This is a genomic window from Thiomonas sp. FB-Cd (assembly GCF_000733775.1).
GTDB lineage: Bacteria > Pseudomonadota > Gammaproteobacteria > Burkholderiales > Burkholderiaceae_C > Thiomonas_A.
Map to the genome: position 1 here is coordinate 795,814 of NZ_JPOE01000002.1, position 112,118 is coordinate 907,931.

Below are 112,118 nucleotides of genomic sequence, written 5' to 3' on the forward strand. Positions count from 1 at the left end.
CCAACCACGCGTTGGTGCAGCTTATCCTCCATTTGCAGCAGTTTGTCGCGCTCGCCTTGCAGAAGCTTGGACAATGGAATGCCCGTCATGCGGCTGACGACTTCAGCGATCTCTTCGGCGCCGACTTGAGTGCGCAAAAGCCGCGGCGCGCCCGTGCCCTCGCGGCCCTGAGCCGACGATTCCTTGGCCTGCGCTTCCTTCAGTTGGCCTTCGAGTTCGGGCAGGCGGCCATATTGCAGCTCAGCCACCTTGTTGAAGTCACCCTTGCGCGTCAATTCCTCGATCTGGAATCGGATCGCATCGATCTGTTCCTTGATTTGCGCCGAGCCCTGCACAGCGGCCTTCTCGGCCTTCCAGACCTCTTCAAGATCGGAATACTCCTTCTGCAGCTTGCCGATTTCCTCCTCGATCAGCGCCAGGCGCTTTTGTGAGGCCTCATCCTTTTCCTTGCGCATGGCTTCACGCTCGATCTTGAGCTGGATGATGCGGCGGTCAAGCTTGTCCATCACCTCCGGTTTGGAGTCGATCTCCATCTTGATGCGCGAAGCGGCCTCGTCGATCAGGTCGATCGCCTTGTCCGGCAGGAAGCGGTCGGTGATATAGCGATGGCTCAACTCGGCCGCAGCCACGATGGCGGGGTCGGTGATGTCCACGCCATGGTGGACCTCGTATTTTTCCTGCAAACCGCGGAGGATGGCGATCGTCGCCTCGACCGTGGGCTCGTCCACAAGCACTTTCTGGAATCGGCGTTCCAGTGCGGCATCTTTCTCAATGTATTTGCGGTACTCGTCCAGCGTGGTGGCTCCGATGCAATGCAGTTCACCCCGCGCCAAGGCCGGCTTGAGCATATTGCCGGCATCCATTGCGCCCTCGGCCTTGCCCGCGCCCACCATGGTGTGGATCTCGTCGATGAACAGGATCACCCTGCCCTCTTCTGCGGCAACCTCCTTGAGGACGGCTTTGAGGCGCTCCTCGAATTCACCGCGGTATTTGGCGCCCGCCAACAGCCCCGCCATGTCCAACACCAGAACGCGCTTGTTCTTGAGGGTCTCAGGCACTTCACCACCCACAATGCGCTGCGCCAGACCCTCGACAATGGCGGTCTTGCCCACGCCGGGTTCGCCGATGAGCACCGGGTTGTTCTTCGTTCGCCGTTGCAGGACCTGGATGGTGCGACGAATCTCGTCGTCGCGCCCAATGACGGGGTCAAGCTTGCCCTGGCGGGCACGCTCGGTCAAGTCCAGGGTGTATTTGTTCAATGCCTCGCGCTGCTGCTCGGCATCGGCACTGTCGACACTGTGACCACCACGCACCGCCTCGATGGCGGCTTCCAAGGACTTTCGCGTCATGCCATGCTCGCGTGCCAGACGCCCTGCATCGCCCTTGTCGTCAGCCACGGCGAGCAGGAACATCTCGCTCGGAATGAACTGGTCTCCGCGCTTGGTGGCCTCTTTTTCAGTGAGGTTGAGCAGATTATTCAGCTCTCGGCTGAGCTGAATGTTGCCCTCGTTTCCCTGAACTTGCGGAAGCCGTCCGATTGCGGCCTGTGCCGCCGCGGCCAAGCCCTGCACATTGGCACCAGCGCGGGCCAATAATGCCTTTGGACCATCCTGGCGCAGCATGGCGGCAAGCAAATGGACAGGCTCAATGTAGGGGTTATCCTGAGCCAGCCCCAAAGACTGGGCATCACTCAAGGCTTCCTGAAACTGGGTGGTGAGTTTTTCGAATCGCATGGGGAATGCTCCGGGTTGTGCGTAAGCAAATGCGGCACATCACCCGGATTTTCAAGGTCTTAATCTGCGCGCGCCTTGATCTGGGTGAAATCTGCTGCGTCCCCTAACAAGCACAATGACCGGTAACATGCTGTATCAGCGGAATGCACTGCGGACCAAGCTTCACTAAAGTGCTAGCAATGCAGCATCGCCTTTCTTCGATGAAGGTTCTAACCCCAAGGAGTCTCAAAAATGGCCAAAATCGCAACCAATGCCGCGTCAACCGCTACCGATCGGCTCGTGACCGAGCTCAAGGAGATCGCCTCGGACGCAGAGGAGCTTTTGCGCCTGACGGCGGGTCAGGCGGGTGACAAGATTGCTGACGTGCGCACCCGTCTGGGGCAGAGCCTGTCCAGCGTCAAGGGCCAGCTTGCGCAGTTCGAGGCCGAGATGCTTCAGCGTGGCAAGGAGGTGGCTCGTGCAACCGACGAATACGTGCATGACAACCCGTGGAAGGCCATCGGCGCCTCAGCCGGTGTCGCCTTCCTTTTGGGCCTGCTCATCGGGCGTCGCTGATCCACGCCGTGGCTGATCCATCCACACCGAGCTGGGCCGGGGGCTTGCGGTCTCGACTCGACACCCTGCTTGGTGCCGCACAGACGCGGCTGGAGCTCATTACTGTCGAGTTGCAGGAAGAGAAACTGCGACTGGCGCGGCTTCTCTTCATGACCGTGTTGACCGCGCTTTTCCTGGGCTTTGCCGCCGTATTTGCGGCGGTTTGGATCACTGTGGGCCTGTGGGACGGCCATCGTCTGCTCGCCCTTGGACTGAGCACGGCGCTGTTCGTCGTGCTTGGCATCGCGTGCGCCACCGTCGCTGCCCGGACCATGGCCGCTGGCAGCGGCCTGTTTGCAGCCAGCCTCGCCGAACTGCATCGTGATCGCCAGGCTTTGCGGGCGCGAGATGAGCCCTGAATTCGTCGCGCTGGCCCTGCGCAAGCAGCGCTTGCAGATGCATGCTGCCCAACAGCGCAAGGCCTGCCTCGAGGTGCTCAGCGACGTGGAAACAGTCGCGTCGCGCGTGGAGTACCTGCAATCGCGCGTGCAAATGCTGGGCCAAGCGCTGCGCCGTCACGCCTGGGTTCTGGCGCTGGCGGGCGTGGCCTTGCTTGTCGTGCGGCCCCGCGGCATGGTGAGCTGGCTGCAACGTGGCTGGCTGGTCTATCTCGGCACGAGACGGGCGCGCAAGGCGTTCGCTGCCGCCTTGGCGGCTATGCGCAATCTCGCCGCTGGCTGAAGCAAATTTTCGCCTTGCGCTGGCTTGATCGCCGGCGCGACGCTCCGGGTTTTGCGCGGTCGGGGGTCAATCCCCCCGGGGCGGCGCGGTGTTCGAGGCTTCGATGCCCCAGCGGGCCAGGGCAGCGTCATCCGCCTCGCGCGCATCCACCCACTGTGTGCCCTGCGCGGTTGTCTCCTTTTTCCAGAACGGTGCCTGGGTTTTGAGGTAGTCCATGAGGAATGCGCAGGCCTCGAAGGCTGCATGCCGGTGCGCGCAAGCGACGGCGACGAACACGATGGGATCGCCTGGCTGTAACCGACCGATGCGGTGGATCACCGTGGCAGCCTGCAATGGCCAGCGTTCGTGCGCCTCGCGCACCATGCGCAGGATGCTTTGCTCGGTCATGCCCGGATAGTGCTCCAGCTCCAGCGCCTGCACCGCTTGCTGGCCCGTTTGCAACGACGCCGCGTTGTGGTCGCGGCATATCCCTTCAAAACTGGCAAGGGCCCCGATATCCGTGCGCCCGGCACGCATCTTGCGCAGCTCCTCACAGGTATCGAACACCTCGTGTTGAATACGGATCGTGGGCTCAAAGGCTTGCATGGCGGATACGGTTCGTGTGCTTCGGTAGCGGATCAGCCGCCCGTGACCGGCGGAAAGAAGGCCACTTCGCGCCCAGGCACAATCGGTGTTTCCGCCTCACCCATCATGTGATCGCAGGCCATGCGCAGCGGCTTGTCGCCGGCAAGCGCCACTGCGTGCCGCGAACTGCGCTGGGCCAGCCAGACCCGCACCTCGCCCAGAGTGCGCAAATGCTCGGGCAATTCGACTGTTTCGTTGCCCTGGCCGAGGGCTTCGCGCACGCTGGCAAAGTAGCGGATCGTCGTTTGCATGGATTCAGCTCAAGAGGCTGGAGAATGGGATAAAGGATACCGTGTCGCCGGCTTGGAAGGCCCGGTCAGGGGGGTTATCCACAAGCCCGTCGCCCCACACCGTGGAGGTGAGTACGGCGGAATTTTGATTGGCAAACAGCTCCACGCGTGCGTCATCCGTCAGCCGGGCGCGGAGAAACTCGCGGCGACGATCGGCGCGTAGCCAATTGGAGGCACTGGGCAGGTGCAGCACTGGGGGGGCGAGGCGGGTCGCGCCCTGTAGAGCAAGCAGGAATGGCCGCACGAACACGACAAAGGTGACGAAGCTCGACACCGGGTTGCCTGGCAATCCGATAAAGTGCGCACTTCCCGTGGTCTTGCGCCGCACCGAGCCAAACGCCAGCGGCTTGCCAGGCTTCATGGCAATTTGCCACAGATTGAGCTCGCCAAGCGCCTGCACAGCAGGCTTGACGTGGTCTTCCCCGCCGACCGAAACCCCGCCTGACGTCAGCACAAGATCATGCTCGTGTGCCGCGCTTTGGATGGCTTCGCAGGTGGCGTCCAGTCGGTCGGGTATCTGGCCCAGGTCGGTGATCTTGCAGCCCAGGCCTTGCAGAAGACCAGTCAGCAAAAACCGGTTGCTGTTATAGATCGCGCCGGGCCGCAGCGGCGTGCCCGGCATGGTGAGCTCGTCACCGGTCGAAAGCAGGGCCACGCGCGGATGGCGCGCCACGCGAAGGTCGCTCACGCCCACGGATGCGGCCTGGCCCAGATCCTGGGGGCGTAGCCGGTGGCCGGCGTGCAAAACGGTGCTTCCACGCTGCACGTCGCAACCCTGTGGGCGCACCCACTCGCCTGGTGCGGGCACGTGCTGAATCAGAACGTGATCCCCATCGGCCACGCACTGCTCCTGCATCACCACGGCATCGGCACCGTCAGGGATGAGTGCCCCGGTGAAGATACGCGCCGCTTCACCTGGTTTGAGCGGCTTGCCCACGTGTCCGGCGGCAATGCGCTGGGCGACCTTCAGACGCGCACCCGGCGATCCGATGTCGGCGCAGCGTACGGCGTAGCCATCCATCTGCGTGTTGGCGGCAGGCGGTACGTCGATCGGGCTTTGCACCGGTTCAGCCAGAACCCGCCCGAGCGCGTGCATGGTCGGGACCGACTCCTCCGGTCCACGGCCAGTGGCGGCCTGCAGGAGCACGCGCAGGACTGCATCCACATCCATCAACTCAACGGGCTTGTTCATGAGCAAAGGCAAAGAGGGACTCGTTGGACAGCAGCCAATCCGCCACGGTATCCGGGCGATTGATGTCCAGCAGCGCGGCTGCTGTGGGTACGGGCAGTTGGGTGGGTTCGTCGGTGGCAATGGCCAGAATCTGGGGATCAGCAGGGTAGCGCACCGGTTTGCCGGCAGCCGGGCGCCAGACTTCGATTTTAGGGATCTGCGCGTCCTTGAACCCTTCGACAAGAACCCAATCCACCGCTTGCAGCATGGGAAGAAGCCCGGACACCGTGTGCTCGACCGGTTCGAGGGATTCACGTTGCAAGGCGACCAGATGGGCCGATGCCACCAACACCTCGTGCGCCCCAGCCTTGCGGTGACGCCAGGAATCCTTGCCCGGGTAGTCAATGTCGAACTGGTGATGCGCGTGTTTGATCACGGAGACCGTCTTGCCTGCAATGCGCAGATGGCCAACGAGCTGCTCCACCAGAGTGGTCTTGCCGCTCCCGGAGTAGCCAGCGAAACCGACCACATGCGCCGTGGGCCGCTGCTCCTCAGCCATGGCCCATGGTGTGTTCGGCGATGTAGTCCTTGAGCGCTTCCACATCCGCAGGCATCACGACGAAGCGCTGGGGTCTTTGCTCCAGATCCTGCGTGGCTGGCGGACGCGGCGGCGTCTGGCCGATGGCCTCCTGGATGGTGTCGGAGAACTTGGCCGGCAATGCGGTTTCCACCACCAGCATCGGCACGTCGTGTTCCAGATGGTCGCGTGCCACGGCCACGCCATCGGCCGTGTGCGGATCAATCATCACCCCGCTGTGATCCCAGACCGCACGGATCGTTTTCAGCCGCAAGGCGTGGTCGCTGCTTCCGGAAACAATCTCGGCCTGCATGCGCGCAAACGCGGGGTCCTGCGACAGGTCGAAGTAGCCTTTTTCGCCCAGATCCCGGGTGAACAAGGCGCGCGTGCGCGCGGCGTCGCGCCCCAGCAGGTCGAACACATAGCGCTCGAAGTTGGACGCTTTGGAAATGTCCATCGACGGGCTGGACGTGTGGTGGGTCTGCGCCGGGCTGCGCGGGCGGTACACGCCCGTGCGGAAGAACTCGTCGAGCACGTTGTTCTCGTTCGTCGCCAGCACCAGCTTGTGAATGGGTAGCCCCATTTGCTTCGCCACGTGCGCTGCCAGGATATTCCCGAAATTTCCCGACGGCACGGCAAAGCTCACCGGCTCGCCGATGCGCTGCACTGTGCGCAGGTAGCCGGCAAAGTAGTACACCACCTGGGCGACGACTCGCGCCCAGTTGATCGAGTTGATGGTGCCGATGTGATGACGGCGCTTGAAGTCCAGGTCCCCCGACACGGCCTTGACCATGTCCTGGCAGGTGTCGAACACATCCTGCACGGCAATGTTGTGAATATTGGCGTCGTTCAGGCTGTACATCTGCGCGGTCTGGAATGCGCTCATCTTGCCAAATGGCGAGAGCATGAATACCCGGATCCCACGGCGCCCACGCATGGCATATTCGGCAGCACTGCCGGTGTCACCCGAGGTCGCGCCCAGAATGTTGAGCTCATGTCCGCTTTGTGCCAATGCGTGTTCGAACAGCCGCCCGAGCAGTTGCATGGCCATGTCCTTGAACGCCAGCGTCGGTCCCTCGGACACGCCAAGCAAGCTGATGTGCGCATCGATCGGCTTGATGCGCACGATATCGGCGCTGCCAAACGCCTGCGCCGTGTACGTTGCATGCACAAGGGCGCGCAGGGTGGCGGCATCCAGGGGATGCGTATAGGGCCTCAGGATCTCGAATGCGAGATCCGCGTAGGGCATGGCCTGAAGGCGCCGCAGCTCGTCGCTCCCCAATCGCGGGTAATGCGCGGGCAGATATAGGCCGCCATCGGGCGCCAGGCCCTCGAGCAGAATCTCATCGAAGCTGCGTTGCGCGGACTCGCCGCGTGTGCTGAGGTAGTGCATCAGCGCAACTCCTCCTTGCGCAGGCGCACGATGGGCGCCAGCACACTATCCAAGGCCTGGATGCGGTCCTGGGCGTTGTTCATGCGGGACTCCTCGGTTTCGTGCGTGAGCAAGATCACGTCGGTGTGCTGGTCGTTCTCGCCCGAGGGGCGCTGCAGCAGCGCATCGATGGACATTTGGTTCTCGGCCAAAATATGGGTGATCTCCGCCAGCACGCCCGCCTCATCGCGGACGTGGATCCGAAGGTAGTAGGCTGTGTGGATGCTGTCCATGGGCAAAATGGGCGTATCGGCCAAGGCACCAGGCTGAAACGCAAGATGCGGAACGCGGTGCTCCGGGTCTGCGGTGTGGAGGCGCGTGACATCGACCAGATCGGCAATGACACTCGACGCAGTGGGCTCGGCACCCGCGCCCTTGCCGTAGTACAGCGTGGCGCCTACCGCGTCGCCTTGTACCACGACGGCGTTCATCGCCCCTTCCACGTTGGCCAGCAAGCGCGTGGCCGGGATCAGCGTGGGGTGCACACGCAGCTCGATGCCTGCAGGCGTGCGGCGTGTGATGCCCAGCAACTTGATGCGATAGCCCAGCTGCTCCGCGTAGCGGATATCGGCGCCCTGCAGCTTGGTGATGCCCTCGATATAGACCTTGTCAAACTGGACCGGCACACCGAAGGCAATGGCGCACAGGAGCGTGATCTTGTGCGCCGCGTCGATGCCCTCGATATCAAAGGTCGGGTCGGCCTCGGCATAGCCCAGACGCTGCGCCTCGCGCAACACGGTGTCGAAATCCAGGCCCTTGCTGCGCATCTCCGACAGGATGAAGTTGGTTGTGCCATTGATGATGCCGGCCACCCACTCGATGCGATTCGCAGCCAGGCCCTCGCGCAAGGCCTTGATGATCGGAATGCCACCGGCCACTGCGGCTTCGAACGCGACCATCACGCCATGTTCCTGGGCAGCAGCAAAGATGGCGTTGCCGTGCAGCGCAAGCAAGGCCTTGTTCGCGGTGACCACATGTTTGCCCGCGGCGATCGCAGCAAGCACGAGCTGACGCGCCGGCTCGATGCCACCCATCAGCTCAACCACGATGTCGATGTCGGGGCGCGTGGCCAGGGCCATGAAATCCTGCGTAATGGGCGAGCGGTTGCCCAGGGCCTTACGTGCCTTCTCGGGATCGCGCGCAGCTACGGCCACCACCTCCATGCCGCGTCCGGCGCGACGGCGCAGTTCCTCCTGATTGCGCTCGAGCACCTTGACGACGCCCGAAGCAACCGTGCCAGCGCCCAGCAGGGCGATTCGTATGGGATTCATTCGTCTGATTGAGTAGGGAAAAACCTGCGGCGCGGGGCGCACGCAGGCGGTCAGGCCGCCACCAAGACGCGTTTGCGCTGATGGTCGAGAAAGCGGGCGATGCGTCCAATGGCCTCGGTCAAATCGTCGGCATTGGGCAAGAAGACCAGACGGAAGTGGTCCGGCTTCGGCCAGTTGAAGCCTGTGCCTTGCACAATCAGGACCTTTTCCTCCGCCAGCAAGTCATAGGCGAACTGCTGGTCGTCGGTGATGGGGTAGAACTTCGGATCCAACCGGGGAAACATGTACAGCGCGGCCTTGGGCTTGACCACGCTCAGGCCGGGAATTTGGGTCAGCAAGTCATAGGCCAAATCGCGCTGTTTGGTCAAACGCCCATGCGGCGCCACAAGATCCTTGATGCTTTGGTAGCCGCCAAGCGCGGTCTGGATGGCGAGCTGACCGGGTGTGTTGGCACAAAGGCGCATCGAAGCCAGCATGGACAAGCCCTCGATGTAGTCGCGTGCGTGGCGCTTGTGTCCTGAGACCACCATCCACCCCGAGCGATAACCGCAAGAGCGGTAGTTCTTGGACAGGCCGTTGAAGGTGATGAACAGCACGTCATCGGCCAGTGACGCAATGCTCGTGTGCGTATTGCCGTCGTACAGGGTCTTGTCGTAGATTTCGTCGGCGAAGATGATGAGATCGTGCTGGCGCGCGACCTCCACCAGTTCGAGCAGCAGCTCGGGCGGGTAGAGGGCGCCGGTAGGGTTGTTGGGGTTGATGACCACCAGCGCCTTGGTGTTGGGCGTGATCTTTTTGCGGATGTCGGCGATGTCGGGGTACCAGTCCGATTGTTCGTCACAGATGTAATGCACAGGCCGCCCGCCCGAGAGTGAGACGGCTGCGGTGTACAGCGGGTAGTCGGGTGCGGGAATCAGCACTTCGTCCCCGTCATTGAGCAGGGCATTCATGCTCATGTTGATGAGCTCGGAGGCGCCGTTGCCAATGAACACGTCGTCAATGCTCACGCCAGCAATGCCCTTTTCCTGCGTGTAATGCACGATGGCCTTGCGCGGAGCAAAGAGGCCCTTGGAGTCGGTGTAGCCGGCGGCTTGCGGCAGATTGCGGATCATGTCTTGCACGATCTCGTCGGGTGGATCGAACCCAAACACGGCCAGATTGCCAATATTGAGTTTGATGATCCGCTGGCCGTCTTCCTCCATCTGCCGCGCTTTATCCAGCACAGGCCCGCGGATGTCATAACAGACATCGGCCAATTTGTTCGATTTCCGAAATTCCCGCACACTTGCCTCCAGTGGCACCATGCCTGCAAGACCGCACCGCATCCGAACGCCCCGCCTGGCGACCGGAGGGACGAACCCTATAATTTACCGCGTTTGTGCATGGCAACCCGCGCAACCGCTATCCAGGCCGACCCCGCCTTCCATGAAGCTCCAACCCGACTCCAACCAGGCCCTGTTCACCATCTCTGCGCAGGGGCCCGGTTTCGTGGAAGTCAACCGGGTGCGCTATCTCCAGGGGGTCTGTCTGGCATCGGACACGGCACCGGAGCCCTGGGGCTGCGACGGATTCGGCGCCCTCACCGCGGCCGATTTCGAACGTCTGCTCGCGCTGCAACCCGAAATCGTCATCATTGGCACAGGCCACCGTCAACGTTTTCCCCATCCATCGCTGTTGCAGGCGCTCATATCGCAGGGTGTGGGCTTTGAATCGATGAACACGGCTGCCGCGTGTCGCACCTACAACATTCTTGCAGGTGAAGGCCGGCGGGTGGTCGCTGCCCTGGTTGTTGACCCCCGAGATGCCACCGTCAACGCGGATTTGTAACTTGAGTTGCTAAAATGCTCGGTGGTGTTTGACGGGTGTCTCGGCAAGCCAGGGCGCCTTGCCCTGTGCGCGACAACTCTTGGCCTCCAAGCCAACTGTTGTCCACATGTACGGCCCGCTATCAGGAGACTTCATGGCTTTGGTGCTTAATAAGGTTGTTCCGGATTTCGAGGCTACGGCCACGAGCGAAATCAAATTCAGCCCGAAAAATTATCTGGGTAAGAAACTCATTCTGTACTTCTACCCCAAGGATCTGACCCCGGGATGCACGACAGAAGCCATGCAGTTTCGAGACCTCTACGCAGAGTTTGAGAAGGCGGGTGCGGTCATTTTCGGTGTGTCGCGGGACAATCTCGTGTCGCACGACCGTTTCCGGGCCCATCTCGAGCTGCCCTTCGACCTCATTGCGGATACGGAAGAAAAGCTTTGCCACATGTTTGGTGTGGTAAAAAACAAGATCATGTACGGTAAGAAGGTCAAGGGGATCGAGCGCAGCACGTTCCTGGTCGATGCCGACGGCGTGTTGCGTCAGGAGTGGCGCGGCGTGAAGGTCGCCGGCCATGTGGAAGACGTGCTCGAAGCCGTTCGCACGCTTTGAACGCGGCATGCCCCCGCTCTGACCGTGCTGCGCTTGGCGCGGAGCACGGGGGCCTGCCTCGATTCGCCTCTCACCCCTGCGCCAACCGCTCGCCAGCCTCGCCCGAGCGGCGGAAGTTGTCCATTTGGCATTCCCGATCGCGCTGAAACTCCTGGCCTGCGCCCGGCACCCTCCCCACGCCTAACCTCATGCCCCTGCCCAAACCTCCTTCCAAGCTTGGCTCCCTGCTGAAGGCCGGCGTGACGCCTGCCGAACCGCAGGGTTCGCGCGAGCGGCCACAAGCAAGGCGCGCCGCCGTGGGTCCTGCCACGCCCACCGTCAAGCCTCAGCACGCTCGCCCGGCGCGAGCAATGGCTGTGTCCCCTGCGCAACCCGAGCAAAGGCCCGCTGCTGCATCGGCATCCGAGGCCGTTGTGTCCGCCCCGGCTCAAAAGCCAACGGTGCCGCGCAAATCGGCAAAACGCGCAACCGCCCCGGCACACGCTGTGGCGAAGCTCTTTGTGCTCGACACGAATGTGCTGATGCACGACCCGACGTCGCTGTTCCGTTTCGACGAACACGACGTGTATTTGCCGATGATCACGCTCGAGGAGTTGGACGGCCACAAAAAGGGCATGTCCGAGGTCGCCCGCAATGCACGCCAGGCCAGCCGGGAACTTGACGCGCTGGTCGCTGGGGTCGAGGGCGGGATCGAACTCGGGATCCGGCTCGATCACAGCGGGCATCGAGAGGCACGCGGGCGTTTGTTTTTCCAAACCAAGGCGCACGACGTGCGGCTGCCCGAGGCCCTGCCCCAAGGCAAGGCCGACAACCAGATTCTTGCCGTTCTGCAGGCGCTGACCTCGCTGCATCCGGAGCGACCCGTGGTGCTGGTGTCCAAAGACATCAACATGCGGGTGAAAGCCCGCGCGCTGGGTTTGCATGCCGAAGACTATGCAAACGACAAGACCCTCGACGATGCTGACCTGCTGTACACGGGGCTCTTGCCCCTGCCCGCGGACTTCTGGGAGCAGCAGGCGCAATCCGTGGAAAGCTGGCAGCAAGGCGGGCAGCCGTTTTACCGCCTGCAGGGTCCCCTGGTGTCGGCCATGCTGGTCAACCAGGCCGTGTATTGGGAGTCGCCCAGCGCGACGCCGCTGTACGCACGCGTCAAGGAAATCCGGGCGTCAACCGCCGTGTTGCAGGTGGTGCGCGATTTCACCCACCCCAAGAACGGGGTTTGGGGCGTGACGGCGCGCAATCGCGAGCAGAATTTCGCGCTCAACCTGCTTCTGGATCCGGAAGTCGATTTCGTCACCCTGACCGGCCAGGCCGGGACAGGCAAGACCCTGCTGGCGTTGGCAGCGGGCCTGCACCAGGTGCTGGAAGATCGGCGGTACAACGAGATCATCATCACACGGGTGACGGTGCCCGTGGGCGAGGACATCGGCTATCTGCCGGGCACGGAAGAAGAAAAAATGTCGCCGTGGATGGGGGCGCTGGACGACAACCTTGAGGTTCTCAACCAGTCCGGCGGCGCTTCGCAGGGTGGCGAATGGGGGCGTGCTGCAACGCAGGAACTGATTCGCTCGAAGATCAAGATCAAGAGCCTGAATTTCATGCGGGGGCGCACGTTTCTGAACAAGTTCCTCATCATCGACGAAGCGCAGAACCTTACGCCCAAACAGATGAAAACCCTGGTCACGCGCGCAGGCCCGGGTACCAAGATTATCTGCATGGGCAATCTTGCGCAGATCGACACGCCCTATCTCACCGAAGGCAGCTCAGGTCTGACCTATGTGGTCGACCGCTTCAAGGGTTGGAAGCACGCGGGCCACATCAGCTTGGCGCGCGGGGAGCGCAGCCGCTTGGCGGACTACGCCACGGAAATTCTCTGATCGGAAGCTGGCTCGCGCGCGACCACGGCGCCGAGCCGGGTTCAGAACTCGCGCGCCAGATTCTCGAAGCGGGTGAGCTGACGCAGGAAAGCCAGATTGACGGTGCCAATGGGCCCGTTCCGCTGCTTGCCGATGATGATTTCCGCCACGCCCTGGTCTTTGGAGTCCTTGTTGTAGACCTCGTCGCGGTAGATGAACAGGATGACGTCGGCGTCCTGTTCGATGGCTCCCGACTCCCGTAGATCACTCATCACCGGACGACGGTCGGTGCGTTTTTCCAGGTCCCGGTTGAGCTGTGACAGGGCGATGACGGGACACTGCAGTTCCTTGGCCAGCGCTTTGAGCGAGCGCGAGATTTCGGAGATTTCCGTGGCCCGGTTCTCGCCGTCGCGCGATGAGCTCATGAGCTGAAGGTAATCCACCACGATCAGGCCAAGCTTGCCACACTGACGTGCCAAACGCCGCGAGCGTGCTCGTACCTCAAGCGGGTTGAGCGCGGGCGATTCGTCAATATGAATTTGCACGTCATCGAGCCGCTCGATGGTCTCGGGAAGGCGCGACCACTCATCCTCGGTGAGTTGGCCCGTGCGCAGATGCGACTGATCGATGCGCCCCAGCGACCCCACGATTCGGAGCACGAGCTGCGAGGCCCCCATTTCCATACTGAATACAGCCACCGGCAGCTGCTCGTTTACGGCCACATGCTCGGCGATGTTGATCGCAAAGGACGTCTTGCCCATTGATGGGCGCCCTGCGATGATGACCAGATCCCCCGCCTGCATGCCGGCGGTCATGCGGTCAAGGTCGGCAAAGCCGGTAGCCACTCCGGTGATCTCGGAGCCGCCGTGCTCGGAAAGTTCTTCGACGCGTACAAGCAACTCACCCAGCAGCTGCTTCATGGGTTGAAAGCCCGCCTTCCCGCGCGCGCCATCCTCGGAAATGGCGAAGATGCGGGACTCGGCCTCGTCCAGGATTTGCTGCACAGCCCTGCCCTGGGGACTGAGGGCACTTTGCGCAATTTCGTCGCTGACCGTCACAAGGTTGCGCAAAATGGCACGCTCGCGGACGATTTCGGCGTACCGCCGGATGTTGGCAGCGCTGGGCACACTCTGGGCCAACGCATTCAGATAGACCAGTCCGCCACAGGCTTCAGCCTGCCCGTGCAGCTGCAAAGCCTCGAGCACCGTGATGACGTCGGCCGGCTTGGTGCCCTGGATGAGGTCGCTGATGGCCTGATAGATCAGGCGGTGTTCGTGCCGGTAGAAGAAATTGACATGCAGGATGTCAGCGATGCGATCAAACGCCTGGTTGTCGAGCAGCAGACCGCCGAGTACCGATTGCTCTGCCTCCGCAGAGTGCGGCGGGGTGCGCAAACCCTCGATTACAGGATCCATCAAAGCAGACATGAGAATGAGCTTAGCAGCGAGACCATGTTGTCGAAAACCGGCAACGAGTTGCCGAGATGAAAAAGCCGCGCATGAGCGCGGCTTTCGTCAAAGAGGCTGACCGCGCTCAGACGTGCTCACCGAGCACCGACACCGTGATGGGCACTGTCACGTCGGTGGTCAGCGCCACGTCCAGGTTGTGGTCGCCCACAGTCTTGAGCGGGCCTGTGGGCATGCGCACAGCGGACTTGGGCACGTCGAAGCCGAGTTTAACCAATGCCTGAGCGATGTCATGGTTGGTGACCGAACCGAACAGGCGGCCATCAACACCGGCCTTTTGCACGAGTTGCACGGTCAGGCCTTCCATTTTCAGGGCCATGGCTTGGGCGGCTGCGAGTTTTTCCGCAGCCAGCTTTTCGAGTTCGGCACGCTTGAGTTCGAATTCGCGCATGGCCTGGGCCGTGGCGGTACGCGCCTTGCGCTGAGGGATCAGGTAGTTGCGGCCGTAACCGTCCTTGACCTTGACCACATCCCCGAGATTGCCGAGGTTGGCCACTTTTTCGAGCAGGATGACTTGCATGAGATGTCCTTTGCTATTCAGCTCTTGTGCTGGTCGGAGAACGGCATGAGGGCCAGAAAGCGGGCACGTTTGATGGCCGTGTTGAGCTGACGCTGGAAGATTGCGCGCGTTCCGGTCAGGCGGGCGGGAATGATCTTGGCATTTTCGGCCAGGAATTCACGCAGGGTGTCCAGATCCTTGTAGTCAATCTGCTTGACCCCAGCCACGGTGAAGCGGCAGAAGCGCTTGCGCTTGAACAGGGAAGATTGCTGGTTGCGCTTGGGTTTGTTCTTACGGTCGGTTTTCTTGAAATAGGCCATGTTCAGGCTCCTCAATCCATTCGGTAATGTTCAGCTTGAGTGTTCGAGATCCGCGGCGGCTGGGCATCAAAAACCCGGAGATCCGTAGCATTTGGCCGGCTTGCACATGCTGGAGTTGGCGCGCCAATTCACCATAGGCCACACACTGCAGGTCCAGTTCGATGTGCTGCGCGTGGCTGCCGATGTGCTGGGTGGATGCGTGGCTGACACGTAGATCCAGCGCCTCAACTCCGGCCGGCGTATAACGCAGACCCCCACGCTCAGCAACCGCAGCGACAATCTCGATGCGGTTAATGCTCAGGCCACCTGCTCCGGCTGTGCCTTGCGGGCCTCTTCGCGCTCCACCGATCGCATCATCACGGAGGGCTCAGTCTCGGCCTTGTCCATCTTGACGATCAGGTGACGCAAGACGGCATCGCTGAACTTGAAGCCATGCTCCAACTCCTGCAGCACATCTTGGTTGGCCTCGATGTTGAGACACAGGTAGTGCGCCTTGGCCAGTTTCTGAATCTGGTAAGCCATCTGGCGGCGACCCCAGTCTTCGAAGCGGTGCACCACGCCACCCTTGCTGGTGACGACGCTCTTGTACCGTTCGACCATCGCGGGAACCTGCTCGCTCTGGTCGGGGTGAATGATGAGAATGATTTCATAATGACGCATGGAGACTCCTTATGACCCACAGGGGGCTTCTTTGCGGATAAAGCCACCCGGGGCGTCAAACCCGGTGTGGCAAAGAAAACGTTCGATTATAGACGACTACGTTGCATGGATGGCCAGAGCCTGCCACGTCGCCACCACCGTGTCCGGATTGAGCGAAATGGATCCGATGCCCTGCTCCATCAGCCAACGCGCCAGATCGGGGTGATCCGAAGGCCCCTGGCCGCAGATTCCCACATACTTGCCCTTGGCACGACAGGTGCTGATTGCCTGCTTGATCAGGGCCAGCACCGCGGGATCGCGCTCGTCGAAGGCTTCGGCGACCAATCCCGAATCGCGGTCCAGGCCAAGGGTGAGCTGGGTCAGGTCGTTGGAGCCGATGGAGAATCCGTCGAAAAACTCCAGAAAATCGGATGCCAGCACCGCGTTGGACGGGACTTCGCACATCATGATGAGGCGAAGGCCGTTTTCGCCGCGCTTGAGCCCGTTGCGCCCGAGTAGCTCGACCACCCCGCGAGCCTCGGCGAGGGTTCGCACGAAAGGCACCATGATTTCCACGTTGGTCAGGCCCATGTCCTCGCGCACGCGCTTGAGCGCCACGCATTCCATCTCGAAACTCTGGGCAAAGTCCCGCGAGACGTAGCGCGAGGCACCGCGGAAGCCCAGCATGGGGTTTTCCTCGTCGGGCTCATACCGTGAGCCGCCGATGAGCTTCTTGTACTCGTTGGACTTGAAGTCTGACAGGCGCACGATCACCGGTTTGGGATAGAACGCCGCGCCAATCGTGGCGATCCCTTCAGTGAGCTTGTCGATATAGAAGGCGCGCGGACTTGCATGGCCCCGCGCAACGCTTTCCACCGCCTTCTTCAAATCCGGGTCCACGTTCGGATACTCGAGCACCGCGCGGGGATGGATGGCGATGTTGTTGTTGATGATGAATTCCAGACGGGCCAAGCCCACTCCGGCGTTCGGAATCTGTGAAAAATCAAACGCCAGCTGCGGATTCCCGACGTTCATCATGATCTTGACCGGGATGTCCGGCATCTCGCCCCGCTTGACCTCGGTGACCGAGGTCTCCAGCAGGCCCTCGTAGACGATCCCGGTGTCGCCCTCGGCACACGAGACGGTGACCAGCATGCCGTCCTTGAGCAATTCCGTGGCGTTTCCACAACCCACGACAGCGGGGATGCCGAGTTCGCGCGCGATGATGGCGGCGTGGCAGGTGCGCCCTCCCCGGTTGGTGACGATCGCGGCAGCCTTTTTCATCACCGGCTCCCAGTTCGGGTCGGTCATGTCGGTGACCAGGATGTCGCCGGCTTGCACTTGGTCCATCTCCGACACGGATTGCACCAGGCGCACCGGGCCGGCTCCGATCTTCTGGCCGATGGCGCGCCCGCTCACGAGCGCGGCGCTCTTTTGCATCAGCGTGTAGCGTTGCTCGACACGCCCGTGGGCGCGCGACTTCACGGTCTCGGGTCTGGCTTGCAGGATGTAGATTTTTCCGTCCTTGCCATCCTTGCCCCATTCGATGTCCATGGGGCGGCCATAGTGCTGTTCGATCGTCAGCGCGAATTGCGCCAGCTCCGTGGCCTCGGCATCGCTCAAGCTGTAGCGGTTGCGCAGTTCGACCGGTGTGTCGACGGTCTGCACGAGATGGGCTGACCCCGGTGGAGCGAACTCCATGCGCAGCAGCTTGGAGCCGAGGTTGCGACGGATCACGGCGGCCTTGCCCGCACGCAATGTGGGCTTGAAGACGTAGAACTCGTCCGGGTTGACGGCGCCTTGCACCACGGTTTCACCCAGGCCATACGACGATGTGATGAACACCACGTCGTTAAAGCCTGACTCCGTATCCATCGTGAACATCACGCCCGCAGCGCCCAGATCACTGCGCACCATGCGCTGGATGCCGGCCGAGAGGGCCACCTGATGATGATCAAAACCCTGGTGCACCCGGTACGAGATGGCGCGATCGTTGAACATGGAGGCGAACACATGGCGCACCTTGTCGAGCACCGACACGATGCCCGTCACGTTCAGGAACGTCTCCTGTTGCCCGGCAAAGGATGCTTCCGGAAGGTCCTCGGCGGTGGCCGAAGAGCGCACCGCAAAACTTGCATCGGGCTGCGCGGCCGAAAGTTGGGCGAAGTGCTCACGAATGGCTGCCTCCAGTTCGGGTGGCAGCGGTGTCTCAAGCATCCACTGCCGGATCGCCGCACCCGTTGTTGCCAAAGCGCGCACGTCATCGACGTTCAGCGCATTCAGCGCCTGCGCGATGCGCGCATCGAGCCCGCCCTGCTGCAAGAACTGGCGAAACGCGTGGGCGGTCGTCGCGAAGCCTCCGGGAACGCGCACCCCGCTGGCGGTGAGTTGACTGATCATCTCGCCGAGGGAGGCGTTCTTGCCGCCAACCACCTCGACATCATGCATTCTCAGCTGCTCGAACGGTACCACCCAGGCCGTGGCGTGTTTCGGCGTTTGGTTTTGATTTGACATGAACAACCCTCAATAGAATGAAAGAAATCTGGGGACATCCTGTCAAGGCGGGACAAACACCGAGGCTGCATGCGTTGTTGATGTGGTTCTAATGCAGACATCATGTTCTGTGTTGGTCCGTGCGCGTGGAAGCGAAACCTCTGCAGGCGAGTCGATACCGAAGATTCTAGGCCCTGACTCCCTTTTTGATGCGATGCGACATGCCTAACCGATCCGTGTTTTTTGTCTCCGATGGAACCGGCATCACTGCCGAAACGTTTGGCAATTCCATCCTCGCCCAGTTTGACGCCCAGCACCATCGCATCCGCCTGCCTTTCGTTGACACGGTCCAGAAGGCGCTCCAGGCCGTGGAACGTATCGACCAGGCCGCGCGCAACGAGGGGCGCCCGCCGATTGTGTTCATCACGCTCGTGAATCCCGATGTGTTGCAAGTCATCCGTGGTTGCAACGGTCTGGTGATGGACATGTTCACGACATTCGTGGAGCCGCTGGAAATTGCCTTCGGGATCAAATCGAACCATCGCATTGGTCAATTTTCCGATGCAACCAAGAGCGCGCGCTACAACAGCCGCATGGATGCAATCAACTTTGCACTGATGCATGACGATGGCCAATCGTCGCGAAACCTGGCGCTGGCTGACGTCATCTTGGTCGGTGTGTCGCGCAGCGGCAAGACGCCCACGTCGCTCTACCTTGCGATGCAGCATGGCGTGCGCGCGGCAAACTATCCGCTAATTCCCGAGGATTTCGCACGCATGTGCCTGCCCTCGGCGCTTGCTGCCCATCGCAGCAAGTTGTTCGGTTTGAGCATTGCACCCGAGCGCCTGAGTGAAATCCGCCGCGAGCGCAAGCGCGGCAGCGTGTATGCATCGCTGGCCAATTGCATCGAAGAGGTGACCGAGGCAGAACGGCTCATGCGACGCGAGGGCATCCGCTGGCTGTCGTCCACCCACAAATCCATTGAGGAAATCGCCACTACCATTCTCCAACTCATCCGCCCGGATCGGCTGGAGTACTGAGCATCTCCTACGCGACGCACAAGCCCACACTCTGACACCATGCCCGTCATGTCCTACGAAGACAAGAAGAACGACTATTTGCTGGGTTTTGCTTCCACGCAGCAGGTCCGGTCCGAGCAAGAACAGGCGTTGCCCGTCAACCCATTGCGGCACCATAACCCCTATGGGGTGATCATGGTGGACGCCGCTGCCGACATCTCCAGCGCCATGGCCCAGCACCCACGCATGCGTGTGCTGCCGCTGACCATCCAGTTGCAGGGCCGCACAATCCTGGACAAGGGCTTGCATGAAAAGCGCGGTGAGTTGCGCGAGCTCGGCCGTGAGCACTTGCGCGCCGCCCAGATCGTGCCGCCCAGTGTCGAAGGGCTGGAATACCGGCTGTACCCGAACATCGCCCTCAACGCCGACTGGCTGATCTATATGGGCTCGATGCGAGCGCTCAGCAACCCGGCTGATGCGCTGCAGACCCTGCTGTTGCAGCATCGCGAAGAGATTCGCGAGCTGCGGCGCAGTCGTGGTCTTCCGCCTGACCTGCAGGTGCTCTGTCTCGATGGGGGCTCGATGCTGGCGGGCCCGGCCCTGCAGGCCCGCGTGCTCGTGAAGAAACTCGATGCGGGAGAACCGGCCGCGGAGGTGGCGCACGTCGCCACACAACTCTCGGTCATGACCCGTCAGTGGCTCATCCCGCGCCATCCCGGCGACTTGGCAAGCGCGCTGTCCAAACTGTCCAATCCGGCTCTGGAGCCCTGGGTCCAAGCGGCTTCCCTGGGACTTAATCAGCTGCTGAACCCCTACCCCGTCCTGGTCAGCGATGCCAATGGATTGTTCTGCGGCTTCCGCGCCAAGCGCTGGCGTAGCGCCGTGGCCGAGGTGTTCTCGATCGCCGAACAAGCCATCCAGGACGGCGGCGTTCAGGGCACACAGCTGCAAATCAGCTACGACGGAAGTATCCGTGAGCTGCAGGCGTGGCCTGAATTTGCCCAGCTGCGTGAGCGGGCCGACAGCATGCAGGTGCGCCTTCACGTCACGCACATGAGTTTGGCCGGGCGCATCTGGGCCTCCACGGGCTCCATCAGTCTCGCCTTGCTGCAACCTTCGATCCGCGAGGGTCAGGCGCCTGTTTAAACGCGGGCAAACACGGCGCTTGGCCGCACGCACGGGGCGGATGGGACGCGTGGCGGAGTCACCCGCTCACTTCCCGTTGCCCTGACGCTGACGCACACCTTCAAACAGGCATATGGCCGCAGCGGACGCCACGTTGAGCGATTCCACCGTGCTGGCCTGGGGAATGCGTACCGCCGCAGAGGCTTTGGCCATCAGGTGCTCGGAAATCCCCTGGCCCTCATTGCCGAATACCCAGGTGACCGGCTTCTTCAGCTGCAGGTCATAGAGACCCATGTCCGCCATGGCCGCCGTGGCATAGATGGGGCGGGGTACGATCGAAGCTACCTGCTCCCACGGCGCGTCCTCGAAGATGGGCACGTAAAAGTGCGCGCCCATCCCAGCGCGCAGCACCTTGGGGGTCCAGGCCCCTGCGGTGCCACGCAGCAGGTACACCGCTCCACAATCGGCCGCTGCTGCGGTGCGCAGGATGGTTCCCACGTTGCCCGCGTCCTGGATGCGATCGAGGACCACAGCCGTGCCGGGCTTGGGCTTGACGCCCTTGGGTTTGGCGATCAGCATGCCCACTTGCGGGCCGTTTTCCAGGGTGGAAATCCAGCTGAAAAGGGCGCGGTGCAGGATGACCGCATTGGTGCTTCCGACGCGCTCGACCAGGGCGGCAACCTCGGGCAAAAGCAGACCGTCATCCGTCGTGACGAGTGTGTCGGCGTGGTGTCCGCTGTCGAGCGCGGCCTGGACCAGATGCACGCCTTCGAGCCAGACCTGGCCCAGACGTTTGATCGCTCCTGGATCGCTGCCGAGCACGCGCAACGTTTTGACCAGAGGATTTTCGGCGGAGATGATGCGTTTCACAGATGCCTTTGCTCGGAATGATTGGGGTGATCCAGAAGTCGTCGAATTGGGGCAAAGCTGCGCCGGTGCTCCGCACAAGGCCCATGCTCCTGTAAAGCCTGCCAATGCTGCATTGTGCCGTAGCCGAAGTGCCGCTCAAACCCGTAAACAGGGTGGCATGCCGCAAGTTCCTGCATAAGGCGATCGCGCCAGACCTTGGCCACGATCGACGCAGCGCTGATGGCCGGCTGTGTGGCGTCGCCGCGCACGATGGCGCGGCAAGGCATGGACAGGTCCGGCAACTGGTTGCCGTCCACGAGCACGTGCACAGGCGTCAGACTCAGGCCCGCAACGGCGCGCTGCATGGCCAGCAAAGTGGCTTGCAGGATGTTGATGCGGTCAATTTCGGCAGCACTGGCCTGTCCGATGCTCACAGCAAGGGCCTGTTCTCGGATCAGCGCATCGAGCACCACCCGGCGCTTGGGGGACAAAGTCTTCGAATCGGCCAAACCCGCCAGCGGTCGCTGGGGATCCAGGATGACTGCGGCGGCCACCACGGGACCTGCCCAGGTTCCCCGCCCCACTTCGTCGCAGCCCGCAATCGGCAACAGCGACGACTGCTCATCGGCCCATGCACCAGGACTTTGCATGCCTCAATCCGCCAGATTGGCGCTCTCCAGGATGGCCTGCGCGGCAAGGCTTGCCGTCGGCCGCCGCAAAGCAGCGTGCAGTTCGGCGAAGCGCATGCGCAAGCGCGCCTGCCTTGGCTCGTCGTTCAGCAAGGCGTCGGCTGCATCGGCCAGCGCCTGCGGCGTGCACTCGTGCTGCAAGAGTTCAGGCACCAGAAAGCTGCGCGCAAGAATGTTCGGAAGGCCGACCCACGGCAGGTAGCCTTTGTTTTTCATCAGGTGCCACGACAACGCCGGAAGCCGGTAGCCAATCACCATCGGGCGTTTGAACAGCGCGCATTCGAGGGTGGCGGTGCCGCTGGCAACCAGCGCCAAGTCACAGGCTGCCATGGCGCGATGCGATTGCCCCGATAGCCATTGCACCTCAAGGCCGGGGTGGGCCGCGCATTGCCGCCGCAGCACACGCTCGAGCCCTGGTTGTGCCACCGGAAGCAGCACACGCGCCCCATGCCTTTGCTGCAAGAGAGCGGCAGCGCCAAAAAAGCTTGGGCCGATTTGCCGCACCTCGCCCGCGCGGCTTCCCGGCAGCACAGCAATGACTGGCGACGTCGCTGCGATGCCCAGGGCCTTGCGGGCGGCGACCTGATCAACCTGCTCTGGAATCAACTCAGCCAGTGGGTGGCCAATGTACGTGGCTCGCACCGTTGTGCCGGCATACAGCTCAGGCTCGAAGGGGAACACGCACAGCAGATGGTCAACCGCTTGCACGATGCCCTGCAGGCGCTCGCGTCGCCATGCCCAGATCGACGGGCTGACCAGGTGCACGGTGGGAATGCCTGCGGCGCGCAACCGACGCTCCAGGCCGAGATTGAAGTCGGGGGCATCGACCCCGACGAATACCGAGGGGCGTTGCCGCAGCAAGCGCAGGCGCAGTTGCCTGCGCATCCATAACAGCTCTGGCAACCGCGGCAAGACTGCGGCGAAACCGTTGACTGCCAGCCGCTCTTCCGGCCACCAGGCCGTGAATCCCTGTGCGCGCATGCGCGCACCACCGATGCCCATGCAGGGAACATCGGGCCGCACCCGCCTCAGGGCGGCCACGACCGTGGATGCGAGCAGGTCGCCCGAGGCTTCGCCTGCGACCATGGCAATGCTGCCGGCCGTCATGGACTGCATGGATTAGGGGCGCACGATGCCGCGCGCGCTCGCGGCGATGAAATTCAGCAGGAGGGACAAATCATTGCGACTTCCAGCATGCTCGGACTGCATCGCGGCAAGTGCGTGCGTGGCGTCGTTCAGCGTGAGCCCTTGCCGGTACAACTTGCGATAAGCCTCACGCAACACGCCGATGCGCTCCGGGTTGAAGCCGCGTCGGCGAAGCCCCTCGGCATTGATGCCGTGGGGCTTGGCAGGATGACCCGCAAGAAGCACATAGGGCGGGATATCCTGTGTCACCACGGAGCTGATGCCCGTCATCACGTGCGCGCCGATGTGCACAAACTGATGCACGCCGGTGTACCCACCGAGGATGGCCCAATCACCGACGTGCACATGGCCGGCCAGTTGTGCGCTGTTGGCCAATACCGTGTGGTTACCAACTTGGCAGTCGTGCGCGAGGTGCACATACGCCATGATCCAGTTGTCGTTGCCCAAGCGGGTCACCCCAGCGTCCTGCGCGGTGCCCAGGTTCAACGTGCAATATTCGCGAATGGTGTTGCGATCCCCGATGTGCAGCTCGGTGGGCTCGCCCGCATATTTCTTGTCTTGCGGGATCCCGCCCAGCGATGAAAATGCGTGGATCTGATTGTCGCGCCCAATGCGCGTGCGACCCTGGATGCTGACATGCGATCCGATGCGCGTGCCGGCGCCAATCTGCACATCGGGCCCGATGACACAAAAGGGACCGATGCTTGCATCCGAGGCAATTTGCGCTTTCGGGTCGACGAGGGCTGTGGGGTGAATCGTGCTCAAGGCAACCCCGTCAGTCAATGACGCGCTCGGTGCACATGAGCTCCGCCTCGGCGACCATCTCATCGCCAACCCGGGCCACAGCGTTAAATTTGTAGATGTTGCGCATCTGGCGCACCAGCTCCACTTCGAGCGTGAGCTGGTCCCCGGGCTCCACCGGGCGTTTGAACCGGGCGCCGTCGATACCCACGAGGTAATAGACCGAGTTGTCGTCAGCTTCGACGTCCAGCGTGCCAAACGCGAGAATGCCCGCAGCCTGCGCAAGTGCCTCCAGGATCAGCACCCCGGGCATGATCGGCTTTTGCGGAAAGTGACCCGTGAAATAGGGTTCATTGAACGACACGTTCTTGTAGGCCCGGATGCTCTTGCCCTTTTCGAGCTCCACGACCCGATCCACCAACAGGAACGGGTAACGGTGGGGCAGGAGCTTCTGGATCTGGTTGATGTCAAAAACGGTCATGGCTTGCTTTTAGGGGAAAGTTTGGGAGCGTTCAGCATGTTTTCGATCTGGCGTACGCGGTCACGCAGTTGAGCCAAGTGCCGGAGACTGGCGGCATTTTCTGTCCAGTTTTCATGGCTATCGAGCGGGAAGGCGCCCGTGTAATGCCCGGGCTGGCGAATCGATCGGGAGACGAGCGACATCCCGCCCACCACCACGTGGTCGGCAATCTCCAGATGCCCGGCGATGCCCACGCCGCCCCCGATGAAACAGTACGACCCGATGCTGGCGCTGCCTGAGATACCCACGCATCCGGCCACTGCGGTATGTGCACCGATCTGCACGTTATGGGCCACTTGAACCAAATTGTCGATCTTCACGCCATCGCCAATGCGCGTGTCGTCCAGGGCGCCCCGATCGATGGTGGTGTTGGCGCCGATTTCCACATCGTCACCGATCACCACCCTGCCCGTTTGCGGAATCTTCACCCCGGCGCCTTGCTCGTCACGCGCAAAGCCAAAGCCGTCGGCGCCGATCACCGCGCCCGAATGGACGATGCAGCGCGACCCCAGTGTGCAACTGTGCAGAACCACGCAGCGTGGATGCAGCCGGGTCGCCGCACCAATGACGGCGTCATGGCCGACGAAGCATCCAGCTCCCACCCTCGCGCCCTCGCCAATGAACGCCCCGCGCTCAATCACCGCACACGCCTCGATGATGGCGGATGGGGCTACCAGGGACTGGGGATGCACGACGGCGGTGGGATGCACGCCCGGCGCGGGCGGCCTTTCCTGCAAAGCGGCAAACCATTGCGCAAGACGCGCGTAGTAAAGATAAGGATCTGGCGTGACGATGGCGGCCGGAAACGCGCTGACCTGGTCATCAAGGCCCGTGGGGACGATGACGCAATCCGCCTTGCTTTGCCGCAGCAGATGCGCATTGCCGCGCTGGCTTAAAAAGGCGACGTCGCCGGGGCCAGCCTGATTCAGTGACGCGACGCGTGCTACGGTGATGTCGCCATTCCCCAGAAGCGCACCGCCCAGCTTGCGGGCAATGTCACGAACCCGCAGGCCCTGTCTTGCGCCCGAGGGGAGATCGTTCATGGTTATTTGCTGGAGGAAGCATCCAACGCTTTGAGGACTTTGTCGGTGATGTCGATGCGCGGATTGACGTAAACGGCATCCTGGAAGATGATGTCGTAATTCCCCTGTTCTGCAATTTCCTTGACCACCTTGTTGGCCTTGTCCAGAACGATCGCGAGCGCTGCATTGCGCTTCGCATTGAGGTCCTCGCCGAATTCACGCTGCTTGCGCTGAAAATCGCGGTTCATCTCCGCCAATTGCTGCTGGGTGTTGATGCGATCCGTATCCGACATCACGGGCCCGTCTTTTTCCAGCTTCTGATTGAGCCCCTTGATCTTTGCAGCCATGTCCTGAAGATCCTTGTCGCGCTTGGCAAACTCACTTTCGAGTTTTTGCTGGGCATTCTTGGCCAGCGTGGAATCTTTCAGGATGCGCTCGGTATTGATGAACCCGATCTTGGCCGTGGTCCCGGCTACGGCTGACGCCTTGGCTCCGGTAGCCTGGGCAAACGCCGGTGTGACCGGCACCACAAGGGCCGCAGCGCAAAAACCGGCAATAACGGATTGGCGAATCAAGCGTGTCATCGACTTCATGGTGTGAGAGATCAGAAAGCAGTGCCGACAGTGAATTGGAACGATTGCAGCTTGTCGCTGGGCTGCGAACGTATGGGCTTGGCGATGCTGAATTTCAGCGGTCCGATGGGTGAAATCCACGAGACGGCGATACCCACCGCCGCACGCATATCCGTCAGAGCGACCTTCTGGTTTTCACCCCAGACGTAGCCGCTGTCGAGAAAGGTGGACATGCGCAGGCTCTTGTCCGCCCCCGTGCCAGGAAATGGAAACTGGTATTCAAAATCGGCAACAAGCAGTTTGGCACCACCGAGGGCATTGCCCTGTGCGTCCAGCGGACCGAGTGAGCTTTGCTGAAAACCGCGCACGGTGCCGATGCCGCCGGCGTAGAGGTTCTTGAAAATCGGCAGCGGTTGGCCGTTCAGGCCATGGGCATAGCCGACCAGTCCGTTGAATGCCAGATTGGTCTGGCGCGACACCGGCATGAATTGCTCGTATTGGTACGTGGCGCGAATGTAGCGCAAGGTGCTGAACGGGCTGTACTCCGCGCTCAGGCGCTGATAACGACCGTCTGTGGGCACCAATGCACTGTTACGGCTGTCGCGCTGCCAACCCAATGTCAGCGGAATGCCCGATGAGGTTTTGCCGAACTGGTTCACATACGAGATGTAGGAGGCCGGCGCGCCTGGCGCCAGATCCAGCGTGTATTGCTCGAAACCCGCGCCGAAGTACACCCGATCGAGTTCGGTGAAGGGCACGCCGAACTGGAGGTTGAAACCCGGGGTCTTGATCGTGTAGTTGTTCCCCTGGCTGGAGTACGGCCGAATCGTGCGGTAATACGCATTGACCGTGCGGCTGATCCCGTCTTCGGTGAAGTAGGGGTTGGTGCTGGAGACCGCCAAAGTGCGGTAGTAGCTTGACGTGTTGAAGTCGACACTCAGGTTGTTGCCACTTCCGAAGATATTGTCCTGGCTCACGGACGCATTGAACGAAAGCCGATCCGCGCTTGAAAACCCAACCCCCAGGCCCAGCATGCCAGTTGGTTTTTCGGTGACCTTCATGTCCAAATCAACCTGGTCGCTGGTGCCTGGGACCTCGCGCGTGCCCAACTGAACATCCTTGAAATACCCAAGGCGATCGACCCGGTCGCGTGACAACTTGATGCGGTCCACGTCGTACCAGGCATCCTCGAATTGACGGAACTCGCGCCGAATCACTTCGTCGCGGGTCCGGGTGTTGCCGGAAATGTCGATCCGGCGCACGTAGATGCGGCGCCCGGGATCCGCGTCGATTGTGAAAAACACCTCATGGGTTTGCCGGTTGATATCGGGCTTGGGCTGGACGCGGGCAAAGGCATAGCCGTAGATCCCGAATTTGTCGACGATGGCCTTCACGCTGTCGTTGAGAACCTTCGCACTGTAGGTGTCGCCCGGCTCGAGCTTGACCAATGGACGGAATTCGTCAGTCAAGCCCAGATAGTTGCCCTCGAGCTTGAAGCCCGACACCGTATATTTCGGCCCTTCGTAGATGTTGACCGTAATGAACATGCTGTCCTTGTCCGGTGACAGCGACACCTGGGTGGACTCGATTCGAAAGTCGAGATAGCCACGGTCCACGTAGTACGAGCGCAGGGTTTCCAAGTCGGCATTGAGCTTGGCGCGCGAGTACTGGTCAGACTTGGTGTACCAGGTAAACCACCCTGGCGTGGACAGCGAGAACAGGTCGCGCAGCCGGCCTTCGCTGTACACCTTGTTGCCCACAATGCGAATGGAGCGAATCTTGGCAATGGAGCCCTCGGTCACATTGAACAGCACGTTGACGCGATTGCGTTCGATTGGGGTGACCGTGGTGCTGACCTCGGCAGCGTAGTAGCCCTTGGCAAGGTACTGTTGCTTGAGCTCCTGCACGGCACGGTCCATCAGGGCCTGGTCGTAGGGCCGGGCTTCGCCCAGTCCGACCTGATTGAGGGCATCAATCAGCGTCTTTTTGGGGAACTCCTTGGTGCCGGTGAAATCCACGCTGGCGATCACCGGGCGCTCCTCGACCACGACGGTGACCACGTCGGCCGCAGTGCGGATGCTCACGTTTTTGAACAACCCGGTGGCGAACAACGCGCGAATGGCTGCCGCCCCATTTTCCGGCGTGTAGGTATCCCCCACGCGGAACGGCAGATAGCTGAAGACGGTGCCTGGTTCGGTCCGTTGCAGGCCATCGACGCGGATGTCCTTGATGACGAATGAGTCGGCGGCGTAGACCTGGGCGCAGGCCACGGCCAGCACGGCCATGGCAGTACCCTGCAATGCGTGACGGAACCTCAAATTAACCTCGAGAGCGATCGGTGGATGGGATCAATGCAAGGGCCCGATCAACCGGGCGAAGTCGTTGTACAGCGCAATGGCCATCATCAGTGCAATGACAGCGAGACCGCCTTGTTGCAGTCTTTCCTGCAAGCGCTGGGGAATACTGCGATGGGTGACGCCTTCGATCGCATAATACAAGAGATGCCCCCCGTCCAAGACGGGCACGGGCAGAAGGTTGAGGACCCCCAGGCTGACGCTGATGATCGCGAGAAAGCTGACGTAAGGCAGCCACCCCATCTCGGCGCTGCGCCCCGCGTAGTCGGCGATCGTCACCGGACCACTCAGGTTGCTCAGCGACGCCTGCCCAACCACAATCTTGCCCAGCGTCTTGAGCGTCAGCGCGCTGAGCTGCCAGGTCCGGGCAAAACCCTCGGCCACTGCACCCGCGGGCCCGCGCTTGACCACCACGCTCGGGATGTCTCCGCCCAACAGGGCGCCAATGCGCCAGACATCGCCGGCGCCGTTTGCCGCATGCTGGCGCTGGGGGTGCACGATCAGCGCGACATCTGCCTCACCGCGCCGCACCAGGACGCGCAGCGGTTGGCCCCCGCTGGCGGCAATCGCCTGCAACAAGGCGTCAGAGCCACTGATGGCTCGGCCATTGACTTCTTTCACCAGATCGCCGGCGCGCATGCCCGCCTTGGCGGCGGGATCCCCCGGCAGCACTTGCCGAATCAAGGCAGGCGGGCTTTGCAAGCGCAGGCCCTGTTCGGCAAGAAAGTGGGGTTGGCCGGCCGCGTCTTGCATGCCGGCGAATTGCAGGGTCGCGCTCGACAGCGCCCCCGTTGCCGAGCGCAGCTGGAGTCGCACGGCACGGCCATCCAGGGCCGCAGTCAGCAACTGCAACTGAAGGTCGGCCCACGACTGCACGGGCTCACTGCTGCCACCGGTGCTCGTCGCAAGCACTTGGTCGCCGGCACGCACTCCAGCCATGGCGGCGGGGCTGCCTGCCGCCGGTGTGCCGAGAATCGCCACCGGCTGCCGCACCCCGACGAAGGCAACCACTGCAAACAGCACGACTGCCAGCAACAGATTGGCCAACGGGCCAGCGGCCACAATGGCAGCGCGTTTGGGCAATGGCTGGCGGTTAAAGGCGCGGGAAAGTTCGGGTTCGGCCACTTCACCTTCACGCTCGTCGAGCATGCGCACGAACCCCCCGAGCGGCACGGCCGCAATCACGAATTCGGTGCGATCCTTGCCCCGTGTCCATTTGACCAGCGGCTTGCCGAATCCAATCGAAAAGCGCAGGACTTTCACACCGGCGGCTACCGCGACGCGGTAGTGGCCATACTCATGGATGGTGATAAGCAGGCCGAGTGCGAAAACAAACGCAAGCACAGTGATCATGGAAAAACTCCTCTCGGGGCGCAACCACCGCCGACGTCAGCGTGCATTGTGCCCCGATCAATGCTTGAGGCCGTCAACCAGAGCCATGGCCCGCGCGCGTGCACGCCGGTCTGCCTCGAGGATGTCGTCGAGATTGCGGACCGCATCGACGTTGACTGCGTCGAGCGTTGCCGCATTCACCTGGTGGATATCGGTAAAGCGCATGCGCCGCTGCAAGAAGGCGCCGACGGCCACTTCGTTGGCGGCGTTCAACACGGCGCAAGCGCCCATTGGCATCGACAGCGCCTGGTAAGCGAGTTGAAGCCCCGGGAAACGCACGGGATCGGGCTGTTCGAAATCCAGCCGCCCCACGCGGGCCAGATCCAGCCACGATACGCCAGATGCCATGCGCTGTGGATACGACAGGCCGTAGGCAATGGGTGTGCGCATGTCGGGCACCCCCATTTGCGCAACCACCGAACCGTCGTGATAGCAAACCATCGAGTGCACAATGCTTTGCGGATGGATGAGCACCCGGATCTGCTGCGGTCGCAGTCCGAACAGGTGGTGGGCCTCGATGACCTCCAGCGCTTTGTTCATCATCGTGGCGGAGTCCACCGAGATCTTGCGCCCCATGCTCCAGTTGGGATGGGCACACGCCGCATCCGGAGTGACATCGGGCAGCCTCGCAGGGTCTGCCTGACGGAACGGGCCGCCGGAGGCGGTGAGTGTGATTTCGCGCACGCTGTGGGCCCACTGCGCACAGTCATCCGGAAGACTCTGGAGGATTGCGCTATGTTCACTGTCAATGGGAATGAGCTTTCCGCCGCCCTCGCGCATGGCCTGCATGAACAGCTCGCCCGCCACCACGAGAGATTCCTTGTTGGCCAGCAGAACACGCTTGCCCGCGCGCGCGGCAGCCAAGCCCGATGGCAGCCCTGCGGCGCCCACGATGGAGGCCATGACGATGTCGGTCTCAGGAGCCGCGGCAATGGCAACCTGGGCTGCCTCGCCCTGCAGCACTTCGGTCGCGCTGCCGTGCGTGCGCAGGGCCAGGCGCAGCCGGTTCGCCGCAGTCGCATCGCTCAGCACGGCATAACGCGGCTTGAAGCGCAGACACTGTGCCAGAAGGAGGTCGTCGCGCTGATAGGCGCCAAGCGCGAAGACCTCGAACTGCTGGGGGTGCAAGGACAGCACCTCCAGCGTGCTGGAGCCGATGGAGCCGGTGGAACCCAGGATGGTGACGCGTTTCATGCAATCAAAAGAAGAAGGGCAATGGGCAGCAGAGGCAGCAAGGCATCGATGCGGTCAAGCACACCACCGTGACCGGGCAGCAGTCCGCTGCTGTCCTTCACGCCTGCGTGACGCTTGAGCAGCGACTCGAACAAGTCACCCATCACGGTCAAGGCAAGCAATGCCAGGGCGCAAACCAGGAGGATCGGCAGACCCCAGTGATGACCGATACGCGAGAACAACGAGTCCGACAGTACAGGCCAAAGGGTACAGACAAGGGCGTAAAGCACGACAGCCACGGCGGCAGACCACACTCCAGCCCAGGTCTTTCCCGGGCTGATGTGCGGGGCCAATTTCGCGCCGCCAAAGGCACGCCCGCCAAAATAGGCGGCCACGTCGGCAACCCAGGCCACGAGCAAAATCGAAAGCAGGAAACCCGCTCCGAAGTGGCGTGCCCGGATCAAGGCCAGCCAGGCGGCGAACATCACCACGAAGCCGAGCGCGCTCAGGACGGGCGGAGCTGACAGAGCGCGCGGCAATGCGGCCCTTGGAAGGCTTGAGGCCAGCAGCGCAGCCCAGGCGAAGGCCGAGAGCGTCAGCGCTCCCGTCAGCAGGCGCGATGACGGGGAGATGATGGACGCGCCGAAGAGCAGCGCTGCGGCGGCCACCAGCCACAACGCTGCCCATAGCAGGCACGCAAGGGGCTTGTGCCCTGCCAAGCGGGCCCACTCCCACATGGCAGCGCAGGCGAACAGGCCCGCCACCGCCGCGAAGACTGCTGCTGGCGCCAGAAATAGCGTAGGAAGCAGAACCGCCAGAAGAATCAGCGCGGTAATGACGCGTGTGCGCAGCATGAACGATGGATGGCGCCGCCGGCCTCTTCAGGCCACGCGCAGCCCCGTGGCTTGCGCCTCGGGCTGTGGCGGCACCGAGCCGAACCGCCTCTCGCGCTGGGCGTAGTCGGCAATGGCCAGAGCAAGTGCCTTCTCGTCGAAGTCCGGCCAGAGTGCGTCGGTGAAATAGAACTCCGTGTAGGCAATTTGCCAAAGCAGAAAATTGCTGATGCGCCGCTCACCACCGGTGCGAATCAACAGATCCGGAGCCGGCATGTCGGCCAGGCACAGGTGCTGCGCCAGGGTTTGCTCGGTGATGGGGCCCCCACTGGCCTGCAGCGCCCGCATGGCCTGCACGATGTCCCACCGGCCACCATAGTTCAGCGCGACGTTGAGCACCAACGTCGTATTGGCGGCAGTGAGATCCTGCGCTTGCTGCATGAGTTCGCGCATGGGAGGCTCGAACGCCTCGCGGTCACCCACGAAACGCAGCCGCACGCCTTGTGCAGCCAGCTCCCGGGTTTCACGCCGCAGCGCCTGCACGAACAGATCCATCAGGGCGCGCACCTCATCGGCAGGCCGGTTCCAGTTTTCCGACGAAAAGGCAAAGACGGTGAGGTAAGGCACGCCCTGGGCGATGCAGCCTCGCACCGTGCTTTTCAGCGCGTCGACTCCATATTTGTGCCCGGCCGTACGCGGAAGCAGCCGGCGAGTCGCCCAGCGGCCATTCCCATCCATGACCACTGCGATGTGGCGCAGTCCGGCCGGAGCCAGCTCACGTTTGGTCACTGTTCGTTTTGACGCCACTATCCCTCCTTGGTCACACGTTCGCAACGCGCGCCATGCCACGCCAGCCCGCGTTGCGCCTGCACGCACCACGGACCATCCGCTGACAAGCCACAGGCTTGTCAGACCGCCATGATCTCGACTTCCTTCTGGCTGACATGCTTGTCGATCTCCACGATGAAGCGATCGGTCATCTTTTGAATGTCGTCTTGCGCGCGACGCTCATCATCCTCGGATGCCTCTTTTGCTTTGACCAGATCCTTGAGCTGCTGGTTCGCGTCCCGTCGCAAATTGCGTACGGCAACCTTGGCGCCCTCACCTTCGTGTTTGATCAATTTGACCAGATCGCGCCTGCGCTCCTCGGTGAGGGCGGGCATGGGCACGCGGATGAGATCACCCTGGCTTTGGGGGTTGAGCCCCAGATCCGATTCGCGAATGGCCTTTTCCACGGCCTGGGCCATTTTCTTTTCCCAAGGCTGCACACTAATGGTGCGCGCATCGAGCAAATTGACGTTGGCCACCTGATTGATGGGCATCATGGTGCCGTAATAGTCCACCATGACGTGATCCAGAAGTCCCGTGTGTGCGCGACCGGTGCGGACCTTTGTCAGGTCCGCGCGCAGGGCTTCCATGGATTTGAGCATCTTTTGCTCACAGGATTTCTTGATCTCGGCAATCGACATGATCGTTCGGGACTCCGGGGCTTGAATTTACAGGTGCACGAGGGTGCCTTCAGGCTCGCCTTGCACGACACGCAGCAAAGCGCCAGGTTTGAAAATGCTGAACACGCGAATGGGCAAGCCCTGGTCGCGGCACAGCGCGAAAGCCGTCGCGTCCATCACCTGCAGGCGCTTGACGATGGCCTCGTCGAACGTGATGCTCGGATAGCGTGTGGCCTCCGGGTTGCGGGCGGGGTCGGCGGAGTAAATGCCATCCACCTTCGTGGCCTTCAGCATCACCTCGGCGCCGATTTCCGCTGCGCGCAGGGCAGCCGCTGTGTCGGTGGTGAAGAATGGGTTACCCGTTCCACCCGCGAAAATCACCAGCTTGCCCTCTTCCAGATATTGCAGCGCCTTCGGGCGGACATAGGATTCAACCACCTGGTCGATGCTGATGGCGGACATCACGCGCGCGACAAGCCCGGCATGGCGCATGGCGTCGGCCAAGGCCAGGGAATTCATGACCGTGGCCAACATGCCCATGTAATCGGCTGTGGCGCGGTCCATGCCGACCGCGCCCCCGGCCACGCCCCTGAATATGTTGCCGCCGCCGATAACGATGGCGACTTGCACCCCGCTGTGCACGACCTGGGCGATGTCCTCGACCATCTTCACGATGGTGGCGCGGTTGATGCCATAGGCATCATCGCCCATCAGAGCTTCACCCGAGAGTTTGAGTAAAACCCGCTTATAGCCGCTCATGCGTGGTGCCCCGCTTGTGTTGGTGAGTTGAGTCGGATGAAGCAGCTCAGTTCGCGCGGGCCGCGGCCATTTGCGCAGCCACCTCGTCGGCGAAATTCTCCGACTTTTTCTCAATGCCTTCACCGACGACGTACAGCGTGAAGCCGCTGACGGTGGTATTCGCCGCCTTGAGCATCTGCTCAACCGTCTGCTTGTCATTCTTCACGAATGCCTGGTTGAACAACGAGACCTCCTTGAGGTACTTCTGCACGGAACCCTCGACGCGCTTGGCTACGATTTCGGGAGGCTGGGTCGGTTTGCCCTCGGCGCGAGCCTTCTCAGCGTCTTCGGCTGCTTTCTGTGCGGCAATGGATCGCTCCGTCTCAATCAGCGCCGCGGGCACGTCGGCCGACGACAGTGCAACGGGCTTCATCGCGGCGACGTGCATGGCTACGTCTTTGGCTGCCACGTCGTCCCCGGTGTACTCCACCACGACACCAATACGCGTGCCGTGCAGATAGCTGGCAAGTTTGGAGGTGCCTTCGAAGCGCTTGAAGCGTCGAATGGACATGTTTTCGCCGATCTTGCCGATAAGCACGGCGCGACGCGCCTCGACGGTCGTGCCATCCATGTCCAGCGCCGACAATGCGGCGACGTCGGCGGGGTTGCGCTGCGCCACCAGTTGCGCCAGCGCTTTGCCAAAGGCAAGGAAATCGTCGTTCTTGGCGACAAAGTCGGTCTCGCAGTTGATCTCGACCATGGCGCCAGTGGTGCCCTGGATGTCGATGGCGATGATGCCTTCTGCGGTGACGCGCGAGGCGGCCTTGCTCGCCTTGCTGCCCAACTTGACGCGCAAGAGTTCCTCGGCGCGTGCCATATCGCCTTCCGCCTCGGTCAGCGCTTTTTTGCATTCCATCATGGGCGCGTCGGTCTTCGCGCGTAGTTCAGCGACCATGGATGCGGTGATTGCCGCCATATTGCTCTCCTGGATTGAAGAAGGGGGCTGTGAACAGCCCCCTCGGTATGTCAGAAAAAAACTGGGACCTGCTCAGGCGGCGTGCGTCTCATCTTGCACTTCGACAAATTCGCTGGATTCCTCGCCAGACGTCTGCACGACCTCGTGCAACGCATCGTTCTTGCCTTCGAGGATGGCATCCGCCATGTCGCGGCAGTACAGCGTCACGGCCTTGCCCGAGTCATCATTGCCCGGGATCACGTGATCAATGCCGATGGGCGAATGGTTGGTATCGACCACGCCAATGATGGGAATGCCCAGCATGTGCGCCTCGGCAACGGCGATCTTGTGGTAGCCCACGTCGATGATGAACAACGCGTCGGGCAAGGCGGCCATGTCCTGGATGCCGCCAATGGATTTCTCCAACTTGTCCAGTTCGCGCTGGAACATGAGCTGTTCCTTCTTGGTCATGTGCTCCAGCGCACCTTCGGCGGCCTGCGCCTGCATGTCCTTGAGCTTCTTGATGGACCCCTTGACGGTCTTGAAATTCGTCAACATGCCGCCGAGCCAGCGCTCATTGACATAAGGCATGCCGCAGCGGTCGGCTTCGGCCTGGACGATTTCCCCGGCCTGACGCTTGGTTCCGACAAACAGGATGGTGCCGCGACGCGCTGCCATCTGGCGGGCATACTTGCATGCGTCCTGGAACATTGGCAACGTCTTTTCGAGGTTGACAATGTGAATCTTGTTGCGATGGCCAAAAATATACGGTGCCATCTTGGGGTTCCAGAAACGGGTTTGGTGACCGAAGTGCACCCCCGCTTCCAGCATTTCACGCATTGAGACTGACATGGTTCGTCCTAGGTTGGGTCTGAAATCTGGCCAGAACCCTGGGGAGCCGGTCTAGTACGCGCGGGGGCGCACATCGAACCGTTGGCTCCTTCGAGCACCTGGTAAGGCCAGTTTGCGATTGTTTCCACCGCGCAGACCGCCCTCGGGCGTCCTGCGGTAAAGCGAAACCCGCTCATTATATCGACAGCGCGCGGCGCGTCCCATACCCCGCACCGTTCCCCTTCCCCGTCCGCGCCCCGCTATGCTTTCGGCCCAGATCCTGGTTCCGAACCTCAAGCCCACTCAGCCATGCACGAATACGCGCTGCGCCAGCAGTTGCACAACGAAATCCACGCGCGACCCTATGAGCGCCTGGTCACGCCCCTGCAAATCAGTCACATGGCCTTCTTGGCCGATGCCCAGCAACAGGCGCAGGCGCATGCGCACCTGTGCAAGCTTCTGAGCGACCAGCAGTTGCCGCTGCCCTCGCAGGATAGTGGCTTTTACGTCGCGGACATTGGCGCCGTGCGCCTGCGCTGGGAGCGGCATGGCGAATTCACGTCCTACACGTTCATGCGCCAGGGTCTGCCGGAGGCTGTGCCGTCATGGTTCGATCAGTGCGCCTGCTCGGCAATCTCGAGCGCATGGCGCCAGAGCATTCCGGGCGAGCTCCTCAGTGCCAACCATATCGCGTTGTTGCCGGATCATACCGAGGCGCATTGGCCGCAACCGGAGCTTGATGCCGCGTTGGATGCGGAGGCGCTGGTGGCGTCCGAGGTGGCTGATGGCCAGGCGCGGGTGTACACCGATTTGCGCATCCACGCCGACGGTTTTGCGCGGTTTGTCGTCCTCAGCCGCGCCATGTCGCCCCGGCGGCGGGGACGGCTGACCCAGCGTCTGCTCGAGATCGAGACCTACCGCATGTTGTCGCTGCTCGCGCTGCCGGCAGCGCGGGAGATGACGCCGCTGCTGGCCCAGTATGAAGTGGAGTTGGCGCAGGTCATGGATGCGATTCACGCCAGCCAATCCGAGCGTGACCGCCCGACGCTGGATCGGCTGTCACAACTTGCCTCCATCGTGGAGAGCCGCTACGCCCAACACCATGCGCGCTTTAACGCATCGAGCGCGTATTACGACCTTGTGAACCGCCGGATCGCCGATCTGCACGAGCAGCAGTTTGGCGGGCTGCAGACGATCGGACAGTTCATGGACCGACGCTTGGCCCCTGCGATGCAGACGTGCGCCCACGCCGTCCGGCGCATGCAGGGCTTGTCTGAACGCATCTCGCGCTGCAGCAACCTCCTGCGTACACGCGTCGAGGTTCAGGTGCAGCAGCAAAATCGCGAATTGCTTGCGTCCATGAATCGGCGCCAATACCTGCAATTGCGTTTGCAACAAACGGTCGAGGGGCTGTCAGTTGCCGCCATCACGTATTACGCCTCGTCACTGGTCGGTCACATGTTCGAGGCTGCGCATGCGTGGTTGCATATCGACGCCGGCATTGCCCAAGGCTGGTCGATACCCCTGATCGCCCTGGGCGTTTGGCTGGGGTTGCGGCGAGCCCATCAGCGTTTGGCCAAGCTCGATCGTTGAACGCCCCGCCGTTGCGCCCGTTCCCGTCAAGTCAAGCTGCGCGAACGGTGGTGCGTAGCCTTGCCGATGTCTTGAACCGCGCCGTCGATGAACGCCTGAGGTTGCATCGGCAGGATCTGCTCGCTCCTGAGCAATCGCTCAAATGCGCGCCGTGTCAGAGAATGCGCCTGCCCGCCCACGCGGCTCGTGAACATGAACAGCAATCCCTGCGGGCTTCGCCAGGTCAATTGCGCCGACGTCCACTGGCCCTGCAGATTCCAGAGCACCCAGTCGCTTTCATGCAGGGCGTCGATGAATGCCTGCGGATCGTCCATGGCGCGCGATTGCGCCGGCCCCGCCGAGCCTGAAGGGGTGGCACCGGATGGCAAAGGATCCTCGGGCGGCCGCAGCGCTTCGGGGCGGCCCGGATCTCCCTGATTGTTGTTCGGGGCTGGAGCGTTTGCAGACGTGCCGATAGCCTCTGGCGCCGGCACGTGGCCCATCGAAGGCGGCAGATCGCCGGCGTCTTGCAGCACCAGATCATCCAGTGGCTCGATTGATGGCACGCCACCCGCACCGCGAATGGCTTGCGCGTGGGTACGCATCAGGTTTGAGAAGAAGGAAGCGCACTGTGCCTGCGGCCACTCGATCAACGATAGTCCCGCATGCAGCTGTCGCACGAGGCCCGGAAGCTGCTCCAGCAACGCCTTGCGCTCTGTCTCGGAAGCCTTCGCCTGCACGCTTTCCAGCAAATCCTGGCCGCACTGTCGGTAGGCGCGCGTCGCGTGCCCTTCTTCGCCGTTGCAAAGGGTCGACTCAACCAGAACTGCAGTCCAGGGCCCACGCATGAAATCCACCAAATACGGGTCGATATCCCGATGTTCGAGCTGGCGCAAGGTCTCGCGCCCCAGCGCGTCGCGCAGTGCCGCACGTTGGGCCAATTCCTGCGCCTTGTCGGCGGCTTTCGGGCTGGCCGCCCGGCCTCGGGCGACCCATTCGTGCAGACGTTCAAGCGCTTGCGCGTAGACGTCTTCGCTTTCACGACTGGAGCGAACGATGACGGCCACCTGAGCATTCAGCCAGTCGAGGAAGCCACTGGCTGCAGCCTCATCGGCCGTGGCGTAGTCGGCGCTGACGCTCGCGATCCGGTTCATGAGGCGACGCGCGGCATGTTCGGGTGAGCTGAGCACGCCCGCATCCAAAAGAGCCAGCCGCAGCACAGGCACTTGCAGGCGTCCCAGCGCGATGCGCACCTGCGGGTGCAGCCGCGGATCGGCCAGCGTATGGTCAAACATCAATGCCACTGCGTCGATGATCAAGCGGTCCAGCAGTCCACTGGTTGCGTCCTGCAATTCCTGGCGGTGGGCCTGGATGATGTTGAGCGGCGGGGCCTTCACGCCGCCCTCCGAGCCGGTAGACAAGAAGGCATCGCCCGCATCCTGGCGGCTGGCTTGAGTCATCCGATCAAGGACAGCTCGCAACGAGGTCGTTTGGCCGGTTTGCGTGGCCGGCGCCTTGAGGTCGGAGGCTGGCCCGGGCAGCGACGCCGGGTTGGCTAACCCTTGCTGCTGGTCCGGTATTGCGCCCGGCCCCGGCGCCTGCGCGGCGTCGGCGCGCCCCGCGGTGTCGGCGGCCGCCGCGCCTGGAGGATTGCCACGCAGGCTCTCCCTGGCTGCTTCAAGGCGTTCGTTGTAGGCACCGTACATCACCTTCAGCGCATCGGCCATGGCCACACCGAAGGCACCCAGCAGCGCCTCCCGGGTTTCAAGGTCCACATCCAGGCTCTTCAACGCCTGGTGCAACGTGCGCGCAAAGAGCTCGGGACGCAAGGGATTGGCAGGCGTCGCGCCACGATCGACCGTGGATCCCTGGGGCAACAGCGACTCCATGCGTGAGTCAAGCTCGCGAAGCTCCCACTCGGTGCCCGACTCGATCATGAGCATGAGCTGCGAGACCTCCACGTCCTCCCACAGCGTATCGTCATCCTCGAGCTGCAATCCGGCCGAATCGGCTTGTCCAGCCGGCTTGCCCAGCATGCTCGGCTGCAGAAGCGTGTCGAAGCTTTGGACGCAAGCCCGCACCAGATCGACCTCAACCCGGCGCAGGACCGTCAAATAATCTGCGTAGCGCTTCCTGTCGCGGCTGCTCAAGGCCGATTCGGCATGGGCTTGAAACGTCTCCAAAACCTGCCTCGTGACTCCGCGGAACAATCCATCTGAGTCGTTGCGCGCGGCATCAATGCATTTTTGGTAGACGTCGATTTGCGCCATGGCAGTAGCGTGAGAAAGTTTTGCCGGATTCGCTTGCAATCACCGGGACATAGGACGTGCCCGATTCGCGTGCCTCGCCCACTATAGGGCCGACGCGCACAGTTCTCAATCGTCCGGCCGCATTCGGGCGCGTAGTGGCGCGGCGGCACGACACTTGCCGCCTGTTGCGCACGGCGCTTAGCCGGCGCAGGGGCCGAGTCGCTGCCGAACGGCCTCGAACAGACACACGCCAGCCGCCACGGAAACATTGAGGCTTTCCACGCTGCCTGCCATGGGAATGTGCACGAGCTGGTCGCAGCCCTCGCGCACCAGGCGCCGCATTCCGCTGCCCTCCGCACCCAACACCAGCGCCGTGGGTCCGCGCAGGTCCGCCGCATACAGGCTCTCGGGGGTTTCGCCTGCGGTACCGACCACCCAGACACTTCGCTCCCGCAGTGCGGCCAACGTGCGGGCCATGTTTGTCACCATGATGTATTGCATCGTGTCGGCCGCGCCACTGGCGACCTTTGCCACGACAGGCGTCAGCCCCACGGCGCGATCCTTCGGCGCGAACACCGCATGCACCCCCGCCGCATCGGCCGTGCGCAGGATGGCGCCAAGGTTGTGTGGATCCGTCACCCCGTCAAGACCAAGCACCAAGGGCACGTCCACGATGGCGTCGAGCACGGCATCGAGCGTCGACAGTTTGTCCAATGGTTCCACGCGTGCGACCACGCCTTGGTGTCGGCGGGTGCCGGCCAGCGCGTCCAGTCGCGCCCCGTCGGTGGCAATGATCGCTCGGCCAGACTCTTGGGCGCGCGCCACAAACTGCTGCATGCGTGCGTCGTGGCGTGTCGTATCGACCAGCAGCTCATGCACGCTTTGGGGGGCCGCGCGCAGACGCGCGCTGACCGCGTGAAAGCCGTAGAGAAGCTTCAGACTCAAGCTGCCACCTCGGAAAGGTCTTGAGCGACCATCGCATTCGCCTCGCGCGTGTGCACACGGCCACCGTGGAGGCTCACCACGACCTCGCAGCGCGAGGCAAGCTCCATATCGTGCGTGACCAAAACCAGCGTTGTGCCCTGTTCACGCTGGAGCCCAAACAGCAGATCGATGATGCGCTGGCCCGTGGCGGCGTCGAGGTTGCCAGTGGGTTCGTCAGCCAGAAGCAAGCTCGGGCGCGTCACGAACGCCCGCGCCAGCGCCACGCGTTGCTGTTCGCCTCCGGAGAGTACGGCAGGAACGTGCCGCAGTCGCTGGCCGAGTCCAACGCGTTCGAGCATGGCTTGAGCCTCGGCTCGCGTATTACCCGCGCGCTCTGCAATATCCAGGGCCAGCATCACATTTTCCAGTGCGTTGAGGTGTCCGATGAGCTGGAAATTTTGGAACACGAAACCAAGCTTGCTGGCTCGTAAGGCGGCACGCCCGTCCTCATCCAGCGCGAAAAGATCAACGCCATCGATCCACACCCGCCCGGAGCTCGGCAGATCCAAACCGGCCAGCAGGCCTAGCAGGGTGGACTTGCCCGAACCCGACGGGCCCACGATGGCAAGGCTCGAAGCCCGCGCAACACTGAGGTTGACATCCTCCAGCAACGTCAACGTGCCTTGGGCGTCGGACACGTGCTTGCTCAGGTGCTGGGCGACAATGGCAGCTTGCGGGTCGATGGAATCCATGGGGGCGTTGATGCGAGTGTTGAAGGCCATTCTAGGAACTGTGCTGGCATTGGTGGGCAGTACGGCTTTGCTGCATCCGGCGCTAGCCGCTGTGAAAACGCCTGCTGTCATGCCGGTCACGCTGGTCGTGGGCGACAGCCTGTCCGCCGGCTATGGGTTGGAAACAGGTCAGGGATGGGTCAGCCTGATGGCCGCGCGCATGGCCCGCGAGTTCCCGCGCTGGACGGTGGTCAATGCCAGCGTCAGTGGCGACACTACGGCAGGCGGCCTGGCCCGCCTGCCAGCCCTGCTCGCCCGTGACAAGCCGCGCGTGGTCATCATCGAGCTCGGCGGAAACGATGCCCTGCGCGGCCTGTCCTTGTCCAACACCCGGGCCAATCTCGCCGCGATGGCGAAACAGTCCAAAGCGGCTGGTGCGCGCGTCTTGCTGTTGGGCATGCAGATTCCTCCGAATTACGGGCCGGTTTACACCGAGCGTTTTGCAGCGATCTATCCAGCCGTTGCACGGGTCGAGCATGCCGCGCTGGTTCCCTTTTTTCTGGCCGGCGTGGCCAATCATCCCGACTGGTTCCAGCCCGACAACATTCACCCCACTGCACGGGCGCAGCCAGTCATGCTCGATAACGTCTGGCGGCAGCTCCTGCCCCTGCTGCGCGCGCCAGGCCCGGCACGATGAGCGTGCACATCATTGCGGCCGATGAGGCGCTGATGCGACTGGACGCGTACAGCGCTGTGCTGGACGTGCGCAGCCCCGGCGAGTACGCCCTGGACTGCCTGCCCGGAGCTGTCAACTGGCCGGTGCTGGATGACGCCGAGCGTGAGCGTGTGGGCACGCTGTACGTGCAAGCTGGGGCCTTCGAGGCGAAGCGGCTCGGTGCCGTGCTCGTGGCACGCAACATCGCGCGACACATGGAGAGCCATGCGCGGGACTGGCCCAAGAGCCACGAGCCGCTGGTGTACTGCTGGCGCGGCGGCAACCGATCGGCGGCGATGGCCCACGTGCTGGGCCAGGTCGGCTGGCGTGTGCATCTCGTGCAAGGTGGCTACAAGGCGCTGCGCGCTGCGCTCGTCAAGCAGCTCGAGCGACAGGTTGGCAGCCTGCGCCTGCGTGTCGTATGCGGACCGACGGGCAGCGGCAAGAGCCGGCTGCTGCAGGCCCTGGCTCGCCAAGGGGCCCAGGTTCTGGATCTGGAGCAGCTCGCCGCCCATCGCGGCTCCGTGCTTGGTGCCATGGAGGACGAGGCACAGCCCACGCAGAAGCAGTTCGAAACCCGGATCTGGAACACCTTGCGCAAATTTGACCCCTCGCAAACGGTGTTTGTCGAAAGTGAGAGCCGAAAAATCGGGCGCCTTCAGCTTCCGGTCACCTTGCTCGCATGCATGCACGCTAGCGCGTGCATGCGACTGCAGGCAAGCTTGCCGGTGCGCGTGCAACTGCTCCTGCAGGACTATGCCGCGCTCACGCGCAGCCCACAGGAACTCAACCTCCGGCTGGACGCGCTCACCGAGCTGCGCGGCAAGGTAACCATTGCTCGCTGGCACAGCCTGGTCGATGCGGGGACGTTTGCCACGTTGGTCGAGGATCTGTTGGCGCAGCATTACGACCCCAGCTACGCCCAATCGATGGCACGCAACTACGCGGGCTTTGGGTCCTGCCGGGCGTGGCCGGTCGAGTCGGCCGATGCGGGTGCGTTCGATACTTTGGCGCGCGAGATCCTGCAAGCAGCCTGTTGAGGCTGCGCAGCACACGGCGCGTCCCTGCCAACGCGGCGGCTCAGGCGCCTCGGCGCACGGCGCGCAAGATGCCCTGCAACAGGGCTTCGGGGCTGGGCGGGCAGCCCGGCACCGTCACGTCCACCGGCAACACGTTGGCGACGCGCCCGCAGCTCGCGTAGCTTTCCCCGAAGATGCCGCCCGAACATGCGCAGTCCCCAGCGGCCACCACCAGCTTCGGATCGGGCATGGCATCAAAGGTTCGGCGCAGCGCCCCGTGCATATGGCGCGATACGGGGCCCGTCACCAGCAGCAGGTCCGCATGGCGCGGACTGGCAACGAACTGGATGCCCAGCCCCTCGATGTTGTAGTACGGGTTGGACAGCGCGTTGACCTCCAGTTCACAGCCGTTGCATGAGCCGGCGTCGACGACACGCACCGTCAGGGCGCGCCCGAGAACGCGCAACAGTTCGCTCCGAACCTTCTGCTCGGCTCCGGGCTCCGCGGCTCCTCCATGGTCGTCGGTTGCAGGGGTCTCGGTGATACGCCCGACGCGCGCGATTTGTCGTAAGGTCTGCCACATGGTCCGCCCCTCAGCCGTCGTGCCCCGAATAGGACAGGTTGAACGATTTGTTGATCAGCGGGAAGTCGGGCACGATATCCTTGATGACCGCCCATTCCAAGGCCGGCCAGTTTTGCCAGGATGGATCGTGCGGATGGCAACGTGCGATGCTTGCGCCCGGGCCGGCTTGCAGAGCAATGAAGGCCGGGCCGCGCCAGCCTTCCACCACGCCGAGTGCGAGACCCGGAGCGATGGTGGCCGGCATGGGCGTCGCCACCATGCCATCGGGAAGTGTGGCGAGCAACTCGCCACACAGGCGCAGGCTTTCGAACAGTTCGGCGAAGCGCACGGCCACGCGGGCCGCCACGTCGCCGCCAATCTCAACCGCGACCTTCACCCCAAGGCGGTCATAGGGCGCGAAGCCGGGCAGACAGCGCAAATCCAAGTCCTGGCCGCTTGCGCGGGCCGCCAGGCCCAAGAGACCCAAATTGCGCGCCAGCTCGGGCGACACACGCCCAGTGGTCTTGAACCGGTCCTGCAGTCCTTCGTGCTGATCAAGAATTGCCTTGAGTCTTTGTACCTGCACCTGCAGGCTGTCGCACTGTGCCCGCAACGACTCGCACGCATCAGGATCGGGATCCACGGCCACCCCTCCGGGCTGCACAGCATCCATCGGGTAGCGTGCGCCGAAAACGCGTGCATTCATGCGCAGGACGTCTTCCTTGAGCCGTGAGAACTGCGCGAGCGCGAAACCGAAGCCACCGTCGTTGCCGATGGCGCCAATGTCCCCCAGGTGGTTCGCCAGGCGCTCGCGCTCGAGCACGATGGCGCGCCAATGCAGGGCGCGGGGAGGCGGCTGCACGCCGGCCAAGGCTTCCAGGGCCATGCAATAGGCCCAGGCATAGGCGGTCGCGCTGTCGCCACTCAGCCGCGCAGCCAAGCGAACCCCCTCGACCAGCGACAGTTGCTCAAAGCGCTTTTCCACGCCTTTATGGGTAAACCCCAGGCGTTGTTCCAGACGCAACACTTTCTCTCCAACCACGGAAAACCGGAATTGGCCTGGTTCGATCACCCCCGCATGGACCGGGCCCACGGCGATTTCATGAACGCCCTCGCCGTCCACGCCAATGAAGGCATAGCGCTCCAGGGCTGGATCCCCACACGCAGCCGCAGCAGGCGCATCATGCCGCAGGGGAAACACGTCATCGGGCCAGGCCGCGTGGCGCAGCCACGGCCGTGCGTCCATGCCCAGTGCCTGAAGGCCAAGCAAATCGCGCATCGCACGTTGCAGGCGCTCAGCCACCGGAAACAGATCGTGCAACGCGGGATAGTGCGTCACGCCGGGGGGAAGCTGGAGTGTGGCCAAAGTCAGAACCTGGCCGTGCAACCAGCACGCATGGACCGTGAATCCACCATGCAGCGCTCGCGCGTCATCGCCCCACAGCGTGAGTAGCCGTGCCCCTTGTGCGTGCATGCCCCGGGCCAGCGCAGCCCACGCCTGGGCATCCACGCAATGATGATCCACCGGCATCACAGAGCACAGCGCTGCCATCGCTTCATCCTCCGATCATGCTGGCGGCCAAATGCCACCAGGACACGAGAAAAGCGGGGATCCACAGGCCCAGGAGCAAGACGAGGCCGAGATGGACGAAAACCGGAATCATGTCGGGATGGTGCGGCAGCTTGCGCAGGGTGCTGGCGCCAAAGACCATGCCCTGCACGCGCAGAAAAATCGCCCCGAAGGCCACACCGAGAGCCAGCAGCAAAATTGGCGTGGCCCAGGGTTGGGCCTGCATTGCCGTGGTCAGGATCAGGAATTCGCTTGCGAAGATGCCGAAGGGCGGCAGCCCCACGATGGCCAAGGCGCCCATCATCAGCCCCCAGCCCAGCGCCGGGGACTGCTCGCGCAAGCCCTGAATGGCATCCATGCGTTGCGTCCCCGCTTTTTGCGTGGCGTGCCCAGTGGTAAAAAAGATCGCGCTCTTGGTCAACGCATGACCCGTCATATGGAGCAAGGCGGCAAAGTTGGCGACTGGTCCGCCCATGCCAAAGGCGAAGGTGATGATGCCCATATGCTCGATGGACGAATAGGCGAACATGCGTTTGACATCCTTTTGCCGCCAGAGCAAAAAAGCACCCACGAGCACGGACAGCAGTCCAAATCCCATCAGCATCTGCCCAGGCCACGCCGCGTGCAGGCTGCCTTCGACCAGCACCTTGCAGCGCATCACCGCATACAAAGCCACATTGAGCAGCAGACCCGAGAGCACTGCCGACACGGGCGTCGGACCTTCGGCGTGCGCGTCAGGCAACCAACTGTGCAGGGGCGCAAGCCCGACCTTGGTGCCGTAACCCACCAGCAGAAAAACGAAGGCGATGCCGATGACGCTGGGTTCGAGCCTGCCCTTCACGGCGTTGAGATGGGTCCACAGCAAGGCGCGCATGCCCTCGGAGCCGAGCACTCTCTCGGCGGCGAAGTACAGCAGAACGGTCCCGAAGAGCGCCAGCGCAATGCCCACGCCGCAGAGGATGAAGTATTTCCACGCTGCCTCCAGGCTCGCCTTGGTCCGGTAAAGCGAAACCAGAAGCACTGTGGACAGCGTGGCAGCCTCCATCGCCACCCAGAGAATCCCCATGTTGTTGGTGGACAGCGCCAACAACATGGTGAACATGAAGAGTTGGTACATGCTGTGGTACAGACGAAGCCGCGCGGGGCTCAGTTTGCCGTGCTCGTGCTCGATGCGCATGTAGGGGCGTGAGAAAGCCGCCGTGGTCATCCCGATGAAGGCCGTGAGGGTGACCAGGAACACATTAAAGGGGTCGATGAAAAACTGCTCGGCAAGCACCTGCATCGGCCCTTGAGCGATGACCTCCACGGTGAGCACACACGCAGCCACGAAGGTTGCCGTGCTCGCCGCCAGGTTCAGCCACGGGGCCCACGGACGATGGCCAACCAGCGCCAACAGTGCGGCGCCGGCCAGCGGCAGTGCAAGCAGGATCAGGAGCACCCGTTAGTCCTCTTTGAGTGTTTCCATATGGTGCAGGTCCAGGCTGTCGAACTGTTCGCGGATCTGGAAGAAAAAGATGCCCAGGATGAAGACCCCCACGAGCACATCCAGTCCAATGCCCAGCTCCACCACCATGGGCATGCCATACGTGGCACTGGTGGCGGCGAACAGCAGGCCGTTTTCCATGGCCAGGAAGCCCACAACCTGGGCGATAGCCTTGCGCCGCACGATCATCATCAGGAAGGCGATGAACACCACCGCGATGGCGATCCCAAGCGTGCTGCGCGTCGCAGCCCCGGCGAATTGCGAAATCGGTTGCGCCAGCACAAACGCGAAGATCACGAGAAGAATGCCAATGATTTGCATGGTGGGAATGTTCACCAGGGTTTCCGTGTCCCATTCCGCGTGCAGCTTGCCAATGAGTTTGTGCAGCACATAGGGCAGCACAAGCACTTTGAGCAGTAGCGTCAGCGCAGCCGATTCATACAGGTCGGGCTGGTTGGTCGACCACCCGACCACGACGGCGCATGCCACGAGCGTCGCGCCCTGGGCGGCAAAGAGATTGACGAGATTGACCACCCGTCGCTGCGCAAGCATGGCGAAGGACAGCAGCAGGAGCAAGGCGGCAAACAGGTGGATGAGCTGGATCCCGACCGGGGAGGCCGCAGCGATGGAGTTCGACAGTGCGATTGACGTCGTCATGCCTCAATCCCCCAGCATCAGCCGCACGAGCAAGCCGAGCACGGCGAGCAAGAAGGCTGTAGCGAGAAATTCCGGCGCGCGGAAAATGCGCAGCTTCGCGCTCAGGGTTTCGATCAATCCAACGGCAAACCCGGCAACGGCAAGTTTGAGCACGAGCGGCGGCAGCGCGGGCAGCAGCCACAGCACGCCATCGGCTCGGTTGGCCATGCCCCAAGGCAGGAACAGTGCAAAGCCGATGCAGGCATAGTTGAAGAGCTTGAGGCTGCTGGCCCATTCAATCAGCGCCAAATGACGCGCGGAATATTCGAGCACCATGGCCTCGTGGATCATGGTGAGCTCCAGGTGCGTGGTTGGGTTGTCGACGGGAATCCGCGCGTTCTCCGCCAGAAGGACCATGACGAAGGCCACCCCGGCAAAGGCCAGACTGGCGTGAATGCCCAGGGCACGCGACTGCAGGGCTTCGGCGATGGTGGGCAAAAGCGTGCTGCCGGTGATGAGCGACGAGGTGAACAGAACCATCAAGAGCGCAGGTTCGGCCAAGAAACCAACCATCATTTCGCGGCGCGATCCCATGCTGCCAAACGCGGTGCCGATATCCATGCCGGCCAGCGCAATGAACACGCGTCCCAGCGCGAACAGGCCGACGAGCGCGATGGCATCGGCAGCCGACGCAAACGGCAGGTCGGTGGACAGCGAGGGAATGATCGCCGCTGCGGCCACCATCACCCCGAACAGGATGTAGGGCACGGCGCGAAACAGCGGCGTGGCGGTGTGCGCCAGCACCGCATCCTTATGAAACAGCTTGCGCAGGCGCCAGTACGGCAGCCAGATTGGCGGCGCAGTGCGGTTGGAAAGCCACGCGCGGCACTGCATGACCCAACCGGAAAACAGCGGTGCGATAAGCACCGAAACCGTCACCGCGAACAACTGGGTGAAGAGCCCGGAAGGATTCATCGCACCACCACCATGAGCAACACCAGCAGGGTCATGAAGCTGTAGAGGAGGTAAATGGCGATGCGCCCCTGCTGAATGCGGCCAACCTGTTGCGCGAGCCACAAAACCGCATTGCCCAGAGGGGTGTACACCTGTGCCCAGAAGCGATCCACCACCGCCACGCGGTACCGCGGCGCGATGTCCGACGGCGCGGGCAACTCGACATGGGTCTGAAAGAACGGCTCAAACAAGCGCCGGATCGGCTGCCCGAACCCCTCCGCCGTATCCTGCATGCGTGCCGTTTGGTCGGGTGAGCCGCAATCCCATGGGTCGGCACGACGCGTGCGCCCGGTGTACAGGCGATGCGTGCCCCAGACCGTGATTGCAATCACCAGCAGGCCTGCCGCCAGCACCACGATGGGGTTGTAAGCGGCGCGCTGTGCTGACATGGGGACAAGCCAAGCCCAATTGCCGCTCTGCGCAAGCGCCTGCCCAAGCAGCGACACATTGACGTGATCAATCATCTGCAGCACGAGGCCCGGCAGGATCCCGAGCAGCACGCAACCTGCAGCCAGCCACACGAGGCCAAAGCGCTCCAGCCAGCCTGCGTCATGGGCGTGCTCCAACTGCGCCTCCCGGTGGTTGCCCAGAAAGATCACGCCGTAAAACTTCACCATCACGTACGCAGCCAGCGCGGCGGTCAGCACCAGCACGGCAGCTCCCAGCGGAATGAGCATGTTGAAAAATGGCTCAGGGATCCTCGGTGTGAAGAGAAAGGCTTGCAAGAGCAGCCATTCGGCGACGAATCCGTTGAGTGGCGGCAGTCCCGCAATCGCCAGAGTGCCGACCAGAGCCGTCCAGCCCACCCAGGGCATGCGCCGGAGCAAGCCACCCAAATGTCCCAAACTGCGCTGGCGCGTGGCGTGCAGGACGGATCCCGTGGCGAGGAACAACAGGCTTTTGAAAAACGCATGGTTGAGCAGGTGGTACAGCATGGCCGCCAAGGCCAGCGCTGCAAGCACGGGCATGCCCACGCCATGAAAGACAAGCGCCAGGCCCATGGCCGCAAAGGCGATGGCAATGTTCTCAATCGACGAATAGGCCAGAAGCCGCTTCATATCGCTTTGCACCGCGGCGAACAAGACACCAAACAGCCCGCCGAACAGCCCCAGAACCAGCAGCGGAACGCCCCACCACCACACCGGTGCGTGCAGGAGATCAAAGCTCACCCGCAGCAATCCGTACAGCGCAGTCTTGAGCATCACGCCGCTCATGAGCGCCGATACTGGAGAGGGGGCAGCCGGGTGCGCCTCGGGCAACCAGATATGCAGCGGCACCAAGCCCGCCTTGGCGCCAAAGCCAACGGTGGCCAGGCCAAAGGCCAAGCTAGACCACGCAAGCGACAGATGGTCCAAGCGCATGGCCGCGAAAGTCAGGCCATTGCCACCGCCCTGCATCATCACGCCGAAACACAGGAGCAACGCAATCGCGCCAAGGTGGGCAAGCAGCAGGTAGGTGAACCCGGCGCTGCGAATCTCGGCAATGCGATGCTGGCTGACAACGAGGAAATACGAGGCAAGCGCCATCACCTCCCAGGCAACCATGAACGTATAGGCGTCAGCCGCCAGCATCACCATGCACATGGCAGCGAGAAAGACGTGATATTGCAGCCCCAGAAGCCCGGGAGCCGTGCCTTCACCGGAGCGAAAGTAGCCTGCGGCGAAAACGGAGATCCCCACGCTGGAGGCGCCAAGCAGAAATAAAAAGAAACCTGACAACGCGTCGAGCCGCAGATGCATGGGCAGACCCGGCAGGCCCACGGGCAGAACCATGGACGTCGCCGGCATCAGCAGCGCCGCCAAGCCCACGCCAGCCATCAGTGCGCTGCCAACGGCGCCCAGCGGAAACAATCCGTGCGCGACCCAGCGCGTCGAGCGCGGCGCCAGCATGCCAGCCAGTCCGATCGTCACCCAAGCTGCGACCACGCCCAAGGCGGCAGGCAAAAGTCCGAGTGGATCCATGAGGGGGGGGCTTGCGTGAGGATCAAAATCACATACGATGTGCATGCAATGCTAATCCAAAATACCTTCAAATGGAACGACGGACCACACGATTGACGCTTTTGATCGACCCGCAGAAAAAAGCGGTGTTCGAGCATCTTTGCGCACGCGAAGATCAGACGCCGTCGCAAGTCGTGCGGCGTCTGATCCGTGACTACATCGAAGCGCAGCTCGGTCGCCCATTGAAGCCGGGCGAATCGGTGGACGACGCGCTCAAGCGCTGAGCAGGGGCTCAACCGCTGCCTTGGCAGGGCGCTGGGTGCGCCCGTTTCGTCGGACCCCGACGCGTTTAGGCCGCGAGGGGCGCGTTGTGCGCGAGTCGAGCGCGTTTCGCCTGCCGAAACAAATCAGCCGGGGGAAGGCCTCGCAAGGCCGGATCGCTGAGCACCTGGCGCCACAGCCGGGCGCCAGGTGCTCCTTTCCAGAGGTTAAGCATGTGGCGCGTCACGGCAAATGGGGGAGTCCCCTTCCCGGCCATGCGCTCGGCGTAACCGAGCATTGCGTCCTCAACCTCATCAGGCGTTGCCCGTGGCGGTTGCACGCCGAAGTACAGCGCATCCCAACTTGCCAGCCACCAAGGGCGCTGATACGCCTCGCGGCCGATCATGACGCCATCGACATGGCGAAGGTGCTCCGCCACCTGCGAATCGGTCTTCACCCCGCCATTGATCACGATGGTCAGATGGGGGAACTCGCGCTTGAGTCGATACACGAACTCGTGCCGCAGGGGCGGGATCTCGCGGTTGTCTTTCGGACTCAAGCCTTGGAGCCAGGCGTTGCGCGCGTGGACGATGAACACTGAACAGCCGGCTTCGGCCACGGTGCCCACGAAATCCTGCACGAACCCAAAGCTTTCCACTTGGTCGATGCCGATGCGGTGCTTGACGGTGATCGGCAATGCGTCGCCCACAGCGTCGCGCATCGCCGCTACGCCGTCCCGGACCAACGCCGGCTCAGCCATCAGGCAGGCGCCAAAGGCACCCCGCTGCACCCTCTCGCTGGGGCATCCGCAGTTCAGATTCACCTCGGCATAGCCCCACCGGTGCGCCAGGGTGGCGCAAGCGGCGAGGTCCGCGGGTTCACTGCCGCCCAGCTGCAAGGCTAGAGGCTGCTCCTCGGCACTGAAATCCAGATGCCGGGATTGATCGCCATGCAACAGCGCGCCCGTGGTCACCATCTCGGTGTACAGGCGCGCGTGGCGGCTCAGCTGCCGATGGAAATAGCGGCAATGGCGATCGGTCCAGTCGAGCATTGGGGCCACCGCCAGCGTCCAGGCACTGGATGGACCAGGAAGCGGCCGATCGTTCGTCGCCTGGTGCGGGCGCGCCGGTGATGCACTGCTGGATGCCAGGGAAATGTTGGGCGTTTGCATGAATGAGTACGGTGTGGCTGCCGCGAGTACGGTGTGGCTGCCGCGCACACCGCAGCGGCGGTGTGCGGGTGCCACACGGGTGTTCGATCCCGACATTTTCGCTTGCCGTGGCAAAGGCAGCAGCGTGGTGCCCATCCTGTGGGCGACGCCTGAACCTGACGGGGTGGCTGCGCAGCGATGGACCGCCCGGCCACAGGACAGGGCTTTTCGCGGCATTCCGGGTTTTGTTGATGTAACGCAATCCGATCAAACGTTTCGTAGTGTAACCTTCAATAGTTAATAGCCGGTATCTTTTACCCATAGGAGTTTGTCATGAAATCCTCGTCTTTGCGTAGAAGTCTTGTTCTTTCAGCCTGCGCGTTGCTTGTTGGCTCAGCCTTTGCTGCCGGTGGTGGAGCAGGCGGAGGTGGCATGGGTGGCGGCATGGGTGGCGGGATGGGTGGCGGGATGGGTGGCGGATATGGCGGGGGGATGGGCGCTGGTCCACAAGGCCAGAACCAGAACCAGAACCAGAATCAGATTCAGAACCAGAATCAAAACCAAAACCAGTACCAGAATCGGAACCAAAACCAAAACCAAAACCAAAACCAAAACCAAAACCAGACACCGGACCAGACACGCGACCAGACACGTGACCAGACACGCGACCAGACACGCGACCAGACCCAGGATCAATTGCAGAAATAGGATCAATTGATGCGAGGCGTCGGGATCAGAGCGAGCTGGTCGAGGGTGTCGCAACGCGGCTAGTCCGCAGACGCTGCGATCAGTTCGCCACGTTGAACCCGGAGACCATTGGCGGGTGGGGTGCGCTTCTCCAGGCGCTTCGCCGTCCATTCGCACCAACCAATCATGGAGAGCGGCCATGCGCGCCACACTGATGTTTCTTTGGCGCCTCGCCATCGCGATCGGCTGCACCTCGACCCTCGCCTTGGCCGCGGGCCCGGCACAGGCACAGGCACAGGCACAGGCACAGGCACAGGCACAGGCACAGGCACAGGCACAGGCACAGGCACAGAAAACGCCGAATCGATCCAGTTCGGCAATCATCCCGATCAGCTCGGAACAGCAGGTGGCGCTTGGTGTGCGCCTCGCGACAGTGCAACCCACGGCCGCGGCACATTTGACACTGCCGGCACGGGTGGTGGTCCCCATCGCCCACCAAGCGGTTGTCGCCGCTCCAGTCTCAGGTCTTGTGGTCACGATCCTTGTCAATGCTGGGGATTCGGTCAAACGTGGCCAGCTTCTGGCGGAATTGAGCAGTCCGCAGATCGCGCAATTGCAGCGCGAGCGCGCTGACGCGGCAACGCAGCAGGGTCTTGCACGTGCCCAAGTCCAGCGCGACGCTCAGCTGGTCCATGAGGGCATCATCCCTGCAGCGCGCTTGCAGCAAGCCCAGGCGCGCCAACGTGAAGCGGACGCCATGATGGCCGAGCGAGCCCTGGCGCTGCGTTTGGCCGCAGGGGATGCTGGGCTCGACGGCAAGGCCCATGTGCACGCGCCCATGGATGGCGTCATCGTTCAGAGTTTGGCCCTGCCTGGCCAACGCCTGGACATGTCCGCGCCTTTGTTCCACATTGCCACCCCAGGACAACTCGGTCTTGAAATCGAGGCCACCCCTGATCAGGCAGCGTCAGTGGCGCCAGGCGCTGCGGTGGAAGTGCCCGAGGCTGGTGCTGAGGGTGTGCTGCAAGCCAAGGCTCCAGTGCTGAGCGCCGGGCAAATGGTGCTGCTGCGCGTGCACCTCACGAAATCGGGAAGCCTGCAGGCCGGAGCCCTCGTCCAAGCGAATTTGAGTCTTCCGGCCCAGCGCGGGCTGTGGCGGGTACCGCCAGCTTCCGTGACGCAAATGGCTGGACATGATGCGGTTTTGGTGGCTGTGCAGGGTGGCTTTCGCATCGTGCCCGTGCGCGTTGCATCACGCTTGAATGACGCTGTGATCGTGGCTGGTCCGCTCCGGACCGGTGATCAGGTCGCCGCAAGTTCAGTCGTTGCCATCAAAGCGGCAGCGGCGGAGGCTGCACCGTGATTCTGCACACGCTCACCCAGGCAGCCCTGCGCCAACGGCTCATTGCCATTGGCGCCATGCTGGCGCTAGTCATTGGCGGAATCATTGCATGGCGATCGTTGCCTGTGGACGCCTTCCCCGATGTGTCCTCGCCGCAGGTGAAGGTCATCATGAAGGCGCCGGGCATGACCCCCGAGGAGGTGGAAACCCGCATCGTGCTGCCTATTGAGCAGGAAATGCTGGGCATTGCAGGCAAACGCATGGTGCGCTCCATTTCAAAATACGGGATCGCCGACATCACGGTGGACTTCAACGAGGGAACCGACGTGTACTGGGCGCGCCAACAAGTTGCTGAGGCGCTCGCCAATGCACGGGGCGAGCTTCCCGTCTCGGCACAAGGCGGTCTCGCGCCAATCACCACGCCGCTGTCCGATCTTTACATGTTCACCATTCAGGGCAATGCCACCCTCGAGCAAAAGCGCAGCACCCTGCAATGGGTCATCCGCCCTGCCCTGCGGACGGTTCCCGGCGTCGCGGATGTGAACATGCTTGGTGGCGATGTGCGCGTCTTCGAGGTCCAGCCGGAATTGGCCAAGCTTGCGGCATGGGGCCTCTCGCTCAGCCAACTGCGCATGGCACTTTCGTCAAACAACGGCAATGACGGCGCTGGACGTCTCGATGAAGGCGAGGAAACACGCATCGTGCGTGTCCAGGGCGCCTTTGCCAATGCAGAGGACATCCGCAACACGGTCATTGCCACCGTGCGCGGCACACCGGTTCGCGTCGCCGACGTGGCGCAGGTCGACATCGCAAGAAGCACGCCTTACGGTATCGTCACCTCGGACGGCACGGGTGAGACCGTCGAGGGAATCGTGCTCGGTTTACGCGGTGCCAACGCGTCGCAAGTCATCGCGGGAGTGAAGGCGCGCTTGGCCGATCTCGAGCCCAGGCTGCCCCAGAACATGAAATTGCGTGTCTTCTACGATCGCAGCCAGCTCGTGGAGCGTGCCGTGGGCACGGTGATGCGCGCGCTGATGGAAGCCGTTGTGCTGGTGGTGGTGATGCTCCTGGCTTTTCTCGGCAACTGGCGTGCCGCACTCGTGGTGGCCATCACCCTGCCGCTTTCAGCCCTGGCTACCTTTTTGCTCATGCGCGTGGCTGGCCTCTCCGCCAATTTGATGAGTCTGGGGGGATTGGCCATCGCGCTGGGCATGCTGGTCGATGCGGCCGTGGTCGTGGTCGAGAATCTGGTGAACCACATGAGCCATGATCCCCAACGCGCAGTGGACCCCGACCCCGGCTCGGCCACCAGCGATCGCCTCACCCGCATTCTGCGCGGCGTGAGCGAAGTGGCAGGCCCGGTGCTCTCGGGCGTGGCCATCATTGCCATCGTTTTCCTGCCGCTGCTTTCCCTCGAGGGCTTGGAGGGCAAGCTGTTTCGCCCTGTTGCATTGACCATCGTGTTCGCCTTGGGCGCCTCGCTGCTCATCGCCCTGACCATCGTGCCGGTGATGGCCTCGCTGCTCCTCAAGACAATGCCTCACCGCGACCCGTGGCTCGTGCGCCAACTCTCGGCCGGGTACCGCTGGTTGCTGCAGTGGAGCTTTGCCCATAGCCGCATCGTGGTAGCGGTTGCGCTCGCATCCTTGCTGGCCGCAGGATTTGCCTATACGCGGGTGGGCAAGGCGTTCATGCCGACCCTTGACGAGGGCGACCTGATCGTGCAGTTGCAAAAGCTCCCGTCAGTGAGCCTTGGCGCGACCGCCGCGCTGGATCTGCGGGTGGAACGCGCCGTGCTCAAGACGGTTCCCGAGGTCAAGTCCATTGTGGCACGCAGTGGCTCGGACGACCTCGGGCTCGACCCGATGGGCTTGAACGAAACCGACATGTTCCTCGTGCTCAAACCTGCCGCCGAATGGCGAGGCAACAAGGACTCTGTGGTCGCGTCCATCCGAAAGGTCCTGGAGAACTTTCCCGGCTTGGATTACAGCTTCACCCAGCCCATCGAGATGCGCGTGTCGGAGATGCTCACCGGCTCCCGCGGCGACCTCGTGGTGAAGATCTTTGGTCCGGACATCGGGCAGCTCGGCCAGTTGGCGCAAGAAGTGGCGCAAGTCCTGCGCGGCCTGCCCGGAGCGCAGGAGGTTCTGGCCGCGCGACCCGAGGGGGTCCAGTACCTGACCGTGCGGATCAATCGCCTCGCTGCGGGCCGGGCAGGATTCGACATCGACACCCTGCAGCAGGACCTGCGCGCCTTGGTCGAGGGTCAGCCCGTGGGTACCGTGCTCCAGGGCATACGCCGCACCCCGGTGTTGCTGCGCGGCAACCCCGATCTGCGCCGAAACCCGCAGACATTCGCGAGTGCGATGCTCACGGCGTCAGACGGCACGAGCTTGCCGCTGTCCCACTTGGCACAATTGGTGTCGACGGCTGGACCCGTATTGGTGACCCATGAGGACGGCAGCCGCTTTGCGGCGGTTCAGGCCAATGTGAGCGGACGCGATCTGGTGAGCTATGTGGACGATGCCAAGCGCGCCGTGGCCGAGAAAATCAAGCTGCCCGAAGGTGTGCGCCTGCAGTGGGGCGGCCAGTTCGAGAACCAGCAACGCGCGGCCGCCCGCCTGGGCCTGGTCGTGCCCCTGGCGTTGGCGCTCATTTTCGTCCTGCTGATGACGACCTTCGGTTCGGTACGCCAATCCGTGCTGGTGTTTGCCAACATCCCCTTCGCGTTGGTCGGTGGCATTTTGGCGCTGTGGGCAAGTGGTCAATATCTGTCGGTGCCGGCCTCGGTTGGCTTCATCGCGTTGCTGGGCATTGCCGTGCTTAACGGCGTCGTGCTGGTCAGCCACTTCAATGAATTGATGCAGCGCGGTGTGCCATTGGCTCAGGCCGTGCACGACGGCGCGATCCGGCGCCTGCGCCCCGTGATGATGACGGCGTGCATCACCGGCCTTGGCCTCGTTCCGCTGCTTTCGGCCACGGGGCCGGGCTCGGAAATCCAAAAGCCTCTTGCCATTGTCGTGGTCGGGGGCCTTGTGAGCTCCACAGCCTTGACCCTCGTCCTCTTGCCGCTTCTTTTCGCACGCTTTGGTCTGCCGCGCCGCGCACGCGAGGCTGAAGCCCACCCAGCGGAGAATGCCTGATGCGCCCGATGCGCTCTGTCCTAGCCAGCGGCTTGCTCGCCGTGGCCGTTGCATGGGTCTGCGTGCCAACTTTGGCGCAATCCGCTCCAGGCCAGCAGCAAGCGCCTACTCAGGCTCCCCCGGCCGCGGCCGCCCTGCAACCCGGTCTTGCAGGGCGTGAGTCCCTTGTATCCCTGGCGGCTCTTCCCGATCCCTCGCTGCCGCAGCCACAGGTGCTTGACGCGCTGCTGAGCGACGCACCCATGCTGCGCGAGGCCCAGTCCTTGAAAGAGGCTGCCGCACAAAACGGGCAGGTGCTGCGCTCGGGCACGCAAGAGTTCACCGGCCAGGCGCAGGTGCAGCAGCGCCGCATCGACACGGCGCCCGACGCGGGAACCTACGCGGAGTGGCAACTGCTTCTCAGTCGGCCAATCCGGCTGCCATCGCAAACACAAGCCGACGTTCGCATGGCCGGCGCTCTCACCCATGCGGCGGATGCCACGTTGATCGATGTCCGCCAAACGCTGCTGCAAGGCGCGCTCACCGCCTGGTTCCAGGCGCAACTGACCCAGGCCGATGTGGTGCTCGTCAAGGACAACCTCGCGCTGCTGCATGCGCAGGTCCAGGCACTGCACCGCCGCAACGCTTTGGGGGACGCCAGTGTGCTGGAGTTGGAGCAACTGCAGGCCGAGGAGGCGCGGGCCCAGTCTGCGCTGGTGCTCGCTCAGGGACTCGCCGAGAGTACGCGCAACGCATTGACAACCCGCTATCCGGCATTTGCCGACGACTCGCAACTCGTCGGGCAACCCGGCAGTGCCGCGCAACTGAGTCTGCCAGCGCTTCCTGTCGATGCCCTGCGCACACTCGTTGAGCAGCACAGCGCAAGACTGGCGCAAGATCGTGCTCGGCTGCAAGAGGCGCAGGCTGCAGCCGAACAGGCGCACGCTGCCCGCACCCCGCAGCCCACGGTTGGCGCCTATCTCGGCTCGGACCGCGGAGGGCGCGAGCACATCGTGGGCCTCCAGTTTTCCATGCCGTTCGGCGGTGCGGCGCGGGTGGCGCGCGAGCGAAGCGCGTTGGCCGAGGTCGACGCGGCCCAGTGGCGGCTGCAGGATGCGCGGGCACAAACGCTTGCAGCTTTCGCAAGGCTGTATGCCCTTGCACGATCGCAAGCCAGCGGTGCGCTGGCGTTGGCGCGTGCCTCGCAGGTTCAGAACCAGGCCAGTGCGCGCATGCTGCGCGCCTACCAGCTGGGCGAGGCGGGCGTCTCCGATTGGCTTGTCGCGCGGCGCAGCGCTTTGGACGCCGTGCGCCAGGCACTGCAGGCGCGTTTCGACGCAGCCGAATCGGCCGCATCGCTGCGGCTTCAAGCGGGATTGCTGCTCAATCGGGCGGACGTTGCAAACGAGCCGCCGCGCGCGGCCGCCGTTCCCGCGTCCGAACCTGATCGCCAAAAATAAGCGGGTCATGCCCTGCCGCATGGGTGCTGCATTCACGCCGGCAAGGTTTGTCCCCGCGTTTCAAGAGCAAAGGGAATGACCGCAATTCCGGCGACGAAGACCAGGGCCGTGTAAGCCACCGGAATACCCAGCGTGCCCATGCTGCTGACCGCCGCCGCAAGCATGAAGTTGACGATGGCACCAACGAAGCGGCCCACGGACGTATTGAAAGCGAATGCGGTGGCCCGCACCCGCGTCTCATACTGCTCAGGAAGCCAAAGACTGAACATCGCGAAATTCCCGCCAAAAAAGCCCAGGATGAACAAGGTGGCGATGAACGTCGTCAATCCGTCGGGAAGATAGAAGGCCCAACCAAAGCTGAGCGTGATGGCCACCGCCATGCCCAGGAAATACACCATCAGGGTCCGCTTTCGCCCCATGCGTTCGGCCAGCGGGGGAAGCGCCAGACACCCGAGAATGGTCCCGATGGACAAGATGCCTGTGCCGATCGAAGCCATGTGGACCGCCTCGATCTGAAGCATCCCTTGCTTCTTCGCCAAGAAGATGATGGCAGCGGGTTCGTACACCGCGCCGGCCCAAAGACCGATGATGGCCACCGTCAGCAAAACCGAGTTGACGATCGTGCGGCGACGATACTGGGCACTGAAAATTTCCCGTAATGGACTGCGCGCGACGGTCCGCTTTCCAGCCACCTCCCATTTTGCGGGCTCGTGGACCTTCAGCATGGTGTAAAGAGAAACAATGACCGGGAACAGACCACAGAGGAACATGGCACGCCAGCCAAAACGCGCACCGACGGTGAAATTCAGGGCTGCGGCGATGAAAAAGCCCGTGTAGTAGCCCGTCTGCAGGTAGCCCGCGCCCATCTTGCGACGGTCCTCCGGCCACGACTCAGCCACATACGTTCCGGCAAGCGCCCACTCGCCGCCAATCCCCACCCCGGCAAGGAGGCGGAAGATGGCCAACTCCCAGACATTCTGCGACAGCGCCGCCAGCCCTGTGAACAACGCGTAGCCGAAGATCGTTGCTGCGAGTACCTTGGTGCGGCCGAAGCGATCCGCGATGGGGCCCCAAATGAAGGACAGTCCCCATCCAACGAGAAAAAGCGCAAACAACACCGAGCCTGCAAGGCCGATGTTCCCCGGGGTGACCGCGTAGCCACTTTTGGGCAGCAACTCGGTGAGCGCAGGCACGAGAACGAGCGCATAGATGACCGAGTCCATGCCGTCCAAAGTCCAGCCGAACCACGCTGCCCAAAATCCGCGGACCTGGTCCCGATTGAGCGGCGTGCGCACCGGCGCCAGGACGCCAGCGGTTGTGGTGTTTTCCATTGATTGTCTCCTTGATCCGGATGCTTGGTCCGGCGCATTGATCTGGTGGTTCTGGCAAGGCAATCCGATGGGTCGGATGCCCGTGTCGGGATGGGTGCAGCGGTCAGGGCATCATCATGAGTCCCTCCCCTGCTGGGCTCGCTGGGCACGGAAGACCATCGAGCGGAGATTGGTGGTGTCGGCAGCAACGGCCTCCACCGAACACGTCAGATTCTTCACAAGCTGTGTCAACACCTGGTTCGGCGGCATTTCGATGAAGAGCTGCACGCCATGCTCGAGCATGGTGACGTTGCATTCGTGCCACCGCACCGGCTGCATGACGCTTTGCGCGAGATCCTGCGCCACCTCTTGTGCTGTCCTGAGCAATCGTGCCGAGCCGTTCGCCACATAGGGGATCACCGGCGCCTGCAGCGCGCATTGCGACAAGGCTCCACGCAAGGTTTCCGCGACGCCGGCAAGCAGGACGCAGTGCGATGGCACGGACACAGGCAACCGCTCGACCATGCGCGCCCCGCCGGCTCGGGCGCGCTCGATGACGTCCTCGAGCGCCAAGTCGCACCCGGCAACGACAAACTGCCACGGAGAGTTCAGATTCGCCAGGTACGCATGATCGTCGGCGGCAGCGCGCGATGCATTCAGCTCGGCGATCAGGGCCTCGACAGCGGGTTGACTCAACCCTGAAATGGCCACCATGCCATAACCCCGTGGAAACCCCGCAGCCATCGCATGCGCGCGCAGGAACACCACGCGCAAGGCATCGTCAAATCGCAGGCATCCAGCGACCACGGCAGCGGTGAATGCCCCCACGGAAAGGCCTGCGACCACGTCGGGAACAACGCCCTCGGCCTGCAGTGCCCTTGCCATGGCCACGCCTGCTGTGACGATGCCAAGTTGCACAGCCACGGTGGATCGCAACGCTTCGGGGTGATCGGCTTGACAGAGATCCATCTGCACCGCAGTGCTGGCTTCCTCAAGGGTTTCCTGCACCCGTGCGTGGGCAACCAGCCGGTGCAAATAGCCCTCTGTCTGGGACCCCTGGCCGGGGCACAGAAACGCAATCCTCACGCCGCTGCCTCGCCACCCCAGTTGATCCAGGGGTCAGGGGTGAGCACCGGGCCATGATGCGTGCGCAGCATCACGCGACCTTCGGCTCGCGCGTATTCACTGAGCGCAATGCCACCGGCCGGTGTTTCGAGCAGCACATCGATGCGAGCCGGTGCCGCGATGGGAAGACTCGCCAGAAGAGCCGTGGCTTGGGCTCGACTGACGGGGTGAGAACTGCGGATGACGATGTCCAGGTCGCTGGATGGAGTGACCGCCGGGCACGCCGTGGCAAGCTCGAAGCCCGCACTGCCGCCAGGCCCCCAGTGCAGTTCAGGCCATCGCCGCCAGACACCTTCAACAAGCGCCAGCGCTTGCATGGCTGGCAATCGTGCGCGCGGCGCGTCCAGCTGAGGCGCTCTTGTGCGTGCTTCCTGGGGCTGCACGCAACACGCGACGCGACCAGGATCCAACCATGCGGCAACGCGTTCACTGCGAAGCGCGCCGCGCACGCCCACGGCCACCAAGCCCGATCGGTCAGGAGCGCGTCGCACCACCACCCATGGTGCGCGCATGAGGGCGGGCGCGACCCAGTTCGGCGGCGCCGCGTCGAACTGGAGCGAAGCCGCGCCGTCGATGCGCAACAGGTCGTGCACCCGCGGCCGCACGAGCAGGGGATGCGCCGGCAAAGGGCTGGACACGCTTCCGCTCCGCTCCACGGGACCGAGACGTATGGATGCCATGGGCTTCTACGCCCCTACCACTGGGCGGCCAGTCGCTCGCGCACAGCGGCCGAGGCGCTCCGACCCGAACTTGACGCCGACGCTGACAGCCGCCGGCTCAGGCTGGCTTCCCATGGCGCGATATCAGCAATGGACTCCGCAAGCGTCCCGCGCACCACCTCCACGTCCGCGGGTGTCGGGGCATCAGCCTGCACGCCAGCAATCAAGCGGTGGAGCAGGCCCAGCTTGTCGAAGTCTGCAATGCGGTAGGACATCGGTGGATTTGCGCGGCCGAGTTCTTCCAATTCGGCGAGTGTGCGACGCGTAACGCGTGCGGCAGCCTCGCGCCCCATCGCGTGCACGACGACTCCGGGATCGTCAAGCGCGACGAGGCGGTGAGCCTGAAACCCGTGCGCCAGAAAGGCGCCAGACATTGCGGCGCCGACGAGAAGGGCCACAACGGGATGCCCAGCCATGCGCGCCGATGCATAAGCGTCCACGGCAGCTGCGCAGGCGAGGTGAATGCCCAACATTTCCTCGCGACGGCCGTACGCCTGGCTGGGCACATCGACGATGGCCACCAGCGCACGCTTGACGCCATCGCGATCCAACTCCACCGCATCGCGCACAGCGTGCGCCAGGGCCCAACCTTCGCGCAAACCCACCTCGCCACGGCGCGCCCGGACGAATGGACTGGAAGAATCGGGCACAACAGCCAAATATCTGACGCTTCGATGCGCGATCATGGCGTCCGCGGCAAGCACCGAGGGCGGCAGCCCTGGCACACGCGGTGCCTGCCCATCGAGGTGCCCAAACCAGAGTTGACCGCGCGTTGGCACCGCCGGCGCCCCGCTCATGGCTGGTCGCTCCAGAGGGTGCGTAACGCAGCGGCATCCATATCGAGCGCGGCAGCCTGCTCGATGCGCTGGCGAAAACGCGCAACCTGCTCGCTTCGTGCCGGTGCCGAAGGCGCCACGCGCACCGCGGCCAGGACCTCGTCCCGAATCTGCTGTGCATCGTCCTCGACCAGCGCGTCGGCCAAACCCGTGGCCCAGCGCTGCTCACCACCGATCAAGCTCCACACCAGCTTGCGATCGCCCGCATCGAGCTCCTCGATCCCTGCCTCCTGTTCGATCACCTCCGGGCCATTCATGCCAAGCCGCGCCTGGCGCGTGACGACAATGTGGCTGCACAATGCAGCAACCAGGGACATGCCGCCGAAACAGCCGACCATGCCCGCGATAACCGCAATGACAGGTACGTGGCGGCGCAGGGCAATCACGGCAGCCTGAATCTCCGCAATGGCGGCAAGGCCCAGATTGGCTTCCTGCAATCGCACCCCGCCAGTCTCCAGAATGAGCACGGCGCAAACCGTGTGGCCTGCCTCACAGTCGCGCAGTGCCAATTCCAATGCGCCTGCAATTTTCGCCCCCGAGACTTCGCCGATGCTGCCGCCCTGAAATCGGCCTTCGACTGCGAGCGCCACGGCGCTGTGGCCCCCGATCTGCCCCTTCATCGCGACGACCCCGTCGTCGGACTGGGGCACGATTCCCTGGCGCGCCAACCAGGGAGACATCATCTGATCAAACGGGCCGAGTAGCTCGCGTTGGCAGTCCTGATCAAGGATGCACTGGGCCCTCTCCCGTGCACCCATTTCGATAAAACTGCTGCGGATCATCGGAGCGGTCATGATTGGCTGGCCTCCACAGCCTGTTCCAGGCGCAGGGACACGACTCCGGGAGTGGCGCCGAAGTCATTGATCTGCAAACGAGCGGCAAGACGGTGCCGCTCGAAGAATCGCTGCAGGACCTGCCGCCAGACCTCCCCATAGCCCGTGACGCTCGTGCAGACACGCACCTGCGCACCCTGCTCTGGAGCGTCGGCCGGCTCCATCAGGATCTCCAGGTCGCCCGAGCCCACGACCCCGATATGCGCGCGTTGGGCAATAGGCGCGTCGGCGGCAAATTCAAATTCGAGAGTTTCCATCGTCATTGATCCAGGATTGCGTGTCGCCGACGCCGCCCGCGTCGAGAAACAACGTCGCGGCCAGAAGGTCTGCACTTCCACCGGGCGACGCGTTGTGCGCGAGAAGCTCGGCATCGAGCCTCAGCAGCGCCGCATGGCCAGACGCGGTGGCACTGCCGCCCAGATCCAGCACTCTTTGGGCCCCGCACTGGGCGATCCCAAGCGCCTTTCGCCCGCCGCGGTGCAGCAAACAGGTGTCATCGAGATGAGCCATGATGCAAAGCAGCGCGTCAATCCGGGCGTTGCGCTCTGCCCAGCCAGCAACTCGCGCAGCGTGCAATCCCGGAAGCCCATGACGCACCACGTGCGGGAAGCCGCCACAAGCCTCAGCACGGGCACCGCCAACGCCAAACGTCCTGCCGACACGGGCGCCGTGGGTGTCCTCAGGCGGCACGTGCTGCGGGTCGGGACAACGTGCAATGGCTCCAGCGGTCGCGCAGAGCACGGCAGCATCCGCATCGGGCGCGCACATTGCGCCCGCCGCAACCAGCAATCCGAGCGCCCAGATTGCGCCTCGATGCGCGTTGCTGCCATCGGTGGCCATCATCATGCGCTGCTCGGCCACGCGCCCAATTGCCGCAAGCTCGCCGCGCAGTTGCGCAGAGGGTGCGGCACAGTCTGCGGCACGCGCCATTTCGGCGAAGGGGCGTCGCAGGGCTTCAGCGGACCGCAGCATGCGGGGCAGATCGAGGTCCTGATGCGCCCCGCTGCCGCGCGCATCGACCAGCGCCGGCTTTGGTGTGAGGCTTGCTTCGTCGCGCAGGGCACGAACCGCACGATCGGCCCAGTCCTCGGGCCTCCGCACGACCCGCGCACAGGGCATGCACGCGTTGGCAGGCGGCATGCTCGCGCTCACCAACTGCGAAAGCGTGCTGGTGGCGCGTACAAGCCACCCGACCACGCAACAAGATCTTCGATGCTTCGCGCGGCCAGCATCGAACGTTTGGCTTGCAGCGGACTGACGCCCAGATCGGCAGCGTAGGCCACGATCCCCCTTTGACGCAGGCTGCGGGCACGCTGCGTGTCAACGCCTTGTCCAATCGGCGTCACACCGGCCACGGCCGCAAGCGCCTCGCGCCGCTCCTGTTCGCCCTGTGCCTTGTACAGGTAGGCGATGCCTTCCTCGGTCACGACATGGGTGACGTCGTCGCCGTAGATCATGACCGGTGCGATGGGCATGCCACTCTTCTGTCCGACGGCGACGGCGTCGAGCGACTCCACCAGCGCGGGAACCCCACCCTTTTGGAAGGTCTCGACGAGCTGCACGACGAGTTTTCGGCCGCGCACAACCGCACTGTCAGCCGTGATGAGCGCCAGCCACGGCGGGCTTGCGTGGCGCCTGCCATGCGGATCATGCCCCATGTTGGGTGCGCCGCCGAAGCCCGTGAGCCTGCCGAGGGTCACGGTCGAGGAATTTGCGTTCGCATCCATTTGCAGTGTGGAGCCGATGAACATGTCCACGCCGTACTGCCCGGCTAATTGGCACAGCACGCGGTTTGAGCGCAAGCTGCCGTCACGCCCCACGAAGAAGACGTCCGAGCGCGCAGCGACATAGGCCTCCATGCCCACTTCACTGCCAAAGCAGTGCACGCTTTCGACCCATCCGCTTTCGATCGCGGGAATGAGGGTCGGGTGAGGGTTCAACGCCCAGTTGCGGCAGATCTTGCCCTTCAGCCCGAGCGATTCGCCATAGGTCGGCAGCAGCAGCTCGATGGCAGCCGTATCAAATCCGATCCCGTGGTTCAGCGAAGTGACTTCGTAGCGCTCGTAGATGCCGCGAATCGCCATCATTCCCATGAGCACCTGCAAATCGGTGATGTGGCGAGGGTCGCGTGTGAAAAGAGGCTCAATCGCATAGGGCCGATCAGCCACCACGACAAAATCCACCCAGGAGCCGGGGATGTCCACACGCGGCAAGGCATCGGTCATTTCATTGACCTGCGCAATCACAATACCTTGCCGGAATGCCGTGGCCTCCACGATCGTGGGGGTGTCCTCTGTGTTGGGGCCGGTGTACAGGTTGCCGGCCGCGTCAGCCTTTTCCGCGCACACAAGCGCCACATGTGGTGTGAGCTCGATGAGCATGCGCGCGTAGAGCTCCACATACGTATGGATGGCGCCGATCTCCAGCTTGCCGTCCTCCAGCAATTGCGCCACGCGAAGGCTCTGGGGACCGGCAAAGGAGAAGTCAAGGCGGCGCGCAATCCCGCTCTCGAACAGGTCCAGGTGCTCGGGCCTGCTGACGCTGGAAATCAGCAGATGCAGATCGTGCACCCGGCGCGGATCGACGCGCGCCAGGCTGCGCGACAGGAAATCGGCCTGCTTCTGATTGTTGCCTTCCAGGGCCACCCGGTCTCCGGGCTTCAACAGCAGCTCGAGGGCATCCACCAGGCGCTGCGTGGGTAACTGGCAGCCATCGGCCAAGTGCGCCACCATGCCAAGGCGCCCGAGCTTTTCGTCGCGTCGTCGACTCCACGGGCTGGCACTTCCCGCCAGCGCTTCGGTTCGGGAGGGGCTGCTGGATGTCAAAGCAGCACCTCAATAAAATACGTAAATTGCATTTTTGTATTTTTATCAAAGCTTTTTGCATGCAAACAATAGGGTTTTCATGGGGACGAGATTGCCCCGGGCCATGCAGGACGAGGAGGTAACATACGCACAGTGGACAAAAATCTTTCACTCGCTGACCAGCTCCGCGAGAGCATTGAAGACGCCATTGCCACCGGCAAACTGCCACCCGGCGCACCGCTGGACGAGGCGGAACTCACACGGCAATTCGGTGTTTCGCGCACGCCCGTGCGAGAGGCGCTGCTGCAGCTTTGTGCGGCTGGAATGGTTGACATTCGCCATCGACGCGGCGCCACCGTTACCCAACTCAGCGCGCAGCGCCTCATCGAGATGTTCGAAGTCATGGCGGAGCTTGAGGCGATGTGCGGGCGGCACGCGGCCCGCCGCATGTCCGACGCCGAACGCGCGGAGCTTGAGGCGGCCCACCGCGCGTGCGAGGCCGCACGCAGCGCAGGGGACGCCGACGGCTATTACCGCCTCAATGAGCATTTCCATCATCTGGTGTACGCCGGAAGTCACAATGAGTTTCTGGCTGCGCAGGCCTCTGCGCTGCATCGCCGCCTGCGCCCGTATCGGCGCCTTCAACTACGCGTCAAGGGACGCCTGGCTGCATCCTTCAACGAGCACCAGGCCATCGTGGACGCCATTGCGAGCGGTGATGGGGACCAAGCCGCGCAGGCCCTTCGGGATCATGTGCTTGTCCAGGGCGAGCGCTTTGGCGACCTGATGGCGGCGCTGGCCCAGTTTCAGCCGCAGATTGGCGAGCCGCTGCGTGCCTGAGCGCTAATTGACGCGCTGTGGGGCGATGTCGCGCACACGGTGCGCCAGCGCCTGCATGCTGTTGTGGCTCCACGATACCTCAGTCTTGACCAACCCGAGTACCGATCCCCATGAACACGATTGACCTTGGAAATAGCGCCCTGCATGTCTCCCGCATTGGCCTGGGCACGATGACTTTTGGCCAGCAAAACAGCGAAGCCGAGGCCCATGCACAACTGGACTATGCCCTCGCCCGCGGCATCAATTTCTTCGACACCGCCGAGATGTACCCCGTGCCCACCCGCAGCGAGACCGCGGGAAGGACCGAACGCTACGTCGGCACCTGGCTCAAGCGTCAACCCAGGGACCGCATCGTCCTGGCCACCAAGGCAACGGGACCCGGGCGCGCCCTGGACTGGATCCGGGGTGGCGACCTCACGTTCACCCGCGACAACCTCCAACGAGCTCTGGAGGGATCCTTGCAAAGACTGCAAACGGATTACGTCGATTTGTACCAGTTGCATTGGCCCGACCGCAACGTTCCACTCTTCGGCCAGTACCACTATCAACCGAGCCAGGAGCGTGAAACCGTGCCGCTTCGACAAACGATGGAGGCGCTCGCCGACCTGATCAAGGCCGGCAAGATCCGTCACTGGGGCCTGTCCAACGAAACGCCTTGGGGGCTGATGAGCTGTCTGCGCATTGCCGAAGAACACGCGCTGCCGCGCCCGGTATCCGTTCAAAATGCGTACAACCTGCTCAACCGGACGTGGGAAAACGGGATGTCCGAAATCGGTTTTCGCGAGCGGGTCAGCCTCCTGGCCTACTCGCCACTGGCATTCGGTGTGCTGTCGGGGAAGTACCTGCAGGATCCCAAGGCGCCGGGACGCGTCAATTTGTTCGGCGGATTCAACCAGCGTTACAACAAGCCCAATACGCCCAAAGCGGTGGCTGCCTACGCGGAGCTGGCGCAGGAGCACGGCCTGAGCCTGACGCAACTCGCCTTGGGTTTCGTGTACCGACACTGGTGCGTGGGCAGCACCATCATTGGGGCGACCACCCTGTCACAATTGCAGGAGAACATTGCTGCATGGCAGGTTTCCCTGTCGCCCGCCGTGCAGGCCGGCATCGAGGACATTCACCTCGCGTTCCCGAACCCCGCGCCCTGAGCACTTGTGGGCCCACGCGGCGCGGCCGCTGGCCCGCGCGGACCAGCGCGAAAGTGCGGTGATCGGGCGTCACGATGCCTCCGCCGCGTGCAGGTTTTGCCGCCAGATGCGCCGCACCCACCATTTGCGACCTTCCTCGAGCACGAGCAATGCGACCGCGAATGGCCCGATGGCGGCCCAGTGCACGGGCGCAATCGGTGCGGTGCCAAATATCGCATTGCCCAGGGGCGTATAGGCGATGAGCGCCAGTGCACCGACTTCAACGCCGACGCCTGCGAGAATCAGCCGGTTGCCAAGCAGTCCCGTGCCCCACACCGATCGGGTTGGGCTGCGACACAGGAACACGTTGACCACTTGCAGCAAGACGATGGCGCCCAGGGCTACTGTCGTGACGTGCAGGTACAGGGGCGCCGTTGCAGCAAGGGCGTCCCCGTAGTGCCAGCCTGCTGCGCGCAGCGTCACCAGGAACACGCTCATCACAGCAGCCGCTTCGAGCAGGCCCAGGAAGAGATAGGCGCGCACCGCCAGGCGCCAGTCGAGCAGTCGTTCACGCGGTGAGCGCGGCGCACGGCGCATGACGTCGGGCTCGGGAGGTTCCACCCCCAGACCGAGCGCTGTCAGCGAATCGGTTCCCATATCCACGGCAAGCATCTGAATGGGAGTCAATGCCAAGGGAATGGGAAAGAAAACGAACGCCAAGTAGGGCACGAGTTCCGGAACATTGTGCGCCAGGATGTAGGTGAGAAACTTGCGGATGTTGTCGAACACGGCGCGCCCCTCCTCGATGCCTGCGACGATGCTTGCAAAGTTGTCATCGAGGATGACGACATCGGCCGCTTCCTTGGCCACGTCCGTGCCGCTGCGCCCCATGGCCACGCCCACGTGGGCGCTTTTGAGCGCGGGCGCATCGTTGACGCCGTCGCCCGTGACGGCCACGATGTGGCCCTTGCGCTTGAGGGCTTCGACGATCCGCGTTTTCTGCTCGGCTCCAAGTCGCGCAAAGTGCACCTCGGGTTCATCGAGGGCGAGCTGCAGCTGCGTATCAGACAAGCGCCGCAACTGCTCACCGCTGATGACCCGGGCATTGGCGGAACGCACAAGGCCGATGTTGCGGGCAACGGCAAGCGCCGTGCGCGGATGGTCGCCGGTGAGCATGATGACCTTGATGCCGGCGTGGTGGCACTGCTCGATCGCGGCGGGGACTTCCTGGCGTGGAGGGTCTTCCATTCCGACAAGTCCGGCAAAGATCAAGTCGTGTTCGCCGTCCTCGATCGCCACTCCAGCGTCGACCGGGCGGTACGCCAAGGCGATGACACGCAATCCCGTATCAGCCATGCGTTCCTGGGCGCCCAGAACCGCGTCACGCATGGTCTGGGTCAAAGGTTGCTCACCCGCATCGGCGAGGGCGCGTGTGCACAACTGCAACACCGGTTCGGCCGCCCCCTTGCAGTACAGCGTGGGCCCTTGCGGGCCTGCATAGATCGTGGACAGTCGCATGCGCTGCCCATCAAACGGCAACTCGTCAATGCGCTTCCAGTGCGGCAGCGGCACGTTTGCTTGTTGGGCAAGATCGACGAGGGCCAGCTCCATCGGATCGCCCTGCCAGCTCCTGCGGCCGCCTTGTTCGATTTCCGTCAAGTCATGGCACAGGCCCGCCGCCAGAAACATGGGAGCGTAGTGCGCAGCGAGGGCCACGCTGGCACCCGCCGGCACGGGAAGGGCCGCGGCACCGGGCAGCACAGTCATCGCGCGCATGCGGTTTTGGGTCAGCGTGCCGGTCTTGTCGGTGCAAATGACGGTGGCTGCGCCGAGCGCTTCAACCGCCGGCAAATGCCGGATGAGGACCCTGCGCCGGGCCATGCTCTGCGTGGCCAGCACCAGCGCCAGGGTGAGGGTTGGCAGCAACCCCTCGGGAACCATGGCCACGATGATCCCAAGGGCGAAGACGAAATTTTTCTGCGGCGAAAGACCGATCCACCACCCGGCTGCCCAAAATAGCGCGCCAAGCGAGACGGCCAGGATCATGATCAGGCGGCTGATGTGTGAGACTTCCCGGCGCAAGGGCGACACGCCCTCCCCAGCTGTTTGCGTCAGATGGGCAATGCGGCCGAACTCGGTGTGCATGCCGGTGGCAAACACCACAGCCTTGCCTCGCCCGGCGACGAGCGACGTGCCCGCAAGCAGAATGTTGCCTGCGCGAATCAGCAACTCCGCGTCAGAGGGCTCGCAGTTGCGCGGCTGTGGGATGGCCTCCCCCGTCAGGTTGGCGTTGTTGACGCGCACGGCATACGCTTCGATCAGCCGACAGTCCGCTGGAATATTGGCGCCCTGCTCAAGCAGCACCACATCCCCCGGCACCAGGGCCTGGGCATCGATTTCCAGGGCGTGCCCATCGCGCTGCACTTGCACGCGGTGCGGAAGAAACTGCCGAAGCGCGGCCAGCGCCTTCTCGACGCGGAACTCCTGCCAAAAGGAAAAGAATCCACTGATGAGGATGACCACGATGAGCGCAATGCCCAGACGGGCCATGCCCTGGCCAGGAGCCATCAGGCTCAGAACGAAAGCCAGTCCTGCCGCGAGCCACAGCACGATGGAAAATAACTGGCTAAATTCCCGCAACAGCAGCAGCGCCCAGGGCCTTTTGCGCTCTTCACGAATGCGGTTGGGCCCGAATTCCAGAAGTCGCCGCTGTGCCTCACTGGCTTGAAGGCCATTGACGCCACTGCGCAAACTCGTCAGGCACTCCTCAACATTTTGCTCTTGGATTTTCATCGTCCGTGCGCCTGGCGCAACCCTTCCGTGTGGAAACCACGCTGTCGCGGCGCACCTGCGATCCCCAATCCTCAATCCGCCTTCGTCCTTGCGACGCAGCGCCAGGCGGCCCGGCGGCCCGGCGGCCCCATCTCGCGTGGCCCTGGGCAGGCCCTTGTGACGTGCAAAGAACGGACACGCAGCCACGCAACAACTGCGCCTCGCCTGCATGCCAAGCTGACAGCCCTTAGGCCAATCTAGGCCAGCATGGCTGCTTCGTCCTTGACATTGCTCAACAAAGAACGGGTGCCATCAGGAGGCGTGGAACATCAGCGGTCCGCTCCGATCCGGGCTCATAAGCCCCCATGGCTGCCCAAGCCAACTGCACCCGTGTTGTTCGATCATCCCCAGGCAGCCGCGAGGAAGATGCTGCCGATGCATAGGTGGCCGGCCATAAAAAAAGCGTGGCGCTGCCTGCACAGCGCCACGCCTGGATTGCTGAGGGCAGCTCCTGCTGTTCCAGTAAAGATCCAGGCAGCAGGAGGCTGACGTTGTTTGCAGTGCGCTCGTCCTACTGGCCGAGAATCAGGTTCGGCATCGGCGTGGCCGAGTCGACCTTGAAGGCCGTGCCCGGGAAGTCCGTGGCATAGATACCAGCCCACCCTTCACTGAGCGCGTTGAGCGAAGACGCCGTCAAGGTCAGCCAGCCGCCGCGTAGGGCTTCGCGCTCGATACCCAACGAGCTGACATACGAACCCGCTGGTGCCGCTGGATCCAGGATGGACATGTCATCACCCAAGGCGATCACCTTGAATACGGCCCCGACCCCAGTACCAGCCTTGAAATTCGCCCCGTAGATCCCTGAAGCGGGCGTGGAAGCAGCGGTTGTGGAGGTCGAAGAACTCGCCGATGAGGCCGGCGCACTGGCCGTCGACGCTGGTGCAAAAAAGGCGGGGTTCAGCGATCCCTTGAAAATCACACCCAGCTTGCCGTCGACCGCAGCGAAAGATGATGCGCGCCACCGAGGGGGCTCAGCATCGGTTGGCCCGGATGAGCCCGAACCGCCGGCAGCACCGGACGCCGACGAGCTTGGAGCGCCCGAACCGGAACCCGAACTGCCAGTGGTCGTTGGTGCACCCGAGAACACCCAGTAGAGGAAATCTGCAAACTGCGCTGGTGTGGCTGAGCCCTGTTCGGCGTCCGCCACCATCCAGATCTTTCCGGGCTGGGTCGTGTCGGCGATGAAGATGCCTTGGTTGTTCGGAACGTATTTCGTTGTCTGGCCGCTCGGATACTGAGCCATACATGCTGCCTGGAGATCCTTGTTGCCGTCCGTGGCACAGGTCAGTGTGACCCCGTGCATGCCCGGATCGGCGCTGTTGGCCACCTTAGGATTGGTTCCCCAAGCACCCCAGAAGGCCATGTAGCGGCCGTCAAATGCAAGGCCTTCCCCAACTTGCGTGAAGGTCGGCGCAGCAGCGCTGGCGCTTGGCGCCGGAAGCGGTGCACCACTTTGGTTGGGCACAGGAGTCACCCCGATATGCACCAGAGGCGTCAACGTGGGCAGGCTGGCGATGGGAGCGAGATAGATCCCCCCGGCAGATGGCGCATCCTCGTTATCGAGCCCGGTGAATACCACATGGCCATTCGCAGCACTCGGCGGGGCCGTGGAGCCAAACTTCACCGTCGTCCCAGGAATCAGCGTGTTGCTGTCGGCAATCACCTGGATGGGGGAGGTGCCCGAGCTGACATCCCGGAAATACACGCCGGTCTTGCTCACACTCACCGGGCTCGACGCACCGGTTGTCGGATCTGTCACGATTTCCGTATCGGTGTAGTTGCCCTTCGTGACCACGTACTTTCCGCCAGTGACGCTTGGCGAGCCGGGAAACTGATCGAACTTGACGGGTGTCGTGCTGACTGTATTGGGCACGCGCATGACCGAGGAGAACTCAGGCACGGCGCCAAGAATATTCATGCCTGTGGTCAGCCCGTCCGGCAGGGTGACGTACAGCCCCGCCGTTCCGACCTTCGTTTCCAGCAAGGTCGTCGGGTCGGTATAGGTCCACTGCGGCTCGGTCTGCCCGCGCGTGGCCAGAACGCCCGAACTCATGTCGATGCGCGGAATCGACGGAAATTCATTGAACATCGCGCCCGTGTTGTTCGGCTGCGGAACCAACGTGTTGGCCGTGTCAGCCACCGTGTACACGGCGGGTTTCGCCGGACAGACATCCACGGTGTACACGCCGCGCTGCGGTTGACCACCTGATCCCGTCGTCGCACTCTTGGCACGGCCGCGGAACACGACCAAACCATAGTCGTTGATGGACGGCTGGTTGTAACTGAAGAAGTTCAAATTGGGCGAATCCGGCATCACGGTGTTGTTGTTGGCCACGGTCTTCCACGCGCCAATGACATCGGTTCCCGGGACGCACGCTACCGCGTTGGCATCCGGGTTGCTCGGGTTGTAGGGATTAAGTGCTGTGAGCGTGCTGGTCGATGAACTTCCGCCGCCGCATCCGGCCAGCAGCGCCAAGACGCCGGCCGAAAACATGGCCCTTCTCATTCGTGAATGGCGAGGCATGATGAATCTCCAATGTGGACTGCTCAAGAGGTATGAAACAGAAACAAGTGTAATCAAACGTTTTTTTCAAATATAGGCGCTGAACCTCTACGCATGGTTGATATGTGTCAAGAAAACGGGAGCCCCGCCCCGCCTTGATCGGGGGTGCCGGCAACGCGCAGGACAAGATCCACACTGCGCGCTACTTGAACGCGCTTTTGCTGGATCCCCCTTGGCCGCCCCATCCGACCCTCACGCGCGGTGGAAAATCATCCCTTGAATGCGGGCGCCTTGTCCTGTGCCTGATGCGTTGCGGCCGTCGCCGGCCCCATCTTCTCGGCCAGGCTGCGCGGCGCCCCGGGTCGTACACCCATCCCGAGTACACGCCACACAGCCGAGCTCGGGCGCCCCAGCAAGGTCACACGCCGGCTGCACCGCCGTCGCTTCGCGGGTCTGATGCGCCTTCCATGCGCCCGTCACCATGCAGAACCAGGGCACCAGCGTGCCCCATGGTGTCGCTGAACGCTTCGCTGAGGACTTCGACCTGGTGGCCTGCATCACGCAATGAGCGCACGAGTGCGGGGTCAAACCTGTCTTCCAATTTCAGGGTTGTGCTGGCGTCACCCCAGGTACGGCCCAGCAGCCAGCGGGGGGCGCTGATTGCCTGCTGCAGCGACTCGCCGTAGCGGGCATAGCGGGTGAACACAGCCGCTTGCGTTTGGGGCTGGCCCTCGCCGCCCATCGTCCCATAGGGCATGATGCGCCCATCATCAAACACGGCAAGGGCTGGATTGAGCGTGTGAAAGGGTTTGCGCCCCGGTTCAAGGGCGTTGAGATCAGTCGGATCAAGGGCGAAGCTGATGCCGCGGTTCTGCCAGGTGACACCGGTGTCGCGCAGCACGACCCCAGAGCCAAACTCCCAGTAGAGGCTCTGGATGAAACTGACGGCGCGGCCTTCGCGGTCGATCGCGCCCATCCAGATGGTGTCGCCGGGTGACGCCGATTCAGGCCATGGCAAGGCATGGCGCATGTCGATCTCTGAGGCCAGCGCGTCGAGTGTCTCGGCCTTGAGGTAATCGGCTGGGTCGCCCGGCACCCTGCGCGGGTCCGTCACCATGCGGTTGCGCACGCGAAAGGCCCGCTTGGTCGCCTCGACCAGGCCATGCACGTGGGCGAACCCCTCCCCCTCGGTAATGCCAAGCCGCTCGTAAATGCCCAGAATCATGAGCGAAGCCAGCCCCTGCGTGGGCGGCGGCAGGTTGTAGACGGTGCAATCGGTCAAGCGCACGGCAAGCGGTGCGACGCTCTGCGCCTCATAGGCGGCAAGATCGGACGCGCGTATTGGACTGCCGATGCGCTCGAGCTCAGCGCCCATGCGCGCTGCAAGGCTACCGCGATAAAAATCATCGAGGCCACGCTCGGCCAATGTCTGCAAGGTCTCGCCCAGGACAGGCTGACGCAGCATCTGGCCACACGCAGGCGGGTTTGCATCGAGCAGAAAGGTCTCGGCAAACCCATGCACGTCCCTCAATCCCTCGAGCTTGCTTTGGGTGAGCGCTGCCTGGCTGGACGTGACGACAATGCCGTCGCGCGCATGGCGAATGGCATCGCGCAGAAGACGCGTCAGCGCAAGCCGGGGGCCGCCCCAAGTCTGGGCAATCGTCAACGCCTTGGACCAGCCGCCGACCGTGCCAGCCACCGTCAGTGCGGCGTCCGGCCCACGTGACGGAATCGCGTTGAGCCCCTGATACCGTCGCACCGTGGCGCGCTCGGCAGCGAAGCCGCTGGCATCGATTGCAAGTGGCGCTTGCCCGGGCGTGTGAATGAGCCAAAAGCCATCCCCGCCAATTGACGTCATATGCGGGTAGACGACGGCGATGGCGGCGGCTGCCGCCACCATCGCCTCAATGGCGTTGCCGCCGTCGAGCAAGACGTCACGGCCTGCCTGGGCGGCCAAATGGTGCGGGGCGACAACCATGCCCCCGAGTGCAGTATGGGTGTGATGCATGCGCGGTTCCAGTGCGTCGGCGATTCGTGAGACTCATATCAGGGCTGCGCCCCAACGACTTTTCCTGTCATTGTGCGTGTTCGCCACTCCGGGCGTGAGCGCCCAGCAGTTGCGTCGCAAAAGGCTGCTCCACGCGGAGTAACCCAATGTTGGTGCAGGCATGGATCTCGCGCCAACGCACTTCTGCCTTGATGGCGGGGCCGCCTGCATCAAGGGCGAGGGCCAGCCACTGGCGCGTGGCGATGAAACCCAGAAGCTCCCGCCACGCATCCTGGCGTGCCTGAATATCAGCATGGTCCTTGTGAAGAAAGCGGTGGCAACGCCATCGAGACTGCCCTTGCGCAGGGCAGCGACCTGTTTTGCGAACGCATGCGGATCCCGGAGCACGCGGTCAGGGTGGCCAGGCCAGCGCCCTCGATGAGTCATTCCACCCCATTGCAAAGCTCGAAGGACAGCGCAAGAAAGGAGCGTGGCGCCACCAGCACCCGCATCAGTTCTGTGACGTTCGCCGCGGACGAAACGCGCTGCGCAGAATGCCACGCCGGCAGGCGAGCGTGCCAAGGCAATGAGCGGGTGAATCGCCGCGAACTGCAGCAGTTGACCCGGCCCACCCCCGCGCAGCGCAACATCGGCTCATGTCTTTGTGGTTGCTTGATCGACGGCTCAGTTCGCGCTTGCAGCGCGTGCCATGTAACGGGCACGCATGCCCTTGAGCACCAAGAGAGCAAGCAATGCCGCGCTCAGATCCAAGACGACCATGAGGACAAAGACGGGAACCCAACTGCCGCTTGACTGGTGAATGAGTGCGGCGATAGGACCACCCAGAATCGAGCCAATGCCCTGAGCCATGTAGAGGAAACCGTAGTTTGTGGTCGCGTAGCGGGTGCCAAACGTGTCTGTGAGAGTCGAAGGAAACAGGGAAAAAATCTCACCCCAGCCAAAGAAGACGATCCCCGAAAGCAGCACGAACCACAAAGGGTCGCTTTGCAGCCCCAACCAGGCCAGCATGGCCAGCCCCTCCATGCCAAACGCGATCGCCATTGTGTTTTCGCGACCGATGCGGTCCGACAACCATCCAAAGAACGGGCGTGTCAGGCCGTTCGTGAAGCGATCGATCGTCAGCGCAAGGGGTAAGGCCGCCATACCCCAGACCAGCGTTGTGGCAACGCCAAAATCCTTGGCGAACGCGCCCATCTGCGAAATCACCATGAGTCCTGAGGTGGACATCATGCCCATCATGACGAACATGAGCCAAAAGACCGGCTGCTTAAGCATCATTGCTGGCTTGACGCCGCTGGCATGCGACTCCACCTTGACGGACTCCGCCATCACTTCAACGGGTGGACGCTTGATCCCCTGCGCAGCAATCAACCCCACTGCGGCGATGATGTAGCCGAAGACTGTGATGGTCTGCGAGTACCCAAACGTTGCCAGACTCGATGAAATCGGGAAGGTGGTCAAAATGGCGCCAAAGCCGTAGCCGGCAGCGACCATGCCCACAGCAAAGCCACGCTTGCGCGGAAACCAGCGCACCATAAGGCCAACCACGCCGACGTAGATCACGCCGGTTCCGATACCCCCAAGCAAGCCGTAGGTCAGGTACAGCTGCACCACGCTGTGCGCCGAGGCTGAAAGCACCCAGCTCGCCCCGGTCAGTGCGGCGCCGACAGACAGCAACATCCTCGGGCCGAAGCGATCCACGAGGAAGCCCTGGAAGGGTGAGAAAAATGTCTGCAGGACGATGAGAATCGAAAAAGTGACCTGCAGCTGAGCCAGGCTTGCGCCAACCTGCCCGAGTAGCGGCTTGGTAAAGAGGGCCCAGACATACTGCGGGCTCGAGATGGCCATCATGCACAGCAGGCCGAGGGCAAGCTGGCCCCATCGGCCCTTGAAATTCGTCATCGGCAAGGCGAGGCCTTGCGGGGAATCAAGCATTGTGGACATGGACGACTCCTTGACTGGGTCTTTGCGACCGTGGCCAACGGGCGAACGCCGCCCGTTAGTGCATGCAATGGGATGGTGCTTACGAGGATTGCGCGCAGCAGCCCTCAAACTGCGGGCTTGTCCCGCTGGTAGGTGCTGGTGAAGTGCGCGTGCTGCGGCATGGTGGTGGCGATCTTCATGGGCGAGGCTCCATTGCTGAGGGTTGAAAACGAGCACGGAAGAAAGCGGTGACGACGCTTTTCTCCCGGGCTTTTATCCCTCCGTGGAGCCTCCAGAGGAGGCCGGGCCGCTCTTGGACCAGGCGCTTCGCGAAGAAGCCGGAACCCTAGCTGCCCTGTCAAACGCAAAACAACAATTGGCGATCAACCACCAATTCCGTGCCCAAAGGGCCATGCAAGCCTCGTGCCAGCTTTGCCGTGGCCCTCGCACGCCTGGCAGCACGAGGGCACCATCCGTTGTTGTGCGCGTCAAGCCACGAATTGGTGCAGCATGCCCACGCATATGACGTCACACAGCCATGGCACCGGCTTGCCTCAGGTCAATCCACGTTGCTCGTTGTCGCTGCGTACGGTTTGCAACCGGTGCAGCGTGATCTTTCGCGTCTCGAGCTGGCTGCGGTCGATGTGTGCACGGACAAGCATCTCCGCCTCGTCGGGGCGGTGGCGCCGAATCGCCCGCAGCATGGCTGCATGTTCATCGTAGGTTGTGCCGATACGCTGGGGATAGGTGAAATCCAGCCGCCGGATGACGCGGATACGGTCCGTGACATCGGCATGCACGCGCAGCATCTCCGTGTTTCCAGCCGCAGCCACCAATTCCCCGTGGAAGGCTTCGTCAAGCACGGAGATCTGGCGCGCGTCGCTCAGGCGCTCGGATTTGTCGACGAGCCAAATAGCCACCAGCGCGTCGAGCCGCTGCCGCAATTCGGGCCCAAATTCGGCAGATGCCAGCCGCCGCACCGCAAACACCTCGATGAGCTTGCGCAGTTCATACAGCTGATCGAAGCGGGAAAAGTCGATGGGGACCACCTCCCATCCACTGCGGAAGTAGCCGCGCACAAGTCCTTCGCTTTGCAACCGAAGCAACGCCTCACGCACCGGCGTGCGCGACACGCCGTAGAGCTCAGCCAGTTCGGTTTCAGTAAAGCGCTGTCCCGGCAGCAGGCGGAACTCGAAGACGTCCTCGCGCAGGTGCGCGTAGACCTCGGTGGCACGCGAGGCTGGCTTGGCGAGGGGTGGATGCCCACCACCCCGCATGGCACGCCCGGCCGTTGATTCACTCATGGCGTGTCCATCCAGCTGACATGTGCAGCCACGATTCGCCAGCCCTCGGGAAAGCGTACCCAGGTCTGGCTCTGCCGCCCGATGCGATCCACCCCATCGCGCTCGAATTCGATGTTTGTTACAGCGACGTCCCGTCCAAAGGTGGTGACGAGCCGGCGTCGAATGGTGCGCTCCAGCCCTTGCGGACGTCGCCGGGCACGAAAGTCGGCAATGGCATCGAAGCCGTAGAGATTTTCGCCCACGCCATAGCGCAAGGTGATGGTCGAGCGCCAGAACAGGGCATTGAGGCGATCCACATCATTATTCACGAGGGCGCATTCATAACGATCGAAGATGGCTTCGAGTTCCGCCAGCACATCGGGAAGATTGACCTGAGCGATCATTCGATGTACCCGGTGCGTGCCTGCAGTGCAGTTGCAAGCGGCTTGCACTGCGCTGCGCCGCAGCGCTCGAGCTGCAGCGCAGCCCGCAGTGCGATGTCCTCGCGCCATGGCGGTGCAATCAATTGGACTCCGATGGGCAAGGCTTCAGGCGCGACACGCATCGGGACTGCCACGACGGGCAGGCCAATACACGAGATGGGCTGCGTCAGCAGGCCCATGTTCGGGCGTGTGGCCAGCGCGCATCCATTCAAATCGAAGAACGCGCTCCCGAGTGGCTGGGCGGGCACGGGTGTGGCGGGCGCAATGAACAAATCGAATTCCTCGAAAAGACGACACACTTGCGCATGAAAGCGCGCGCGAACTCTTTGCGCCTTCGTGTACCAAGCCGCAGGCACCATGGCCCCAGCGGCTAGGCGATCGCGCGAAAGCGGCTCCATCTGCTCGTAGTTCTCCCGCAGATGCTCGATGTGAAGCTGCCCACCCTCGGCCGCCGTGATCACGAAGGCCGCAGCACGCGCAGCCTCCACTCCTGGCAACTCCAGCTCATCCTGCGCCCCTAGCGCCTGCGCGGCTGCACGCGCTGCGCGCTTTGCCTCGGGCCCGGCGTTGCGCTCAAAGTACCCCCCAAGCCACGCCACGCGCAACGGTTTGTCATCCGGGCCTGCCGTGATCGCGCTGCCAATTGCCTCAGCTTCGTCTCTGGCATCCCGACACAGCATGCTGTAGCAAAGCGCCAGATCTTCTGCGCTGCGTGCGAAGGCGCCCAAATGGTCAAGGCTGTAGACAAACGGGTAGCTGCCCTCCCGCGGCAAACGCCCAAAGGTCGGCTTGATGCCGAAGATGCCGCATAGCGACGCTGGCACGCGAATGGAGCCGTTTGTATCCGACCCTAACGCCAGGGGAACCATGCCCGAGGCCACCGCTGCAGCGCTGCCACCCGACGAGCCTCCAGCGCTGCGCGTTAAATCGTGCGGATTGCAGGTGGCGCCGTAATGCGTGTTTTCCGTGGTAAACCCATAGGCAAATTCGTCCATGTTGAGCGCCCCGAGCAACACTGCCCCGGCAGCATCCATGCGTTGCACAAGGGCAGCATCGCCTTTCGCAGGGGCCGCGCCGGCCAGCAGGCGCGAACCCGCCAGCGTCGGCAGGCCCTCGATATCAAAAAGATTCTTCACCGCATAGGGGACCCCCGCAAGTGGCGGCAGTGCATGCCCTTGCGCACGCAGTCTGTCGATGCGCGCAGCCTGGGCCCGCGCGCGGTCAGTCGTTTTGTGAGTGAAGGCCCGAATCCCGGCGTCCAGCACATCCAGTCGTGCGATCGCCTCCTCGATCAGCTTTGAGGCCGAGATCTCGGCTCCGGCCACGGCATGCGATACATCCAAAACCGAAGCCATCGGATAAGCGGTGAGTTGTTTGGGCATGGGTGAGCAGGCGTTGGTTATAGGCAGTCCGGGATTGGATCTGTCAGCATCTGGCGCCGGGAGAAACCCGCGCCGACGTGGTCTCAAGGCCGGAAAACAGGAGCCGGCTCATCCAGTTCGGTGAGGACCTGCTCATCCAGACGGTCGGCCATGTCGCGCAAGCGCCGCCATTGCGCGGAAATTCTGCACAAGGCTTCGTCATTCATGGCGAGGCGCAACAAGGAGGCATGGACGCGCACGCAGTGCAGGTCCATGTCCGCATCGGCGTTGGAAACATCAGTGGTGTTCATGGTCAGGGGATGGAAGTCATGTTGGTCAGTTCTGTGCATGCGCCGCGGCCCCGATGCGCCCGAGCATCCTGCACCAGGATTGCGCGACGACGGCACCGCACTTGTGCGCTGCGCGCTCCTCGTGGAGGACAGACGTTGCTCTGCGTGCGCCCATCGACATGCCATGCAGCGTGGGGGCGTGACGTCCACGGCGAGGATGCGATTCGCGCTTGCCTCGATGAAGTTTGCATGGCACAGGGCTCCGATCTTGTATGCATGATCTCATGCAAGGGATGTGCCAGCCCGCGCATCCGCACCGCAATCGCTGGCCTGAGGCGCTGAGGCCACGCAGCGGATTCGCCCTCACCTGCGCACCAAATTGCAGCGATCGTCAGGCCTTTGTCTGGCACGCAGCTTGCATGCTGACGGCTATCCATCATGTATGCAAGTTTGAATCCAACCGCGCGCCATGCATATCCAGCTTCTTGACATCACCAAGCGCTTTGGCACCGTTGTCGCTAACGATGCCGTCTCGCTGGATATTGCCGAAGGCGAGGTTCTGGCGCTTCTCGGAGAAAATGGAGCGGGCAAAAGCACGCTGATGAAAGTCCTGTACGGCTATTACCGCGCCGACGCCGGACAGATCTTGATTGATGGACGCGAGGCGGCCATTGCGTCACCCCGCGATGCGATGGCTTTGGGCATCGGCATGGTGTTTCAGCAGTTCAGCTTGATCCCGGCGCTAAGCGTGCTGGAAAACCTCTTGCTGGCGTATCCAGCCGCGCCTTGGTGGCACGCATCGCGCAACGTCGAAAAGGTTCTGGGCCTGCTTGAGGAGTTCGCGCCAGGCGTTGAGGCACGTCGCCGTGTGAGTGACCTGTCGGTGGGCCAAAAGCAGCAGGTTGAGCTGGTCAAGGTTCTCAATCTCGAAGCACGACTCGTCATCCTTGACGAACCGACCTCGGTGCTTGCGCCCGAGGAGGCGCAGCGCCTGCATGGCGTCGTGCGCAAGCTGGCTGACTCCGGGCGCAGTGTCGTGCTCATCACCCACAAGCTTGAAGACGTGCGCGCATGTGCCCATCGGGTTTCGGTGATGCGCGCAGGCCGCCTCGTGGCGCAATCTGAGGCCTGCGGGATCGATGCGCAGGCGCTGGTGGCCCTGATGGTGGGTGAGGCCAAACTCAAACCCGTGGCAAGCACGGTGCCGGTTGCGAACCGCCCGGCGCGGGTCGCGATCCGCCATCTCCGATGCCACAGCGAAACGCTTGCGCTCGACGACATCGACCTCGATATCGCTCCGGGTGAGGTGCTGGGGATCGCAGGCGTTTCGGGAAACGGTCAGGATCTGCTGGCTGATGCTGTTACAGGCATGGCTGCACTTAGCGCAGGCGAGGTCCTCCTGGATGGCGAGGTGTTGCACAGTCGGGGACAGCGACAGCCGCACGATGCAAGGCAGGGCTATATCCCGGAATATCCACTGAAGAACGCCGTTGCGCCCGAGATGAGCAACAACATCAATCTCGCCTTGCGCCACCTTTTGAGATTGCCCCTGTTCCCGGACTGGCGTGCGCAGGAAGTGCAGGCCAGCGCCTTGATGGAACGCTACGACGTGCGCCCGCGCCAGGGCCGTCTCGCCTCGGGTCGTCTATCCGGGGGGAACCTGCAAAAACTTGTCATTGCGCGCGAACTCTCACAGCCGCGGGCCTTTGTCGTTGCCTGTTATCCCACGATGGGCCTTGACCTGCAGGCCACACAGGTCGTGTACGAGGAGCTGTTCCGCCAGGCACGCGCAGGCGCAGCGATTCTTTGGATCTCCGAGGATCTGGACGATTTGTTGCGCTATGCCCATCGCATCGCGGTCCTTTATCACGGGCGCATCGCCGGCGTGCTGCCCGCAGCGCAGGCAGACCGGGTGCGCGTTGGCCACCTGATGACGGGCGGAACGCTGCAATGAAGATGGCACGCCTGGCAGTCGATCGTTGGGGCGCAAGCCGGGTGCAGCACCTGTTCGTGCCGGTGGTAGGGACAGCCGTCTTCCTGCTCCTTGCATCTGCTTTTTTTATTTCAACGGCTATGCACCGCTTGAAATCTTTCGGCAGATCGCGCTAGGCGCCTTCGGCAACGCCTTCTCCACAAACACGACGCTGGCGAAATCGATTCCGATCTTGTTCTGCGCCCTGGCCACAGCACTGCCGGCACGCATGGGGCTGGTGTCCGTCGGTGCCGAAGGGCAACTCTATTTTGGCGCCCTTGCCGGCACTGCGGCCGTGCTGTCGCTGACGACAGCACCGTTCTGGCAACTTTTTCCAGCCACCTTGGCGCTCACACTCATGGGCGGCGCCTTGTGGGGTGCGATTCCTGGCATTCTGCGCGCGGGACTGGGGGTTAACGAAACCATCGTCACCATCCTCATGAACTACATCGGCATCCAACTTGTGGAATATGCCGTCTATGGGCCGTGGAAAGACGCTGGAAATCTGGGTTGGCCCGCTACCATCGCCTTTCCCCAAGCCGCAAAGTTCCCGACGATCGCCGTCGGTGCCTTCTCCAGCAACTGGGCGCTGGTGCTCGCTGTCGTCCTGGCCCTCGGCCTGCACCTGCTTGTGGAGCGCAGCCGCTGGGGTACCGCACTTGCTTTACTGCGCAGCAACCCGCGCGTGGCGCGCATGGCCGGGCTGTCATACGTGACTCATGCCATTGCAGTCATGGCCTTGGCGGGATCGTTCGCAGGTCTGGCCGGCCTGGTGCAAACCGCCAATGTGCAAAACCACCTCCAGCCCGATATCTCGTCGGGCTACGGCTATGTCGGGTTTCTTGTCGCGTGGCTGGCCGGGCAAAATTTCCTGCGCATCATCCCATTGGCGCTGCTCATGGGCGGACTCTTGTCAGCCGGTGACGCCCTTCAGCTGTTCGCCCAGCTGCCATTTGCCAATACGGTCGTCATGCAGGCGCTCCTGTTCATCAGCGTGCTGGGCGTGGGCGCTTGGCGTGAAAAGCGACGGAGCGCGACATGACGGCAACGCTGGTGTCGAATCTGCTCTCCATTGCCCTGCTGACGTCCACGCCGGTGCTGCTGGCCATGCTCGGCGAGACGCTGACCGAGCGCACCGGCGTCATCAATCTGGGCGTGGAAGGTCAAATGCTGGTTGGTGCAGCAGCGGGCTTTGCCGCAACCCACGCCAGCGGCAATCCCTGGCTTGGCTTGCTCGTGGGAGCGCTTGCCGGCACGCTGCTGTCCTCGATCCATGCCCTGCTGTGCCTAGCGCTTGGGGTCAATCAGATCGCCAGCGGCCTTGCCATCCTTTTTTTGGGCAACGGACTGTCATCCTTTTACGGCACCTCCCTGGTGGGCCAACAAATCGATGGCTTCCACAGTATGGCGCATGGGTGGCTGGCGCTGCTGCCCGGAATCGGGCCCTTCCTCGGCCAGCTCACGCCTACGGTCTATCTGGCGGCGTTTTTGCTGATTGCCAGCGGCATCTTCCTGTACCGAACACAATGGGGCCTGGTCTGGCGTGCCGCTGGCGAGTCCGCCGATGCCCTGCGCATGCTGGGCAAGAGGCCAGTGGCGTTGCGCCTGGCCGGCGTCCTCGTGGGCGGCCTGCTCACGGGTTTGGCTGGTGCGGCGCTGTCGGTCGATTACACACGCACCTGGGTCGAACAGATGACCGCAGGCCGCGGACTGCTGGCGGTAGGCCTCGTCATCGTGGCGCGCTGGAACCCCTGGCTGGCCCTGCCTGTCGCGCTGATCTACGGCCTGGCCGAGGCCCTCTCCCTGCGCTTGCAGTCCGCTGGCGCTGACCTCTCCCCGTATCTGCTCGGCACTCTGCCTTATCTGGTGCCGCTGATCGTGCTGCTGCTGACCTACAGGGGAAGCCAGCGCGCCAACGCCATGCCGCAAGAACTTGCGGGTGTCTTCCGCGGCATGGCCTGATCGTCCACAGTTGACTTCCCCGGAGAACCGAATGAAACATCGAATCGTTGTGTTGGGCACATTGATTGGCCTGGGACTGGCGCTGGCGAGCCGCCCTGCCCTTGCCGATATTGCGGTGGGCTATGTGTATGTCGGAGCCAAAACCGATGGCGGCTACAACCAGGCGCAAGATGCCGGCCGCCTGTACGTGCAGGCGCAAGTCCCCGGCGTAAAGACAAACGAGCTGGAAAACATTCCGGAGAACAATCAGGTCGTCCAGGGCATGGAGCGCATGATTGGCGCGGGTGACAAGGTGATCTTCGCCACCAGTTACGGTTATTTGCCCTATGCGCTTGAGCTCGCCAAGAAGTACCCCGCCGTCACATTCATGCATTGCGGAGGCGCAAAACTCGCGCCGAACCTTGGAACCTATTTCGCCGACATGTTCGAGGCGATGTATCTATCGGGCATTGCGGCCGGAAAGGCCAGTGTTGATGGAAAGATCGGCTTCGTGGCTGCGCATCCGATTCCGCAGATCCTGCAAGACATCAATGCCATCGAGCTTGGTGCGCAGTCCGTCAATCCCAAGGCCACCGTGACGGTGGTGTACACCGGCGCCTGGAACGACCCAGCCAAGGATGTGGCTGCCGTCAACACGCTCGTCGACCAGGGTGTGAAGGTCATCGGCATGCACGTCGATTCGCCAATCCCCGTGATCGAGGCTGCGAAAAAACGCGGTGTCAAGGTCATCGGGTATCACTTTGACGACATGAAGTTCGATCCGCAGGGCTGGCTCACCGGTGGCTACTGGAACTGGGGCCCGATCATGGCAAGCGTGGTCAAGCAGGTGGAAGCCGGAACGTGGAAATCGCAGGCCATCTACGGCAACCTTGCATCCGGCGCTGCCAAACTCGCACCGTTCGGCCCCTCCGTGGACGCGTCCACCCGCAAGCTGGTCCTCGACAAGCAAAAGGAGATCGAAGCCGGCACGCTCAACGTCTGGGCAGGCCCGATCTATGGCCAGGACGGAAAACTTGTGGTCGCTGCGGGTCACGTCCTGCCACGACCCAAGGTGGACGCGATGAATTTCTTTGTCAAAGGCGTGGTCGGTACCCTCAAATGAATCGCTCCGAGACGACGGCGCAGCCCATTGCCGCCGACCCCTATGCCTGGCCCTATGACGGGGACCTGCGCCCGGACAACACGGCCTTGATGGTGATCGACATGCAGACCGACTTCTGTGGCGTCGGGGGATACGTCGACCGCATGGGCTACGACTTGTCCCTCACGCGTGCACCCATCAAGCCCATCGCCGCCACCCTGGCCGCGCTTCGCGCCTTTGGCGCCACCATCATCCATACCCGGGAAGGCCACAGGCCAGACCTATCCGATCTGCCAGCCAACAAGCGTTGGCGCAGTCAGCGCATGGGCGCCGGAATCGGGGATCCAGGCCCATGCGGCAAGATCCTGGTGCGGGGGGAGCCGGGGTGGGAAATCATCCCCGAGCTCTCGCCCAACCCGGGTGAGATCGTGATCGACAAGCCGGGTAAGGGTTCGTTTTGCGCCACCGATCTGGAGTTCATCCTGCGCCAGCGGCAAATCCGCAACATCATCCTGACCGGCATCACCACCGATGTGTGTGTGCACACCACCATGCGTGAAGCCAACGATCGTGGCTTTGAATGCCTCGTGCTGGGTGACTGCTGCGGCGCCACCGATGCGGGCAACCATCGGGCCGCGCTCAAGATGGTCACCATGCAAGGCGGGGTGTTCGGTGCCGTGGCCGATTCCAGCGCGCTGCTTCAATCACTGGAGTGCCCATGACCCCACCCGCACCAAACGCCCCAACGCTGAGCGTGCCTGCGAAGCCTGGCACGTTTCGCGCACCGTTGTCGCGTACTGCGCTCATTCTCATCGACATGCAGCGCGATTTCATCGAACCCGGCGGCTTCGGCGAAGCCCTCGGCAACGACGTTTCGCAGCTGGCCAGTGCGGTGGATGCTGCCGTGCAGCTCCTGCAATGGGCGCGCGGCCTGGGGCTGATGGTGGTGCATACGCGCGAATCGCACGCTGCCGACCTTTCCGATTGCCCTGCGTCCAAGCGCCTGCGCGGCGAACCCGTCCTGCGCATTGGGGACGTGGGCCCAATGGGTCGTGTCTTGGTCCGGGGAGAGCCCGGCAATGCGATCGTCGCCGCGCTCAGCCCCGCGCCCGGCGAGATCGTGATCGACAAGCCGGGCAAAGGCGCTTTCTATGGCACCACGCTGCACGCGCTCCTTGGCGCGCGCGGCATCACCCACTTGCTTTTCGGCGGGGTGACCACGGAGGTTTGCGTGCAATCGAGCATGCGCGAGGCGAACGACCGTGGCTATGAGTGCCTGTTGGTGGAGGAAGCCACGGCCAGCTATTTTCCCCAATTCAAGCAAGCCACGCTTGCGATGATTGTGGCGCAGGGGGGAATCGTCGGCTGGACCTGCCCCATTGCCGCACTGCTCGGTGCCTGAGTGCGGGTGCGGCAACCGTCACGCCACCACTTGTGGCACCGGTCGAACCGGGCGCTCCGTGGCCCGTACGCAGGGGCACAGGCTCGGCAGCCGGCACGGCGCATGCACAACGTGGGGATGCGCGGATGGATCCACGCATTGCACGGCGCGCTTCTCAGGGCCCGCGTCAAGCCGGCCGTTCAGGGCTCAGTGCGAGGCGATGAGGCCGGCGTGGCCTGCAGGTGCTGCATAAGCTCCGCCTTGATCTGCCGAAGCCAGGATTTCACGGCCTGCTCGTTACGCAAGCCCATGCGCATGAGGATCTTTTGTCCGGCTGAAGCCGACTCAAGGGTGGAGTCAGCATAGGTGTACAGCACATGCGGCTGCGCCAGCAGGATCGGCGCTTGGGGCTCGGGGGCTGCGAGCAAATTATCGATCACCACGAGGAGTCGCGCGTTGAAGTTTCCGCTCGGGTAGCCCAATTCCTTGTATGCCTGCTCAAAAAGCGGGTAAAAATCAAGATAGACCGAAACCAACCGCTGCGCGCCGAGGCTTTGCAAGATTTGCAGATACGGCGCATAGCGCGCGGCGTTGCCTTGCGCGATCGCCAGTGTGGCGCCATGGCCCGAAACCTGGAAGCTTCCCGGCACGGGTTTGACAGGCCAGGCCTGGACCGGGGCCTGCTGTCGCGGCAGGTTATCGAGGGTTGACACGATGTGCACGATCAGCCTGTGCGGCACGACCCATTGCGCGAAGGCCGACCTGCCAATGATGGATTCGATGGCCTTGCCGATCGCCGAGTCACTGTGTTCGAGTGTGGGCAATGACGCGCTTGTTGCTGGCACTTGCAGTTGAGGCTGCGCAGCCGAAACGGCGTTCGACGCGCCACGCGTGACGGGGACCACGGGCATGGCTGGTGCGGAGGCCGCAGGTGGGGTGCCTGCCGTGCGCTGGATGGCATATTCGGTGAAGTGAACCACACGCTCCCAGTTCAGGAGCGCAAGGACGATCGCCGTCACGACTACGATCATCGCCACGATTTCCACAGAGTCGACTTTTCTCATCATCGCCATCCTGGTTCGAAATGCAATGCGGCGCACAGTGCCTGGTCGTCCCCCAGCCGGCGCGGCCCGGCGGCCTCATCGATTGAACGGTGCGGCCGGCTGCGGGGTCGCCGGTTGCCACTGCGGATCCAGCCCATGGTCGGCAATGATCCCACAAGGGAAAAGATCAATCCACCGCGAGAATCACATGGCTGGCCTTGATCAGAACGCCCACCGCGTCGCCGACCTTCAGGGCCAGGTCTTTCTCACTGCCCTTGGTGATCATGACGACGAGTTCGGGGCCACCGGCCACCTGCACCACCACTTCGGTCTCGACGGCGCCGGTGACGACGGATTTGACCGTTCCAGCGAGGTGATTGCGTGCCGAGGTCTTGGGCAGCGGCCCGACCACGAGGATCGGCCACGACGCTTTCACGAGCGCGAGCACCCTTTGCCCGGGACTCAAGCCCAAGGCGCGCGCGCTTTCCTTGGTCACGATGGCAACGAGTTTTCCCCCGGCCTGGAGATCGAGGATGACTTCGCTGTTGACCGCACCGTCGTGCACAGCACGAACGGTAGCCTGGAATTGATTGCGAGCACTGGTTTTCATGGGCCTGATCTCCTGGTTCGAGTCACGCGCTGCCGCAAAGCGCCACAGCGACAATTCTCCATGCCGCCCAGACCATGCCGAGGGATAACCTGGACGAAGGCAGCATGCCAACGCGCCTCAGTGGCCAGGAAGCCGGCCAGCCCGGCTGGGCGCGTGTCCGTAGGCCACCGGGACCTCACTGAGCATAAGGCGCTGGCCGATCCTGTCAAGGACTGGACCACCGATGTGGACAGCACCGTTTCGGCATCGCCCCGTTGCCCCCGCCCGGCACGTCACCCAAGCCAGTCGAGCTGATCGCCGGTGCCCGGCGCGGCCCTCGGCCCTCAAGCGCGGCCCGGCAGGGCCGGGGCTGTGGATGTCTGCAGCTGCTCGCCCGGGCGGCTTTCGGGAGGCAAGGTCCCCTCAGTTGGCACCGCGCTGTGTCGGCTTGAGCGCCATGGCACCATCGCCAAGCAGGTACAGCACGATCAGGCCAACGGTCCAGAAGGCGGGGTACTCCCAGCCGCCGCCCTTGTTCGTAAACAGCCAGCCGTTGCCGCCGTGCACGAGCACGATCGTGCCGAGCATCTCAAGGGCTAACGGCAGCGCCACCCAGGGGGCATAAATACCCAAAATCAGCGCCAACCCGCCGAAGAACTCAAGCGCGATGACGGCGTAGGCCGCGATTGCAGGCAAGCCGAGCGAGGCGAAATAGCCAACGAAGCCGGGCACGGTAAAGACAAAAATCTTCAGCCCGACATGGGCCAGGAACATGATGCCGAGGCTTACGCGCAAAAGCAATGCGGCGTAAGGGGACGTGGATGTCTTGATCATGATGATCCTTTGCGTCAAAAAATGCGTAGATGGAATGCGTAGATGGAATGCGTATCGACCGACTTGGGGCTGCGAGTCGGTCGACCAGCGGGCGGTAGGTCAAGCCTTGCGTAACCATGTGGGTGCAATGCTGGTGCCAAGGCCGGCGCCGTAGCCCAGGTAAATGTTCAGGCCCGCAAGCGGCTCCAGGTAGCGTGCGTTCTTCAGTGCCCCGGCATCGATGACATCGAACCCCATGGAGCGCGCCATCGTCTCCACCGTTTCCTTGGCCTTGGCGTCATCGCCGGCGATGAACGTCGCAACCTTCTTGCCATCGCCAAAATCGGCACCCGCGGCAAGCACCTGCGCGAACACCGTATTGAAGGCCTTGACGATCTGCACGTTCGGCACAGCGCGCGCAATTTCCTCGGCAGCCGATGTCGTGTGTCCCAGTGTCAGACCCATATAGTCATCCGTCAACGGGTTCGTAATGTCCACGACGACTTGTCCCGCGCCCGGGGCAACCGCACGCAAGGCGCTCACCGCGTCGGGGTAAGCCGTTGCCAGAACGATGAGTTCGCTGCCCGTTGCCGCGTCTGCAGCAGCGGCAGCGCGCGCGCCATAACGGGCCGCAAGCTGGCTCGCCTTGGCGGCGTCGCGTCCCGTGACGATGACCTGATGGCCGGCTTTGGTGAGTTGTTGAACGAAGGCCGAGCCCATGTTGCCCGATCCAATAACTGTGATTTTCATGACGTTTCCTTTGTGAAGTTTCCATCGGTGGCACCGGCCTGACTTGCGCTGGCAAGTCCAAACAATGCACACCATGGAAAGGACTGTAGGCGGCAGGAATCCAAGGAAACAGATGGCGCGGCGCAATTTATCATTACGATAACCGTAACAATCAATCAAACTTTATGGATATTTCCCACGCGATGCGCGTTCTGGTCCAGGTCGTCGATTCGGGCAGTTTCGTGCGCGCAGCCGACGCCTTGGGTATGTCCAACGCCGCGGTCACGCGCCAGATCGCATCCCTTGAATCGCACTTGGGCGCGCGGCTGCTCCATCGCACGACGCGCCGCCTTTCCCTGACGGACGCGGGTGCCGAGTTCTGTGCGCGCAGTCGGGTGATTCTGGAAGAAATCGCCGAGGCCGAGGCGGTGGCGGGCGAGGGCTCGGCCCAGCCGTTCGGACTTTTGCGAATTTCCGCGCCCCTATCGTTCGGCCTGATGCAACTGGCCCGATTCCTTCCGGGTTTTCGCGCGCGCCACCCGCAGTTGCGCCTTGATATCGATCTGTCGGACCGCGTCGTCGACTTGGCCAACGAGGGCGTTGACGTGGCGCTGCGCATTGCCAGCAAGCTCGACGACAATCTCGTCGCCCGCCGCATCGCCCCGGTGAGCATGGTGGTCTGCGCCTCACCGGATTACCTGAAGCGCCGCGGCACCCCCAAGGTCCCAGCCGAGCTTGTCGATCACGCCACGCTGAGTTTCAGTTACCTGTGGGCGGGCGACGAGTGGCCATTCACGGATGCAAACGGCGATCTCACCCGCGTCAAGGTCAGTCCCGCGGTGCACGCGACCAACGGGGACCTCCTGCGCGAACTTGCCGTGGCTGGCGGCGGAATCATCATGCAGCCGACGTTCATCGTCGCATCCGAACTGGAGCGCGGCACGCTCGTGCCGATTCTGGCGGAGTACCAAACACTCGAGCTGAGTCTGTTTGCCGTATACCTCAGCCGTCGTCACCTTTCGAACAAAGTCAGGGTGTTCATCGACGAACTCGTGAGTGCGATCGGCGAAGACGCGCCACGCGGACACCCAAAGCCTCGCGCGAGCGCCAAGCGTCCCAGCGCTTCGTTGCGCCGCGTGTAACCACTGGTCGTGAGCGCTGGCGTGCCGTCTGCGTCATCGACTATGCTGGCTGGCATGCATCGCTTCGATCAGTCCGATGAGCTCAACTGCCAAAGAGAGTTGGAGGTGCCGTTCAAAAGAGGATTCGACGCCACCGGTTGCGCCGCGCAATATATGACCGTGCGCTGGCGCAAGCCGAGTTGCAGCCGAAGCCGTGATCGGGGCAGCGCTGATGATTGATCAACTCCAAAACGTGGGCCATGTGCAAAGCGTGGTCATCGACCTGGCGATCGAATTCGGCCCGAAAGTGCTGGTTGCGATCATCATCATCGTGTTCGGCTATTTTGCCGGCGGGTGGGTCGGCCGGATCGCGCAGCGCAGCCTACACAGGTTTCATCTTGAGCCACCGCTGAACCAGCTAATCGTGAGAATCGTGCGCGCCAGCGTGCTCGCACTCTTCACGATCATGGCACTGGAAAATCTGGGGGTGGAACTCCTGCCGCTGATCGCAGGCCTCGGGGTGGCCGGTGCGGGTGTCGCGCTCGCAATGCAGGGCGTGCTCGGCAATGTCATGGCTGGACTAACCATCATCTTTACCAGGCCGTTCCACGTGGGCGATTACATTTCGATCGTGGGCAACGAGGGCACGGTGGCGAACATCAGCCTGTTTACCGATTGGCGCGAAAAGCCCCGACGTTCAGGCCGGGGATGGATAGCGCGGAGTCCGAAGGACTCCTTTCCTGCCGTTAAGTCGGAGTCGACTGTTGCTCGATGTACTGGCGCACGATGGAGATGGGTGCGCCGCCACAGCTTGAGGCAAAGTAGGACGGCGACCACAACACGCCCCTCCAGTAGCGTTTTTCGATGTCGGGTCTTTCCTTGCGCAGCAGGCGACTGGACACGCCCTTGAGGCTGTTCACGAGATTGGAGACGGCGACCTTGGGCGGGTACTCGACCAGCAGATGCACATGATCGTCTTCGCCGTCCATCTCGATGAGTTGCGCCTCGAAATCGGCGCAGGTCTTGGCGAAGATGATGCGTAGCCGTTCGATGGCGTCGCCATCGAACACCTTGCGGCGATATTTCGCCACAAAGACCAAATGCACATGCATCTTGAAAACACAGTGCCGGCCGTGTCGAATATCGTTGTCATCGCTCATAGACCAAAAGTATAATGCAACACATGCAGCGCCTCCAAGCCTTCAAATACGAACTCATGCCGACCGGCGAACAGCAGCGCCAGATGCGCCGCTTCGCGGGCTCGTGCCGGTTCGTGTTCAACAAGGCGCTGGCGTTGCAGAAGGAACGCTTTGATCGCGGCGAGAAGAAGCTGGGCTACGCCGGGATGTGCAAGCTGCTCACCGAGTGGAAGGCGGTGCCGAAAACGCTCTGGCTGAACGAAACACCAAGTCAAGCCTTGCAACAGGCGCTCAAGAATCTGGAACGCGCGTACAAAAACTTCTTCGAGAAACGCGCCGACTTCCCGCGCCTCAAGAAAAAAGGCCAGTCGGACAGCTTGCGCTATCCGCAAGGCGTCAAGCTCGACCAGGCCAATGCCCGCGTCTTCCTGCCCAAGCTCGGGTGGCTGCGCTACCGCAAGAGCCGAGACGCGCTCGGCGCATTGCGCAACGTCACCGTCAGCCTCTCGGGGAGTGCGTGGTTCATCAGTATCCAGACCGAACGCGAAGTCGAGCAACCAGCGCCAATTTCAACAAGCGCCGTTGGCATCGACATGGGCATCGCGCGCTTTGCGACGTTCTCGGACGGGGCGTTCATTGCGCCGCTGAACAGCTTCAGGAAGCACGAAGCGCGGCTGCGCCGCTACCAGCGGGCAATGAGCCGCAAGGTCAAATTCTCAAAGAACTGGAGCAAAGCCAAGGCGCGTGTTTCGCGCATTCAATCCCGCATCGGCAACGCCCGCCGCGACTTCCTGCACAAGGCCACGACCACGATCAGCCAAAACCACGCGATGGTGTGTATCGAGGACTTGCAGGTACGCAACATGTCCAGGTCTGCGGCGGGGACTGCTGAAAAGCCGGGACGAAGCGTTCGGGCCAAGTCTGGCCTGAACAAATCGATCCTCGATCAGGGCTGGGCCGAGTTCCGCCGTCAACTGGACTACAAGCTCCAGTGGAGCGGCGGGTATCTCATTGCAGTTCCACCGCAATACACCAGCCGCACCTGTCCGCATTGCGGCCACCTCAGCGCCGACAATCGCAAGACGCAAGCGCGGTTTGCGTGCGTTGCGTGCGGCTTCGAGGAACACGCCGATCTCGTTGGCGCGATCAACATCCTTTCTCGCGGGATTCAAATGCTGCGAGACGAAGGGCAGGACACGGCGCACGCTTGCGCCGGGTGCGTGAGCACAGCCCGGATCGCCTGTGAAGTGAGCGGTGCAGCAAGGCCGCCAGCAGCAGGAACCCACCGAAGCGACTCAGGAGCGGCTCAATGCCTCGCCTGAGCGCCGTAGGAATCTCCGCCCTTCCCGCGCAAGCGGTGGCCGAAGGCCAAGGGCGGGGAGGATGTCAACACGGTGCTCAGCCACACGGATCACTCACAGGTCGTGATCCCCAATCGCAAAATCGTGGGCGAAATCCTTCACAACTATGGAACGATCCGCCAACTCGACATCCACGTGGGCGTCGCCTACGACACGGATCTGGACAAGGTGCTGGCCGCAGTCGACGAGGTGCTGCGCGCAAATTCACGCGTACTGCAAGATCCTCGGCCTGTCGTGACTGCCAACATGCTCGCGCCTTCCTCGATTTCCATCGCGGTCAAACCCTGGGTGGCGGTGCCGGACTACGGCCAGGCCCACGGCGAAATCACCAAGGCCGTCGTCGAGACGTTTCGCCTGCGCGGCATCGTCATCCCGGTCTCGCAAGCCGCTGTGCAGATTTCCTGACGGGGGTTTGCAGGCGCAACCGCTTGACTTGCCACCGTGTGGCGCCACCCGCTGATGCAGCAGGCCCGAGCGCGTCGACGCCGGGTCACGACGGGTGCATGCGCCCGTGTTCCTCGATCACCGCCATCAACTGCTGCGATGCCTTTCGCGGGTCGGGCGCGGCGAGAATCGCGCTCACCACAGCCAATCCGTCAGCACCCGACGACAGGGCTGCCGCTGCATTGGCCAGCGCGATGCCCCCAATGGCAACAAGCGGCAGGGATGTCAGTGCGCGAATTGCCACAAGTCCATGCAAGCCCAACGGAGTGGCTGTATCGACTTTGGTTCGTGTGGGAAACACGGGGCTCACGCCCAGATAGTCAACGGGCACGGCGCGCTCCCCAACGCGCCTGGCATCGGCCACCGACTCCACGGAAAGCCCAATCAGTGCGCGGGGCATGTGCTCCCGGATCACTTCGGGCGGCATGTCCGACTGGCCGACATGCACACCGTCGGCCCCGCACGCCAGCGCAATGTCGAGGCGGTCATTGATGATCAGAGGCACCGGACTCGGAGCCTCCGTCAGGACTTCCTTGAGCAAGTGGGCACGCGCCAGAAACGCGCGTGTGCCCAACGACTTCTCGCGCAACTGCACGCAAGTCACACCGCCTTGCACCGCAGCGCGCACCACGTCAGCCATATGGCGATTCCCGCAGGACGCTGAATCGGTGACGAGGTAAAGCCTGAAGATCCGTGGGTCAACACCAGTCATGCGTGCAGCATCATGCGCAGCCGGGCGGCGAAGGTTTCTTCTTCAAGCAGCTGCAAGCCGTCCAACAGCGCGATCTGGTACGACCCCACGCCGCCTCCGACGGCCTGCACCCGCTCCGCCGCCCATTCGCCCACCACCCCCAAATACGCCATCGCCGCGATGGTGGCTCGCCAGGAATCCGGTTGAACCGCAGCGAACGCTCCAATCATTGCAGTGGCCGAACAGCCCACCCCGGTGACTTTGGTCATCCAGGGATGGCCATTGGACAACGTGGCCCAACGCCCTGTTGAATCCACCACGTGATCATCCGCCCCTGAGACGCAGACCACCGCACCCGTGGCCTGGGCAAGGTCGCGCGCGGCCTGGACGGCCTCATGCGACGACGCCGCGCTATCGACGCCGCGTGTCGCTCCCGACAACCCCGCCACGCTCATGATCTCCGAGGCATTGCCGCGCACGATGGTGGGCGGGCCGGCCTCGACCAGCTCGGCCAGGGATCGATTGCGATAGGCGGTGGCCCCGGCGCCCACGGGGTCAAGAACCACGGGAATCCGGCGCCCGAGCGCCTTGCTCATGGCCAGCTTCATCGCGCGCACCCATGCGGGCTCCAGCGTGCCGATGTTCAGAACGAGGGCCTGGGCGATCCCGGCCATGTCCTGGACCTCCTCCTCGGCATGGGCCATGACCGGTGATGCACCCAGCGCCAGGAGCACGTTGGCATTGAAATTCATCACCACGAAGTTGGTCACGTTGTGAATGAGGGGGGCGCGCTCGCGCACGGCCAGCACATCGCCCCAGAGGCCTTCGATCGTCAATGGAGGGTTCCGCATGGCGCTCAGTTTAGCGCCGAGCCCCCAAAGCACGGGGCCTGCCAGCCTCAGCGCCCCCGTTTTTTCGCGCTCTGCCCGGCGATTCCAAAATGCTCCTTGGGCATTTCGATGATCAGCACCCGCACAGACTCCATGGGTGCGTCGATGGCGCGATGAATCGCTTCGCTGACCTCGGCGATCAGCCGCTCCTTTTTCTCCGCGTCGCGGCCTTCCAGGATGTACAGATGAGCAATGGGCATGAACGTCTCCAGTCAGATAAAACGCATCCCGGTCGACCCCATGCCCTGCACCCGCAGCGTCACGTTGTCGCCGGCCTTGACAGCCACCGCTTCGGTGATGCCGCCCGACAGGATGAGGCTGCCCGCCGGGATGGTCTCGCCGCGCGCGCTCAGGTGATTGGCCAGCATGGCCACCGCGGCGGCCGGATGGCTCAACACCGCCGCGCCCGCCCCAAAAGCCACCGGTTCGCCATTTTTCTCCAGCACGACACCCACGGTGCGCAGATCCACGCCGCTTGCGGCCATCGGCTGGCCACCGACGACAAAACGCGCAGCTGACGTGTTGTCGGCCACGACACTCTTGAGGTCAAACTTGAAGTCGCGGTAGCGGCTGTCGATCACCTCGATGGCGGGAATGACGAAGTCCGTTGCCGCCAGGACACTGCCCAGATGGCATCCAGGACCCTTGAGTTCATGCTTCGTCACAAATGCGATCTCGGGCTCGACCTTGGGGTGGATGAGCTCCCCGACCTTGCAGGTACCGCCGTCCGGCACGGAGAAGCTGTCGAGCAGATAACCGAACACCGGGGTGTCCACGCCCATTTGCCGCATCTTGGCATGGGACGTCAGTCCGGCCTTGAATCCGACCATGCGCGCCCCGCGCTGCAACTGGCGGCGCCGCATGGCATGCTGCACGGCATAGGCGTCATCCCAGTCCATATCCGGGTGGGCATCCGTGATCTTCAGGGTGTCGTGCGCTTGCATTGCGCAGTCGTCCAGAAGCTGCGCAAGCGCCTCGATGGTCTGCGAAGACAGCTTCATGCGGCCACCTTTTGCGCGCCTTGCTGGCGCTGGCGCTGAAGCGTCAATGCCGTGTCTTCAATCATGTCTTCCTGGCCGCCCACCATGCCACGGCGGCCCAGCTCCACCAGGATGTCCCGTGCCGGCACCCCGTATTTCTTCTCGGCGCGCTTGGCAAACAGCAGGAACGAGCCGTAGACCCCGGCATAGCCCAGCGTGAGCGAATCGCGATCGATGCGGATGGGAAAGTCCATCATGGGCACGACCAGGTCTTCGGCCACGTCCTCGATTTTCCACACATCGACCCCGGTCTGAATGCCCATGCGATCGCATACGGCAATAAACACCTCCATGGGGGTATTGCCTGCCCCCGCACCCAGGCCGGCCGAGGCCGCATCAATGCGACGTGCCCCACATTCCACCGCGACCAGGGAATTGGCCACACCCATCGCCAGATTGTGGTGGCCGTGAAAGCCGAGCTCCGTTTCCGGCCGCAGCGCCTCGCGCACCGCCGTCAGGCGCGCCTTGACGTCGTCGGGAAGCATGTAGCCGGCCGAGTCGGTGATGTAGATGCAGTTGGCGCCATAGCTTTCCATCAGCTTGGCCTGTTTGACCAGTCCTTCCGGGCTGTTCATGTGGCTCATCATCAAAAAGCCCACGGTGTCCATCTCGAGCTTGCGCGCCAGGGTGATGTGCTGCTCGGAGACGTCGGCTTCGGTGCAATGGGTGGCCACGCGGATGGTGTGCACACCCAGCGCGTGCGCCATGCGCAGGTGGTCCACAGTCCCAATGCCCGGCAGCAGCAGTGCCGAGACCTTCGCCTGCTTGAGCAGGGGGATGACGGCGCCGAGGTACTCCTCGTCCGTGTGGGCTGGAAAGCCGTAGTTGACCGAGGCGCCACCCAGGCCATCGCCGTGCGTGACTTCGATCAGCGGCACACCGGCCTCATCGAGGCCCTTTGCGATGGATCGCATCTGCTCGAGGGTCATCTGGTGGCGCTTGGGGTGCATGCCGTCGCGCAGCGTCATGTCGTGAACGGTAATGGTCGTGCCTTGGAGATTCATGGCCTGTGTTCCTTGATTCGGGTTGTCAATCGATTCGGTGGCGGTGTGGTGCAGCCGAAGGTGGCCACTCAGGCGGCCACGGGTTCCACCGGCGCGAGCTGGATGCGTCCGCTCAGCAGCTCCTCAGCAAACATTTCGGCCGTGCGCGCTGCTGCTGCGGTCATGATGTCGAGATTGCCGGCGTACTTGGGCAGATAGTCGCCCAGGCCTTCGACCTCCAGGAACACCGAGACCCGGTTGCCATCGAATACAGGGCCGTTGACCACCTTGTAGCCCGGCACATATTTCTGGACCTCCTTCACCATGGCCTCGATGGACTCGGCAATCTTGGCCTGGTCCGGCTTGGACTCGGTCAGGCAATGCACGGTGTCGCGCATGATCAGCGGCGGGTCAGCCGGGTTGATGATGATGATGGCCTTGCCCTGCCTGGCTCCGCCCACCTTGGCCACGGCAGCCGACGTGGTGCGGGTGAACTCGTCGATGTTCTTGCGCGTGCCGGGGCCGGCGGACCTGGACGAGACGGTGGCGACGATCTCGGCGTATTGCAGGGGCTGCACGCGCGACACGGCATACACCATGGGAATGGTGGCCTGGCCGCCGCAGGTGACCATGTTGACATTCATCTCACGCTTGCCGATATGTTCCTTCAGATTCACGGGCGGCACACAGTAGGGGCCTATCGCCGCGGGCGTGAGGTCAATCATCATCACGCCAAGTGCATTGAGCTTGTCGGAATTGGCCTTGTGTACATAAGCGCTTGTGGCGTCGAAGGCAATCTGGATGTTGTCGGCCTTGACATGCGGAAGCAGGCCGTCCACGCCTTCAGCCGTGGTCTTGAGACCGAGCTCGCGGGCTCTATTCAGACCGTCTGAGCTGGGGTCGATGCCCACCATCCAGACCGGCTCCAGAACGGGGCTGCGCATGAGTTTGGCCAGCAGGTCGGTGCCGATGTTGCCAGGGCCGATGAGGGCACAGCGAATCTTCTTGGTCATGGGGTACTCCTTTCAAATGGCGATAGAAATCAGGTTGCAGGTTGGGGCGGATCCGTCGTGGCAAGGCAGGCGCGGCGCCCTACCCGATGCAGCGCACCACGCCGCCTTCGGCGCGCACGGCCGCGCCGTTCATGGCTGCGGCCTGCGGGCTGCAGACGAATGCCACCACGGCGGCCACCTCCGCGGGGTCGATCAGGCGCTTGAGAATGGAGGTCGGACGGGCCTGGGCAAAGAAATGTTGGGTGAACGCCTCCGGGCTTTGCCCGTGCTCGGCAGCAAGCGTGGCGAAAAATGCCTCGACGCCCTCGGTGCGGGTCGGCCCGGGCAGCACGCTGTTGACGGTCACGCCCGTTCCGGTCGTCGTCTCGGCCATCCCGCGCGCCACGGCCAGTTGCGCCGTCTTGGTCATGCCGTAGTGCACCATCTCGGCTGGCGGGCACAGCGCGGATTCGCTGGAGATGAACACGATGCGTCCCCACCCTGCCCCCTTCATGCGCGGCAGATAGTGGCGCGAAAGCCGCACCCCGCTCATCACGTTGACCTCGAAAAAGCGCAGCCAGTCCTCGTCGCCAATGGCTTCGAAGGCCTTGGGCTCGAAGATGCCAAGGTTGTTGACGAGGATGTCCAGCGTGGGATGCTGTGCGGTGAGCGCCGCGCACCCCTCGGGTGTGCCGAGATCGGCCGCGCAACCGACAAGCTGGGCTTGCGCACCAAGCGTGGCCCGCAGGCGCTGCACGACGCCCTCCACCGTGGCAGCGCCACGCCCATTCACGATCACCCTTGCCCCTTCTGCGGCGAGAGCCTGGGCGATGGCGTAGCCGATGCCCGCGGTCGATCCGGTGACGAGCGCTGTTTTGCCGCGCAGTTGCAGGTCCACGATTGCGCTCCTTTACACGAAGCGCACGGCGCAGGAGCCGATGCCGCCGATCGATACGCGGAAGTTGTCGCCGGCGTGGACGGGTGCCATCGCCGCCAGCGCGCCGGAGAGAATGACCTCGCCGGCCTTCAGCGCAATCCCCAGGCGGCCGAGCGTGTTGGCCAGCCAGGCCACGGCATTGACCGGGGAGCCGAGCGCGGCGGCGCCCGCGCCGGTGCCGATGACCTCGCCGTTTTTCTCCAGCACCATGCCGCACGTGGACAGATCCACCTCGCACGGGCTCACGGCGCGATCGCCGAGCACGAAGACACCGCATGAAGCGTTGTCGGCCACCGTATCCTGGATCTTGATTTTCCAGTCGCGAATGCGCGAATCCACGATCTCGAAGCACGGCATCACGCATTCGGTGGCGGCCAGGACATCGGCATTGGTCACGCCGGGGCCCAGCAAGTCCTTCTTCAGGATGAAGGCAATCTCGCCTTCGGCCTTGGGCTGGATGAGACTCGACACGGCAATGCTTTGACCCTCCCCGTACACCATGCCCGAGAGCAGATAGCCGAAGTCGGGCTGGTACACCCCGAGCATGTCCATCACGGCCTTGGAGGTCACGCCGATCTTCTTGCCAACCACGGTCTCGCCCGCCTGCTGCCGGCGCTCCAGCATGCGTTGCTGCACGTGATAGGCATCGTCAATCGTGATGTCCGCGAAGCGGCTCGTCAACGGCTCGATGGTGCTGCAGGCGCACAGCGCCGCGTACAGCTCGTCGCCGAGGCTGATGATCTGTTGTGGGGACATGGGTGGATCAGGAATGGAGGGGTTGGGGTTCGGCGCTGCCGGCTTCAGCCAGAAAATTGCCCACCAGCTGGGCGAATCGCGCGGCATGCTCAATTTGCGTCCAGTGACCGCATTGGCCATACACATGCAACTGGGCGCGGGGAATCCAGGTTGCCAGCGTGAGCGAGTTGGCCAGCGGGATCACCTGGTCTTCGCGCCCGTGCACAACCAGGGTTTGATGCGGCAAACTGCGGATATCCGCCTCCGTGCTCGCCATCGCATCGACCCAGCGCTGGCGAGGAGCGGGGAACATGGCGGCAAAGGACTCCTGGAAACCCGGACGGATACTGGCGTCATAGCGCAGCTGAGCCAGTTCGTCCGTCGCCAGCTTCGGGTCAAACGCGAAGATGTCGAGCAGCTTGCGCATGGTCTGCAGCGATGGCGTGTAGCCCCACACCGCGTCCAGCCCCGGCGTGATCGGAAAATGCACGCCCACGCTGCCCATGAGCACCAGGCGACGCACGCGCTGGGGATGGCGGATGGCCAGCGCGAGTGCCAAGCCGCCGCCGAACGAATTCCCCACCAGATCGGTCTTGTCGATCCCCAGCGCGTCGAGCAAGCCCACAGCCTGCTCCACCCACGTCTCCATCGCGTAGCGCTGCCCCGGGGGCCGGTCCGTGTAGCCAAAGCCCACCATGTCGGGTGCGACCACCCGGGCCTGCCTGGCCAGGTCGGGCATGATCAGCCGCCAGTTGGCCCAGGCCGAAACCCCGGGGCCGGAGCCGTGGATGAGCAAAACCGGGTGTCCGTGTCCCAGGTCGTGGTAGTTGGTGCGAATGCCCGCTGCAACGATCGAATGCGCAACTTCGGGGTTGGTCCTTGAATCCATGGTCGGGCTCCGTTCAGAGTTTGATGCAAACGTTCTTGAGTTCCGTGTAGAACTCCAGCGAGTGCACGCCACCTTCGCGCCCGATACCCGACTGTTTGGCGCCGCCAAACGGTGTGCGCAGGTCACGCAGGAACCAGGAGTTGACCCAGGCAATGCCGACCTCGATGGCGGCTGCCACGCGGTGGGCACGCGAGAGATTGGTCGTCCAGATGGCGGTGGCCAAGCCGTACGCGTTGTCGTTCACACGCCTGATGACTTCGTCTTCACGGTCGAACGGCATGACCAAGGCACAGGGGCCGAAGATTTCCTCGCGGGCAATGGCCGATTCGTCGCCCAGCCCGGTCCAGATCGTGGGCTGCACCCAGGCGCCATCCTGAAGCTCCGCGGACATGTCCGGCACGCCGCCGCCAGTGATCACGGTGGCGCCCAGGGCCGCCGCCTTCTGGTAATACGACAGCACCTTGCCACGGTGCTCCTGGCTGATGAGCGGACCCATGCCGGTTGCGGGATCCTCGGGCGGGCCCAACTGCATATGTTCGGCGCCGTGCTTGAGCGCTGCCACAAAGCGCTCGAAAATCGGCCGCTCCACATACACGCGCTCGGTGCCCAGGCAAACCTGACCACAGTTGGCAAAGCACGAGCGCAGCGTACCCTCGATGGCTGCCTCGAAGTCACAGTCGGCAAACACGATGGCCGCATTCTTGCCGCCCATCTCCAGGCTCACCGGGCGCGCCCCATCGGCCGCAGCCTTCATGATGGCCGCGCCCGTGCGCGTCTCGCCGGTGAAGGTGATGGCATTGACGCCGCGGTGGGTGGTGAGGAATTCACCAGCCGAATCGGGTCCGAACCCATGCACCACGTTGTACACGCCAGGGGGCACGCCTGCAGCGTTCATCACCTCGCCCAGAAGCGCCGCCGTCTGCGGCGTCTCCTCGGAGGGTTTGACCACCACGGTGTTGCCGCACGCCAATGCCGGGCCAACCTTCCAGGTCATCAGCAGCAGAGGGAGGTTCCACGGGCAAATGACGCCCACCACGCCCACGGGGCGTCGCATGCTGTAATTGATCGCGCCCTGCCCATCGGGCGTGGCCATCTCGAAAAACTCGGTCGGGACATTCTTGATCATGTCGGCAAAGACCTTGAAATTGGCCGCGCCGCGGGGGATGTCCACGTGCCGGGCGAGGCTCATCGGCTTGCCGGTGTCTTCCACCTCGGCGGCGAGAAAGTCATCGAAGCGGCGGTTGATCCCGTCGGCGACGGCATACAGCAGATCCACGCGCTGGGCCACGCTCAGGCCACCCCACGGACCCTTGAGCGCTGCGCGCGCCGCGCGCACGGCGGCGTCCACCTGCTCGCGCCCGGCCTCCGCCACACGCGCCACCAGCGCATTGTTGAGCGGCGAGCGCTTGTCGAACCAGCGCTCGCCGGGTACGTACTGGCCGTTGATGAAGTGATGAATGGATTTGGGCGCGATCTGCGTGGCTTGCGCCGCGCGCGCCGTCGCTTGGGGCTCGGTGATCAGCATGATGGATGGATGGATCGTGAAATGGAAGGGATGGACCCTGCGCCGCGCAGACCCTGGGGCAAGCGCGACCGGGGGCGCAACGCCGGCATGACAAGGCGCTGCGAAAGCAGAGGTGAATTGGCCATCAAGGGGGCCCAAGCCCGAGGGCGTTCAGCGCCGCCCGGGCACAGTCTTCATCCTCGCTCTCGCTGCCGCCCGAGACCCCGATTGCGCCCACACGCTGCCCGCCCTCGACGATCGGCAACCCTCCGCCGAAGGCGACAAAGCGCGCGCGCAGAACCAGGCCCTGGCGCACGGCCTCGGAATGCGTACGCAGCGCCGTGCTCCAGCCACTTGTGGCCAGCCCGAAGCTGGCCGCCGTGTAGGCCTTGTCGATGGCAATGTCAATCGAGTGCAGTGGAGCGCCTGGCATGCGCAGAAATGCCGCCAGGTTGCCTGCGCAATCCACGACGGCGATGTTGACGCGTACGCCCAGCTGCTGCGCATGCAGCGCTGCAGCCTGGGTCATCGCATGCGCCGCCGGCCAGTCGATCAGACGGGCCTCGACGCTGTGCCGTGCGGGGCTTGGAGCCATCTCGGGACTTTGCATCGCGCTTCAGGTGTACACGTCGGTGAATGAGGCAACCAGCTCGCCGGTGTGATAGAAAATTCCCGCGCCCAGGTGCTCTTCGGTCCAGGTTGTCACCGGCCGATCGGGCTGTGCCAGATAGCCCAGCCCCGCGAAAGTCTCATTGCGGTTGCCGCTCGGGTCGAAGAAATAGATCGTCTCACCGCGGGTGATGCCGTGGCGCGTGGGTGCAACGTCGATCTTCGTCTTTGTCTTCGCCATCACATCGGCGGCCTTGAGCACGTCGTGCCAGGAATCGAGGAAGTACGCGATGTGGTGCAACCCATTGCGGGGCCCGCCGACGAAGGCAAGGTCATGGGGTGTGCTGGTGCGCGTGAGCCAGGTGGCGGCCTGAATGGCGCCGCCCGGGCCGACCATGACCTGCTCGACGAGATAGAAGTCCAGGCAGTCCCGCATGAACTGCGTGTTCTCGGCCACACGGTTGACGCCCGTCTCGGGATTGAGCTCGCACATAAGCAGGCAGTGATCGAGCCAATGCGCGCCGGCCCCCTTGATGTTGTCGGGCCAGGGGTCCGGATTGGTGGTGCCCACCTCGGTGCCGACGTATTCCTTCATCGCATACAGCCGCATCTCGTGGGTGCTGGGCAGGTTGAACTTGAGCATGCGACCGGTGGATGGCAGCGTGCCTTCGGGCAGCATCTCGGTCTTGATGCCATAGGCTTCGACGCGCTTTTGCAGGGCATCGAGATCCTCGTCCTTCTCGACCTTGTACGCCACGTGGTTCAGACCGGCCTGGTCTGACGGGGTGAGGATGAGGGAATACTTGTCCCATTCATCCCAGCACTTCATGTAGACGTTGCCATGTTTGTCTTCCATGGTTTTCTTCATGCCCAGCACGCTCTCGTAGTGCTTGACCGCTGCGGGCATGTCCATCACCCGCACGCTGGCATGTCCGATTCGCATCACACCCATGGTGCATCTCCTGTGTTTACTTGGTGGAATCCTGGTTCGCCGAACAGGCGAACCCCTTGAAAAACGGTTTTTGCAGCTTTCCAGCCACTTCCAGTTCAACCTCGCATTGGGGCGCCACCCGGCAAGCCAGGCAGTAACCGTCCTGCTCCTCCTGGGCGCTGACGTGCGCCCGGCTGATGGGGCCGAGCTTGTGGATCAACCCGCTGAGCAGGCGCACCTTGCAGACGCCGCAGCCCCCGCCCAGACAGCCCACGGGGATCCCCCGCCGGCCCAGGCGGGCCATCCCGGCAAGCAGGGACTCGGCCGGGGAACACGGAAACGATTCGCCCGTCTGCCGGATCCGGACCTGCACCTTGCGCTCGGCCTCGGTCATGGCTAGACCCTCTTGAACAGCGGGCTTCGCACCTGCTGGGCATCGGCGGCCGAGATGAATTTCTCGTGATAGATGTCGCGCTCGAACAGCCGCCCCTGCATGAGCGTGGTGATGCCCGCGTCGATCATGGCCGGAGGCCCGCACAAATAGGCCTTTTGCCCCGAAAAATTGTTCGAAAAATGGGCCTTGGCCACCTCGTGCACAAAGCCCCTGGCCACGCCCTCGGGTGCCTGGTTGTCCAGTTCCGAGAGCGCCGGCACGTAGGTGAAGTTGGGGTGCAGGCTGGCCAGATCGCGAAAGGCCTTGTCGTAGTACAGCTCAGCCGCGCTGCGTTGGCCATAGACGAGCGTGATCGGAAGCTCGCTGCCGCTTTGCAGCAGGTCCAGGATCATCGAGCGTGGGCTCGACAGACCGGAGCCGCCGGCCAGGAACACCATGGGCAAGCGGGCCGACTTGCGCACGAAGAACCGCCCATAGGGGCCCGACAGGTGCACCGTGTCACCGACCTGCATCTGCTCGTGGATGTAGCCCGTCCCCAGGCCCCCCGGCACCCGGCGCACGTTGAGTTCGATTTCGCCCGAGGCAGCGACGTCGGCTGGGGAGTTGGCAATGGAAAAAGCCCGGCTTTGGTGCAGACCTGGAATGCCCAACTGCACATACTGCCCAGCCTGAAAGTGCATCGGCTGATCAAGGCGCAGGTAAATGGCCTTGATCGTCGGCGTGAGCTGCTCGATGCGGGACACCTCGGCGCTGAAGTCCTTCACCGGAATGACCTCGGCGTCCGGCTCCTCATCGATGTCGGCCTCGATCACCGTGTCGGCCTGCAAGGTGGCGCAGCAGGCCAGCGCTTTGCCCTCTTCGCGCTCGAAATCCATCAAGGCAAACGGATTGGCGTCGCCGAGGTCTGCTTCGCCCTCGGCGATCTGCACCTTGCAGGTTCCACACAGGCCGTGGCAGCAGGCGTGGGGCAGGTAAATGCCGTGGCGCAACGCGGCATCCAGCATGGTCTGCCCCTCTTGCACCTCGATCGTGGCACCCAGGGGTTCGATGGTGAGTTGATAGCTCATGATGGCAAGCCAAGCGCCGGGGCAGACGCAGCCACCCCGACTGGCCATGGCAAAAGGTTCAACTGCAGGAGCCCTTGATCCCGGCAAGGCCCGGGGTCCGGAAGCGAATCACGTCCTTGTGCCCAAGGCCGTTGTCGGCCAGGCTCTTGGCCGGATCGGGCTTGAATGGCTTTCCGGACTTGAACCACTCGGCGGCGTTCCAGTCGATCTTGGCGAAATCCGGGTGATAGCCATAGATACCGGGGAGAATCTGCTGGGCCAGGGCGCCGAAGGGGGTGCTCGGCGGCAGCGGCAGGCAAAACGGCGCACAGAACATCAGATGGTCCTCCCATCCGATGTACAACAGCGGCGCGGGGAACTTCCCCACCGCGTCGCGCGCAGGAAAGGCGTAGGGCTTGGTGGCAGCAACGGTCATGATGGGTGTCTCCTTGCATCAGTTGCTCTGGGCCTGGCCTCGCCAGGCGGCGAAGTTCTTCTGGTCTTCCGAGCCCTCGAAATCGAAGTTGTCCCGCCCAACGTTCATCTCGTAGTAATCGAGCACGGCGAGCAGTGGATCGAATCCTTCGCGGGTCGGATCGGTTCCAGGCTTGAAGCAGTTGCCTTGATAGATCTGGTGCACGGGCAGCCAGGACTGGGAGTATTTCTCCGGCTCGTGGTCGAAGATTTCCTTGCAGTGGTCACTGCAGAAGTGGTACTTGTCGCCGAGGTAATCCGATTCGCGATAGCAGATCTTGGTTGCGTCTCCCGGCTCGGTGAACAGCAGCGGAATCTGGCAGGTCGTGCACAGCATCGGCAGCGTCTTGTTGGAGAAGCGATTGCCTTGCTGTGCCTGCTCGCGCCAGTACTCCAGGCGCGGCCGGTAGAGCTTGTCGAACGTGTTCGGATATTTCGCCGCAAGCCACGTCATTTCCTCGTCCGTGGGGATCCAGGTGTGCATCGGTGTTGCGGCGGTGTAGTTGTAGAACGTCGCCCAGGCCTGGTGGCTGATGTGGTCCTTGCCTTCGCACGCGTCTTTCCACCCCTTGGGCTCGCGGATGCCGTAGCGTGCGAGATCCTTGAACAGGGCGCCGCCGTTTTGCTCGGCGTAGATTTCCCACGCTTCCTTCCAGCTCATCACGCGCTTGGGCAGCATGTAGTCCATCATCATGGCCACGAGGGTCAGCACGCGGTACCCGCGCCAGAACCACTTGTCGATCCAGCGCTGGATGATCGGCACGTTGCCCGGATCCTGCTCCAGCATGAACTTGATGCACTCGATGCCCAGCGTCATGTGGCGCGACTCGTCGGACTGCGCGGAAAAGCCGAAGGTCACGGTGGACATGTCACCGTTGTAGGCCGCACCCGACATGAAGGGCACGAAAAGCAGGTTCGTCAGCACGTATTCGAACGAGAAACTCACTGCCGTGAGAAACTCGAAAGGCCCGGCGGTGTTGGCGTCCTCGAAGAACGACTTGGGCACCGACAGATACCAGACCCGGTCGAACCAATGGTTCGAGTGGTGCATGCCATTGAAGAACTTGTTGTAGGTCGAAAGCGCGTGCGTTTCGGTCTGGTAGTGGCGCAGTTCATCAACCGACTGCATCTGGCAGGCCACGCGGGCGCCCTCCCCCGTGAAGTGCCGTCCCACATGGGCAAAGCCCCTGTGTGCGTAGTACTCCAGCGGCGTGACGCCCTGGATGAAGAGCTTCAGCGCGTTGACGTAGCGGGCATCGGTGATCCCCAGAAACGCGTTGTTCTGGTTGAAGGCGTCGATAACGGCGTACAGCTTCTTTTCCTTCTCGCCCTGGTACTTCCAGTAGGCGTCCATCGTCAGACGGAACGGGTCTTCCCATTTGTCCCAGTCATGGATCTTGATGCCCTCATACCTGTCGTAGGGGAACACCTTGTCCATGGGCTGATAGGTGGTCTCCCAGCCCAGGCCGCGGGTCATCGCGGCGTAGCGGTCCTTCAGTCCAAGCTTTTTTTTCGGTACACGCGTGTCCATCTAGGGTCTCCTTGGGGGTGCTTAGTGCTTCCAGCTCAGCGTGAGCTGGTCGTCGTCCTCGTCGATGTGCCCCGACAAGGTGATGAGGTTGATGTGCAGTTGTTGCAGGTCGTAGCGCGAGCCTGTGCGCTCCTCGATGCTCTCGCGCCGGATGGTCAGATGCCCTGGGGCATCGATCTTGACCATGCCTGGTGATTCCACCGCAGTGGCGTTGGGGTTGTCGGCCATGATGGCCTCCACCACCGGGCGGGACTCCTCGTTGGCCTGAAAGGCGATAAATACGTTGGACATGAAGTTTCCTCGTCGAAAGGCTGGGTGCAGAGGGATGGCTGTGGGGCTCACAGGGCAAGGCCTGTTTTACCCAGACGCGCACGAAGCTGCTGGCGTGCCTCGTCCAGCGCGGCGCGCCCCGTGCCAGGAAGCGCCATCTCCGCCACCGGCAACAGGGCACTGGCCGCCTGTTCTTCCCAGTTGCGGATCCACCGGGTCAGCAGGGCCTTGTTGTCCTCCGACTCAGCGGCCATGATCTTTGTCACGGCATCGACCCAGCGGTTGGCTTCGTCATGCCACTCGGGCATGAACGCTGTGAGCATGGCCACGGCGCTGCCGCCCTGAAGCGCAATGCGGTCGTCCACGAAAGTGCCGTAGATGAGCGGATACAGCAGCCCGTCGAGGGCCACGTTCTGGGCCACGAACAATTCCACGGGATCCTGCACGACCAGCGTGTCTTCGACGTAGCGCCGCAGGGGCTGCCACGCCGGGTCGACGAGCCAGGCCTCCTTGGCCGCATCCAGGCGATCAGGACCCTCCATGGCGAGCGCCAGCCGCGTGAGGTACTGGGCAACTCCAAGGTTGTCCATCGCGTGGAACATGGCCGGGGCGGTGAAGGCCGTTCCATAGCCGGTGGCGCAGATTTGCGAGTTGTTCATGTTCGCCCCCCACGCGGCATGGCGCAATGGAATGAGCACCGCAAGCGCCTGGTCGCGCACCTCCTGGGGGATGAGGTCGATCATGCCGCGCGATTCGACGAACTCGAAATTGGACTCCATGGCATCTTGCTGCCGGGCGCGGGTCATCGTCCATGAGGCGTAATAGAACTGGCGGGGATCCTTCAAGGCGTACCAGTTGCTCATCACGATGGCGGTGCGCGAGGCGTCAAAGAGCGCATGTTCCGGATCCCAGGTGGGACGGTAATGAAAATTGGTCTCGGACTGCGCCCCCATGGTGCCTTCCAGGTAGCGCGAAGCGGCCTTGTCGGCGCCGATGTACTGCGCCACATGGGCGTAGGTATGGCGCAGCGGTTTGATATCCACCGTCTTCAGGTCTATGGTCATCGATTGCTCCTCGTGGTCTTGAGTCCCCTGGGGGACGTGGTCAGGTCAACAGATCAAATAGGGACTTCGGTGCGACCCAGGCGGCACATCCAGGCGAGCCCCAAAACGCCGCCTCGCGCGCCAGACCGGGTCGTGCGTTCAGTGGCGGGTCATGAGCCCGAGAGCGTCCAGGCGCACGGCCTTTTGTGTCAGACAGAACTCCTCGAACGCCGCGGGAGGCAGCATCAACTCGACACAGAGCTCGGGAGAGCCGACGGCAAATTCAAATTCGACAAAGCCCTGGGCGTTGATGCCGGTGACCTTGACAAACCGGTGTTGCGGGTTGAAGTCATCGCGGCCTTTGACGGATGTGGTTTCCACGGCTTGCCTGTGCATCGCATCGATCTCCTTGGCTCCATTGGGAGCAGCAACCGTGCCAGATCCGGGAAATGCAGCCGATAATCTCGAGAATTAGGGGAAAACACCGACATGCTGAATCCATCAATACTCCCCAAATCAGGGTAAACACGGGTCTATTGATGGGTGATTGGTGCGATGCAACATCTTGATTTGCTGAACTTTTTATCATTTCATGAGGCTCTTTTCTCCTCATTTGACGAAATGATGAAATCTGTCCTATCTTTGTTTGACAAATGGCGAGTTTGAATAATCTCGATGGAGACACCATGGCGAAGGCGAAGCTTCCACCCCTGCCGTCGGACGCCGACCTGCGGCGGCTGATTCACTTTTCCGCAGGCGACGGGCGCATCTGGCTGGCCGGCCAACGCATGGTGCTGATCCATACGGCGGCACTGGGGGCGCTGCGCGTGGAACTCATGCACAGCGTGGGCGCGGAGCAAACGCGCCGGTGCTTCACGCGCGCGGGCTTCGCCGCCGGCGAGCGCGATGCGGCGCTGGCACGGCAAATCCGGGGCAGCGCCTCGCTGTATGACATGTTTGTCGTCGGCCCTCAGCTGCACATGCTTGAGGGCGCCGTGCAGGTCACGCCCCTGCGCTTCGAGGCCGATGCAACGACCGGAGCGTTTTACGGCGAGTTCGAGTGGATCCACTCCTGGGAGGCGGAGATCCACAAACGCGACTTCGGCGTGCAGGAGCACCCGGTGTGCTGGATGCTCATCGGCTATGCCTCCGGTTACACCAGTGCCTTCATGGGGCAGCCCATCCTTTACAAGGAAACATCGTGCGTGGGCTGCGGCGATGCGCACTGCCACATCGTGGGCAAGCCGCAGCACGAGTGGGAGGACGCCGAGGTGCTGGCCTCCTACTTCAAGGGCGGATCCATGCTCAGCACGATCCAGGAGCTGCAGACCCAGGTGGAGTCGCTGCGGCTGGAGATCTCGCCTGAAGCGAACAAGACCCAGCTGATCGGGCAGTCGGACGCCTTCAAGAACGCCTACGCGCTGCTGCACACCGCCGCGTCCACACAAGTCACGGTTCTTTTGACCGGCGAGACGGGCGTGGGCAAGGAGCGTTTCGCCCGTGCGCTGCATGCCTTGAGCACACGCGCCGACAAGCCGTTCGTGGCGATCAACTGCGCGGCCATTCCCCATGACCTGATCGAGTCGGAGTTGTTCGGCGCGGAAAAGGGTGCCTACACCGGTGCACAGGCCGCGCGCTCGGGCCGGTTTGAGCGCGCCCATGGCGGCACCCTCTTCCTGGATGAAATCGGCGAGCTGCCCCTGCAAGCCCAGGCCAAGCTGCTGCGCGTCATTCAGGAAGGCGAAGTGGAGCGGCTGGGATCCACGCAAGGCCGCAAGGTCGACGTGCGGCTGGTGGCAGCCACCAACCAGGACTTGGAGGCTGCCGTGAAGCATGGGCGCTTTCGCGCCGATCTGTATTACCGCATCAACGTCTATCCGGTGCTGATTCCCCCGCTACGGCAGCGCCGCGACGACATCGAGCCGCTTGCCCAAGCCATGCTTGATCGCTTTGCCGTGCTCCATGGCAAACCCGTGCCCATGCTGACCGACCACGCCTACGAGGCCATGCGTAACCATGACTGGCCAGGCAATGTGCGCGAGCTGGAAAACCTCGTCGAACGCGCCGTGATCCTGTCCAAGCCGCACCGCGCCGTCGATGCCCAGGATCTCTTCCCTGGCATGAGTTTTCCGCAGGGCGTGTCCATCGATCCCAAGGGGCAACTGGCCCACCACCGCCCAAGCGCGATGAATTGCGGCTCTCTGCTGGAGCAGCTCCAGGATTGCGGCGAAGGCCTGGAGGGTCTGGAACGCTCCTTGCTCCATGAAGCTGTGGACAAGGCCAAGGGCAATCTCTCCGCAGCTGCACGCATGCTCGGCTTGACCCGGGCCCAACTCAGCTATCGCCTCGCACGCAACCAAGCCAGCTAGGCTCATCATGAACGACACCGCTCACCCGCATCCGCTGTCTGCGTTGCTCACGAATTTCGCGTCCCAGGCACCGGCGCAACCGGCGCCCGCCCAGGAGCACGTCACCCCCGCCGCGCCCCAACCCAAGGGCCCTGCGCGCACGCTCACCGAGCAGGCCTATTTGCAATTGCGCCAGCACATCATTGAAGGCCACTATCCGCCAGGTGCCAAGCTGCGGGTGGAACACCTGAAAGACGATTACGCCGTGGGCGCCGGCACGCTGCGCGAGGCGCTGACCAGGTTGGTCAGCGACGCACTGGTCATTGCCGAAGGCCAGCGCGGCTTTCGCGTCACGCCGATGTCCCTTGCCGATCTGGAGGCCATCACGCGCCTGCGCATTCACATTGAAGTGGACGCCCTGCGCGAATCCGTGCGTCATGGCGACCAGGACTGGGAGCAGCGCGTGCGCCAGAGCTATGAGCAACTCACAGCCTACGAGCAGCCCATCTCGATGCAGCGACGCGCCGACTGGGAAGTCTGCAACCGCCGCTTCCACGAAGAGCTGATCTCCGCGGCCGCATCGCCGTGGACTTACCTCGTGCTGCGCATCCTGTCCCAGCACGGCGAGCGGTACCGGCGCCTTTGCATCGGTCTGGAAGACAGCAAACGCGACGTGCACCGCGAGCACGCGGAGATCTTTGATGCAGCCATGCGCCGCGCCGATTCGCGCGCGGCACTGGCTTTGGAAGATCACATCAGCACAACGCTCACCACGCTGCAAAATGCACCACCGGGTGCCGATCCCTTCGGCGAGCGCCGCCGTTAACAGCCACGTCGCGCGGCCCGGCTCCAGGCAGGCTTGGGGCTGCGTTGCGCCAATCGGGCACCTGGGCACGGCATGCCGCCCCGGCGAATGCTAAGTTGAGTCTAATTTTCCGCTCCTAGGCTGTGGATCTCGGTCGATATGACCCGCCCACCAGGAGCGTACCCCTCGCATGCAAACCCTCAACGCGCAGCTTTTTGC

The 112,118-nt window shown here is 63.1% G+C and carries 110 protein-coding genes, 3 pseudogenes and 1 riboswitch (2 of these 114 only partly in view); of the genes and pseudogenes, 34 read left to right on the top strand and 79 right to left on the bottom strand.

The genetic code is table 11. The annotated features are described in order from the left end of the window. On the bottom strand, positions 1-1,733 hold the 5' portion of the coding sequence (clpB, locus tag CD04_RS0103895) for an ATP-dependent chaperone ClpB (RefSeq protein WP_031404482.1). 865 nt of this gene lie to the left of the window's left edge; only the first 1,733 of its 2,598 coding nucleotides appear in the window; it begins with the start codon at positions 1,731-1,733; its stop codon lies beyond the left edge, outside the window. 231 nt (positions 1,734-1,964) lie between these two features. On the opposite strand from clpB, the gene CD04_RS0103900 reads away from it, so the two are divergent. Genes CD04_RS0103900 through CD04_RS0103910 form a run of 3 tightly spaced genes read left to right on the top strand, consistent with a single transcriptional unit; the run spans position 1,965 to position 3,008 of the window. After that, positions 1,965-2,288, top strand: a complete 324-nt coding sequence (locus CD04_RS0103900; protein ID WP_031404483.1) for a YqjD family protein — start codon at positions 1,965-1,967, stop codon at positions 2,286-2,288. A gap of 8 nt (positions 2,289-2,296) precedes the next feature. Then, positions 2,297-2,686 (top strand): phage holin family protein, encoded by a 390-nt coding sequence (locus CD04_RS0103905; RefSeq protein WP_031404484.1) that lies wholly within the window; start codon positions 2,297-2,299, stop codon positions 2,684-2,686. Then, positions 2,676-3,008: a YqjK family protein gene (locus CD04_RS0103910; RefSeq protein ID WP_031404485.1), complete on the top strand. Its 333-nt coding sequence runs from the start codon at positions 2,676-2,678 to the stop codon at positions 3,006-3,008. Before CD04_RS0103905 ends, CD04_RS0103910 begins: the two co-directional genes overlap by 11 nt. 66 nt (positions 3,009-3,074) lie before the next feature. Here the strand turns inward: CD04_RS0103910 and moaE are convergent, their stop codons facing one another. From moaE to CD04_RS0103945, 7 genes are read right to left on the bottom strand one after another with little or no spacing between them, the layout of a single operon-like run. Further along, positions 3,075-3,593: a molybdopterin synthase catalytic subunit MoaE gene (moaE, locus tag CD04_RS0103915; RefSeq protein ID WP_031404486.1), complete on the bottom strand. Its 519-nt coding sequence runs from the start codon at positions 3,591-3,593 to the stop codon at positions 3,075-3,077. A 32-nt stretch (positions 3,594-3,625) separates the two neighbouring features. Continuing rightward, positions 3,626-3,883, bottom strand: a complete 258-nt coding sequence (gene moaD / locus CD04_RS0103920; RefSeq protein ID WP_031404487.1) for a molybdopterin converting factor subunit 1 — start codon at positions 3,881-3,883, stop codon at positions 3,626-3,628. A 4-nt stretch (positions 3,884-3,887) separates the two neighbouring features. Then, positions 3,888-5,114 (bottom strand): gephyrin-like molybdotransferase Glp, encoded by a 1,227-nt coding sequence (glp, locus tag CD04_RS0103925; RefSeq protein ID WP_031404488.1) that lies wholly within the window; start codon positions 5,112-5,114, stop codon positions 3,888-3,890. After that, positions 5,098-5,652, bottom strand: a complete 555-nt coding sequence (mobB, locus tag CD04_RS0103930) for a molybdopterin-guanine dinucleotide biosynthesis protein B (protein WP_031404489.1) — start codon at positions 5,650-5,652, stop codon at positions 5,098-5,100. Before mobB ends, glp begins: the two co-directional genes overlap by 17 nt. Continuing rightward, positions 5,645-7,063, bottom strand: coding sequence for a threonine synthase (thrC, locus tag CD04_RS0103935; RefSeq protein ID WP_031404490.1), 1,419 nt, complete (start codon positions 7,061-7,063; stop codon positions 5,645-5,647). The genes mobB and thrC overlap by 8 nt, the downstream gene beginning before the upstream one ends. After that, complete coding sequence (locus tag CD04_RS0103940) at positions 7,063-8,373, bottom strand: homoserine dehydrogenase (protein ID WP_031404491.1); 1,311 nt, start codon at positions 8,371-8,373, stop codon at positions 7,063-7,065. Before CD04_RS0103940 ends, thrC begins: the two co-directional genes overlap by 1 nt. A 50-nt stretch (positions 8,374-8,423) precedes the next feature. Further along, positions 8,424-9,656: a pyridoxal phosphate-dependent aminotransferase gene (locus CD04_RS0103945; RefSeq protein WP_031404492.1), complete on the bottom strand. Its 1,233-nt coding sequence runs from the start codon at positions 9,654-9,656 to the stop codon at positions 8,424-8,426. 142 nt (positions 9,657-9,798) lie between these two features. Between CD04_RS0103945 and CD04_RS0103950 the strand changes: the two genes are divergently transcribed. The 4 genes and pseudogenes from CD04_RS0103950 to CD04_RS25165 all read left to right on the top strand — a co-directional run. Further along, on the top strand, positions 9,799-10,200 hold the full coding sequence (locus CD04_RS0103950; protein WP_031404493.1) for an Mth938-like domain-containing protein: 402 nt from the start codon (positions 9,799-9,801) through the stop codon (positions 10,198-10,200). 133 nt (positions 10,201-10,333) lie between these two features. Continuing rightward, a complete protein-coding gene (locus CD04_RS0103955; protein WP_031404494.1) occupies positions 10,334-10,798 on the top strand; it encodes a peroxiredoxin in 465 nt (154 codons plus the stop codon). A gap of 350 nt (positions 10,799-11,148) precedes the next feature. Further along, a pseudogene (locus CD04_RS25160) lies at positions 11,149-11,721 on the top strand (PIN domain-containing protein); the annotation flags it as partial. A gap of 315 nt (positions 11,722-12,036) precedes the next feature. Beyond that, positions 12,037-12,675, top strand: a pseudogene (locus CD04_RS25165) (PhoH family protein); the annotation flags it as partial. A 41-nt stretch (positions 12,676-12,716) separates the two neighbouring features. Here CD04_RS25165 and dnaB read toward each other — a convergent pair. The 3 genes from dnaB to rpsR form a co-directional block, all read right to left on the bottom strand. Further along, on the bottom strand, positions 12,717-14,081 hold the full coding sequence (gene dnaB, locus CD04_RS0103970) for a replicative DNA helicase (RefSeq protein ID WP_031404496.1): 1,365 nt from the start codon (positions 14,079-14,081) through the stop codon (positions 12,717-12,719). 106 nt (positions 14,082-14,187) lie between these two features. Continuing rightward, positions 14,188-14,640: a 50S ribosomal protein L9 gene (gene rplI / locus CD04_RS0103975; protein ID WP_031404497.1), complete on the bottom strand. Its 453-nt coding sequence runs from the start codon at positions 14,638-14,640 to the stop codon at positions 14,188-14,190. Positions 14,641-14,657: 17 nt separating this feature from the next. Then, positions 14,658-14,939, bottom strand: coding sequence for a 30S ribosomal protein S18 (gene rpsR / locus CD04_RS0103980; RefSeq protein WP_031404498.1), 282 nt, complete (start codon positions 14,937-14,939; stop codon positions 14,658-14,660). Between the two features lie 91 nt (positions 14,940-15,030). Between rpsR and CD04_RS24970 the strand changes: the two genes are divergently transcribed. After that, entirely contained in the window at positions 15,031-15,153 is a 123-nt protein-coding gene (locus tag CD04_RS24970) for a hypothetical protein (protein WP_255331909.1), read from the top strand. An 83-nt stretch (positions 15,154-15,236) separates the two neighbouring features. Here the strand turns inward: CD04_RS24970 and rpsF are convergent, their stop codons facing one another. Then, complete coding sequence (gene rpsF / locus CD04_RS0103990; protein WP_031404499.1) at positions 15,237-15,599, bottom strand: 30S ribosomal protein S6; 363 nt, start codon at positions 15,597-15,599, stop codon at positions 15,237-15,239. A gap of 96 nt (positions 15,600-15,695) precedes the next feature. Then, the gene (gene ppsA / locus CD04_RS0103995) at positions 15,696-18,092 is read right to left on the bottom strand and encodes a phosphoenolpyruvate synthase (protein WP_031404500.1); all 2,397 of its coding nucleotides are present in this window, start codon (positions 18,090-18,092) and stop codon (positions 15,696-15,698) included. Between the two features lie 200 nt (positions 18,093-18,292). Between ppsA and CD04_RS0104000 the strand changes: the two genes are divergently transcribed. Then, complete coding sequence (locus CD04_RS0104000; protein WP_031404501.1) at positions 18,293-19,111, top strand: pyruvate, water dikinase regulatory protein; 819 nt, start codon at positions 18,293-18,295, stop codon at positions 19,109-19,111. Positions 19,112-19,159: 48 nt separating this feature from the next. Beyond that, positions 19,160-20,236, top strand: coding sequence for a DegV family protein (locus CD04_RS0104005; protein WP_031404502.1), 1,077 nt, complete (start codon positions 19,160-19,162; stop codon positions 20,234-20,236). Positions 20,237-20,302: 66 nt separating this feature from the next. Here the strand turns inward: CD04_RS0104005 and CD04_RS0104010 are convergent, their stop codons facing one another. The 16 genes from CD04_RS0104010 to rpsB form a co-directional block, all read right to left on the bottom strand. Further along, positions 20,303-21,085: an RNA methyltransferase gene (locus CD04_RS0104010; RefSeq protein ID WP_031404503.1), complete on the bottom strand. Its 783-nt coding sequence runs from the start codon at positions 21,083-21,085 to the stop codon at positions 20,303-20,305. Beyond that, positions 21,082-21,714 (bottom strand): ribonuclease HII, encoded by a 633-nt coding sequence (gene rnhB / locus CD04_RS0104015; protein ID WP_031404504.1) that lies wholly within the window; start codon positions 21,712-21,714, stop codon positions 21,082-21,084. Before rnhB ends, CD04_RS0104010 begins: the two co-directional genes overlap by 4 nt. A 3-nt stretch (positions 21,715-21,717) precedes the next feature. Then, on the bottom strand, positions 21,718-22,860 hold the full coding sequence (lpxB, locus tag CD04_RS0104020; RefSeq protein ID WP_031404505.1) for a lipid-A-disaccharide synthase: 1,143 nt from the start codon (positions 22,858-22,860) through the stop codon (positions 21,718-21,720). Positions 22,861-22,872: 12 nt separating this feature from the next. Continuing rightward, positions 22,873-23,664, bottom strand: a complete 792-nt coding sequence (gene lpxA / locus CD04_RS0104025; protein WP_031404506.1) for an acyl-ACP--UDP-N-acetylglucosamine O-acyltransferase — start codon at positions 23,662-23,664, stop codon at positions 22,873-22,875. 10 nt (positions 23,665-23,674) lie between these two features. Beyond that, complete coding sequence (gene fabZ / locus CD04_RS0104030; RefSeq protein ID WP_031404507.1) at positions 23,675-24,121, bottom strand: 3-hydroxyacyl-ACP dehydratase FabZ; 447 nt, start codon at positions 24,119-24,121, stop codon at positions 23,675-23,677. Further along, complete coding sequence (lpxD, locus tag CD04_RS0104035) at positions 24,118-25,203, bottom strand: UDP-3-O-(3-hydroxymyristoyl)glucosamine N-acyltransferase (RefSeq protein ID WP_031404508.1); 1,086 nt, start codon at positions 25,201-25,203, stop codon at positions 24,118-24,120. Before lpxD ends, fabZ begins: the two co-directional genes overlap by 4 nt. Before the next feature lie 2 nt (positions 25,204-25,205). Next, on the bottom strand, positions 25,206-25,775 hold the full coding sequence (locus tag CD04_RS0104040; protein ID WP_081857790.1) for an OmpH family outer membrane protein: 570 nt from the start codon (positions 25,773-25,775) through the stop codon (positions 25,206-25,208). Positions 25,776-25,786: 11 nt separating this feature from the next. After that, the gene (bamA, locus tag CD04_RS0104045; protein WP_031404510.1) at positions 25,787-28,039 is read right to left on the bottom strand and encodes an outer membrane protein assembly factor BamA; all 2,253 of its coding nucleotides are present in this window, start codon (positions 28,037-28,039) and stop codon (positions 25,787-25,789) included. 63 nt (positions 28,040-28,102) lie between these two features. Then, positions 28,103-29,461 carry an RIP metalloprotease RseP gene (rseP, locus tag CD04_RS0104050; protein WP_031404511.1) on the bottom strand — a complete coding sequence of 453 codons (1,359 nt, stop codon included), beginning with the start codon at positions 29,459-29,461 and terminating at the stop codon, positions 28,103-28,105. A gap of 57 nt (positions 29,462-29,518) precedes the next feature. After that, positions 29,519-30,694, bottom strand: a complete 1,176-nt coding sequence (gene ispC / locus CD04_RS0104055; RefSeq protein WP_031404512.1) for a 1-deoxy-D-xylulose-5-phosphate reductoisomerase — start codon at positions 30,692-30,694, stop codon at positions 29,519-29,521. Then, positions 30,691-31,527, bottom strand: coding sequence for a phosphatidate cytidylyltransferase (locus CD04_RS0104060; protein WP_031404513.1), 837 nt, complete (start codon positions 31,525-31,527; stop codon positions 30,691-30,693). The genes ispC and CD04_RS0104060 overlap by 4 nt, the downstream gene beginning before the upstream one ends. A gap of 27 nt (positions 31,528-31,554) precedes the next feature. Continuing rightward, positions 31,555-32,295, bottom strand: coding sequence for a polyprenyl diphosphate synthase (gene uppS / locus CD04_RS0104065; RefSeq protein WP_255331918.1), 741 nt, complete (start codon positions 32,293-32,295; stop codon positions 31,555-31,557). Positions 32,296-32,414: 119 nt separating this feature from the next. Continuing rightward, entirely contained in the window at positions 32,415-32,975 is a 561-nt protein-coding gene (gene frr / locus CD04_RS0104070) for a ribosome recycling factor (RefSeq protein ID WP_031404515.1), read from the bottom strand. A 27-nt stretch (positions 32,976-33,002) separates the two neighbouring features. Next, complete coding sequence (gene pyrH / locus CD04_RS0104075) at positions 33,003-33,713, bottom strand: UMP kinase (RefSeq protein ID WP_031404516.1); 711 nt, start codon at positions 33,711-33,713, stop codon at positions 33,003-33,005. Positions 33,714-33,759: 46 nt separating this feature from the next. Further along, positions 33,760-34,668: a translation elongation factor Ts gene (gene tsf / locus CD04_RS0104080; protein ID WP_031404517.1), complete on the bottom strand. Its 909-nt coding sequence runs from the start codon at positions 34,666-34,668 to the stop codon at positions 33,760-33,762. Positions 34,669-34,740: 72 nt separating this feature from the next. Beyond that, the gene (gene rpsB, locus CD04_RS0104085) at positions 34,741-35,499 is read right to left on the bottom strand and encodes a 30S ribosomal protein S2 (protein WP_031404518.1); all 759 of its coding nucleotides are present in this window, start codon (positions 35,497-35,499) and stop codon (positions 34,741-34,743) included. 288 nt (positions 35,500-35,787) lie between these two features. Here rpsB and CD04_RS0104090 point away from each other — a divergent pair, with 288 nt between their 5' ends. Then, complete coding sequence (locus tag CD04_RS0104090; RefSeq protein ID WP_031404519.1) at positions 35,788-37,071, top strand: DUF3422 family protein; 1,284 nt, start codon at positions 35,788-35,790, stop codon at positions 37,069-37,071. 26 nt (positions 37,072-37,097) lie between these two features. Here the strand turns inward: CD04_RS0104090 and CD04_RS0104095 are convergent, their stop codons facing one another. From CD04_RS0104095 to CD04_RS0104105, 3 genes are all read right to left on the bottom strand, one after another. After that, entirely contained in the window at positions 37,098-39,320 is a 2,223-nt protein-coding gene (locus CD04_RS0104095) for a DUF1631 family protein (RefSeq protein ID WP_031404520.1), read from the bottom strand. A gap of 177 nt (positions 39,321-39,497) precedes the next feature. Next, positions 39,498-40,244, bottom strand: coding sequence for a 23S rRNA (guanosine(2251)-2'-O)-methyltransferase RlmB (gene rlmB / locus CD04_RS0104100; RefSeq protein ID WP_031404521.1), 747 nt, complete (start codon positions 40,242-40,244; stop codon positions 39,498-39,500). Beyond that, on the bottom strand, positions 40,241-40,975 hold the full coding sequence (locus CD04_RS0104105) for an ABC transporter ATP-binding protein (RefSeq protein ID WP_038167972.1): 735 nt from the start codon (positions 40,973-40,975) through the stop codon (positions 40,241-40,243). Before CD04_RS0104105 ends, rlmB begins: the two co-directional genes overlap by 4 nt. 10 nt (positions 40,976-40,985) lie before the next feature. Here CD04_RS0104105 and CD04_RS0104110 point away from each other — a divergent pair, with 10 nt between their 5' ends. Both CD04_RS0104110 and mnmH read left to right on the top strand, forming a co-directional pair. After that, positions 40,986-41,651: an arylesterase gene (locus tag CD04_RS0104110; RefSeq protein WP_081857964.1), complete on the top strand. Its 666-nt coding sequence runs from the start codon at positions 40,986-40,988 to the stop codon at positions 41,649-41,651. Further along, positions 41,648-42,709: a tRNA 2-selenouridine(34) synthase MnmH gene (mnmH, locus tag CD04_RS0104115; RefSeq protein WP_031404524.1), complete on the top strand. Its 1,062-nt coding sequence runs from the start codon at positions 41,648-41,650 to the stop codon at positions 42,707-42,709. The genes CD04_RS0104110 and mnmH overlap by 4 nt, the downstream gene beginning before the upstream one ends. Positions 42,710-42,749: 40 nt before the next feature. Here mnmH and CD04_RS0104120 read toward each other — a convergent pair whose 3' ends face one another. From CD04_RS0104120 to hyfB, 6 genes are read right to left on the bottom strand one after another with little or no spacing between them, the layout of a single operon-like run. Beyond that, a complete protein-coding gene (locus tag CD04_RS0104120; protein WP_031404525.1) occupies positions 42,750-43,271 on the bottom strand; it encodes an NADH-quinone oxidoreductase subunit B family protein in 522 nt (173 codons plus the stop codon). A 10-nt stretch (positions 43,272-43,281) separates the two neighbouring features. After that, on the bottom strand, positions 43,282-44,802 hold the full coding sequence (locus CD04_RS0104125) for an NADH-quinone oxidoreductase subunit C (RefSeq protein WP_031404526.1): 1,521 nt from the start codon (positions 44,800-44,802) through the stop codon (positions 43,282-43,284). Between the two features lie 4 nt (positions 44,803-44,806). After that, positions 44,807-46,258, bottom strand: coding sequence for a hydrogenase 4 subunit F (locus CD04_RS0104130; RefSeq protein ID WP_031404527.1), 1,452 nt, complete (start codon positions 46,256-46,258; stop codon positions 44,807-44,809). A gap of 3 nt (positions 46,259-46,261) precedes the next feature. Continuing rightward, positions 46,262-46,960 (bottom strand): formate hydrogenlyase, encoded by a 699-nt coding sequence (locus CD04_RS0104135; protein WP_051848918.1) that lies wholly within the window; start codon positions 46,958-46,960, stop codon positions 46,262-46,264. Positions 46,961-46,963: 3 nt separating this feature from the next. Continuing rightward, positions 46,964-47,914 carry a respiratory chain complex I subunit 1 family protein gene (locus CD04_RS0104140; protein WP_031404529.1) on the bottom strand — a complete coding sequence of 317 codons (951 nt, stop codon included), beginning with the start codon at positions 47,912-47,914 and terminating at the stop codon, positions 46,964-46,966. Continuing rightward, a complete protein-coding gene (hyfB, locus tag CD04_RS0104145) occupies positions 47,911-49,914 on the bottom strand; it encodes a hydrogenase 4 subunit B (protein ID WP_031404530.1) in 2,004 nt (667 codons plus the stop codon). Before hyfB ends, CD04_RS0104140 begins: the two co-directional genes overlap by 4 nt. A 71-nt stretch (positions 49,915-49,985) precedes the next feature. On the opposite strand from hyfB, the gene CD04_RS0104150 reads away from it, so the two are divergent. Further along, positions 49,986-50,177 (top strand): ribbon-helix-helix protein, CopG family, encoded by a 192-nt coding sequence (locus CD04_RS0104150; RefSeq protein WP_031404531.1) that lies wholly within the window; start codon positions 49,986-49,988, stop codon positions 50,175-50,177. A gap of 65 nt (positions 50,178-50,242) precedes the next feature. Here CD04_RS0104150 and dusA read toward each other — a convergent pair whose 3' ends face one another. Further along, positions 50,243-51,325 (bottom strand): tRNA dihydrouridine(20/20a) synthase DusA, encoded by a 1,083-nt coding sequence (gene dusA / locus CD04_RS0104155; protein WP_081857965.1) that lies wholly within the window; start codon positions 51,323-51,325, stop codon positions 50,243-50,245. A gap of 312 nt (positions 51,326-51,637) precedes the next feature. Between dusA and CD04_RS24055 the strand changes: the two genes are divergently transcribed. The 4 genes from CD04_RS24055 (at position 51,638) to CD04_RS0104175 (ending at position 57,915) form a co-directional block, all read left to right on the top strand. Further along, a complete protein-coding gene (locus CD04_RS24055; protein WP_197033011.1) occupies positions 51,638-52,012 on the top strand; it encodes a hypothetical protein in 375 nt (124 codons plus the stop codon). A 178-nt stretch (positions 52,013-52,190) separates the two neighbouring features. Continuing rightward, entirely contained in the window at positions 52,191-53,354 is a 1,164-nt protein-coding gene (locus tag CD04_RS0104165) for an efflux RND transporter periplasmic adaptor subunit (protein ID WP_231480463.1), read from the top strand. Continuing rightward, complete coding sequence (locus CD04_RS0104170) at positions 53,354-56,476, top strand: efflux RND transporter permease subunit (protein WP_156030277.1); 3,123 nt, start codon at positions 53,354-53,356, stop codon at positions 56,474-56,476. Before CD04_RS0104165 ends, CD04_RS0104170 begins: the two co-directional genes overlap by 1 nt. Further along, positions 56,476-57,915, top strand: a complete 1,440-nt coding sequence (locus tag CD04_RS0104175; protein WP_051848919.1) for a TolC family protein — start codon at positions 56,476-56,478, stop codon at positions 57,913-57,915. The genes CD04_RS0104170 and CD04_RS0104175 overlap by 1 nt, the downstream gene beginning before the upstream one ends. 32 nt (positions 57,916-57,947) lie before the next feature. Here the strand turns inward: CD04_RS0104175 and CD04_RS0104180 are convergent, their stop codons facing one another. From CD04_RS0104180 to mdcA, 8 genes are all read right to left on the bottom strand, one after another. Continuing rightward, positions 57,948-59,246 (bottom strand): MFS transporter, encoded by a 1,299-nt coding sequence (locus tag CD04_RS0104180; RefSeq protein WP_031404537.1) that lies wholly within the window; start codon positions 59,244-59,246, stop codon positions 57,948-57,950. A 114-nt stretch (positions 59,247-59,360) separates the two neighbouring features. After that, a complete protein-coding gene (locus CD04_RS0104185; RefSeq protein WP_031404538.1) occupies positions 59,361-60,311 on the bottom strand; it encodes an ACP S-malonyltransferase in 951 nt (316 codons plus the stop codon). Beyond that, positions 60,308-60,988 carry a malonate decarboxylase holo-ACP synthase gene (locus tag CD04_RS0104190; protein ID WP_231480464.1) on the bottom strand — a complete coding sequence of 227 codons (681 nt, stop codon included), beginning with the start codon at positions 60,986-60,988 and terminating at the stop codon, positions 60,308-60,310. Before CD04_RS0104190 ends, CD04_RS0104185 begins: the two co-directional genes overlap by 4 nt. A gap of 56 nt (positions 60,989-61,044) precedes the next feature. Next, on the bottom strand, positions 61,045-61,866 hold the full coding sequence (gene mdcE, locus CD04_RS0104195) for a biotin-independent malonate decarboxylase subunit gamma (protein WP_031404540.1): 822 nt from the start codon (positions 61,864-61,866) through the stop codon (positions 61,045-61,047). Continuing rightward, on the bottom strand, positions 61,863-62,699 hold the full coding sequence (locus CD04_RS0104200) for a biotin-independent malonate decarboxylase subunit beta (RefSeq protein WP_031404541.1): 837 nt from the start codon (positions 62,697-62,699) through the stop codon (positions 61,863-61,865). Before CD04_RS0104200 ends, mdcE begins: the two co-directional genes overlap by 4 nt. Then, complete coding sequence (locus tag CD04_RS0104205; RefSeq protein ID WP_031404542.1) at positions 62,696-62,995, bottom strand: malonate decarboxylase subunit delta; 300 nt, start codon at positions 62,993-62,995, stop codon at positions 62,696-62,698. Before CD04_RS0104205 ends, CD04_RS0104200 begins: the two co-directional genes overlap by 4 nt. Then, entirely contained in the window at positions 62,976-63,878 is a 903-nt protein-coding gene (locus tag CD04_RS0104210; RefSeq protein ID WP_051849218.1) for a triphosphoribosyl-dephospho-CoA synthase, read from the bottom strand. The genes CD04_RS0104205 and CD04_RS0104210 overlap by 20 nt, the downstream gene beginning before the upstream one ends. An 8-nt stretch (positions 63,879-63,886) precedes the next feature. Next, positions 63,887-65,563, bottom strand: coding sequence for a malonate decarboxylase subunit alpha (mdcA, locus tag CD04_RS0104220; protein WP_038167481.1), 1,677 nt, complete (start codon positions 65,561-65,563; stop codon positions 63,887-63,889). A 132-nt stretch (positions 65,564-65,695) separates the two neighbouring features. Between mdcA and CD04_RS0104225 the strand changes: the two genes are divergently transcribed. Both CD04_RS0104225 and CD04_RS0104230 read left to right on the top strand, forming a co-directional pair. Next, positions 65,696-66,382, top strand: a complete 687-nt coding sequence (locus CD04_RS0104225; RefSeq protein ID WP_031404544.1) for a GntR family transcriptional regulator — start codon at positions 65,696-65,698, stop codon at positions 66,380-66,382. A gap of 110 nt (positions 66,383-66,492) precedes the next feature. Then, positions 66,493-67,530, top strand: a complete 1,038-nt coding sequence (locus CD04_RS0104230; protein ID WP_031404545.1) for an aldo/keto reductase — start codon at positions 66,493-66,495, stop codon at positions 67,528-67,530. 69 nt (positions 67,531-67,599) lie between these two features. Here CD04_RS0104230 and CD04_RS0104235 read toward each other — a convergent pair whose 3' ends face one another. From CD04_RS0104235 to CD04_RS24060, 8 genes are all read right to left on the bottom strand, one after another. Beyond that, on the bottom strand, positions 67,600-70,302 hold the full coding sequence (locus tag CD04_RS0104235) for a cation-transporting P-type ATPase (RefSeq protein WP_031404546.1): 2,703 nt from the start codon (positions 70,300-70,302) through the stop codon (positions 67,600-67,602). 550 nt (positions 70,303-70,852) lie between these two features. Next, positions 70,853-72,835 (bottom strand): hypothetical protein, encoded by a 1,983-nt coding sequence (locus CD04_RS0104240; protein ID WP_031404547.1) that lies wholly within the window; start codon positions 72,833-72,835, stop codon positions 70,853-70,855. Between the two features lie 427 nt (positions 72,836-73,262). Next, on the bottom strand, positions 73,263-74,852 hold the full coding sequence (locus CD04_RS0104245) for a gamma-glutamyltransferase family protein (protein ID WP_031404548.1): 1,590 nt from the start codon (positions 74,850-74,852) through the stop codon (positions 73,263-73,265). 663 nt (positions 74,853-75,515) lie between these two features. Then, complete coding sequence (oxlT, locus tag CD04_RS0104260; protein ID WP_081857795.1) at positions 75,516-76,796, bottom strand: oxalate/formate MFS antiporter; 1,281 nt, start codon at positions 76,794-76,796, stop codon at positions 75,516-75,518. A 239-nt stretch (positions 76,797-77,035) separates the two neighbouring features. Then, positions 77,036-77,136: riboswitch (guanidine-I (ykkC/yxkD leader) on the bottom strand. 193 nt (positions 77,137-77,329) lie between these two features. Beyond that, positions 77,330-78,079: a GntR family transcriptional regulator gene (locus CD04_RS0104265; RefSeq protein WP_051848920.1), complete on the bottom strand. Its 750-nt coding sequence runs from the start codon at positions 78,077-78,079 to the stop codon at positions 77,330-77,332. Further along, positions 78,076-78,462, bottom strand: a complete 387-nt coding sequence (gene hpxZ, locus CD04_RS0104270) for an oxalurate catabolism protein HpxZ (RefSeq protein WP_031404553.1) — start codon at positions 78,460-78,462, stop codon at positions 78,076-78,078. Before hpxZ ends, CD04_RS0104265 begins: the two co-directional genes overlap by 4 nt. Further along, positions 78,459-79,883, bottom strand: a complete 1,425-nt coding sequence (locus CD04_RS0104275) for an AtzE family amidohydrolase (protein WP_369792774.1) — start codon at positions 79,881-79,883, stop codon at positions 78,459-78,461. Before CD04_RS0104275 ends, hpxZ begins: the two co-directional genes overlap by 4 nt. 83 nt (positions 79,884-79,966) lie before the next feature. Beyond that, positions 79,967-80,173: an AtzG-like protein gene (locus CD04_RS24060; RefSeq protein ID WP_197033012.1), complete on the bottom strand. Its 207-nt coding sequence runs from the start codon at positions 80,171-80,173 to the stop codon at positions 79,967-79,969. A gap of 448 nt (positions 80,174-80,621) precedes the next feature. On the opposite strand from CD04_RS24060, the gene CD04_RS0104290 reads away from it, so the two are divergent. From CD04_RS0104290 to CD04_RS0104315, 6 genes are read left to right on the top strand one after another with little or no spacing between them, the layout of a single operon-like run. Next, a complete protein-coding gene (locus CD04_RS0104290; RefSeq protein WP_031404557.1) occupies positions 80,622-82,106 on the top strand; it encodes an ABC transporter ATP-binding protein in 1,485 nt (494 codons plus the stop codon). A gap of 25 nt (positions 82,107-82,131) precedes the next feature. After that, positions 82,132-83,166 (top strand): ABC transporter permease, encoded by a 1,035-nt coding sequence (locus tag CD04_RS0104295; protein WP_051848921.1) that lies wholly within the window; start codon positions 82,132-82,134, stop codon positions 83,164-83,166. After that, on the top strand, positions 83,163-84,086 hold the full coding sequence (locus CD04_RS0104300) for an ABC transporter permease (RefSeq protein WP_038167485.1): 924 nt from the start codon (positions 83,163-83,165) through the stop codon (positions 84,084-84,086). Before CD04_RS0104295 ends, CD04_RS0104300 begins: the two co-directional genes overlap by 4 nt. Before the next feature lie 31 nt (positions 84,087-84,117). Beyond that, positions 84,118-85,188, top strand: a complete 1,071-nt coding sequence (locus tag CD04_RS0104305) for a BMP family ABC transporter substrate-binding protein (protein ID WP_031404560.1) — start codon at positions 84,118-84,120, stop codon at positions 85,186-85,188. Beyond that, positions 85,185-85,889 (top strand): cysteine hydrolase family protein, encoded by a 705-nt coding sequence (locus CD04_RS0104310; RefSeq protein WP_031404561.1) that lies wholly within the window; start codon positions 85,185-85,187, stop codon positions 85,887-85,889. Before CD04_RS0104305 ends, CD04_RS0104310 begins: the two co-directional genes overlap by 4 nt. After that, positions 85,886-86,569, top strand: a complete 684-nt coding sequence (locus CD04_RS0104315) for a cysteine hydrolase family protein (RefSeq protein WP_031404562.1) — start codon at positions 85,886-85,888, stop codon at positions 86,567-86,569. Before CD04_RS0104310 ends, CD04_RS0104315 begins: the two co-directional genes overlap by 4 nt. A 179-nt stretch (positions 86,570-86,748) precedes the next feature. Here CD04_RS0104315 and CD04_RS21385 read toward each other — a convergent pair whose 3' ends face one another. The 4 genes from CD04_RS21385 to CD04_RS0104335 all read right to left on the bottom strand — a co-directional run bounded on the left by CD04_RS21385 (position 86,749) and on the right by CD04_RS0104335 (position 89,743). Then, complete coding sequence (locus tag CD04_RS21385; protein ID WP_197033014.1) at positions 86,749-87,615, bottom strand: DUF3014 domain-containing protein; 867 nt, start codon at positions 87,613-87,615, stop codon at positions 86,749-86,751. Between the two features lie 163 nt (positions 87,616-87,778). Next, positions 87,779-88,201, bottom strand: coding sequence for a molybdopterin-binding protein (locus tag CD04_RS0104325; protein ID WP_031404564.1), 423 nt, complete (start codon positions 88,199-88,201; stop codon positions 87,779-87,781). A 402-nt stretch (positions 88,202-88,603) separates the two neighbouring features. Beyond that, positions 88,604-89,014, bottom strand: coding sequence for a DoxX family protein (locus CD04_RS0104330; protein ID WP_031404565.1), 411 nt, complete (start codon positions 89,012-89,014; stop codon positions 88,604-88,606). Between the two features lie 99 nt (positions 89,015-89,113). After that, a complete protein-coding gene (locus CD04_RS0104335; RefSeq protein ID WP_031404566.1) occupies positions 89,114-89,743 on the bottom strand; it encodes an NADPH-dependent F420 reductase in 630 nt (209 codons plus the stop codon). Between the two features lie 164 nt (positions 89,744-89,907). On the opposite strand from CD04_RS0104335, the gene CD04_RS0104340 reads away from it, so the two are divergent. From CD04_RS0104340 to CD04_RS25170, 3 genes and pseudogenes are all read left to right on the top strand, one after another. Next, a complete protein-coding gene (locus tag CD04_RS0104340; RefSeq protein ID WP_081857797.1) occupies positions 89,908-90,864 on the top strand; it encodes a LysR family transcriptional regulator in 957 nt (318 codons plus the stop codon). A gap of 54 nt (positions 90,865-90,918) precedes the next feature. Further along, positions 90,919-91,083 carry a hypothetical protein gene (locus CD04_RS23555; RefSeq protein ID WP_156030086.1) on the top strand — a complete coding sequence of 55 codons (165 nt, stop codon included), beginning with the start codon at positions 90,919-90,921 and terminating at the stop codon, positions 91,081-91,083. Then, positions 91,076-91,504: pseudogene (locus tag CD04_RS25170) on the top strand (mechanosensitive ion channel family protein); the annotation flags it as partial. The gene CD04_RS23555 and the pseudogene CD04_RS25170, both read left to right, overlap by 8 nt. An 85-nt stretch (positions 91,505-91,589) precedes the next feature. On the opposite strand, the gene tnpA reads toward CD04_RS25170, so the two are convergent. Then, positions 91,590-92,003 carry an IS200/IS605 family transposase gene (gene tnpA / locus CD04_RS24395; protein ID WP_031404568.1) on the bottom strand — a complete coding sequence of 138 codons (414 nt, stop codon included), beginning with the start codon at positions 92,001-92,003 and terminating at the stop codon, positions 91,590-91,592. Between the two features lie 23 nt (positions 92,004-92,026). Between tnpA and CD04_RS0104355 the strand changes: the two genes are divergently transcribed. Together CD04_RS0104355 and CD04_RS0104360 are read left to right on the top strand one after the other, a co-directional pair. Further along, entirely contained in the window at positions 92,027-93,304 is a 1,278-nt protein-coding gene (locus CD04_RS0104355) for an RNA-guided endonuclease TnpB family protein (protein WP_031404569.1), read from the top strand. Positions 93,305-93,406: 102 nt separating this feature from the next. Next, positions 93,407-93,748, top strand: a complete 342-nt coding sequence (locus tag CD04_RS0104360; protein WP_197033016.1) for a mechanosensitive ion channel domain-containing protein — start codon at positions 93,407-93,409, stop codon at positions 93,746-93,748. An 85-nt stretch (positions 93,749-93,833) separates the two neighbouring features. On the opposite strand, the gene thiE is transcribed toward CD04_RS0104360, so the two are convergent. The 19 genes from thiE to CD04_RS0104455 all read right to left on the bottom strand — a co-directional run bounded on the left by thiE (position 93,834) and on the right by CD04_RS0104455 (position 109,142). Then, on the bottom strand, positions 93,834-94,499 hold the full coding sequence (gene thiE / locus CD04_RS0104365; RefSeq protein ID WP_031404571.1) for a thiamine phosphate synthase: 666 nt from the start codon (positions 94,497-94,499) through the stop codon (positions 93,834-93,836). Then, positions 94,496-95,329, bottom strand: a complete 834-nt coding sequence (gene thiM / locus CD04_RS0104370) for a hydroxyethylthiazole kinase (RefSeq protein WP_031404572.1) — start codon at positions 95,327-95,329, stop codon at positions 94,496-94,498. The genes thiE and thiM overlap by 4 nt, the downstream gene beginning before the upstream one ends. Before the next feature lie 47 nt (positions 95,330-95,376). Beyond that, a complete protein-coding gene (locus CD04_RS0104375) occupies positions 95,377-95,568 on the bottom strand; it encodes a 4-oxalocrotonate tautomerase family protein (protein WP_031404573.1) in 192 nt (63 codons plus the stop codon). A gap of 12 nt (positions 95,569-95,580) precedes the next feature. Beyond that, on the bottom strand, positions 95,581-96,369 hold the full coding sequence (gene dmpH / locus CD04_RS0104380; RefSeq protein ID WP_031404574.1) for a 2-oxo-3-hexenedioate decarboxylase: 789 nt from the start codon (positions 96,367-96,369) through the stop codon (positions 95,581-95,583). Continuing rightward, complete coding sequence (gene dmpG, locus CD04_RS0104385) at positions 96,366-97,412, bottom strand: 4-hydroxy-2-oxovalerate aldolase (RefSeq protein WP_031404575.1); 1,047 nt, start codon at positions 97,410-97,412, stop codon at positions 96,366-96,368. Before dmpG ends, dmpH begins: the two co-directional genes overlap by 4 nt. A 68-nt stretch (positions 97,413-97,480) precedes the next feature. Next, the gene (locus CD04_RS0104390; RefSeq protein ID WP_031404576.1) at positions 97,481-98,404 is read right to left on the bottom strand and encodes an acetaldehyde dehydrogenase (acetylating); all 924 of its coding nucleotides are present in this window, start codon (positions 98,402-98,404) and stop codon (positions 97,481-97,483) included. A gap of 79 nt (positions 98,405-98,483) precedes the next feature. After that, a complete protein-coding gene (locus tag CD04_RS0104395) occupies positions 98,484-99,281 on the bottom strand; it encodes an SDR family NAD(P)-dependent oxidoreductase (RefSeq protein ID WP_031404577.1) in 798 nt (265 codons plus the stop codon). 12 nt (positions 99,282-99,293) lie between these two features. After that, positions 99,294-100,076, bottom strand: a complete 783-nt coding sequence (dmpE, locus tag CD04_RS0104400) for a 2-oxopent-4-enoate hydratase (RefSeq protein ID WP_031404578.1) — start codon at positions 100,074-100,076, stop codon at positions 99,294-99,296. Between the two features lie 7 nt (positions 100,077-100,083). Continuing rightward, positions 100,084-100,944, bottom strand: coding sequence for an alpha/beta fold hydrolase (locus CD04_RS0104405; protein ID WP_031404579.1), 861 nt, complete (start codon positions 100,942-100,944; stop codon positions 100,084-100,086). 13 nt (positions 100,945-100,957) lie between these two features. Beyond that, a complete protein-coding gene (locus tag CD04_RS0104410) occupies positions 100,958-102,469 on the bottom strand; it encodes a 2-hydroxymuconic semialdehyde dehydrogenase (protein ID WP_031404580.1) in 1,512 nt (503 codons plus the stop codon). Between the two features lie 124 nt (positions 102,470-102,593). Beyond that, positions 102,594-103,043, bottom strand: coding sequence for a heme-binding protein (locus CD04_RS0104415; RefSeq protein ID WP_031404581.1), 450 nt, complete (start codon positions 103,041-103,043; stop codon positions 102,594-102,596). A gap of 21 nt (positions 103,044-103,064) precedes the next feature. Then, the gene (locus CD04_RS0104420; protein ID WP_031404582.1) at positions 103,065-104,009 is read right to left on the bottom strand and encodes a catechol 2,3-dioxygenase; all 945 of its coding nucleotides are present in this window, start codon (positions 104,007-104,009) and stop codon (positions 103,065-103,067) included. Positions 104,010-104,025: 16 nt separating this feature from the next. After that, positions 104,026-104,382: a 2Fe-2S iron-sulfur cluster-binding protein gene (locus CD04_RS0104425; RefSeq protein ID WP_031404583.1), complete on the bottom strand. Its 357-nt coding sequence runs from the start codon at positions 104,380-104,382 to the stop codon at positions 104,026-104,028. Positions 104,383-104,384: 2 nt separating this feature from the next. Next, complete coding sequence (locus tag CD04_RS0104430) at positions 104,385-105,449, bottom strand: NADH:ubiquinone reductase (Na(+)-transporting) subunit F (RefSeq protein ID WP_031404584.1); 1,065 nt, start codon at positions 105,447-105,449, stop codon at positions 104,385-104,387. 58 nt (positions 105,450-105,507) lie between these two features. Beyond that, on the bottom strand, positions 105,508-105,864 hold the full coding sequence (locus tag CD04_RS0104435; RefSeq protein WP_031404585.1) for a phenol hydroxylase subunit P4: 357 nt from the start codon (positions 105,862-105,864) through the stop codon (positions 105,508-105,510). Between the two features lie 18 nt (positions 105,865-105,882). Further along, positions 105,883-107,433, bottom strand: a complete 1,551-nt coding sequence (locus tag CD04_RS0104440; protein ID WP_031404586.1) for an aromatic/alkene/methane monooxygenase hydroxylase/oxygenase subunit alpha — start codon at positions 107,431-107,433, stop codon at positions 105,883-105,885. A gap of 21 nt (positions 107,434-107,454) precedes the next feature. Then, positions 107,455-107,724 carry an MmoB/DmpM family protein gene (locus CD04_RS0104445; protein WP_031404587.1) on the bottom strand — a complete coding sequence of 90 codons (270 nt, stop codon included), beginning with the start codon at positions 107,722-107,724 and terminating at the stop codon, positions 107,455-107,457. 47 nt (positions 107,725-107,771) lie between these two features. Continuing rightward, positions 107,772-108,767 carry an aromatic/alkene monooxygenase hydroxylase subunit beta gene (locus tag CD04_RS0104450; RefSeq protein ID WP_031404588.1) on the bottom strand — a complete coding sequence of 332 codons (996 nt, stop codon included), beginning with the start codon at positions 108,765-108,767 and terminating at the stop codon, positions 107,772-107,774. Positions 108,768-108,905: 138 nt separating this feature from the next. Beyond that, positions 108,906-109,142: a phenol hydroxylase subunit gene (locus tag CD04_RS0104455; RefSeq protein WP_031404589.1), complete on the bottom strand. Its 237-nt coding sequence runs from the start codon at positions 109,140-109,142 to the stop codon at positions 108,906-108,908. 290 nt (positions 109,143-109,432) lie between these two features. Between CD04_RS0104455 and CD04_RS0104460 the strand changes: the two genes are divergently transcribed. From CD04_RS0104460 to CD04_RS0104470, 3 genes are all read left to right on the top strand, one after another. Further along, positions 109,433-111,115 (top strand): sigma-54-dependent Fis family transcriptional regulator, encoded by a 1,683-nt coding sequence (locus CD04_RS0104460; protein WP_031404590.1) that lies wholly within the window; start codon positions 109,433-109,435, stop codon positions 111,113-111,115. A gap of 7 nt (positions 111,116-111,122) precedes the next feature. After that, positions 111,123-111,920 carry a GntR family transcriptional regulator gene (locus CD04_RS0104465; protein ID WP_081857798.1) on the top strand — a complete coding sequence of 266 codons (798 nt, stop codon included), beginning with the start codon at positions 111,123-111,125 and terminating at the stop codon, positions 111,918-111,920. Positions 111,921-112,089: 169 nt separating this feature from the next. Beyond that, positions 112,090-112,118, top strand: the start of a protein-coding gene (locus CD04_RS0104470) for an undecaprenyl-diphosphatase (RefSeq protein WP_038167490.1). It continues 568 nt past the right edge of the window; only the first 29 of its 597 coding nucleotides appear in the window; it begins with the start codon at positions 112,090-112,092; its stop codon lies off the right edge, out of view.

What these genes read in the sequence shown, in the direction of transcription:
- CD04_RS0103900 (WP_031404483.1), top strand. Translation starts at nt 1,965, where the DNA reads ATGGCCAAAATCGCAACCAATGCCGCGTCAACCGCTACCGATCGGCTC.
- CD04_RS0103910 (WP_031404485.1), top strand. Translation starts at nt 2,676, where the DNA reads ATGAGCCCTGAATTCGTCGCGCTGGCCCTGCGCAAGCAGCGCTTGCAG.
- moaE (WP_031404486.1), bottom strand. Translation starts at nt 3,593, where the DNA reads ATGCAAGCCTTTGAGCCCACGATCCGTATTCAACACGAGGTGTTCGAT.
- moaD (WP_031404487.1), bottom strand. Translation starts at nt 3,883, where the DNA reads ATGCAAACGACGATCCGCTACTTTGCCAGCGTGCGCGAAGCCCTCGGC.
- glp (WP_031404488.1), bottom strand. Translation starts at nt 5,114, where the DNA reads ATGAACAAGCCCGTTGAGTTGATGGATGTGGATGCAGTCCTGCGCGTG.
- mobB (WP_031404489.1), bottom strand. Translation starts at nt 5,652, where the DNA reads ATGGCTGAGGAGCAGCGGCCCACGGCGCATGTGGTCGGTTTCGCTGGC.
- thrC (WP_031404490.1), bottom strand. Translation starts at nt 7,063, where the DNA reads ATGCACTACCTCAGCACACGCGGCGAGTCCGCGCAACGCAGCTTCGAT.
- CD04_RS0103940 (WP_031404491.1), bottom strand. Translation starts at nt 8,373, where the DNA reads ATGAATCCCATACGAATCGCCCTGCTGGGCGCTGGCACGGTTGCTTCG.
- CD04_RS0103950 (WP_031404493.1), top strand. Translation starts at nt 9,799, where the DNA reads ATGAAGCTCCAACCCGACTCCAACCAGGCCCTGTTCACCATCTCTGCG.
- CD04_RS0103955 (WP_031404494.1), top strand. Translation starts at nt 10,334, where the DNA reads ATGGCTTTGGTGCTTAATAAGGTTGTTCCGGATTTCGAGGCTACGGCC.
- dnaB (WP_031404496.1), bottom strand. Translation starts at nt 14,081, where the DNA reads ATGTCTGCTTTGATGGATCCTGTAATCGAGGGTTTGCGCACCCCGCCG.
- rplI (WP_031404497.1), bottom strand. Translation starts at nt 14,640, where the DNA reads ATGCAAGTCATCCTGCTCGAAAAAGTGGCCAACCTCGGCAATCTCGGG.
- rpsR (WP_031404498.1), bottom strand. Translation starts at nt 14,939, where the DNA reads ATGGCCTATTTCAAGAAAACCGACCGTAAGAACAAACCCAAGCGCAAC.
- rpsF (WP_031404499.1), bottom strand. Translation starts at nt 15,599, where the DNA reads ATGCGTCATTATGAAATCATTCTCATCATTCACCCCGACCAGAGCGAG.
- ppsA (WP_031404500.1), bottom strand. Translation starts at nt 18,092, where the DNA reads ATGTCAAATCAAAACCAAACGCCGAAACACGCCACGGCCTGGGTGGTA.
- CD04_RS0104000 (WP_031404501.1), top strand. Translation starts at nt 18,293, where the DNA reads ATGCCTAACCGATCCGTGTTTTTTGTCTCCGATGGAACCGGCATCACT.
- CD04_RS0104005 (WP_031404502.1), top strand. Translation starts at nt 19,160, where the DNA reads ATGTCCTACGAAGACAAGAAGAACGACTATTTGCTGGGTTTTGCTTCC.
- rnhB (WP_031404504.1), bottom strand. Translation starts at nt 21,714, where the DNA reads ATGCAAAGTCCTGGTGCATGGGCCGATGAGCAGTCGTCGCTGTTGCCG.
- lpxB (WP_031404505.1), bottom strand. Translation starts at nt 22,860, where the DNA reads ATGACGGCCGGCAGCATTGCCATGGTCGCAGGCGAAGCCTCGGGCGAC.
- fabZ (WP_031404507.1), bottom strand. Translation starts at nt 24,121, where the DNA reads ATGACCGTTTTTGACATCAACCAGATCCAGAAGCTCCTGCCCCACCGT.
- lpxD (WP_031404508.1), bottom strand. Translation starts at nt 25,203, where the DNA reads ATGAACGATCTCCCCTCGGGCGCAAGACAGGGCCTGCGGGTTCGTGAC.
- CD04_RS0104040 (WP_081857790.1), bottom strand. Translation starts at nt 25,775, where the DNA reads ATGAAGTCGATGACACGCTTGATTCGCCAATCCGTTATTGCCGGTTTT.
- bamA (WP_031404510.1), bottom strand. Translation starts at nt 28,039, where the DNA reads ATGGCCGTGCTGGCCGTGGCCTGCGCCCAGGTCTACGCCGCCGACTCA.
- rseP (WP_031404511.1), bottom strand. Translation starts at nt 29,461, where the DNA reads ATGATCACTGTGCTTGCGTTTGTTTTCGCACTCGGCCTGCTTATCACC.
- ispC (WP_031404512.1), bottom strand. Translation starts at nt 30,694, where the DNA reads ATGAAACGCGTCACCATCCTGGGTTCCACCGGCTCCATCGGCTCCAGC.
- CD04_RS0104060 (WP_031404513.1), bottom strand. Translation starts at nt 31,527, where the DNA reads ATGCTGCGCACACGCGTCATTACCGCGCTGATTCTTCTGGCGGTTCTG.
- frr (WP_031404515.1), bottom strand. Translation starts at nt 32,975, where the DNA reads ATGTCGATTGCCGAGATCAAGAAATCCTGTGAGCAAAAGATGCTCAAA.
- pyrH (WP_031404516.1), bottom strand. Translation starts at nt 33,713, where the DNA reads ATGAGCGGCTATAAGCGGGTTTTACTCAAACTCTCGGGTGAAGCTCTG.
- tsf (WP_031404517.1), bottom strand. Translation starts at nt 34,668, where the DNA reads ATGGCGGCAATCACCGCATCCATGGTCGCTGAACTACGCGCGAAGACC.
- rpsB (WP_031404518.1), bottom strand. Translation starts at nt 35,499, where the DNA reads ATGTCAGTCTCAATGCGTGAAATGCTGGAAGCGGGGGTGCACTTCGGT.
- CD04_RS0104090 (WP_031404519.1), top strand. Translation starts at nt 35,788, where the DNA reads ATGCACGAATACGCGCTGCGCCAGCAGTTGCACAACGAAATCCACGCG.
- CD04_RS0104095 (WP_031404520.1), bottom strand. Translation starts at nt 39,320, where the DNA reads ATGGCGCAAATCGACGTCTACCAAAAATGCATTGATGCCGCGCGCAAC.
- CD04_RS0104105 (WP_038167972.1), bottom strand. Translation starts at nt 40,975, where the DNA reads ATGGATTCCATCGACCCGCAAGCTGCCATTGTCGCCCAGCACCTGAGC.
- CD04_RS0104110 (WP_081857964.1), top strand. Translation starts at nt 40,986, where the DNA reads ATGCGAGTGTTGAAGGCCATTCTAGGAACTGTGCTGGCATTGGTGGGC.
- mnmH (WP_031404524.1), top strand. Translation starts at nt 41,648, where the DNA reads ATGAGCGTGCACATCATTGCGGCCGATGAGGCGCTGATGCGACTGGAC.
- CD04_RS0104120 (WP_031404525.1), bottom strand. Translation starts at nt 43,271, where the DNA reads ATGTGGCAGACCTTACGACAAATCGCGCGCGTCGGGCGTATCACCGAG.
- CD04_RS0104125 (WP_031404526.1), bottom strand. Translation starts at nt 44,802, where the DNA reads ATGGCAGCGCTGTGCTCTGTGATGCCGGTGGATCATCATTGCGTGGAT.
- CD04_RS0104135 (WP_051848918.1), bottom strand. Translation starts at nt 46,960, where the DNA reads ATGACGACGTCAATCGCACTGTCGAACTCCATCGCTGCGGCCTCCCCG.
- CD04_RS0104140 (WP_031404529.1), bottom strand. Translation starts at nt 47,914, where the DNA reads ATGAATCCTTCCGGGCTCTTCACCCAGTTGTTCGCGGTGACGGTTTCG.
- hyfB (WP_031404530.1), bottom strand. Translation starts at nt 49,914, where the DNA reads ATGGATCCACTCGGACTTTTGCCTGCCGCCTTGGGCGTGGTCGCAGCT.
- CD04_RS0104150 (WP_031404531.1), top strand. Translation starts at nt 49,986, where the DNA reads ATGGAACGACGGACCACACGATTGACGCTTTTGATCGACCCGCAGAAA.
- dusA (WP_081857965.1), bottom strand. Translation starts at nt 51,325, where the DNA reads ATGCAAACGCCCAACATTTCCCTGGCATCCAGCAGTGCATCACCGGCG.
- CD04_RS24055 (WP_197033011.1), top strand. Translation starts at nt 51,638, where the DNA reads ATGAAATCCTCGTCTTTGCGTAGAAGTCTTGTTCTTTCAGCCTGCGCG.
- CD04_RS0104165 (WP_231480463.1), top strand. Translation starts at nt 52,191, where the DNA reads ATGCGCGCCACACTGATGTTTCTTTGGCGCCTCGCCATCGCGATCGGC.
- CD04_RS0104175 (WP_051848919.1), top strand. Translation starts at nt 56,476, where the DNA reads ATGCGCCCGATGCGCTCTGTCCTAGCCAGCGGCTTGCTCGCCGTGGCC.
- CD04_RS0104180 (WP_031404537.1), bottom strand. Translation starts at nt 59,246, where the DNA reads ATGGAAAACACCACAACCGCTGGCGTCCTGGCGCCGGTGCGCACGCCG.
- mdcE (WP_031404540.1), bottom strand. Translation starts at nt 61,866, where the DNA reads ATGAGCGGGGCGCCGGCGGTGCCAACGCGCGGTCAACTCTGGTTTGGG.
- CD04_RS0104200 (WP_031404541.1), bottom strand. Translation starts at nt 62,699, where the DNA reads ATGACCGCTCCGATGATCCGCAGCAGTTTTATCGAAATGGGTGCACGG.
- CD04_RS0104205 (WP_031404542.1), bottom strand. Translation starts at nt 62,995, where the DNA reads ATGGAAACTCTCGAATTTGAATTTGCCGCCGACGCGCCTATTGCCCAA.
- CD04_RS0104210 (WP_051849218.1), bottom strand. Translation starts at nt 63,878, where the DNA reads ATGCCGCCTGCCAACGCGTGCATGCCCTGTGCGCGGGTCGTGCGGAGG.
- CD04_RS0104230 (WP_031404545.1), top strand. Translation starts at nt 66,493, where the DNA reads ATGAACACGATTGACCTTGGAAATAGCGCCCTGCATGTCTCCCGCATT.
- CD04_RS0104235 (WP_031404546.1), bottom strand. Translation starts at nt 70,302, where the DNA reads ATGAAAATCCAAGAGCAAAATGTTGAGGAGTGCCTGACGAGTTTGCGC.
- CD04_RS0104240 (WP_031404547.1), bottom strand. Translation starts at nt 72,835, where the DNA reads ATGTTTTCGGCCGGCGTCTTGGCGCTGCTGGCCGGATGCGGCGGCGGA.
- CD04_RS0104245 (WP_031404548.1), bottom strand. Translation starts at nt 74,852, where the DNA reads ATGCATCACACCCATACTGCACTCGGGGGCATGGTTGTCGCCCCGCAC.
- oxlT (WP_081857795.1), bottom strand. Translation starts at nt 76,796, where the DNA reads ATGTCCACAATGCTTGATTCCCCGCAAGGCCTCGCCTTGCCGATGACG.
- CD04_RS0104265 (WP_051848920.1), bottom strand. Translation starts at nt 78,079, where the DNA reads ATGAGTGAATCAACGGCCGGGCGTGCCATGCGGGGTGGTGGGCATCCA.
- hpxZ (WP_031404553.1), bottom strand. Translation starts at nt 78,462, where the DNA reads ATGATCGCTCAGGTCAATCTTCCCGATGTGCTGGCGGAACTCGAAGCC.
- CD04_RS0104275 (WP_369792774.1), bottom strand. Translation starts at nt 79,883, where the DNA reads ATGCCCAAACAACTCACCGCTTATCCGATGGCTTCGGTTTTGGATGTA.
- CD04_RS24060 (WP_197033012.1), bottom strand. Translation starts at nt 80,173, where the DNA reads ATGAACACCACTGATGTTTCCAACGCCGATGCGGACATGGACCTGCAC.
- CD04_RS0104290 (WP_031404557.1), top strand. Translation starts at nt 80,622, where the DNA reads ATGCATATCCAGCTTCTTGACATCACCAAGCGCTTTGGCACCGTTGTC.
- CD04_RS0104300 (WP_038167485.1), top strand. Translation starts at nt 83,163, where the DNA reads ATGACGGCAACGCTGGTGTCGAATCTGCTCTCCATTGCCCTGCTGACG.
- CD04_RS0104305 (WP_031404560.1), top strand. Translation starts at nt 84,118, where the DNA reads ATGAAACATCGAATCGTTGTGTTGGGCACATTGATTGGCCTGGGACTG.
- CD04_RS0104310 (WP_031404561.1), top strand. Translation starts at nt 85,185, where the DNA reads ATGAATCGCTCCGAGACGACGGCGCAGCCCATTGCCGCCGACCCCTAT.
- CD04_RS0104315 (WP_031404562.1), top strand. Translation starts at nt 85,886, where the DNA reads ATGACCCCACCCGCACCAAACGCCCCAACGCTGAGCGTGCCTGCGAAG.
- CD04_RS21385 (WP_197033014.1), bottom strand. Translation starts at nt 87,615, where the DNA reads ATGATGAGAAAAGTCGACTCTGTGGAAATCGTGGCGATGATCGTAGTC.
- CD04_RS0104325 (WP_031404564.1), bottom strand. Translation starts at nt 88,201, where the DNA reads ATGAAAACCAGTGCTCGCAATCAATTCCAGGCTACCGTTCGTGCTGTG.
- CD04_RS0104330 (WP_031404565.1), bottom strand. Translation starts at nt 89,014, where the DNA reads ATGATCAAGACATCCACGTCCCCTTACGCCGCATTGCTTTTGCGCGTA.
- CD04_RS0104335 (WP_031404566.1), bottom strand. Translation starts at nt 89,743, where the DNA reads ATGAAAATCACAGTTATTGGATCGGGCAACATGGGCTCGGCCTTCGTT.
- CD04_RS0104340 (WP_081857797.1), top strand. Translation starts at nt 89,908, where the DNA reads ATGGATATTTCCCACGCGATGCGCGTTCTGGTCCAGGTCGTCGATTCG.
- CD04_RS23555 (WP_156030086.1), top strand. Translation starts at nt 90,919, where the DNA reads ATGCATCGCTTCGATCAGTCCGATGAGCTCAACTGCCAAAGAGAGTTG.
- tnpA (WP_031404568.1), bottom strand. Translation starts at nt 92,003, where the DNA reads ATGAGCGATGACAACGATATTCGACACGGCCGGCACTGTGTTTTCAAG.
- CD04_RS0104355 (WP_031404569.1), top strand. Translation starts at nt 92,027, where the DNA reads ATGCAGCGCCTCCAAGCCTTCAAATACGAACTCATGCCGACCGGCGAA.
- thiE (WP_031404571.1), bottom strand. Translation starts at nt 94,499, where the DNA reads ATGACTGGTGTTGACCCACGGATCTTCAGGCTTTACCTCGTCACCGAT.
- thiM (WP_031404572.1), bottom strand. Translation starts at nt 95,329, where the DNA reads ATGCGGAACCCTCCATTGACGATCGAAGGCCTCTGGGGCGATGTGCTG.
- CD04_RS0104375 (WP_031404573.1), bottom strand. Translation starts at nt 95,568, where the DNA reads ATGCCCATTGCTCATCTGTACATCCTGGAAGGCCGCGACGCGGAGAAA.
- dmpH (WP_031404574.1), bottom strand. Translation starts at nt 96,369, where the DNA reads ATGAAGCTGTCTTCGCAGACCATCGAGGCGCTTGCGCAGCTTCTGGAC.
- dmpG (WP_031404575.1), bottom strand. Translation starts at nt 97,412, where the DNA reads ATGAATCTCCAAGGCACGACCATTACCGTTCACGACATGACGCTGCGC.
- CD04_RS0104390 (WP_031404576.1), bottom strand. Translation starts at nt 98,404, where the DNA reads ATGACCAAGAAGATTCGCTGTGCCCTCATCGGCCCTGGCAACATCGGC.
- dmpE (WP_031404578.1), bottom strand. Translation starts at nt 100,076, where the DNA reads ATGTCCCCACAACAGATCATCAGCCTCGGCGACGAGCTGTACGCGGCG.
- CD04_RS0104405 (WP_031404579.1), bottom strand. Translation starts at nt 100,944, where the DNA reads ATGGATTCAAGGACCAACCCCGAAGTTGCGCATTCGATCGTTGCAGCG.
- CD04_RS0104410 (WP_031404580.1), bottom strand. Translation starts at nt 102,469, where the DNA reads ATGCTGATCACCGAGCCCCAAGCGACGGCGCGCGCGGCGCAAGCCACG.
- CD04_RS0104415 (WP_031404581.1), bottom strand. Translation starts at nt 103,043, where the DNA reads ATGGCTCCAAGCCCCGCACGGCACAGCGTCGAGGCCCGTCTGATCGAC.
- CD04_RS0104420 (WP_031404582.1), bottom strand. Translation starts at nt 104,009, where the DNA reads ATGGGTGTGATGCGAATCGGACATGCCAGCGTGCGGGTGATGGACATG.
- CD04_RS0104425 (WP_031404583.1), bottom strand. Translation starts at nt 104,382, where the DNA reads ATGACCGAGGCCGAGCGCAAGGTGCAGGTCCGGATCCGGCAGACGGGC.
- CD04_RS0104430 (WP_031404584.1), bottom strand. Translation starts at nt 105,449, where the DNA reads ATGAGCTATCAACTCACCATCGAACCCCTGGGTGCCACGATCGAGGTG.
- CD04_RS0104435 (WP_031404585.1), bottom strand. Translation starts at nt 105,864, where the DNA reads ATGACCGTTGCTGCCACCAAGCCCTACGCCTTTCCTGCGCGCGACGCG.
- CD04_RS0104440 (WP_031404586.1), bottom strand. Translation starts at nt 107,433, where the DNA reads ATGGACACGCGTGTACCGAAAAAAAAGCTTGGACTGAAGGACCGCTAC.
- CD04_RS0104445 (WP_031404587.1), bottom strand. Translation starts at nt 107,724, where the DNA reads ATGTCCAACGTATTTATCGCCTTTCAGGCCAACGAGGAGTCCCGCCCG.
- CD04_RS0104450 (WP_031404588.1), bottom strand. Translation starts at nt 108,767, where the DNA reads ATGACCATAGACCTGAAGACGGTGGATATCAAACCGCTGCGCCATACC.
- CD04_RS0104455 (WP_031404589.1), bottom strand. Translation starts at nt 109,142, where the DNA reads ATGCACAGGCAAGCCGTGGAAACCACATCCGTCAAAGGCCGCGATGAC.
- CD04_RS0104460 (WP_031404590.1), top strand. Translation starts at nt 109,433, where the DNA reads ATGGCGAAGGCGAAGCTTCCACCCCTGCCGTCGGACGCCGACCTGCGG.
- CD04_RS0104465 (WP_081857798.1), top strand. Translation starts at nt 111,123, where the DNA reads ATGAACGACACCGCTCACCCGCATCCGCTGTCTGCGTTGCTCACGAAT.